General features: G+C 67.6%; 102 protein-coding genes, 2 pseudogenes and 1 riboswitch (2 of these 105 only partly in view). Of the genes and pseudogenes, 23 read left to right on the top strand and 81 right to left on the bottom strand.

The features are described from left to right. On the bottom strand, nt 1-122 hold the 5' portion of the coding sequence (locus E6K79_04240) for a hypothetical protein (GenBank protein TMQ66076.1). The gene continues 733 nt to the left of window position 1, outside the view; 122 of the gene's 855 nt are visible here — the first part of the coding sequence; its start codon is at nt 120-122; its stop codon lies off the left edge, out of view. Nucleotides 123-536: 414 nt separating this feature from the next. On the opposite strand from E6K79_04240, the gene E6K79_04235 reads away from it, so the two are divergent. The 3 genes from E6K79_04235 (at nt 537) to E6K79_04225 (ending at nt 3,325) form a co-directional block, all read left to right on the top strand. Continuing rightward, a complete protein-coding gene (locus E6K79_04235; protein TMQ66075.1) occupies nt 537-926 on the top strand; it encodes a VOC family protein in 390 nt (129 codons plus the stop codon). A 17-nt stretch (nt 927-943) separates the two neighbouring features. Next, a complete protein-coding gene (locus E6K79_04230; GenBank protein ID TMQ66074.1) occupies nt 944-1,147 on the top strand; it encodes a hypothetical protein in 204 nt (67 codons plus the stop codon). A 138-nt stretch (nt 1,148-1,285) separates the two neighbouring features. Then, nucleotides 1,286-3,325, top strand: a complete 2,040-nt coding sequence (locus E6K79_04225; protein TMQ66073.1) for a hypothetical protein — start codon at nt 1,286-1,288, stop codon at nt 3,323-3,325. A 76-nt stretch (nt 3,326-3,401) separates the two neighbouring features. On the opposite strand, the gene E6K79_04220 is transcribed toward E6K79_04225, so the two are convergent. After that, nucleotides 3,402-5,114: a peptidase gene (locus E6K79_04220; GenBank protein ID TMQ66072.1), complete on the bottom strand. Its 1,713-nt coding sequence runs from the start codon at nt 5,112-5,114 to the stop codon at nt 3,402-3,404. 5 nt (nt 5,115-5,119) lie between these two features. Next, on the bottom strand, nt 5,120-5,650 hold the full coding sequence (locus tag E6K79_04215; protein ID TMQ66071.1) for a hypothetical protein: 531 nt from the start codon (nt 5,648-5,650) through the stop codon (nt 5,120-5,122). A gap of 167 nt (nt 5,651-5,817) precedes the next feature. Between E6K79_04215 and E6K79_04210 the strand changes: the two genes are divergently transcribed. Next, nucleotides 5,818-6,222 (top strand): septal ring lytic transglycosylase RlpA family protein, encoded by a 405-nt coding sequence (locus E6K79_04210; GenBank protein ID TMQ66070.1) that lies wholly within the window; start codon nt 5,818-5,820, stop codon nt 6,220-6,222. Nucleotides 6,223-6,305: 83 nt separating this feature from the next. Here the strand turns inward: E6K79_04210 and E6K79_04205 are convergent, their stop codons facing one another. The 5 genes from E6K79_04205 to E6K79_04185 form a co-directional block, all read right to left on the bottom strand. Beyond that, complete coding sequence (locus E6K79_04205; protein TMQ66069.1) at nt 6,306-7,544, bottom strand: hypothetical protein; 1,239 nt, start codon at nt 7,542-7,544, stop codon at nt 6,306-6,308. A 9-nt stretch (nt 7,545-7,553) separates the two neighbouring features. After that, complete coding sequence (locus E6K79_04200) at nt 7,554-10,628, bottom strand: prepilin-type N-terminal cleavage/methylation domain-containing protein (GenBank protein ID TMQ66068.1); 3,075 nt, start codon at nt 10,626-10,628, stop codon at nt 7,554-7,556. Further along, complete coding sequence (locus E6K79_04195) at nt 10,574-10,993, bottom strand: prepilin-type N-terminal cleavage/methylation domain-containing protein (GenBank protein TMQ66067.1); 420 nt, start codon at nt 10,991-10,993, stop codon at nt 10,574-10,576. Before E6K79_04195 ends, E6K79_04200 begins: the two co-directional genes overlap by 55 nt. Next, on the bottom strand, nt 10,990-11,430 hold the full coding sequence (gspH, locus tag E6K79_04190; protein ID TMQ66066.1) for a type II secretion system protein GspH: 441 nt from the start codon (nt 11,428-11,430) through the stop codon (nt 10,990-10,992). The genes E6K79_04195 and gspH overlap by 4 nt, the downstream gene beginning before the upstream one ends. Before the next feature lie 433 nt (nt 11,431-11,863). Then, the gene (locus E6K79_04185) at nt 11,864-12,796 is read right to left on the bottom strand and encodes a J domain-containing protein (protein TMQ66094.1); all 933 of its coding nucleotides are present in this window, start codon (nt 12,794-12,796) and stop codon (nt 11,864-11,866) included. A gap of 154 nt (nt 12,797-12,950) precedes the next feature. Here E6K79_04185 and E6K79_04180 point away from each other — a divergent pair, with 154 nt between their 5' ends. Both E6K79_04180 and E6K79_04175 read left to right on the top strand, forming a co-directional pair. Continuing rightward, nucleotides 12,951-14,213, top strand: a complete 1,263-nt coding sequence (locus tag E6K79_04180; GenBank protein ID TMQ66093.1) for a glycosyltransferase family 39 protein — start codon at nt 12,951-12,953, stop codon at nt 14,211-14,213. After that, nucleotides 13,732-15,027, top strand: a complete 1,296-nt coding sequence (locus tag E6K79_04175) for a tetratricopeptide repeat protein (protein ID TMQ66065.1) — start codon at nt 13,732-13,734, stop codon at nt 15,025-15,027. Before E6K79_04180 ends, E6K79_04175 begins: the two co-directional genes overlap by 482 nt. Before the next feature lie 21 nt (nt 15,028-15,048). Here the strand turns inward: E6K79_04175 and E6K79_04170 are convergent, their stop codons facing one another. Genes E6K79_04170 through E6K79_04130 form a run of 9 tightly spaced genes read right to left on the bottom strand, consistent with a single transcriptional unit; the run spans nt 15,049 to nt 23,898 of the window. Further along, nucleotides 15,049-15,678 (bottom strand): hypothetical protein, encoded by a 630-nt coding sequence (locus E6K79_04170; protein ID TMQ66064.1) that lies wholly within the window; start codon nt 15,676-15,678, stop codon nt 15,049-15,051. Continuing rightward, nucleotides 15,675-16,892, bottom strand: coding sequence for a kynureninase (locus E6K79_04165; protein ID TMQ66063.1), 1,218 nt, complete (start codon nt 16,890-16,892; stop codon nt 15,675-15,677). Before E6K79_04165 ends, E6K79_04170 begins: the two co-directional genes overlap by 4 nt. Before the next feature lie 11 nt (nt 16,893-16,903). After that, entirely contained in the window at nt 16,904-17,692 is a 789-nt protein-coding gene (locus tag E6K79_04160) for a tryptophan 2,3-dioxygenase (protein TMQ66062.1), read from the bottom strand. 5 nt (nt 17,693-17,697) lie between these two features. Beyond that, on the bottom strand, nt 17,698-19,989 hold the full coding sequence (locus E6K79_04155; protein TMQ66061.1) for a bifunctional salicylyl-CoA 5-hydroxylase/oxidoreductase: 2,292 nt from the start codon (nt 19,987-19,989) through the stop codon (nt 17,698-17,700). Continuing rightward, nucleotides 19,986-21,140, bottom strand: coding sequence for an acyl-CoA dehydrogenase (locus tag E6K79_04150; GenBank protein ID TMQ66060.1), 1,155 nt, complete (start codon nt 21,138-21,140; stop codon nt 19,986-19,988). Before E6K79_04150 ends, E6K79_04155 begins: the two co-directional genes overlap by 4 nt. Further along, the gene (locus E6K79_04145; GenBank protein TMQ66059.1) at nt 21,140-21,940 is read right to left on the bottom strand and encodes an enoyl-CoA hydratase family protein; all 801 of its coding nucleotides are present in this window, start codon (nt 21,938-21,940) and stop codon (nt 21,140-21,142) included. Before E6K79_04145 ends, E6K79_04150 begins: the two co-directional genes overlap by 1 nt. Before the next feature lies 1 nt (nt 21,941). Continuing rightward, entirely contained in the window at nt 21,942-22,352 is a 411-nt protein-coding gene (locus E6K79_04140) for a RidA family protein (GenBank protein ID TMQ66058.1), read from the bottom strand. After that, nucleotides 22,349-23,134 carry an SDR family oxidoreductase gene (locus tag E6K79_04135; GenBank protein TMQ66057.1) on the bottom strand — a complete coding sequence of 262 codons (786 nt, stop codon included), beginning with the start codon at nt 23,132-23,134 and terminating at the stop codon, nt 22,349-22,351. The genes E6K79_04140 and E6K79_04135 overlap by 4 nt, the downstream gene beginning before the upstream one ends. Next, nucleotides 23,131-23,898: a creatininase family protein gene (locus E6K79_04130; protein ID TMQ66056.1), complete on the bottom strand. Its 768-nt coding sequence runs from the start codon at nt 23,896-23,898 to the stop codon at nt 23,131-23,133. The genes E6K79_04135 and E6K79_04130 overlap by 4 nt, the downstream gene beginning before the upstream one ends. On the opposite strand from E6K79_04130, the gene E6K79_04125 reads away from it, so the two are divergent. From E6K79_04125 to E6K79_04115, 3 genes are read left to right on the top strand one after another with little or no spacing between them, the layout of a single operon-like run. Then, complete coding sequence (locus E6K79_04125) at nt 23,762-25,498, top strand: benzoate-CoA ligase family protein (GenBank protein TMQ66055.1); 1,737 nt, start codon at nt 23,762-23,764, stop codon at nt 25,496-25,498. The two genes, E6K79_04130 and E6K79_04125, sit on opposite strands and share 137 nt — an antisense overlap. Before the next feature lie 22 nt (nt 25,499-25,520). Continuing rightward, complete coding sequence (locus E6K79_04120) at nt 25,521-26,327, top strand: glycosyltransferase family 2 protein (GenBank protein ID TMQ66054.1); 807 nt, start codon at nt 25,521-25,523, stop codon at nt 26,325-26,327. Between the two features lie 8 nt (nt 26,328-26,335). Further along, a complete protein-coding gene (locus tag E6K79_04115) occupies nt 26,336-28,051 on the top strand; it encodes a tetratricopeptide repeat protein (GenBank protein TMQ66053.1) in 1,716 nt (571 codons plus the stop codon). Nucleotides 28,052-28,118: 67 nt separating this feature from the next. Here the strand turns inward: E6K79_04115 and E6K79_04110 are convergent, their stop codons facing one another. Then, nucleotides 28,119-28,622, bottom strand: coding sequence for a hypothetical protein (locus E6K79_04110; protein ID TMQ66052.1), 504 nt, complete (start codon nt 28,620-28,622; stop codon nt 28,119-28,121). Nucleotides 28,623-28,733: 111 nt separating this feature from the next. Here E6K79_04110 and E6K79_04105 point away from each other — a divergent pair, with 111 nt between their 5' ends. Both E6K79_04105 and ada read left to right on the top strand, forming a co-directional pair. Further along, nucleotides 28,734-29,204, top strand: a complete 471-nt coding sequence (locus E6K79_04105) for a CoA-binding protein (GenBank protein ID TMQ66051.1) — start codon at nt 28,734-28,736, stop codon at nt 29,202-29,204. A 55-nt stretch (nt 29,205-29,259) separates the two neighbouring features. Then, nucleotides 29,260-30,378 carry a bifunctional DNA-binding transcriptional regulator/O6-methylguanine-DNA methyltransferase Ada gene (gene ada, locus E6K79_04100; GenBank protein ID TMQ66050.1) on the top strand — a complete coding sequence of 373 codons (1,119 nt, stop codon included), beginning with the start codon at nt 29,260-29,262 and terminating at the stop codon, nt 30,376-30,378. Here the strand turns inward: ada and E6K79_04095 are convergent. The 10 genes from E6K79_04095 to E6K79_04050 form a co-directional block, all read right to left on the bottom strand. Continuing rightward, nucleotides 30,317-32,428 (bottom strand): thioredoxin domain-containing protein, encoded by a 2,112-nt coding sequence (locus E6K79_04095; protein TMQ66049.1) that lies wholly within the window; start codon nt 32,426-32,428, stop codon nt 30,317-30,319. The genes ada and E6K79_04095 overlap by 62 nt on opposite strands. Continuing rightward, on the bottom strand, nt 32,425-33,531 hold the full coding sequence (gene mnmA, locus E6K79_04090; GenBank protein ID TMQ66048.1) for a tRNA 2-thiouridine(34) synthase MnmA: 1,107 nt from the start codon (nt 33,529-33,531) through the stop codon (nt 32,425-32,427). The genes E6K79_04095 and mnmA overlap by 4 nt, the downstream gene beginning before the upstream one ends. A 16-nt stretch (nt 33,532-33,547) precedes the next feature. Further along, nucleotides 33,548-34,708 (bottom strand): cysteine desulfurase, encoded by a 1,161-nt coding sequence (locus E6K79_04085; protein TMQ66047.1) that lies wholly within the window; start codon nt 34,706-34,708, stop codon nt 33,548-33,550. Nucleotides 34,709-34,815: 107 nt separating this feature from the next. After that, a complete protein-coding gene (locus E6K79_04080) occupies nt 34,816-35,790 on the bottom strand; it encodes a peptidylprolyl isomerase (GenBank protein TMQ66046.1) in 975 nt (324 codons plus the stop codon). A gap of 35 nt (nt 35,791-35,825) precedes the next feature. Next, nucleotides 35,826-36,971: a tetratricopeptide repeat protein gene (locus tag E6K79_04075; protein TMQ66045.1), complete on the bottom strand. Its 1,146-nt coding sequence runs from the start codon at nt 36,969-36,971 to the stop codon at nt 35,826-35,828. Between the two features lie 98 nt (nt 36,972-37,069). After that, nucleotides 37,070-37,987, bottom strand: coding sequence for a tetratricopeptide repeat protein (locus E6K79_04070; GenBank protein TMQ66044.1), 918 nt, complete (start codon nt 37,985-37,987; stop codon nt 37,070-37,072). Between the two features lie 90 nt (nt 37,988-38,077). Beyond that, on the bottom strand, nt 38,078-39,361 hold the full coding sequence (locus E6K79_04065; protein ID TMQ66043.1) for an RNA polymerase sigma factor: 1,284 nt from the start codon (nt 39,359-39,361) through the stop codon (nt 38,078-38,080). Nucleotides 39,362-39,424: 63 nt separating this feature from the next. Further along, a complete protein-coding gene (locus E6K79_04060; GenBank protein TMQ66042.1) occupies nt 39,425-39,850 on the bottom strand; it encodes a YciI family protein in 426 nt (141 codons plus the stop codon). A 40-nt stretch (nt 39,851-39,890) separates the two neighbouring features. Beyond that, nucleotides 39,891-40,310 (bottom strand): YciI family protein, encoded by a 420-nt coding sequence (locus E6K79_04055; protein ID TMQ66041.1) that lies wholly within the window; start codon nt 40,308-40,310, stop codon nt 39,891-39,893. 140 nt (nt 40,311-40,450) lie between these two features. Next, the gene (locus tag E6K79_04050; GenBank protein ID TMQ66040.1) at nt 40,451-40,870 is read right to left on the bottom strand and encodes a DoxX family protein; all 420 of its coding nucleotides are present in this window, start codon (nt 40,868-40,870) and stop codon (nt 40,451-40,453) included. A gap of 310 nt (nt 40,871-41,180) precedes the next feature. Between E6K79_04050 and E6K79_04045 the strand changes: the two genes are divergently transcribed. The 7 genes from E6K79_04045 to E6K79_04015 all read left to right on the top strand — a co-directional run bounded on the left by E6K79_04045 (nt 41,181) and on the right by E6K79_04015 (nt 50,132). Then, nucleotides 41,181-43,517, top strand: a complete 2,337-nt coding sequence (locus tag E6K79_04045) for a T9SS type A sorting domain-containing protein (protein TMQ66039.1) — start codon at nt 41,181-41,183, stop codon at nt 43,515-43,517. Between the two features lie 2 nt (nt 43,518-43,519). Continuing rightward, on the top strand, nt 43,520-44,959 hold the full coding sequence (locus E6K79_04040) for a tetratricopeptide repeat protein (GenBank protein ID TMQ66038.1): 1,440 nt from the start codon (nt 43,520-43,522) through the stop codon (nt 44,957-44,959). Beyond that, on the top strand, nt 44,946-45,839 hold the full coding sequence (locus E6K79_04035) for a hypothetical protein (protein ID TMQ66037.1): 894 nt from the start codon (nt 44,946-44,948) through the stop codon (nt 45,837-45,839). The genes E6K79_04040 and E6K79_04035 overlap by 14 nt, the downstream gene beginning before the upstream one ends. Further along, entirely contained in the window at nt 45,836-46,462 is a 627-nt protein-coding gene (locus E6K79_04030) for a hypothetical protein (protein ID TMQ66036.1), read from the top strand. The genes E6K79_04035 and E6K79_04030 overlap by 4 nt, the downstream gene beginning before the upstream one ends. Then, nucleotides 46,459-48,066 (top strand): DUF3492 domain-containing protein, encoded by a 1,608-nt coding sequence (locus tag E6K79_04025; GenBank protein TMQ66035.1) that lies wholly within the window; start codon nt 46,459-46,461, stop codon nt 48,064-48,066. Before E6K79_04030 ends, E6K79_04025 begins: the two co-directional genes overlap by 4 nt. Next, the gene (locus tag E6K79_04020) at nt 48,033-49,418 is read left to right on the top strand and encodes a hypothetical protein (protein ID TMQ66034.1); all 1,386 of its coding nucleotides are present in this window, start codon (nt 48,033-48,035) and stop codon (nt 49,416-49,418) included. Before E6K79_04025 ends, E6K79_04020 begins: the two co-directional genes overlap by 34 nt. Nucleotides 49,419-49,484: 66 nt before the next feature. Further along, the gene (locus tag E6K79_04015; GenBank protein ID TMQ66033.1) at nt 49,485-50,132 is read left to right on the top strand and encodes a dienelactone hydrolase family protein; all 648 of its coding nucleotides are present in this window, start codon (nt 49,485-49,487) and stop codon (nt 50,130-50,132) included. Here E6K79_04015 and E6K79_04010 read toward each other — a convergent pair. The 4 genes from E6K79_04010 to E6K79_03995 form a co-directional block, all read right to left on the bottom strand. After that, entirely contained in the window at nt 50,129-51,700 is a 1,572-nt protein-coding gene (locus E6K79_04010; GenBank protein TMQ66032.1) for an ATP-binding protein, read from the bottom strand. The genes E6K79_04015 and E6K79_04010 overlap by 4 nt on opposite strands. An 88-nt stretch (nt 51,701-51,788) precedes the next feature. Beyond that, entirely contained in the window at nt 51,789-52,199 is a 411-nt protein-coding gene (locus tag E6K79_04005; GenBank protein TMQ66031.1) for a hypothetical protein, read from the bottom strand. A 19-nt stretch (nt 52,200-52,218) separates the two neighbouring features. After that, nucleotides 52,219-53,775: a hypothetical protein gene (locus tag E6K79_04000; protein TMQ66030.1), complete on the bottom strand. Its 1,557-nt coding sequence runs from the start codon at nt 53,773-53,775 to the stop codon at nt 52,219-52,221. Between the two features lie 21 nt (nt 53,776-53,796). Beyond that, nucleotides 53,797-54,588: an HAD family hydrolase gene (locus E6K79_03995; protein TMQ66029.1), complete on the bottom strand. Its 792-nt coding sequence runs from the start codon at nt 54,586-54,588 to the stop codon at nt 53,797-53,799. A 92-nt stretch (nt 54,589-54,680) separates the two neighbouring features. Between E6K79_03995 and E6K79_03990 the strand changes: the two genes are divergently transcribed. Further along, nucleotides 54,681-55,583 (top strand): ketopantoate reductase family protein, encoded by a 903-nt coding sequence (locus E6K79_03990; protein TMQ66028.1) that lies wholly within the window; start codon nt 54,681-54,683, stop codon nt 55,581-55,583. Between the two features lie 72 nt (nt 55,584-55,655). Here the strand turns inward: E6K79_03990 and E6K79_03985 are convergent, their stop codons facing one another. The 47 genes and pseudogenes from E6K79_03985 to E6K79_03755 form a co-directional block, all read right to left on the bottom strand. After that, nucleotides 55,656-60,092: a T9SS type A sorting domain-containing protein gene (locus E6K79_03985; GenBank protein ID TMQ66027.1), complete on the bottom strand. Its 4,437-nt coding sequence runs from the start codon at nt 60,090-60,092 to the stop codon at nt 55,656-55,658. A gap of 293 nt (nt 60,093-60,385) precedes the next feature. Then, nucleotides 60,386-61,588 (bottom strand): 3-isopropylmalate dehydrogenase, encoded by a 1,203-nt coding sequence (locus tag E6K79_03980; protein TMQ66026.1) that lies wholly within the window; start codon nt 61,586-61,588, stop codon nt 60,386-60,388. Beyond that, nucleotides 61,452-62,717 (bottom strand): 2-isopropylmalate synthase, encoded by a 1,266-nt coding sequence (locus E6K79_03975; protein TMQ66025.1) that lies wholly within the window; start codon nt 62,715-62,717, stop codon nt 61,452-61,454. Before E6K79_03975 ends, E6K79_03980 begins: the two co-directional genes overlap by 137 nt. Then, on the bottom strand, nt 62,714-63,928 hold the full coding sequence (locus tag E6K79_03970; GenBank protein ID TMQ66024.1) for an acetyl-CoA C-acetyltransferase: 1,215 nt from the start codon (nt 63,926-63,928) through the stop codon (nt 62,714-62,716). Before E6K79_03970 ends, E6K79_03975 begins: the two co-directional genes overlap by 4 nt. 17 nt (nt 63,929-63,945) lie before the next feature. Next, nucleotides 63,946-64,806 carry a 3-hydroxybutyryl-CoA dehydrogenase gene (locus tag E6K79_03965; protein TMQ66023.1) on the bottom strand — a complete coding sequence of 287 codons (861 nt, stop codon included), beginning with the start codon at nt 64,804-64,806 and terminating at the stop codon, nt 63,946-63,948. Nucleotides 64,807-64,821: 15 nt separating this feature from the next. Beyond that, entirely contained in the window at nt 64,822-66,003 is a 1,182-nt protein-coding gene (locus tag E6K79_03960; protein TMQ66022.1) for an acetyl-CoA C-acetyltransferase, read from the bottom strand. A 29-nt stretch (nt 66,004-66,032) separates the two neighbouring features. Next, nucleotides 66,033-66,815 (bottom strand): enoyl-CoA hydratase, encoded by a 783-nt coding sequence (locus tag E6K79_03955; protein TMQ66021.1) that lies wholly within the window; start codon nt 66,813-66,815, stop codon nt 66,033-66,035. A gap of 149 nt (nt 66,816-66,964) precedes the next feature. Further along, nucleotides 66,965-68,998: a TonB-dependent receptor gene (locus tag E6K79_03950; GenBank protein TMQ66020.1), complete on the bottom strand. Its 2,034-nt coding sequence runs from the start codon at nt 68,996-68,998 to the stop codon at nt 66,965-66,967. A gap of 22 nt (nt 68,999-69,020) precedes the next feature. Continuing rightward, nucleotides 69,021-69,202: riboswitch (cobalamin riboswitch) on the bottom strand. A gap of 87 nt (nt 69,203-69,289) precedes the next feature. Beyond that, complete coding sequence (locus E6K79_03945; protein TMQ66019.1) at nt 69,290-69,874, bottom strand: LemA family protein; 585 nt, start codon at nt 69,872-69,874, stop codon at nt 69,290-69,292. Nucleotides 69,875-69,914: 40 nt separating this feature from the next. Continuing rightward, nucleotides 69,915-70,628: a hypothetical protein gene (locus E6K79_03940; GenBank protein TMQ66018.1), complete on the bottom strand. Its 714-nt coding sequence runs from the start codon at nt 70,626-70,628 to the stop codon at nt 69,915-69,917. 33 nt (nt 70,629-70,661) lie between these two features. Next, on the bottom strand, nt 70,662-71,510 hold the full coding sequence (locus tag E6K79_03935) for a TPM domain-containing protein (GenBank protein ID TMQ66017.1): 849 nt from the start codon (nt 71,508-71,510) through the stop codon (nt 70,662-70,664). Further along, nucleotides 71,476-71,973, bottom strand: a complete 498-nt coding sequence (locus tag E6K79_03930) for a YajQ family cyclic di-GMP-binding protein (GenBank protein ID TMQ66016.1) — start codon at nt 71,971-71,973, stop codon at nt 71,476-71,478. Before E6K79_03930 ends, E6K79_03935 begins: the two co-directional genes overlap by 35 nt. A 167-nt stretch (nt 71,974-72,140) precedes the next feature. Then, nucleotides 72,141-72,326 carry a hypothetical protein gene (locus E6K79_03925; GenBank protein TMQ66015.1) on the bottom strand — a complete coding sequence of 62 codons (186 nt, stop codon included), beginning with the start codon at nt 72,324-72,326 and terminating at the stop codon, nt 72,141-72,143. 234 nt (nt 72,327-72,560) lie between these two features. Further along, nucleotides 72,561-73,724, bottom strand: coding sequence for a PLP-dependent transferase (locus E6K79_03920; protein TMQ66014.1), 1,164 nt, complete (start codon nt 73,722-73,724; stop codon nt 72,561-72,563). Further along, nucleotides 73,705-75,105, bottom strand: a complete 1,401-nt coding sequence (locus E6K79_03915) for a cystathionine beta-synthase (protein TMQ66092.1) — start codon at nt 75,103-75,105, stop codon at nt 73,705-73,707. Before E6K79_03915 ends, E6K79_03920 begins: the two co-directional genes overlap by 20 nt. Nucleotides 75,106-75,228: 123 nt before the next feature. Beyond that, nucleotides 75,229-75,627, bottom strand: a complete 399-nt coding sequence (locus tag E6K79_03910) for a response regulator (GenBank protein ID TMQ66013.1) — start codon at nt 75,625-75,627, stop codon at nt 75,229-75,231. 13 nt (nt 75,628-75,640) lie between these two features. Next, entirely contained in the window at nt 75,641-76,951 is a 1,311-nt protein-coding gene (locus E6K79_03905) for a hypothetical protein (GenBank protein ID TMQ66012.1), read from the bottom strand. Then, nucleotides 76,948-77,448: a hypothetical protein gene (locus E6K79_03900; protein ID TMQ66011.1), complete on the bottom strand. Its 501-nt coding sequence runs from the start codon at nt 77,446-77,448 to the stop codon at nt 76,948-76,950. The genes E6K79_03905 and E6K79_03900 overlap by 4 nt, the downstream gene beginning before the upstream one ends. A gap of 9 nt (nt 77,449-77,457) precedes the next feature. Continuing rightward, entirely contained in the window at nt 77,458-78,033 is a 576-nt protein-coding gene (locus E6K79_03895; GenBank protein ID TMQ66010.1) for a hypothetical protein, read from the bottom strand. A gap of 9 nt (nt 78,034-78,042) precedes the next feature. Then, nucleotides 78,043-79,821 carry a hypothetical protein gene (locus E6K79_03890; protein ID TMQ66009.1) on the bottom strand — a complete coding sequence of 593 codons (1,779 nt, stop codon included), beginning with the start codon at nt 79,819-79,821 and terminating at the stop codon, nt 78,043-78,045. Between the two features lie 9 nt (nt 79,822-79,830). After that, nucleotides 79,831-81,693: a hypothetical protein gene (locus E6K79_03885; protein TMQ66008.1), complete on the bottom strand. Its 1,863-nt coding sequence runs from the start codon at nt 81,691-81,693 to the stop codon at nt 79,831-79,833. Continuing rightward, nucleotides 81,300-81,836 carry a prepilin-type N-terminal cleavage/methylation domain-containing protein gene (locus E6K79_03880; protein ID TMQ66007.1) on the bottom strand — a complete coding sequence of 179 codons (537 nt, stop codon included), beginning with the start codon at nt 81,834-81,836 and terminating at the stop codon, nt 81,300-81,302. The genes E6K79_03885 and E6K79_03880 overlap by 394 nt, the downstream gene beginning before the upstream one ends. Then, nucleotides 81,818-82,228: a hypothetical protein gene (locus E6K79_03875; protein TMQ66006.1), complete on the bottom strand. Its 411-nt coding sequence runs from the start codon at nt 82,226-82,228 to the stop codon at nt 81,818-81,820. The genes E6K79_03880 and E6K79_03875 overlap by 19 nt, the downstream gene beginning before the upstream one ends. After that, nucleotides 82,225-83,202, bottom strand: coding sequence for a prepilin-type N-terminal cleavage/methylation domain-containing protein (locus E6K79_03870; protein TMQ66091.1), 978 nt, complete (start codon nt 83,200-83,202; stop codon nt 82,225-82,227). Before E6K79_03870 ends, E6K79_03875 begins: the two co-directional genes overlap by 4 nt. Next, nucleotides 82,725-84,737, bottom strand: coding sequence for a DUF2723 domain-containing protein (locus tag E6K79_03865; GenBank protein ID TMQ66005.1), 2,013 nt, complete (start codon nt 84,735-84,737; stop codon nt 82,725-82,727). The genes E6K79_03870 and E6K79_03865 overlap by 478 nt, the downstream gene beginning before the upstream one ends. A gap of 94 nt (nt 84,738-84,831) precedes the next feature. Next, nucleotides 84,832-85,218 carry a prepilin-type N-terminal cleavage/methylation domain-containing protein gene (locus tag E6K79_03860; protein ID TMQ66004.1) on the bottom strand — a complete coding sequence of 129 codons (387 nt, stop codon included), beginning with the start codon at nt 85,216-85,218 and terminating at the stop codon, nt 84,832-84,834. Nucleotides 85,219-85,348: 130 nt separating this feature from the next. Next, a complete protein-coding gene (locus E6K79_03855; protein ID TMQ66003.1) occupies nt 85,349-86,563 on the bottom strand; it encodes a type II secretion system F family protein in 1,215 nt (404 codons plus the stop codon). Between the two features lie 3 nt (nt 86,564-86,566). After that, on the bottom strand, nt 86,567-88,282 hold the full coding sequence (locus tag E6K79_03850; GenBank protein ID TMQ66002.1) for a type II secretion system protein GspE: 1,716 nt from the start codon (nt 88,280-88,282) through the stop codon (nt 86,567-86,569). A 146-nt stretch (nt 88,283-88,428) separates the two neighbouring features. Beyond that, complete coding sequence (locus E6K79_03845) at nt 88,429-89,418, bottom strand: hypothetical protein (GenBank protein TMQ66001.1); 990 nt, start codon at nt 89,416-89,418, stop codon at nt 88,429-88,431. A 1-nt stretch (nt 89,419) separates the two neighbouring features. Beyond that, nucleotides 89,420-90,532 (bottom strand): hypothetical protein, encoded by a 1,113-nt coding sequence (locus E6K79_03840; GenBank protein ID TMQ66000.1) that lies wholly within the window; start codon nt 90,530-90,532, stop codon nt 89,420-89,422. 371 nt (nt 90,533-90,903) lie between these two features. Then, on the bottom strand, nt 90,904-91,194 hold the full coding sequence (locus E6K79_03835; protein ID TMQ65999.1) for an HU family DNA-binding protein: 291 nt from the start codon (nt 91,192-91,194) through the stop codon (nt 90,904-90,906). Nucleotides 91,195-91,287: 93 nt separating this feature from the next. Continuing rightward, nucleotides 91,288-94,794 carry a hypothetical protein gene (locus tag E6K79_03830; GenBank protein ID TMQ65998.1) on the bottom strand — a complete coding sequence of 1,169 codons (3,507 nt, stop codon included), beginning with the start codon at nt 94,792-94,794 and terminating at the stop codon, nt 91,288-91,290. Then, entirely contained in the window at nt 94,784-96,094 is a 1,311-nt protein-coding gene (locus E6K79_03825; GenBank protein TMQ65997.1) for a bifunctional folylpolyglutamate synthase/dihydrofolate synthase, read from the bottom strand. Before E6K79_03825 ends, E6K79_03830 begins: the two co-directional genes overlap by 11 nt. A gap of 338 nt (nt 96,095-96,432) precedes the next feature. Beyond that, nucleotides 96,433-97,266: pseudogene (locus tag E6K79_03820) on the bottom strand (acetyl-CoA carboxylase carboxyltransferase subunit beta). After that, entirely contained in the window at nt 97,263-97,745 is a 483-nt protein-coding gene (gene rimI / locus E6K79_03815) for a ribosomal-protein-alanine N-acetyltransferase (GenBank protein TMQ65996.1), read from the bottom strand. The pseudogene E6K79_03820 and the gene rimI overlap by 4 nt, the downstream one beginning before the upstream one ends. After that, nucleotides 97,742-98,446 (bottom strand): tRNA (adenosine(37)-N6)-threonylcarbamoyltransferase complex dimerization subunit type 1 TsaB, encoded by a 705-nt coding sequence (gene tsaB / locus E6K79_03810; GenBank protein TMQ65995.1) that lies wholly within the window; start codon nt 98,444-98,446, stop codon nt 97,742-97,744. Before tsaB ends, rimI begins: the two co-directional genes overlap by 4 nt. Continuing rightward, on the bottom strand, nt 98,424-98,927 hold the full coding sequence (gene tsaE / locus E6K79_03805; protein TMQ65994.1) for a tRNA (adenosine(37)-N6)-threonylcarbamoyltransferase complex ATPase subunit type 1 TsaE: 504 nt from the start codon (nt 98,925-98,927) through the stop codon (nt 98,424-98,426). The genes tsaB and tsaE overlap by 23 nt, the downstream gene beginning before the upstream one ends. A 4-nt stretch (nt 98,928-98,931) precedes the next feature. Continuing rightward, complete coding sequence (locus tag E6K79_03800; GenBank protein ID TMQ65993.1) at nt 98,932-100,494, bottom strand: bifunctional response regulator/alkaline phosphatase family protein; 1,563 nt, start codon at nt 100,492-100,494, stop codon at nt 98,932-98,934. Nucleotides 100,495-100,507: 13 nt separating this feature from the next. Beyond that, complete coding sequence (locus E6K79_03795; GenBank protein TMQ65992.1) at nt 100,508-101,785, bottom strand: HAMP domain-containing histidine kinase; 1,278 nt, start codon at nt 101,783-101,785, stop codon at nt 100,508-100,510. A 10-nt stretch (nt 101,786-101,795) separates the two neighbouring features. Beyond that, nucleotides 101,796-103,073, bottom strand: a complete 1,278-nt coding sequence (gene serS / locus E6K79_03790) for a serine--tRNA ligase (GenBank protein ID TMQ65991.1) — start codon at nt 103,071-103,073, stop codon at nt 101,796-101,798. 3 nt (nt 103,074-103,076) lie between these two features. Further along, nucleotides 103,077-103,994, bottom strand: coding sequence for a hydroxymethylbilane synthase (gene hemC, locus E6K79_03785; protein ID TMQ65990.1), 918 nt, complete (start codon nt 103,992-103,994; stop codon nt 103,077-103,079). 24 nt (nt 103,995-104,018) lie between these two features. Then, nucleotides 104,019-105,176 carry an ABC transporter permease gene (locus E6K79_03780; protein ID TMQ66090.1) on the bottom strand — a complete coding sequence of 386 codons (1,158 nt, stop codon included), beginning with the start codon at nt 105,174-105,176 and terminating at the stop codon, nt 104,019-104,021. A gap of 10 nt (nt 105,177-105,186) precedes the next feature. Then, complete coding sequence (locus E6K79_03775; protein TMQ65989.1) at nt 105,187-106,335, bottom strand: FtsX-like permease family protein; 1,149 nt, start codon at nt 106,333-106,335, stop codon at nt 105,187-105,189. Beyond that, nucleotides 106,332-107,030 (bottom strand): ABC transporter ATP-binding protein, encoded by a 699-nt coding sequence (locus E6K79_03770; GenBank protein TMQ65988.1) that lies wholly within the window; start codon nt 107,028-107,030, stop codon nt 106,332-106,334. The genes E6K79_03775 and E6K79_03770 overlap by 4 nt, the downstream gene beginning before the upstream one ends. Before the next feature lie 19 nt (nt 107,031-107,049). Then, a complete protein-coding gene (locus tag E6K79_03765; GenBank protein ID TMQ65987.1) occupies nt 107,050-108,867 on the bottom strand; it encodes an efflux RND transporter periplasmic adaptor subunit in 1,818 nt (605 codons plus the stop codon). Next, nucleotides 108,300-109,277 carry a methionine synthase gene (locus tag E6K79_03760; GenBank protein TMQ65986.1) on the bottom strand — a complete coding sequence of 326 codons (978 nt, stop codon included), beginning with the start codon at nt 109,275-109,277 and terminating at the stop codon, nt 108,300-108,302. The genes E6K79_03765 and E6K79_03760 overlap by 568 nt, the downstream gene beginning before the upstream one ends. 2 nt (nt 109,278-109,279) lie before the next feature. Beyond that, complete coding sequence (locus E6K79_03755; protein TMQ65985.1) at nt 109,280-110,278, bottom strand: hypothetical protein; 999 nt, start codon at nt 110,276-110,278, stop codon at nt 109,280-109,282. An 80-nt stretch (nt 110,279-110,358) separates the two neighbouring features. Between E6K79_03755 and E6K79_03750 the strand changes: the two genes are divergently transcribed. The 3 genes from E6K79_03750 to E6K79_03740 all read left to right on the top strand — a co-directional run bounded on the left by E6K79_03750 (nt 110,359) and on the right by E6K79_03740 (nt 111,907). Next, complete coding sequence (locus tag E6K79_03750; protein ID TMQ65984.1) at nt 110,359-111,150, top strand: glycosyltransferase family 2 protein; 792 nt, start codon at nt 110,359-110,361, stop codon at nt 111,148-111,150. Nucleotides 111,151-111,263: 113 nt separating this feature from the next. Continuing rightward, nucleotides 111,264-111,488, top strand: a complete 225-nt coding sequence (locus E6K79_03745; GenBank protein ID TMQ66089.1) for a helix-turn-helix transcriptional regulator — start codon at nt 111,264-111,266, stop codon at nt 111,486-111,488. After that, entirely contained in the window at nt 111,488-111,907 is a 420-nt protein-coding gene (locus E6K79_03740; protein TMQ65983.1) for a hypothetical protein, read from the top strand. The genes E6K79_03745 and E6K79_03740 overlap by 1 nt, the downstream gene beginning before the upstream one ends. A gap of 5 nt (nt 111,908-111,912) precedes the next feature. On the opposite strand, the gene E6K79_03735 is transcribed toward E6K79_03740, so the two are convergent. Together E6K79_03735 and E6K79_03730 are read right to left on the bottom strand one after the other, a co-directional pair. After that, the gene (locus tag E6K79_03735; protein ID TMQ66088.1) at nt 111,913-112,212 is read right to left on the bottom strand and encodes a DUF971 domain-containing protein; all 300 of its coding nucleotides are present in this window, start codon (nt 112,210-112,212) and stop codon (nt 111,913-111,915) included. A gap of 40 nt (nt 112,213-112,252) precedes the next feature. After that, on the bottom strand, nt 112,253-113,338 hold the full coding sequence (locus E6K79_03730) for an Mrp/NBP35 family ATP-binding protein (protein ID TMQ65982.1): 1,086 nt from the start codon (nt 113,336-113,338) through the stop codon (nt 112,253-112,255). A gap of 129 nt (nt 113,339-113,467) precedes the next feature. On the opposite strand from E6K79_03730, the pseudogene E6K79_03725 reads away from it, so the two are divergent. Then, nucleotides 113,468-115,343: pseudogene (locus E6K79_03725) on the top strand (heavy metal translocating P-type ATPase); it runs 481 nt beyond the window's last position.

The raw sequence follows: 115,343 nt of genomic DNA, 5'->3' as shown, positions 1-115,343 counted from the left end.
TCTTCGGACTTTAATTGGGTGTAGCTCTCGACGGATTTCTTGTACTTCGAATAAAACGCCCCCGTGGTGCCTACGAACACCAGGCTGATGAGGGCCAAAGCGATGACAACAGGTTTACGCATGATCTGAGCCCCTCCTTGTGTGCGAATGGCTTTGAGCGGCAAGCCAACGTTGAACGGTTCCTGCGCATCCTACATAGGGTCGGACGCCTCCCCGCAACATCATGTGGTCGCATAACAAGTGCCATCCTGCGTCCGCGGGCCCGAACGCACGGGCCGGGGTGAGTGTCCAAGCGATTCCGGCCCTTGCCCTTGCCAGCCGGCAAGAAGCCGGGTTTGGGACCGAATTCCCCAGGGCGCCCCGCGTCCGCTGCTGTACTCCCAGGGACGCTCAGGCGCGGGACTGGACCGCGTAGGTCAAACCCCGCATTCTCTGTCAGGTTTTCCGCTCCCAGAGCCGCTTCACAATGAAGGCCCAGCGTCGGGGTACAATTGGGGAAGGCGGTTCCATACGTTGACCCCAACAAGGAGAGTCCCATGGCCACGACACTCCAGGCTCGCAGTCTCTTTCCAGCATTGACCGTGAATGACCTCAAGAAGAGCATTCAGTTCTACAAGGACGGGTTAGGATTTTCGATCAAGGAGGAGATGAAGGACGGAGGCGTGCTCCGGGGCGTCATTATCGAGGCTGGAGGGGTAGGCCTGGGGATCTCGCAGGACGATTTTGGGAAGGGCCGCGACCGGGTGAAAGGCGTGGGAATGCGCTTTTACCTCGAGACCGATCAGGATATCGCGGCGCTCGCGAAGCAGGCGAAGACGGCGGGGATCACCCTGAACGATGGGCCCGGACCTCTTCCCTGGGGACCGATCGGATTCACGGTGACGGACCCCGACGGATTCAAGATGACGATCTCGAATCCTGCGTGAGCGGGGTCCGATCCGATTTGAGCAGACTTTTGCTTTGCCTCGTGGTGCTTGGCGCGCTGGCCGTGGCGAGAGGACGGATCGAGACGGAGGGCAACCTTGGCCGCACCGATCTCTTTCTCTCGCTCGGCGGCGGTCATAGCCTTCCGGAGGCGGTAGAGGAGCGCGCGCTTGCGGGACGATCCGAAGCGTGGTATACTCCGTGGTTGAAGGTCCCCGCCTGAGCTTCAATCCCCCACCCCGCTCCATCGACATCAATTGCCTCGGCACCTCGCGCACCGCCGGTTGGTCTCCCCGGTCCCCTTACGATCGACGCTCGTCCGGACCATTTGAGACATGCCGGGAATCCAGAGGTGCGATTCATGTCTCTCATCAACCGAGGTGTCCTTGTCTTCTTCCTCTGCACCGTGCTCGTCCCCGCCGCACGCGCCGCCGATCCCACGCAGCTCTACGAGAAGGAAGGCGACGGCAGTTTTGATTTCTTCTCGCAATCCATCGCCGGTCTCGGAGATCTGAACGGCGACGGGCACGCCGACTTCGCGGTCGGCACCCCGTACGGGAATACCGCGACCGGAGGCTTCGCGGGCTACGTCGTCGTCTATTCGGGCGCCACCGGCGAGGCTCTCTACCGAATCGAAGGGCAGACCGGAACCGAGTACCGCGGGTGGGTGCGCGGTCTGGGTGACGTGAACGGCGACGGCACGCCGGACTTCGGCATCGGCGCGTCTGCCGCGATCGTGGACGTCAACGTGGCGTTCTTCAATCCGACCGAGCAGGGCTCGATCAAGGTCTATTCAGGAAGGACCGGTCTTCCTCTCTACGAGATCCTCGGATCCGATCCGATGAAGGATTTCGGCCGCGCGTTTGCCGGAATCGGCGACGTCAACGGTGACGGGGAAGGCGACATCGTGGTCGGAACGGCATTCGTCACGATCGGCTCCTTGGCGGAGGCCGGCGCGATCCAGATTTTTAGTGGCGCGGATGGGTCGCTCATCCGCCGCATCGACGGCAACGAGGTGGAAGAGCACTTCGGCCTCTCGGTGGCGGGCACTGGCGACCTAGACCGGGATGGAGCGTCCGACATTGTCGTCGGAGCGCCCGGGCCCTTCGGCGGGAGCCACAACGGGACGGTCATCGTCTGCTCCGGGGCGACCGGGGCGGAGATCTACCGGATCCGTGGCGAAGCCCCGTCCGATCGCCTCGGCTGGTCCGTGAACGGAGCGGGCGACATCGACGGGGACGGCATCCCGGATTTCATCGCGGGCGCCGTCGAGGGCACGCTCGGGATCGGGGTTCAACAGGGGATGGTGAAGGTCTTTTCCGGCGCGACCGGTGCGGCGATCTACCGGCTCGGAGGGGTGTCGTCCTATGACCGCTTCGGGGCGTCCGTGGCCGGCGCGGGCGACGTCGATGGAGACGGCCGGGACGATTTCATCGTGGGTGCGCCGCTCGCGAAACCCCCTAGCAACCCGTACTCGTACTACGGCGCCGCCTACGTCTATTCGGGCCGCACCGGCTCGATCCTGTTCGACCTCGCCCCACCCGCCTGGGAGATCTACTCCACCGGTACGTCCGTGGCTTCGGCCGGGGACGTGAACGGAGACGGCCGCGCCGATGTGTTGATCGCGGCGCCGTTCTATCCGAGCTACTTCGCGCCCATCCCGGGCGAGGAGCTCATCTCGAATGGGTACGCGTGGGTCTACGCGCTTCCGGCCCCGGTGATCGCGGTCTATGTCGACGTCCGGCCTGGAGAATGCCTCAACGATCTCAACCTCGCCTCGCGAGGGAAGCTCCCGGTCGCTCTGTTAGGTGGCGACGGATTCGACCCTGCCCGCGTGGATCCGGGCTCGATTCGGCTCAATGGCATCGCGCCGGTCCGCGGGGCTATCACGACAAAGGACGTCGCGGCGGCGAACCCAAGCGGGGCCGAAGAATGTCGCTGCAACACCCTTCCCCCGGACGGTTTCCTCGATCGGGTCTTCTGGTTCGATGTCCCGGCCCTTGCCGCGACGTTGCAGGCACCGGGCACCGGACCTAACGCGGTCCTCACGCTCACCGGCACGACAATCGGCGGCGCGCGCGTCACCGGCGCCGACTGCGTCCGGGTCGGACGCGGCGGGATCCGCGACCTCGCCTCCATCCGCGGGAATGGAAGCGCGGCCGGCGAATTTCTCTTGGACTATCGAGTTCCGGTGGAAGGCGCGAGCGTTCGCATCACGATCTATTCAGTGAGCGGCCGCCGCGTGGCCGAGTTGCGGAACGGCGTCGAGGCGGGCGGCGAGCACACGGTTGGGTGGGACGGCCGCGACCTACGGGGCGCGCGAGCAGCGGCCGGAATCTACTTCGTCAAAACCGAGGTGGCGGCGGAACTGGACGTGTCCAAGGTGACGATACTCCACTAGCGTCGGACTTTTGGACTGACCTTCTGCGCCATTCCCGGGAGGGGCCCGGCGCGCGGGCAATGCCGCCGGGCCCTCTCTACGGCAACACCGCGAGCCTTCGCGAGAGGCTCATCCCGCCGGCCTCGAGGCGGTAGAAGTAGACGCCGCCGGCCAAACCGGCGGTGGGGATTGGCGCGGAGTAAGCGCCCGGGCCCAGCGTCTCATCCACGGCGGTCCTTACGAGACGGCCGCTCACGTCGAAGAGGCGCATCACGACCCTGCCGCGGGAAGGAACCACGAAGCGCACGCTCGTGAGATCGGCGCCGGGATTCGGCATGCTCTGCCCCAACGAGAATTGGAGCGGGCCGCCCGAGCCGTCGACGACTTGAACCCCTGATGTTCCCAGCCATCCGATGTCGGCGAAGAGCTGCACCGTGAGGTCCGGGTCGGACGAGAGCGAGGTGTTGATCGCCGGCTCCATGAGCAGGTTCGGCTCGGCGGAGACATCCCAGTGGGATACCGATGAGCCCGCGGCGTACGGGAGCGGCGCGTACATCTTGACTCGCCCCGACACATGCGTGCCCGCTTTCTTCGTCGGATCCTGGATCAGCGTGGCGTTCATGCCGGTCAGGTTCGCCTTGAGCAACACCCCGTCGGACTGGCTGATCCGCACCGAGGGGATCGTGATCGTCGGATCGCTCCCACCCAGCCCGGCCGGCGGGCAGCCGGCGACGCTGTCCGCGACGATGACGCCGATCGCTCCGGCATTCTGGGCATTCTTGACCTTGACCACGAACGTGCAGCCGCCGCGATCGAGGAGCACGATCTTGCCGGCCACGACGTTGATGAGCGGCTCACAGGCGTTCGTCAGAACGCCCGTGCCGTCGTTCGCCAGCACGACGTCCCCGGTCACCCCGTTCGAGCTCAAGGGCGGCCCGAACGAGGCCGTGCCGACATCGTAGTCGCCCACGGCCGCGGCGGGACTGTTCACGTGCAGGGTTGGTTTCGGCCCCAGGAGCCGCGCGGCTCCGGCCGTCGTGGCGGCGCCATCCCAGACCAGGTTTCCGCAGCTCGTGGCGGACGCGGCCCGCTGCGCCTGGTTCATCTGGTTCCAGTGAAGCCCGGTGGCCGGGTTGAAGAGGAAGAAGTCCCAGACGTGCGGGAAGCTGTTCAGGTAGAGGCCCGTCTGCCCATTGGTCGTGGTGCTGAATCCCAGCCCGTGGCCGATCTCATGGAGCACGACGGGTAGCAGCTCGATTTGCGTCCCTTCGTTCCCGTCGATGCCGTAGTACCAGCCTGGGGTGAGGCAGGTCGACGTCCCGACGCTCGAGTTGAAATTGGCATTGATGTCGGCCTGTGGGTCGAGATCGGAGCCGGTCAGCTTGTTCGCCAAGGCCTGGTGATACCAGGCCCCGGCGATGAGCGCCCCCGGGAAATCGCGATGTACGGTGGTGGGGCCGGCGCTTCCCAGCACGCCGCTCGACGCGTCGCAGGGCGTCAGCGGGCCGAACTGTGCGCTCACCCGGATCTCGACGTTGCTCCGAAGAATGCTCGCCCAGATCCCCGCCGCCGTCTGGAACACATAGAGACGCTGCGCGCCGACGGTGGTGCCGGGATTTCCCCCGACGGGCGTCGCGGGCGTAGTGTCGTTGAAACCCTCGCCGGCGCCGTCGGCATTCACGATCGTGATGGTCGCGGCGGAGGCGGCGGGCGGAGCAAGGGGACCATTCGGCAGGAGGGCGCCAAGCAAGGTCAGGACGGCCAAGACTGAGGGTGGCGCGATCGCGTTCGGGAAGATTCGGCGGGCCATCGCGCTCACCTCTCTTCCAGCGCCGGAGCGGCAGGCGCGGGGGCCGAGCTCTTGACGGCGCGCTTGGCATTCTCCTCGCCGTCGACGCACCGGAATATCAGCTTTCCGTCGGGGCCGACGCGAACCGTCGCGTACTCCTGGAACCGGCCCTGGAGATCGACGCTGACCGAGCCGTCCGCGTGATGAACATCCAACAGTCCCGCGGTTGAATGGTCGACTTCATACTGCGGCGAGTCGGAGAGCGCTTTCAATTGCTCGGGAGTGGGCATCCCCAGCTCTCCCGTTTCCGGATCGATACCGACCACCATCCCGGCTGTGGCAGGGCGTTCCAGGGGCGCGTGGGCATGGGGCGCGTGCCCTCTCGCGGGCGCGGCTCTACCGATCGCTGCGGCCGGCGCCACGGCAAGCCGCGCGGCAGGCGCCGCCTTGGCGTCGGAGCGCTCGTGGGTGTTGCTCGGGACCGCCAGGAGGATCCCCGCGATCAGGAGTGGGGCGGCGGCAGCCCCGGCGCGGGAAAGGGTCGAGAGAGCGATCATCGCGGAGCCTCCTCTGGGGACAAGGAACTCAAAGGAACTCAATGGGTGGGGCTCAGGTCGGGATTATCCGACTGCGCCTCCGACATGGCAAGCGGCACCCGAGGCGGTGGCTACGAAGGCGCGATTTCGGGCCGATGCAATGGCGGGCTGTGGCCGATAATCCCTTCATGGCCCGTCCCAGCATTCGAACAATCGCGATTCTTGTCTGTCTGCTTCCAGTCACGCTGACCGGCTGCGGGGCCTCCGCCCAGCGCGCGCACCGCGCGGATACCGACGCGAAGGTCGGATACGCATCCTTTTACGCGCACCGATTTCATGGGCGCGCGACGGCGTACGGGGAAACCTACGATGAAAACGCCCTGACCGCCGCTCACCGGTTCCTCCCGCTCGGGACCCGGGTCCGGGTGACCAACCTGGCGAACGGGCGGAGCGTGGTCCTCCGCATCAACGATCGTGGCCCATGGGCCAAGAATCGCCTGATCGACGTCTCTTACGCCGCGGCCCAAGAGCTTCGCTTCGTCCGACAGGGCCTGGCCCGCGTGCGCGTCGAGGTCGTAGCGCAGGCGGACTGACCGGCCGCCAAGAATGAAAGACGCCCGCACGATGCTCTGCGCGGGCGTCCGACTCTCAGCCGCGATGCCGGCTCGTCATCAGGCTACGGCAACTCCCGCCACGACAGGTTCGAAATGCTGCCGCCGTACTTGGAGACGTACTGCGAAATGGCGTCGTAGCTATACAGAATGGTGGCGCCACCGTTGAACTTGGTTTCGGTCTGCCCCTTGACGATCAGGGAGCCGAGGACCCACGCGCTACCGTTCAGCTTCACGTCGCCTTCCACGTAGATGAGGCCGCGCCACGTGAATGTATTGTTCATCGTCAAGTCGCCGTCGACGTAGAGGAGACCGGATCCCGTCCCGTTCACGGTGAAGTTGCCCGAAGCGTTCTGGGTGACGCCGTCATTGTCGAGGTAGGTGTTGGCGTTCAGGTTGCCCGGGACGCTGCTCTGCGCCGGTCCGGTCAGCGTGAAGAACTGGGCCTGCGACAAGCCCAGGGCATCCCACGGTCCGGTGTAGAAACCCGGCTGAGCGCTCTGCTCCGGCGGGTTACCGTCACGGTTGGCGCCTCCACCGCTGTTGACGTTGCCTCCCGACCAGATTCCGGTCAGATCGTTCGATCCGACCTCCCAGTGCTGCAGCGCGGGGTTCTCGTTGCAGCCGCCGACACCCGCGCGGCCGTTGTCCCCCGTGTTGGCGGGGGTTTCGACGCGGTGGTTATACCCGCAGGCCCAGGCGTTTCCCGTGAACTTCACCCCGACGTTGCTGGCAAGCGCGCCCTTGATGTTCAGGTTGAACGGCTGCGACACGATGTCGACTTGGAGGGTGCGCTTGGCCTGTCCCGCGATGCCGGTCGAGGTGACCTCGTAGATCGGCATCCCGGTCAACGTATTGATCGGGAAGCTCTTGTTCACGTCGTACTTGTAGATCGACGATCGCGCGCCATCCGTCTTGTACTGGACGGTGAGCGTGTTGGCGGTGCGTGTCTGGGTGCTGTAATTGAGCCAGTTGCCGCCGGGTTGGGCGGTGGCCAGCCCGGTCGAGTCGGTGCCGAGGACCGGCACGCTTCCGCCGTTGACCAGGAAGATCTTCGTGACCATCTTCGGATTGTTGTTGGTGGGAACCTCGCCGGATTTGATCCGCGCCACCGCCTCGGCGACTCCCGCCTCGGCAATGTCGAGCGCCTTCGCCCGCTGCTGGTCGGCCCCCGAGAGGCGCGTGTTCACGATCGATGTCGTCACCAGCGCCGCCGAAACGGTGACCAGCACGAGGAGCACCATCAACGCGATGACCAGGGCGGCACCGCGTTCGTCTGAAGTTTGCCGCATGGAGCCGAACATGCCGTCCTCCTAGCGAATGAAGACTATGAGAGCACCGGTCGTCGCGCCCGTCTTGACGCCTGCCGCGAAATCGGTCAGGTAGGGGGGCGAAGGCGTTACCGGATTCACGCCGTAGTTGAAGTTGTTCTTCGCAAGCGCCGCGACGAAATTCTTGATCGCGCCGGCGGAAGGATCGGAGCCGTTGTTGGTCAGGGTACCGACGTCCAAGGGGTAGATGAGCACGCCGCCCCCGTAGCCGTTTTCGTCCTGACGCCAGCCCATCGCGAGGTCGTTATACGATGTGCCGCCGAAATCGCCCGCGGTGAGGGCGGTGACGATGCCCGGCGCGGCGATCGTCTTCCTGGTGAAGAAGTCGACGCTCGAACCGACGGTATCGTTTCGGAAGTAGATGAGGTCGCCCGAATTGGTGCCGGTCTGCGTGCCGACCACGATGTCGATCTTCCCGTCGCGGTTCACATCGACACAAGCCACCGACGTCGCGGCCTCGTTATTCCCGAGCGGCTCGTCGAAGACGCACGTGAACCGGTTGCCGTTCGTATTGCCTATATTCCGGAAGACCAAGAGCTCGCCGGTCCAGTTCCCGGTCTTGGTCGCTACGACGAGGTCCCTGCGGCCGTCGTTGTCCACGTCCGCGAGCTGCATTGCGGCAACCTCCCCCAGGGTGTTCAAGGGGATCGACCCGGCCGTGGGATAGATTTCCTGGCGGGTGAACGTGGGGGTCGCGGCCTCGCTGTTTTGCCAGACCTCGATCGAGCCGCGGCCCGAGATCGTGGACCGGGTGCCGACGATGATGTCGGGATGGGCTCCTCCTGCGCAATCCATCGTAAGCACGGAGGTCACATCGCCGACGTCCTGGGTCCAGTAGTTTTGGCCCGTGCTGAACGTCGGCGGGAAGAAGCCTTCGTTCCCGCTTGTATTCTGATTGAACCACACGAAGAAGTTCCCGGTGGCTCCGGCCTTGGTTCCGGTGACGAGGTCCGGCCGCGAGCTGGGCGCGTTCGTGTCCAGCGTGTCAATCGCCATCGCGATCACGGATTGCGGGGCGTTCCGCGTGTATCCGGTCGGAGTAATGGGAGAGGCGCTGTAGAGCGGCGTCGAGTTGTACTGGTTGAACCATACGGATATGTTGTCCGTCCCACCGGCGTCAGCTCCGAGCACAAGGTCGGCGTCGCCGTGCGCCGTGGCGGTGTTCGTCCCGGTCCAGTCGTGCTCTTGAAGATCGACGCTCGCGAGGCTCAGCACGCGGCTCGCATCGAGCGAGATGATCTGGTAGGCGGCCATACCGAAATTCTTCCCGCTCAGCGTCTGCCCGGCATTGACGAGCAATGGCCCCAATGAGGTCGCGCTCGACGAGAAGAACCCAGGCGGCGGGATGACCGTGACGTAGTAGGGGTTGGTGCCCGGCGGGTTGTTGGAGGGCACGGTGATGGAGTAGTTGCCGCTCGCGTCGGTATAGGCGTACCCCTGCGTGACCGAGCCGCCTCCCGACACCACGTTCACGTACACGTTCTGGATCCCGGGCTCGCCGGCGTCGGCGGTTCCGTTCCGATTGTCGTCGCGGTACACCTTGCCGTTGACGTACCCGGGCGGCGTATCCGTCAGGGCGAAGTTCACGATGACGGAGTCGCCCGGAAGCATCGTCCCCGAGTACGGGTTCGTCGTGGTGCAGGTCAAGCTGTCCGGGACAGTCAGCGTCGCCGTGAACGCGCCGCTCTTGACGAACTGGCGGGCCACGCCGTTCGCGTCCGTGACCGCCACCGGGCTGCCTCCGCTCACGGTGACCTCGAGCCCGGAAAGACCGACCTCGGCACCATCCTTGACTTGGTTGCTGTTCAGGTCCTTGAACACCTTGCTGACCACATAGCCGCCGGCCAGAGCGGTGTCCGCGAATGAGCGCGTGACAGCCGGCCCGATCGTGACCACGAAGCTGTCGGGAACATTGAAGTTCCCGAAGGCCGAGGCGGGGGTGTGTTTCAGCGAGTACGTACCGGCGGGTGCGCGCAGCAAGAAGTAGCCGGCCGCGTTCGTGACCGTGCTGTAGACCTGACCCAGGCGGACCGCCACGTTGTCGATTCCCACGTCGGTCCCGTTCTTCACGTGATCCTTGTTCTTGTCCCAATAGACATAACCGTCCACGGCGTAGGTGTTCACGAGGAACGACGGCTTGTTACGGCCCACTTGAACTTGGGTACGAAGCGTCGTCCGCGCGTAGCGCTGCTGCTGATTCGGCTCGGGGCTCTCCGTCGTGACCTGCACGAGAACGCGGTCGATCTCTCCGAGCCGCGTCGACGGAACCGGGCCGCCGGCCCAATCCCACGGCGTGGCGCTGCCCTTGAAGTAGACGGTGAAAATGGCGGGCACGCCGGCGCCCGGAGCGCGGACCATCGCGAGCTTCTCAGGAGACCCACCGTTGTTGCCCAGGACACCGCCGGTCGAATCGCCGTACACCTGCCGTACCAGAACGTAGTCGTTCGGATTCTTGGTGCGCCTGGCGTCGGATGAGATCGTCATGGCGAGGTCGGCCGCGTTGATCACGCCGTCGTCATTGACGTCGAGCGTGTACCGCGTGACCTCGGCGCCGGTCCTATATTTGACGGGGGGCTCCCAGCTTGTTCCGTTGAGCGGCCCGGGGCGAGGGTTACCGGAGGGCTGGTAGGCTTGCGGCTCCCCGCGCTTCACTTGGGTCGTGTCCGGATACGGGTCCTTGTTCGAGCAGATGAGCACCTGCGTGCTGTCGATGTACGCGATCCCGGGCTGAGGCGCGGATGGGTAGGCCAGGTCGGCCTCGTAGCCGGCGCTCCGCAGGTCGTCCGCGATCCAATCCATCGCCGCCGTCGCAACCTGGGCGGATTCGATTTCGTTCGTCGTGGTCGTCTTGCTGCGCATTGCCCCCATGATGATCGTGATGAGCGCACCCGTGACGATGGCGAGGATGATGATCGTCACGAGGGTTTCGGTCAGCGTGAAGCCTCGGTCTTTCGGTGCTGGAACTCCCCGAGGGCGCAGGGACGGCGTCGGCGCGGTCATATTCATCTCCTGAAATAGGTAGTTGTCGTCGTGGTGTCGCTTCCCTGCATTTGCCACGTGACGGTCACGGTGACACGTTTCAAATCGCTCAACGCCCCCACCAACGTGGTGACGTTGTAGTAGCGATGCCACTGATTGCTCGAACCCATGTTCTCCGTCGCCGTGCCCCCGGGGTGGCGGCCGTCGCTCAACGCCGCGTCGGTCCAGGGGAGCGCCATCAGCTCCTCTACCTTCTCGCGCGAATAGTAGGTACCGGTCGTAAGCATCTTCGCCTCGATCTGGCTCCCGGTAATCGACGGGAACACCTTCGCGACCGCGACGATGCCGATGGCCAGCACGGTCATCGCCACGAGGGTCTCCAAGAGCGTCACGCCCTGTTCGGGGTTCCTCTTCATCGAGAGAGTCCGCCGTTCCTGTCTCATCGCATGAACACCATGCCCGACTTCTGGACGAAGAGGGTGTCGCGCTGCCCGTCCTCGCGGACGAGCTCGATATCGAGTGGGGCCGACGCGCGGCCGTCTTTGTCCAGGTCCACGCTCACGAGAGCGGACCCCCAGGCGTAGGTAATGCCATTGGGGAGGGTCCAGCCCGACTTGATCGGGCCGGTGTCGTCGTGCACGTGGTAGTCGTAGCCGTTGAAGCTCTTGTAGAGATGAAAGCGTTGCGTCCGGCCGGTCATGATCGCGGTCGCCCGCGCGAGCCGGATCTGGCTCGCGATGTTCGACGCCGCGCCCCTCAGTTCCTGGGACCGCCGGTAGGTGAGATAGGAAGGAACGCCGATCGCGAACATGATCCCCATGATCGTGACCACGACCACCAGCTCGACGAGCGAGAAGCCTCGACTGTTGCGTTCCGACACCGTGCCTCCGTGGAAACTGACTAGCCGGGGCGCCGCGCACGACCGTGCGTTTGCACCGGCAGGTGGCTCAAATCGACCTAACTTCTGTTCCCTATTGCGTCCCTATGAGAAGCAGCAAGGCATGTGCCATCCCGTTAGTGACGATTTTGCAAAGGGACTTACGAGCGCCGGACGCACTCGCCGCACACCCCGAATCACGGTGACTGGCTAAGGTATCGGCAGTGCTACCCGTTCGGCCGCATGGTATTGGGAAGTGTTTTGCCGGTTGGAGCGGGGAGGCGGCGAAGATCTAGTGTGAGGCGGCGATTTTGGCTCGATCGAGCCAGGGGCTACCGAATTTCAACCCAGTCCGATCATTCTGCGCGGATGGTGTTACGCGCGCGCTACCGGGCGGGGCGTGCATCCTGCAATCCGCGCGGCGCCGCGCCCGAGGTCACCCGCGGGCCGGCCGATCGGCGGGCGCAGATGCCTCGCGCTTCAGGGCCTCGTACGCCTCCCGCTCCGCGGCGCTCGGATTCTCCGGGATCACGATCGTCGGGACCGCGTAAAAGTCGCCGCGGGCGCTGCCCTTTCGCGGCAGTCCTCGCCCGCGCAGGCGCAGGCGCCGGCCGCTCTGGGTTCCAGGGGGCACTTTGAGATTCACCGGCCCTTCTGGCGTCTCGATCCTGACCTCCGTGCCGAGCAGCGCCTGCCACGGCCAGAGCGGAAGATCCATCTCGATATCGTCGCCGGCGACCCGGTAGCGCGCGTCCGGCACCGGGCGCACGCGAAGGAAGAGATCCCCCGCCGGGCCGCCCCCTGCGCCCGGCTCGCCCTGGCCCGCCAGGCGGAGCACGGTTCCGTCGCGCACTCCGAGGGGGATGTCCACGTCGAGGCTGCGGTCGCCGTTCAGCGTGATGCGGCGCTTGCCGCCGCGGAGCATCTCATCCAGCGTCAGCGGCAGCTCCGCCTCGACATCGCGCCCCGGCGTCGTAAACCGAACGCCGCCGCGTCCCGCGCCTCCCGCGCGTCCCGCGGAACCGCCGAAAATGGAATTGAAGAAGTCGCTGAACTGGCCGAAATCCTCCCACTCGGCCGGCCCGCCGGATCCAGCTGCGCTCCGCCCGGGGCTCGGCTCCTGCGCGAAATCCATCCCGCTCTTCCAGTTCTCTCCGAGGGCGTCATATTTGGCGCGCTTCTCCGGATCGCTCAGTACCTCGTAGGCCTCGTTGATCTCCTTGAAGCGTTCCGAGGCCTTGGCGCGCTGAGCCGGAGGCTGAAGGTCGGGATGGTGCTTCCGCGCAAGCTTCCGATAGGCGCGCTTGATCTCCTCGGGCTTCGCCGTGCGCGGCACGCCGAGCACCTCGTAGTAGTCCCGGAACTTCACTGGCACGGTCTCGGATCCTCAACGAGGGGTGGGATGGCAATCGCTACACCAAAGTATACGAAAGGAGCCGCCCACCGCCCAAGCCTGTCAACGCCAGTCCGTTCCGACCAAAACGCCTTGACTCCACCGCTCCCGGACTGAAGAATCTGAGGGGATGTCCCACCCGCCCCGAAAGCGCGCCGCCGCCGAGTGGACCGCCAAGCCGGCCCCGAAGGGGAAACCCGGCGGCCCGCGCCACGGTCCTTTCCGATTTCCCTGGTTCGGCCCGGTCGCCCTTGCCGTCCTGACCGCTCTGGTCTACGCGCGATCGTTCGCGGTGCCCATCCATGATTCGGACGACTACGTCTATTTCTTCCGGGACGCCCGCGTGGAGCATCTCTCGTGGGGAAATATCTGGCGCATCCTGACCGAGCCGTTCTTCGCGAACTTCCACCCGCTCACGACCCTGACCTTCGCGATCGATCGCGCGATATGGGGCACGTGGGTGCCCGGCTTTCATCTCACCCAGCTCGCCTTTTACCTGGGCGGAGTCCTGGGCCTCTATTTCCTCTTCTCGCGGATCTTGGAATGGCGCGCCGGCGCCTTCGTGGCGGCGGCGCTCTTCGCGACCCACACGATCCACGTGGAGTCGGTCGCCTGGCTGGCCTCGCGGAAGGACGTTGTCTGCCTGGTCTTCTACGCGTGGGCGCTCTACTCGTACACCCGCTACGCCGCCGCTTCGGAATTTCGTCTGGGGCCGTACGCGGTCACCTTCGTCCTCACGGCTGCCGCGATGCTCTCGAAGGGCTACGCGGTCGTCCTCCCGGCGACGTTCCTGGCCTACGACCTCTGCTTTACCGACGGCCTCACCCGCCGCCGGATCCTGGACAAGCTGCCGTTCCTCGCGCTGACCATCGCGACGATCTTACCGGGACAGCGCGCTCATCCAGACGGCGATGACCGGGGAACGACGAGTCGCCCTGCTGGCGAAGATCCTGGCGCTCTACGTCGGCCGCTCGCTCCTTCCGATCCAGCTCTCGGCGTTCTACACGATCGCGGGGCAGCCCATCGGCCCGATCGCCCTCGCGGGGATCATCGCGGCGCTTCTGCTTGCCGCGGGCTTCTTCTACCTGCGCCGGCGGATACCCGCCGCCGCTTTCGGGATCGCGCTCTTCCTGCTGCCTCTTGGAACCGTGATGAATCTGTTTTTCACGCTGCGGATCTGGATGGCCGACCGCTATCTCCTGTTCCCCACGATTGGATCCTCGTTGGCCCTCGTCGCGGTCGCGGCGCCCCTCTACGGGAGGCTGCGCGGGGCAGGCGCGAGAGCCGCCTCTCGGCCGCTACGGAACGCGATCGCCGTGGCGGCGGCGCTCGCGATCGGGCTCTATTCGTACCTGACCGTCATGCGGACCTCCCTCTGGACGAGCCGCGTTGAATTGTGGAGCGACGTCGTACGGAAGGCGCTCCATCTGGGCGGATCGGGACCGGTGACGTCGGGCGAGCTGGGTCTGGTGACGACCCTCCCCACAGCGGTCACCGGCCCGATCGTAAGCCTCACGCGGGCCTATGAGGCTGAGGGCAAGGAGGCCGAGGCGGGACGCATTTCCGCGATGCTGAGCCGGTCCGGCAGCGGCTCCACCGAGGAGAAGGAGCTGGCCTTGGCGCAGAAGGACATCGAGGCGGGGCGGCTCACGGAGGCGATACGGCGCCTCCAGCCGATCTCGGACGGCCGGTCGTGGATCGCGCCGATGGCGACGCTCTGGATCGGCGCGGCGGAGAGTCGAATGGGAAACGAGGAGGCTTCGCAGGCGACGTTCCAGCGCGCGATCGAGAAATACCGCCAGACCGGCCAGCCCGCGACGGATGCCCACTTTGCCATCGGCACCATCGAGCTCAACAAGGGGCGCTATGCGAAGGCCGCGGAGTGGTTCCGACTTGCCGAGAGCGAGTCGCCGCACGAGGCCAAGTCAGCGTTCTTCCTGGGGAGAGCCCTGGTGCAGGGCGGAAACCCCGCGGAGGCGATGCAGCTCTTCAAGCGGATCGCCGCGGGCGAGCTTCCCATCCTCTCGGGTAGCCAATTCACGATGCCCGACGTATTCGTCCAGCTGGGCGTGGCGGCGCAGAAGCTGGGCCACAACCAGGAGGCGATCGGCTACTGGGAGGAGGCCCTACGCCGCGCGCCGGACCACCCGGAGCGGCAGGCGATCCTCGCCGGGATCGCGTCCCTCCGCGGCGCTCCCGCGCACTGAGGTCTCAGCCGAGACCTGGCTCTATCGCACCGTCAGGCTGAAGCGAAACGTGCGATCGGGGAAGTTCCGCTCCCACGAGCGCCGGTACTCGAGCTTCACGGTTTCCCGTCCCGTCCCGACCGTGCGGAAGCGCCAAGTCTCGTTGCCGCCGCTCAGGATCTTCCCGGACTTGCTCGTGTTGCGAGCGTAGACGGACTTTCCATCCTGCTTCACCACGGCGCCGATATCCTCACCCAGCGACCAGCTGAATCCGGACGAGTGATTGGAATCCAGCTTCACGACGATCACCTCGCCTTGCCTGACGTCGAACGACCTGCCGTTGTCGGACATGGTGAGGACGCCCGGATGCGTGAAGTGGAGGTTTGAGGCTTTCTCATGCGAGGTCTCGGCCTTCGCGCTCGACGACTTCGTGCTTGAGGACTTCGTGCTCGAGGTCTTGGCGCTCGAGGACTTCGTGCTCGAGGACGCCAATTTCGCGCTCTCCTTCTTGGATGTCGCGGTCTTCCCCGCGGGCTTAGCGCTGGCGTTCTTGACCTTCGCGCTCGTGCTCGATCGCCCCTCCTTCGAGGCCGCGGCCTTCTGCCCCTTCTGGCAGCCGGACATTGCCGCGAACAGGATGGCGAGGATGAGGATGCGGGAAGTCCATTTCACCTTGATCCTCCTTTGGTTGATTCCATTCGAGCCGCCTCCCCAAGCGCATCGATAGCCGCCCGGAGCTGCTCGTCGGCAATATAGGGCGCGGGCCCCACCCGGAGCAAGTCGCCTCGGTAGTCGGTCAGGACGCCCCGATCGTGCAATCCCTTGTAAAGCTCACGGGCATACGGACTCCGGAGCGAGAGAAATCCCCCGATCTTCTCGAGCGGAACCGAGCGATCCCGGTCGACGACGCCTGGATCGAGGCCGAGCGAGTCGAAGCGCTCGGCCAAGAGTCCGACCTGGTGGCGGCTCACTCCACGCAGAAGCTCCGGCGTCAGCCCCTGCTCCTCGAAGAAATCGAAGACGCGGGCGGCGCGATAGTGGCTCGTGGGATCGTACGTCGCGCCCGCCCACCGCGCCGGCCCGGCGCCGTAGGGGGTCCGGCCGCCCGGGCGCTCCGAGAGCCGCGCGAACTCGCTGAACCAGCCCGTGAGAACCGGACGGAGATTCTCCCCGTGCGGCGGAACGCGCAGGTAGGCGTTCCCTTCTCCGAGCTGGCAATACTTGTAGCCGCCCCCGACTACGAACGCGTCTTGAAGGCCCTCCCCCTTCAACGAGAACGGAACGATGTTCAGGTGGTGGTAGGCGTCGACCATCAGCTCGGCGCCCGCCTTGCGGCAGGCTTCGAGCACGCTGCTGAGGCCGGGCACGATGTGCGCGTTCCCGAACAGCACGGATGACGCGAGAACCGCGGCCGTCTTCAAGTTCACGGCCGCGCGCAGCCGCTCCGCGATGGAGTCGGCGGGGGCGGAGGCGACCTTCACGACCTCGATGACGCCCTCTTCCGCCAGGCGATCGAGTTGCCGGCGGAGCGCGTGGAACTCCCCGTCGGTGGTCACGAGGCGCGGCCGCTCCCGAAGCGGCAGGGCCGACAGGAAGCGGGTTAAAAGCTCGTGTGTGTTCTGCCCGAGAGCGATCTCGCCCTCGGCGGCCCCGAGGAGCCGCGCGTAGCCGCGCCGCACCCGGCTCGCCTTCTCCCCGGCCCGCGACCACTTGTCGTCGACCTGCTCGGCGGCCTCGACCCAAGCATCGATCTGTCCCTCGAACGCGACGTCGGGCCACGCCTGATGCGAATGCCCCGTGAGGAGGATGCGCTCCGTGACCCGGAATCGCGAGTAGTGCGCGGCGAGAGGGTTGGGGCTCTTTACGAGGTCCGCGAGTGTGGGCATGCGCCGCGCTCCTAGAGATCCGTCCGGATCGCCCAGAGGTCGGGAAAGAACGGCTTGTTGAGCGTGGTCATCAGATACTCCGCCCCCTGGGACCCACCCGTTCCGTGCTTCGTTCCGATCGTGCGCTGGACCATCTTCACGTGGCGGTAGCGCCATTCCTGGAATCCCTCGTCGAGGTCCACGAGCCGCTCGCAGAGCGAGGCCACGGTCGAATCGCGCCGGTAGACGTCGATGAGGACGGGCCGGAGCTCGGGGTCGGAGGGAATGGGCTCGCGCACGTCGCGCTTCAGGAGGGCGGGCGGGACCTTGTATCCCGACGCTCCGAGGAAGCGGAGGAACGCGTCCCACAGGGTGGGCTCTGCGAGACGGCCCTCCAGGCGGCGCCGGGCCGGGCTTTCCTTCGGATAACGCTCGAGCGCGGCGGCGTTCTTCATGCCGAGCACGAACTCGAGCTCCCGAAATTGGAACGATTGGAACCCGCTCCCCGACTCGAGCCGCTCCCGGAACGAGAGGAACTCGAGCGGGGTCATGGTCTCGAGCACGTCGATCTGGGCGACCACCACCTTCAGGATCGTGAGCACGCGCTTCAGGGTATGAAGGGCGCGGGGCGTGTCGCGCTTCTCCAGAAGCACCTTGAGATAGTCGATCTCGTGCAACAGCTCCTTGAACCAGAGCTCGTAGACCTGATGGATGACGATGAAGAGCGTCTCGTCGTGCTCGGGTCCGTCCGAGATCGGCTGTTGGAGCGAGAGGAGCTCGTCGAGCTTCAGGTAGCTGGAGTAGGTGACCGGCATCGGCATGCTCCTCAGGTGAATCGCGGCTTGTAGGTGTTGAGCGACTCGTACGGGTCGGGCCAGCGCAGGGGATATCCCAGCTCGTGGGCCGCGTGGCGCGTCCAATACGGGTCCCACAGGTGGGCGCGCGCCAGGAGACAGAGATCGGCGCGCCCCGCCGCGAGAATCGTGTTCACGTCCGCGTACGACGAGATATTGCCGACAGCCATGGTCGCGATCCCCACCTCGTGGCGAATCCGGTCGGCGAACGGAGTCTGGAAGAGCCGCCCGTATACCGGCCGCTGGTCCGGCACCGTCTGTCCCGCCGAGACGTCGATGATGTCGCAGCCGTGCGCCTTCAGCATCCGAGCGACCCCCACCGCGTCCTCCGGCCCGTGGCCGCCAGGGTACCAGTCGACGGCGGAGATGCGCGCCGACATCGGCCGTTCCTTGGGCCATGCGGCCCGGACCGCGTCGAAGATCTCGAGCGGAAAGCGCATGCGGTTCTCGAGCGGGCCTCCGTACGCGTCGTTTCGCCGGTTCGTGAGCGGCGAGATGAAGCTTGCGAGGAGGTAGCCGTGCGCCATGTGGATCTCGAGCATGTCGAAGCCGGCCTCCATCGCGAGCCGGGTCGCGCGGGCGTAGTCGGCGATCGCGGCGTCCATGTCGCCGCGCGTCATCTCCTTGGGTACCTGGCTGTGCGGATAGTAGGCGATCGCGGAGGGCGCGACGATGGGCCAGTTTCCCCCGGGGAGCGGCTCGTTGTCCCCCTCCCAGGAGCGCCGGGTCGACGCCTTCCGCCCGGCGTGTCCGAGCTGGATCGCGATCTTGGCCGGGGTCGTCCCGTGAACGAACTTCACGATGCGCCCCCACGCCGCCGCGTGCTCCGGCTTGTAGAGCCCGGTGCAGCCGGGCGAGATCCGTCCCTCGGAGCTCACGTTGGTCATCTCCGCGAAGACCAGCCCCGCGCCCCCCATCGCGCGGGAACCCAGATGCACGAGGTGCCAATCATTCGGGGTGCCGTCCTCCGCCGAGTACTGGCACATGGGAGAGACCACGACGCGGTTCGGGAGCACGAGGTCGCGCAGCCGGAACGGGGTGAAGAGCGGTGGTGGCGGGGCGGGCGCGGCGGAGGCGGCGATCGCGTGCCCAGCGAGAGCGGGTGCGGGCAGTGGAGCGCCCGACTGCCGGGCTGCCTGCCCCGCGAACCAGCCGTCCACGCGGGCGACGAACTTGGGGTCGCGCGCCTTCAAATTTTGATGCGTTACCCGGAGGCTTCGGGTCAACAAAGCGAACGAGAACTGGAGCGGATCCAGCTCCATGTAGCGCTCGGTGTCCTCGAACCACTGGAGGCTGGCCTGCGCCGCGCGCTGGAGGCTCTCCACGGCCGGACGCCTCGCCGTCTCATAGGCGTCGAGGGCCGCCGGGAGATCCCGGTGCGCTCCAATCGCTTCTACCAGCGCGATGGAATCCTCCATCGCCAGCTTGGTTCCGGAGCCGACCGAGAAGTGGGCCGTGTGGGCGGCGTCTCCGAGAAGCACGACGTTCTCGTGACGCCACCGCTCGTTTCGAATCGTGGGAAAGCTCCGCCAGATCGAGCGATTGGAGAGCAGCCGATGCCCCTGGAGCTCATCGGCGAAGAGCCGCTCGCAAAGGGCGATGGTCTCCTGCTCGGTCGCGCGCTCCATCCCGGCGGCGCGCCACGTCTCCTCGCGGGCCTCGACGATGAAGGTCGAGTGCGTGCGGTCGTACTGGTAGGCGTGGACCCGCCAGAGGCCGTGGGGGTCGTGCTTGAAATAGAAGGTGAAGGCCGGAAACGGCTTCGTCGTGCCGAACCACGCGAACCGGTTCGGCCGCACGTCCACGGCCGGCCGGAATTGATCGCGGTAGCGCTCCCGCACGACGGAGTTGGCCCCGTCGGCGGCGAGGACGAGGTCTGCGCCGCGCACCTCTTCCGGGTCTACGATCTCGCGCTCGAAGCAGAGACGCACGCCCAGGGCCCGGCACCGGTCTGCCAGGATCTTGAGGAGCGCCTTCCGCGACAGGCCGGAGAAGCCGTGCCCGGTGGACGTGAGCGTGGTGCCGCGGTAGTGGATCTCGATGTCGTCCCAGCGGTGGCTCGCCGCCGCCATGGCGGAGACGGTCTCCCGATCCCCGTGCGCCAGGGCCTCCTCGGTGGCGTCCGAGAAGACGACGCCGAAGCCGAAGGTGTCGTCGAGGCGGTTCCGCTCGTAGACCTCGACCTCGTGGCGCGGGTCGAGCTTCTTGAGGAGGATCGCGAAGAAGAGGCCGGCGGGTCCGCCCCCGACGCTCACGACCCTCACGACTCCCCGTCCTGCGTGATCTGGCCCGCGATGACGAGGTGCTGGATCTCGGTCGTCCCTTCGTAGATCCGAAGCGCGCGGACGGCGCGATAGAGCCGATCGACGGGGTGCGACGCCAGGACGCCGGCGCCGCCCAGGATCTGGACCGCGTCGTCGACGATGCGCTGCGCCGCTTCGGTGGCGAACGCCTTCGCCATCGCGGCTTCCAGCGTGACGCGCTCGGCTCCCCCGTCCGCGGCCCAGGCGGCGCGGTAGACGAGGAGGCGCGCGGCCGAGAGATCCGTCGCCATCCGGGCCAATTTCTCCTGGACGAGCTGGAATTCGGCGAGCGGCTTTCCGAATTGCCGGCGGCCCCGCGCGTGATCCAGCGCCTCGTGCAGCGCCCGTGCCGCCATGCCGCAGGCCGCGGCGCCCACCGTCGCCCGCAGGCGATCGAGCGTCTTCAGGCCGAGCGCGAACCCACGCCCCTCCTCGCCGAGCCGGTTCGAGGCGGGTACACGGCAATCCTCGAACGCGATCTCCCCGAGCGGATGCGGGGCCGACATGACCTGGGGTCCCACGAACCGGAGTCCGGGAGAATCGGCGGGCACGACGAAGCAGGAGATCCCCTTCCCGCCCGCCGCCGGGTCGGTGGACGCGAACGTGACGTAGAAATCCGCGATCCCGGCGTTCGAGATGAAGGCCTTCGCGCCGTTCAGGATGTAGCTCTGGCCGTCCCGCCGCGCCACCGTCGCGATCGCCGCGATGTCCGACCCCGCCTCCCGCTCCGTCATGGCGAAGGCGGCCATCGCGCCGCCGGCCACGGCGTCCGCGACCCACCGCTCCCGCATCGTGGCGTTGTCCGCGAGGAGAATCGGCACGGTCCCGAGACCCTGGAGCGCGAAGACCGCGTCCGCGAGCGGGGAGGCGGCGGCCAGCGCCTCGCGGACGAGGGAGCAGCTCCGCCAGTCCTGACGCCGGATCGGCTCGAGCCATCCGCCGGCGCCGAGCCGGGCCAGGATGGCGCGCGCGTCCCGCCTCGCCGCGGCGTCGTCGACCGGCGGGAGCAGGGGCGCGAGCTCCTTCGACGCGAACGTGCCGATTTCCCTGGCGAAGGCAGCGTGCCGGTCCTCGAGGAAGGCGCGGATCGGCCGCGGGTCGGGGATCTTCATCAGCGGAACTTCGGCTCCCGTTTCGCGCGGAAGGCTTCGTACGCTTCGCGGAAGTTGGCGTGCTCCATCAGCTCGGCCTGCGCGTCGGCCTCGAAGCGAAGCGCTTCCTCCAGACTGAGTGTGGCCTCGAGGTCGAGGGCCCGCTTCGTGACGGCGAGGGCCGGCGAGGGGCCGCGCGCGAGCTTCTCGGCGAGCGCGACCGCTTCGGGGAACACCTGCTCCTGGGCGACGACGCGCTGGTAGAGCCCGATCTCATAGGCGCGCTTCGCGTCGATGAAGTCGCCGGTCATCAAGAGCTCCGTCGCGCGGCCCAGCCCCACGAGGCGCGGGAGGAGCCAGGAGGCGCCCATGTCGGCGCCCGAAAGCCCTACGCGCACGAAGAGGAAGGCGATCTTCGCCGACTCCGCCGCGACGCGCATGTCGCAGGCGGCCGCGATCACCGCCCCGGCGCCGGCCACCGTGCCGTTGAGCGCCGCGACCACCGGGCGGCCCACGCGGCGGATATTTCGGATGAGATCGCAGGTCATCGTCGTGAATTCGCGGAGACCCGCCCGGTCCCGCGCGAAGAGCGCCCCGATAATATCCTCCACGTCCCCGCCCGAGCAGAACGCGCGGCCCGCGCCGGTGAGCACGATCGCGCGCACGCCGGGCTCGGTGTCGAGCGCCGCGAAGGTGTCCCGGAGCTCGGCATAGACCTCGAACGTGAGCGCGTTGAGGCGCTCGGGGCGATTGAGGGTGATCGTCGCGACACCGGTCGGGGCATCCAGCTTGTAGAGGAACGATCGAGGCGAGAGCGGCACCCTACCGGCTTCCCGTGAGGACCGCGGTGGCCTCGATCTCGACGACCGCTCCGCGATCGACGAGCCCTTTGACCTCGAGCATCGCGACGGCGGGATAGTGGTTTCCCATCCGCGCGCGCCACGCCTCGCCGAGCGGCTTCGTGCTCGCGCGGTAGGCCGAGAGATCGGTCACGTAGATCGTGACCCGCGCGACGTCGACCGCCTGGCCTCCCGCGTCCCGCACGACCAGGAGCACCTTGTCGAGCGCCCGCGCGAACTGCTCCACGAAGCCCGGCGCCTCTCCCGGCGCGCCGGTCTCCCATCCGGACTGGCCCGCGACGAAGAGGAGACGCCCCCCGTTCGGGGCGAGGAGCCCGTTGTTCCAGCCCCTCGGCTCGCCCAGTTCTCGAGGATTGAAGATCTCGAATGTCACGGGGTGCGGACGCCCCCACGGAGCAGGATCGCCTGGCCGGTCACGCCGCCCGTGTCCTCCATGCAGAGCGCGAGGACCGATGCCGCCACCTCTTCCGGGGTGATGAGGCGATCCTGGCCCGTCGTCGCGAGGACCGCGGCGAGCGCCATATCGTGCGAGAGGCCGGCGCGGGATTCGACGATCGCGAGCGTGCGGTCGGTCATCTGGGTGTCCACGTAGCCGGGGCAGATAGCGTTCGCGGTGACCCCGGACGACGCGAGCTCGACCGCGATCGAGCGCGTGAATCCCACGACGGCGTGCTTCGCCGCGCTGTAGTGCGCGATGTACTTGGCGCCCTCGAGCCCGGCGACCGACGCGACGTTGACCACGCGGCCCCACCGCCGCTCCACCATGGCGGGCGTGAACTCGCGGGTGACAAGAAACGTGGCCGTGGCGTTCGCGAGGAGCATCCGGTTCCATTCCTCGAGCGTGGTCTTGTGGAGGGGCGCGGAGGCCGAGGCTCCCGCGTTGTTCACGAGAATGTCGACCGCGCCGAGGTGGTACCGGGCCGCCTCCCCCAGGCGCTTGACGCTCTCCTCATCGGTCACGTCGTAGGCGACGGCGTGCGCGCGTCCTCCGCGCTCGCGCAGCGCTGCGGCGACCTTCTCGACGTCACCGGCCGTTCTCGCGGCGACGACCACTTGGGCTCCCGCTTCCGCCAAGGCACGCGCGACGGCGGCGCCGATCCCGCGTCCGCCGCCGGTCACCACCGCGCCGCGCCCGTCGAGCGGGCCCGACGTCACGCGGCCCTCCCAGGGGCGAGGGCGCCCAGGACCGCCTCGGCCAGGACCGCTCCGAGCGTCTCGACGCTCGACCGCCCTTCCTCGACCGTCGCATCGGCCGGCCAGCCGAAATAGGCGCGCGGGCCTCCCGCTTCCTCGAACGTGCGCTTTCCGTCCCGGATCGCGTGGGAGAGAGAGGCCGGATTCGCCGGCAGGGCTCTCCGCACGTCGTCCCGCACCAGCTCGGGGCGGGCGGCGAGGACGATCGAGCCCTCGTACCGCCCGGCGTGGCACGCCCCGCCCTTGAACTCCTCGGTCAGCCTTGATACCCATGGCTTCTGGGTGATGTCGGGGCAGACCACCGGGAGGAGACCCTCCTTGCGGGCGGTGAGGTCCGCGGCCGCGAGCGCGTCCCGGTGCGCCGGATCGAGATGGGCGTTGGCGATGGCCAGCGCGGCGAAGCCTTGGCGGGTCAGCTCCCTCGCCAGATCCAGCAACAGCGCGGTCACCGTCGAGGGCGTCACCGAGAGGGTCCCCGCAAAGCCGGCGCCGAACGGAGCGGCGGTGAACGGAAGCGGCGGCAGGATCACGACCGACTTGCCCTGGGCCGCGATGCGCGCCGCCCCGGACCCGGCCATGGCCTGGGCGATGATGACGTCCGTCCCGAGCGGAAGATGGGGTCCGTGCGCTTCGATCGCCCCCACCGGGAGGATGGCCACCGTCCGGCTACGGTCGAGGTCCCGTGCCTCTTCCCACGTCATCTCGGCCAGCTCGCGGATCGCCATCGTCCAGATCTCCCGTCAGTCCGGTGTTGCTACCCGCCCGGCGGGCGTACATCATGGGGCGGCGCCCCTTCAACTTATCATGACCTACGAGCCGCCGGAACGCTTGAACATCGCCGACTATTTCCTCGACGCCCGCGTCCGGGAGGGCCGTGGCGCGCGCGCCGCCCTCCACACGGATGCCGGGACGCATTCCTATTCCGCCGTCCAGTCGCTGGCCAACCGCTTCGGCCGCGCGCTCCACGCGGCCGGGGTCGAGCCGGAGCACCGGGTGGTGATCGCCCTGCCGGACGGCGTGGAGTACGTCGGGGCGCTCTTCGGGACGCTCAAGGCCGGCGCGGTGGTCGTGATGGTGAATCCGGCGCTCCCCGGACCCGAGATCGAGTACATCCTGGCGTATTCGAGAGCGCGCGTCGTCGTGACCCACCGCGAGACCGCGGCCGCGTTTCGAGCCGCCGCCCGCGATGGGGCCTCGGTGAAGGCGATCCTTGCCGTGGGCGAGGAGGAGCTCGACCGGTGCCTGGCCGGCGCGCCGCCCTCCCTCGAGGCGCATCCGTCCCACCGCGACGACCCCGCGATCTGGCTCTTTTCGGGAGGCACGACGGGACGCCCCAAAGCGGTGGTCCAGACGCACCGCTCGTTCGCCAACACCACCGAGTGCTACGCGAAGGGCGTCATCGGCTACACGGAGACCGACATCACGCTCTCGGTGCCCAAGCTCTACTTCGGCTATGCGACCGGCTCGAACCTCTTCTTCCCGTTCTCGGCGGGCGGGGCGGCCGCCCTCTTCCCCGAGCCGCCGAGCGCGGAGGTTCTCTTCGAGCGGATCCGGAAATTTCGCCCCACCGTTCTGATCAACGTGCCGACCATGATCCACAAGATGGCCTCGCACCCGGACGCCACGAAGCAGGACCTGTCCTCGATCCGGATCTGCACCTCGGCGGGAGAGGCGCTCCCGGTCGAGCTTCATGAGCGTTGGAGAAAGACATTCGGCGTCGAGCTCCTGGACGGGCTCGGCACGGCCGAGATGTGGCACATTTTCATCTCGAATCGGCCGGGCGCGGCACGACCCGGGACCCTGGGCACGGTCGTGCCGGGGTTCGAGGTGAAGGTGTGCGACGACGAGGGGCGGGAGCTCGAGGCAGGCGAGACCGGGTGGCTCTGGGTGCGCGGCGACTCGCGCGCCATAGGCTACTGGCAGCAGATGGAGGCCACGGCGCGTGCCTTCCGGGGCGAGTGGTACGTCTCCGGCGATCTCATCCGGAAGGACGCCGACGGCTATGTGACCTACTGCGGCCGCGGGGACGAAATGCTCAAGGTGTCCGGAAAGTGGCTCGCGCCTCAAGAAGTCGAGGGATGCCTCCTCCAGCACCCGGAGGTGACCGAGGCGGCGGTCGTCGGCGCGACAGACCCGAACGGGCTCGTGAAGCCCCGCGCCTACGTGGTGCCTCGTGCCCGCCGTGCGGGCCTGGACGAGGAGCTCCGGGCGTTCGTGCGCGACCGGCTGGAGCCTTACAAGCATCCCCGCGAAGTGATCTTCGTGGAGACCCTCCCCCGGACCCACCTGGGCAAGGTGGACCGGGGCCGGTTGAGGCGGGAATGACCCCCACCGTATACTCTGCGCCGTGATCCATGGAAAGCGAGTCATCGTCGTCCTGCCCGCGTACAACGCGGCCCGGACCCTTCAAAAGACCTACTCCGAGCTTCCCCGAGAGGTGGTCGACGACGTGATCCTTGTCGACGACGCGAGCCAGGACGACACGTCCCGCCTCGCCCGGGAGCTCGGAATTATCCCGATCGTCCATCCCAAGAACCTGGGCTACGGCGGGAACCAGAAGACCTGCTACCGGAACGCGCTCCAGCGCGGCGCCGACGTCGTCATCATGGTGCACCCCGACTACCAGTACACGCCCGCGCTCGTGACCGCGATGGCGTCGATGGTGGCCATCGGCCTCTACGACGTCGTGCTGGGCTCGCGGATCCTCGGCGGGGGCGCGCTCCGCGGCGGGATGCCGCGGTACAAGTACATCGCGAATCGAGTGCTCACGCTCACCCAGAACGCCGTCACGGGCCGCAAGCTCTCCGAATATCACACCGGGTATCGGGCGTTCAGCCGCACCGTCCTCGAGACGCTCCCCCTCGATGAGAATTCGGACGATTTCGTGTTCGACAACGAGATGTTGGCGCAGGTGATCGCCTTCGACTACTCGATCGGCGAGGTGAGCTGCCCCACCCGGTACTTCGACGAGGCGTCGAGCATCTCGTTCCCGCGCGCCACGCGGTACGGGCTCGGCGTGCTCGGGGTTTGCTTGAAGCTCTGGCTCCACCGCGCCGGAATTCGGCGAATCCCGTTGTTCGAGCGGAACGGCCGCAGGCTCCAGATCGAACCCCTGGCCGCGGCGTCCGTCGAGGGCGCCAACCCGAAGACATAGCCCGCCGAATGCTCACCCGGCAGGAGCGCCGATTTCGGAGGCGGCGCCGGAGCGCCAGGCCGGCGCCGGAAGCACTGCGACCGGCCGAGAGCACGCCGCTTCTGCTCCAGGCGGCCGCCTTCCTTGCCGTGTTCGCGGCGGCCATCCTGGTAAATCTAAAGACGCTTCACTACGGGTTTCTCACGAGCTGGGACGATCCCACCTATGTCGTCGACAACCCGTGGATCCGCGGATTGTCGCGCGAGAATCTCATCTACGTATTCACGAAGCCCTACTTCGCGAACTATCTCCCGCTCCACCTCGTCTCGTACATGGTGGACTACACCCTCTGGGGCCTGAATCCGTTCGGATACCACCTCCAGTCGGTGCTCCTGAACGGCCTGAACGCGATCCTGGCCCTCTTCGTCACGCGGCGGCTCTTCGCCAATTTTCTTCTCGCGTTTCTCGCGGCGCTCCTCTTCGCCGTTCATCCTTCCCACGTGGAGGCGGTCGCCTGGATCTCGATCCGGAAGGATCTCCTCTCCACCGCCTTCCTTCTCTTGACGGTCCTCTTCTACCATCGCGCCACCGGCTCTCGATCGCTGGGACGCGGCGCCTACGCCGCCTCGATCGGCTGTTTCACGCTGGGCCTCCTCTCGAAGGTCAGCATCGTGGCCCTCCCGCTCTTCCTCCTCGTCCTGGATTGGTTCCCTCGGGCCGGCCGGCGGCGGATTCCCTGGAAGGCGGCGATCGCGAACAAGATTCCCTACGCGCTGATCGGCCTGGTGCTGGTGAGGATCAACACGCTCGTCCAGGTGAAGGCCAAGGCCGCCTACGCCCAGGATCCGATCCCCTACCTCATGGTCAAGGGACACGCGGTCTGGAACTACCTGGCGCTCCTGACCGGAATCCCGAGCGGGAGGCCTGTCTACGACACGCCCGAATTCGCGTCCGGCCTCGCCTCCGTGGCGGCGAACCTTGCGGGGATCCTCGTGCTCCCCGCGGTCCTCTGGATCGCCCATCGCCGGAGGTGGGATGCGCTGGGCCTGGGCGCGGGCTGGGTGCTGGCCCTTCTCCTGCCGGCGATCCTCTTCCCGCTCGTGACCTACATGGCGGACCGGTACCTCTACGGCCCGTCGCTTGGCTTCTGCTGGCTGCTCGCGGCGGGAATCGTGGCGGTGGGCCGTCGGATGGAATCCATTCGGTTGCGCGCGGGCGTCACGGCGATCCTGACCGCCCTGCCGCTCACGCTGTTCGCCTACAGGACGATCGAGTACGACCGCGCCTGGGCTGGATCGGAGCCGCTCTGGAAATACGCCATCGCCCGGAGCAAGGACTACCGCGTCCGGAACAACCTGGCCCAGGCCATGATGATCGAGAAGCGTTGGGCGGATGCCGAGCGGCTATACAGGCAGGCGTCGGCGGTCGAGAATATCGTCTCCCATCAAGGTCTCGCCGCGGTCTACTACGACACGCACCGGTACCCAGAGGCGCAGCGGGAGATCGAGAGGGCACTGGAGATCGCGCACAAACACGGGGCCGCCTACACCGACCTCACGGACGCGACGATGGAAGACCTGGCGGAGATCGAATACACGGCGGGGGCAATCTACTGGGTTCAGTCGCAGAATCAGAAGGCGATCGAGGCCTGGGAGGCGGCCCTGCGGGCCAACCCGCGCCACGCGGGCGCGGCCCAGTGGCTCAGGACGGCGCGCGGAGAGCCGGCGCCGGTGACGACGAAATAAAATGGGGCGCCGCGGCACGGCGCCCCGAGATCCTGCTTCCGCCCGCTTCGAAGGTCTCTACCGGAAGCTACGAAGCCTTCTTCCGCTCCAGGTCGAACTTGTGCACCTCGACCTTGTCTCCCATCTTGTGGCGCCACTCCTGGACCAGATGGTCCTTGTCCTTGAACGTGAGCGTCAGTCCCTCCATGTGACCGGCCGAGACGGCAGGCAAGTTCGTGATGTCGAACATCGTGAAGTTCAGCGACTTGGCGTCGCCCTCACCCCGCATCCGCGGCTGATTTCCCTCGGCGCAGTAGTGGGTCATCATCACCTTGTCGCCGTCCGGATGGTAGACCGACACCATGGAATGGTCCGTGCCCGGGTCCATCCGCTCGAGCAGCGCTGAGCCGCCGGCGACCAGCTCGTAGCTGACGACCGTCCCCTTCTCTCCCTTCCCCACCTCCCGCCATTCTCCGACCAAAGCTTTGAGCGCGTCGAACGAGGCCGGCGTCTTCACCGCGGGCATGTGCTCCTCGACGGCGAAGCACGGCGTCGCGGCGAGAACGAGAATCAATGCGAGCAGCTTCCTCATGGAATTTCCTCCCCTTTGGACCTTCGAGAGATTCACCATCCCCACCTCCTCAAGGCCGCGGATTCTACCACCGCCCTTGCCCCGGGCCCAGACGGCGCGTACGATTCCGTCATGCTCTCGCCGCTGATCGTCGAATCCGAGGAAGAGTTGAAATCGATCGTCCGATCCGCGAAGACGGTGGCCGTGGTCGGGATCAAGGACGGGACCGATCCCGACGCGCCCGCGTACCATATTCCGATGATATTGCAGTCGCGGGGGATACGGATCTTCCCCGTGAACCCCAAGTTCCAGACCGTGCTGGGGGAGCGGGTCTATCCCGATCTGGCCTCGGTCCCCGAGCGCGTCGATATTATCGACATATTTCGCCGGCCGGATGCGATCCCGGCCCTCGCGGATGAGATCCTCGCGCTCCCGCCGGAAAAGCGCCCCGCTGTGGTCTGGATGCAATCCGGAATCAAGAACGACGCCGCGGCCCAAACGCTCGCGGAGGCCGGCATCCGCGTCGTCCAGGATCATTGCCTCGGAGTCTATTCCGCTCGCTATCGCCTCCCTGCCCCGGAAACGACCCCCCGAAAATCCTGAATTGGCAGCAAGGATCGGATAGACGCTTCCACGCCTGCGCACTAGCCTTTACGTCATGAGCTCACGCGTGGTTGGTGCCAAGGCGGTTCGGACCGAGATCCCGATCTCCACGGACGAGATCCGCTGGCGGGCGGTCCTGGCGAGGGACGCGAACCTCGATGGGATCTTCGTCACGGGCGTCCTGACCACGGGGATCTATTGCCGCCCGTCCTGCCCGGCGCGGCGACCCAAGCGGGAGAACGTCCGCTTCTTCGGGGCGCCGGAGGAGGCCGAGCACGCGGGCTTCCGCGCCTGCCTGCGTTGCAGGCCGAGGGAGGGAGGCCGGCCCAACCCCCACGCCGACATGGTCCGGCAGGTATGCCGGATCCTGGTGGAGCGTCCCGAGGAGCGGGTCACGCTGACCGCGCTCGCGCGGGAGGTCGGCGTGAGCCCGCATCACCTGCAGCGGACCTTCAAACGGGCGATTGGAATCTCCCCCCGACAATATGCCGACGCGCTTCGGCTCGGACGGCTCAAGCAGCGGCTCCAGGGAAAGGACTCCGTCACCATGGCTCTTTACGAAGCGGGATACGGCTCGAGCAGCAGGCTCTACGAGACCTCGACGCAGCGCCTGGGCATGACCCCGGGCGCCTACCGGGATGGAGGGCGCGGGGCGCGGATCCGGTACGCCGTCGCCGACACGCCGATCGGCCGGGTGCTGGTCGCGGCCACGGAGCGAGGGATCTGCAGCGTGCGAATCGGAGCGTCGGAGAACGCGATGGCGAAGGAGCTCGGACGCGAGTTTCCGACCGCGACCATCGAGCGCGACCGGGAGGGCTTGGCGGAATGGGTCAAGCGGCTCACCCGGCACCTCGAAGGCCGCGCGCCCGAGCTCGACGTGCCGATCGACGTGCGCGCGACCGCGTTTCAGTGGCGTGTCTACGAAGCGCTCCGATCGATTCCGTACGGGGAGACGCGCACGTACCGGGAGGTCGCGCGGTCGATCGGTGCGCCCCAAGCGGCCCGCGCCGTGGGGCGCGCCTGCGCGACGAATCCGGTGGGGATCGTCATCCCCTGCCACCGTGTGGTGCGTGAGGGTGGCGCCCTGGGCGGCTACGCCTGGGGGCTTGGGATCAAGAAGCAGCTGTTGGAATCGGAGCGTCGAGGAGCAGGGCGAGCTCGGCGGCGCTCGTGACCGGCGCGCGGCAGGCGTAGTTCTCGCACAGGTAGGCCGCGGAAGCGCCCGCGACCGGCGTCTGCGATTTCACGAACGGCGCGAGCCGGTGGAGCGTCTTGGCCTCGTCCGGCGCGTTCCATAGGATCACCTTCCGCGGCAGGAACCGCCGCGCCACCTCGCCCGCCATGGAGCGCGCTTCCACGTCGGCCCTCTCCCCCACGATCACGATCTCACGCGTCGGCCCGAGGGCGAAATCGAGCGCCGAGAGAAGCTGGGCGTGCGCGGTCGGCACGCGCGCCGTAGCGCCGGAGAACGCCTGGAAGACCGCCGCGGCGCTCCGCTCGAGCCCCGTATCCCCCGTGACGCGGCTGAGGCGGAGGAGCACGAGCGCGGCGACCGAATTCCCCGAGGGCGCGGCGCCGTCGTAGATCTCCTTCGCGCGGGCCAGAAGCGCCTCGCCGTCTTCACCCGTGAAGAAATAGCCCCCGGCCTGGGGATCGCGGAAGAGCCGCTCCATCTCGCGAACCAGCCGGAGCGCCGCGTCGAGGTGGCGGGCGGCGAACGTGGCCTCGTACAGCTCGAGCAGCCCCCACGCCAGGAAGGCGTAGTCGTCGAGGTAGGCCGGGTGGGCCGCCTCGCCGTCCCGGAAACGAGCGAGGAGCCGGCCGTCCTCGCGCACGAGCTTCGCGGAGAGGAAATCGAGGGCGCGCCCCGCCGCCTCCGCGTAGGACGGATCGTCGAAGGCCTGCGCCCCCTTGGCGAGCGCGACGATCATGAGGCCGTTCCACGAGGTCAGGATCTTATCGTCCTTGTGCGGACGGACCCGTCGCTCTCGAGCCTCGAAGACCTTCTGTCTCGCCGATTCGAGCCTGCGCGCCAGCTCCACGGGCTCGATCTCAAGCTCCTTCGCGATGGCGGCGGGATTCTCATCCAGGTGCGGGATGTTCGTTCCCGGGACGCGGCCGCTCGCCTCGTCCCGCCAGTTCCCCTCTGCCTCGATCTGATACGCGCGGCAGTAGAGCGCGGCTTCGTCGGCGCCCAGGATCGTCTCGATCTCGGACCGCCGCCACACGTAGAACTTCCCCTCTTCGCCCTCGCTGTCGGCGTCCTCCGCCGAATAGAACGCCCCCTCCGGGGAGGTCATGTCGCGCAGAACGTACGTGGCGATCTCCTTCGCGACCGCCCCGTAGACCGGGTTCCGCGTCGCCTGGTACGCCTCGACGTAGGCGATCATCAAGAGCGCCTGGTCGTAGAGCATCTTCTCGAAATGCGGGACGAGCCACTCGCGATCGGTGGAGTATCGGTGGAACCCGAATCCCACGTGATCGAAGACGCCGCCGCGCCGCATCGCCTGAAGTGTCGTCTCCACCATCTCGAGCGCGCGCTGCGCTCCGGCGCGGAGCCAGAAGCGGAGAAGAAACGTGAGGACGTGCGGGGTCGGAAACTTCGGCGCGACGCCGAAGCCGCCGTGCGATTCGTCAAAGCGCGACGCGAGCTGATCGAAGGCGAGGCGGAGGGCCTCGGCGCCCAGCGCCCCGCCGGGGCTCCCCGCGAACTGGGGCTGGATCCCCTGGGTGATCCGCTCCGCCGCCTCCGACACGCGGTCCCGCTGCTGCTCCCACGCACTGACGACCTGGTAGAGAACCTCCTTCAGCCCGGGCCGGCCGAAGCGCGCCTCGGGGGGAAAGTACGTCCCCGCGAAGAAGGGCCGCCGATCGGGGGTGAGAATCAAGGTAAGCGGCCACCCTCCGCTCCCGGTCAGCGCCTGGCAGACGGTCATGTAGATCTGGTCGACGTCCGGCCGCTCCTCGCGGTCGACTTTGACCGGCACGAAATGCTGGTTCAGGATCCGGGCGACGTCTTCCTGCTCGAACGACTCCCGCTCCATGACATGGCACCAGTGGCACGTCGAGTACCCGATGGAGAGAAAGATGGGCCGATCCTCGCGGCGGGCGATCTCGAACGCCGCCTCGCCCCAGGGATGCCAGTCGACGGGGTTCGAGGCGTGCTGGAGAAGGTAGGGGCTCTTCTCGTTGGCGAGGCGGTTTCGGTGCGGGGGGGCGTTCACCCGACCTGCTCGATCAGGCCCCCCGCGACGACCCGGTCGTCTTCGTAGAGGACGAGCGACTGACCGGGAGTCATGGCGCGCTGAGGCGCGTCGAAGCGGACATCGGCGAGACCGTCCTCGAGCGGCGTGAGAACCGCCGGCGCGGGCTCGTGCAGGTAGCGGATCTTCCCCCGGACGGCGAGCGGGCCCGCCGGGTCGGCTCCGGACGTGTAGGAGACGCGCGCGATCCGGGCGTCGCGGCGGAACAGCGCGCCCTCGCGGTCGACCTCGACCGTCCCGGTCGCGGCATCGATCTTCGTCACGTAGAGCCGCTCCTTCGCCGAGACGTTGACCCCGCGGCGCTGGCCGATCGTGAACGCGTGGATCCCGTCATGGCTGCGAAGCGCCCGCCCCTCGGCGTCGCGCACTTCGCCGCGCGGGGAGGCCGCGAGGCGCTCCGGGAAGCGCTCCTTCATGAAGTCCGTGTAGCTCCGCCCCTCCACGAAGCAGATGTCCTGGCTCTCGCGCTTGTCGGCGACCGAGAGCCCGTGCTCGCGCGCGGCGGCGCGGACCTCCTCCTTCGACCGGTGCCCGATCGGGAAGAGGGACTTTCGGAGCACCTCCTGCTTGAGCCCCCAGAGGACGTAGGACTGATCCTTCGCCCCCTCCCGGGCCTGTAGCAGCGTGGCGCGCCCCTCCGCGTCGAACCCGCGGCGCGCGTAGTGCCCCGTCGCGACATAATCGCAGTCGAACCGCTCCGCGGCGCGCATCAGCTCTCCGAACTTGAGCCAGTTGTTGCACTGGACACAGGGATTCGGGGTGCGCCCGCGCAGGTATTCGCCGACCAAGTCCTCGATGACGTGCTCCCGAAACGCGTCTTCCAAGTTGAGGACGTAGTGCGCAAACCCCATGCGGTGCGCCACGGCGCGGCAATCGTCGATCGCCTCGAGCGTGCAGCAGCCGCGACTCGGCGAGGGGCCCTCGGCGTAGCACCAGAGCTTCATCGTCACGCCGATCACCGTGTGCCCTTCGGCCGCGAGGATCGAGGCGGCGACGGAGCTGTCCACGCCGCCGCTCATGGCGACGAGCACGGTCGAGGGGCGATCCGGGAGAAAGTTCTGCATCGCTTCCCTCGGGGCGCTACGAGGCGAGCGTCGGAGAGCCCCGGCGGAGCTTCTCCACGACGCCGGGCAGGATCTCGAGGACGCGGTCGATGTCGGCCTCGGTGGTGGAGCGGCCGAGGCTGAAGCGGACCGCCGACTGGGCCACGTTCGCGGGGACTCCCATCGCGAGAAGTACGTGGGAGGGATGGGATGAGCCCGCCTTGCAGGCGGCGCCGCTCGAGACGGCGATGCCCTTCATGTCGAGTGAGAGGATCAGATGCTCCCCCTCCGCGCCGACGAAGGAGATGTGCGCGGTGTTGCAAACCCGCGGCGCCGCGGCGCCGTGACGGACCACGTGCGGCACGCGCGACTCGATCCCGGCCTCGAGCCGGTCGCGAAGCGCGGCGACGCGCGCCGGGACCGTGGCCAGATCGGACGACGCAAGCTCCGCGGCGCGTCCCAGGCCGACGATCGCGGGAACGTTTTCCGTGCCCGCCCGTCGGCCCTTCTCGTGGTCGCCGCCCACCTGGAGCGGGGCCGGCCGGAATCCGCGCTTGATGAAGAGCGCGCCGGCGCCCTTCGGCCCGTAAAACTTGTGCGCGGTGATCGTGGCCATCGTCGCCTGCCACGCGCCGACGTCGATCGGGATCTTCCCTGCCGCCTGGACCGCGTCCGTGTGGAACGCCACGCCCTTCGCGGCGCAGATCGCGCCGATCTCGGCCATCGGCTGGATGACCCCGCTCTCGTTGTTCGCGGCCATCACGGTGACGAGGATCGTCTCGGGCCGGATCGCGGCATCGATCGCCTGAGGCGGGACGCGTCCGTCCGGGCCCGGGGCGACGCGCGTCACCTCGAACCCGTCCTGCTCCAGGAGATCGCCCGCGTGCCGGACCGCGTCGTGCTCGATCGCCGTGGTCACCACGTGGCGCCCCTTCGAGCGAAGCGCGCGGGCCGCGCCGATGACGGCGAGGTTGTCCGACTCCGTCCCGCCGCTCGTGAACACGATCTCGCCCGGGGTGGCCCTGAGGAGCGCCGCGACGCGCGCGCGCGCGTCCTCGACGGCGCCCCGCGCCTCCTGTCCGTAGGCGTGCGCGCTCGAGGCGTTCCCGTAGTGCTCGAGGAAATAGGGCTGCATCGCCTCGAATACCTCGGGGCGGATCGATGTCGAAGCATTGTTGTCGAGGTAGATGCGCGCCATGGAAGTCTCCGCTCGGGAATCCGTTCCGGTGGGTGCACTAAGCCTATCAAAATCAACGGGCCGGACGCAATGGCGCCCGGCCCGCGGAGTGCTCTATCGTCCCGAGGCTACTGGGTCTTGCCCTGGGCGGAATCGGCGGGAGCGGTCTCCTTCTCCGTGCTCTTCGCCGTCTCGGCCGCCTCACCCGTCTTCTCGCCTTCCTTGGATTCCCCAGCCTTCGCCGGGGCCGCGGCCTTCTCGGCGGGCTTCGTCGACGCGGCCTTCTTGTTCATGCCCGAGATCCCGCTTCCGGCCGCCGGAATCTTGACCTTCGCCGCCGGAGCCGCGGCCGTAGCCTTCGAGAGGGCGGCGGACCGAGCCATGATCTTCACCGACTTGAGGGTGGTCCACTCGAGCGGCTTCGATTGCTCTCCGCCCATCATCGGGTTCGGCCCGACCGGCGTGTTCGCGATGTCGTTCAACACGGTCATCCCGTCGATCAGGTGGCCGAACGCCGTGTATTTGCCGTCGAGGAACGGCGCCGCTCCGTGCATCAGGAAGAACTGCGAGCCGGCCGAGTTCGGCGTCCCGCTGTTCGCCATCGAGATGACGCCGGGGACGTGCTTGTGGGCGTTGAACTCGTCTTTGATCTTGTACCCTGGGTCTCCCGTGCCGAGATCGGGGGCCTTGGGATTCTTCGACTTCGGATCGCCGCCCTGGACCATGAAGTTCTTGATGATCCGGTGGAACCCCGTGCCGTCGAAGTAGCCCTGGCGCGCGAGCTTCTTGAAGTTCGCGACCGTCTGGGGCGCGTCCTTGTCCCAAAACTCGATCACCATCCGTCCCTTGGTCGTCTCCAGAACGGCGACCTCGTCGGCCGTCTTGGGCGCGGCCTCTTTCACGGCGGCCTCCTTCGGCGCGGTTCCCTTCGCGGGAGCGGCCTTCGGTGTGGCTTCCTTGGCGGCGGCCGCCTTTGGCGCGGCCTCCTTCGCCGGGGTCGCCGCTGCCGCCCCGGCCGGATCGTCCGCCCGGGCGGTCGAAACTGTCAGAAGGCACGCGGCGGTGATGGCAAGCCCTAAGGTGCGAACTGGTGCGTGAAGCATTGATCCTCCTTGATTCGGGTTTGTCCGACCCACGCTCATTCTCCGCCCCTCTCCTTCGATTTGAGAAGGCGGACGATGCGCCGCTGGCGCTCCAGCTCGCGCTTCGCCGATTCGGCGTAGGCCGGGTCGTTGAGGACGGTTTCAAAGACCGGGATCGCCTCCTCGTGGCGGCCCAGCTTGTCCAGCGCCTGGGCCCAGCAAAAGCGGAGACAAGCGCTGCTCGAGTCCTTGGCGAGGCCCTCGCGCGCCACCTCGATCGCTCGCTGGTAGCGGTTGGCCTCGTAGTACGCGTACGCCATGTTGCAATAAACACCTTTGTAGTTATCCGGGTCGATCCTCACCACATCCCGGAAGAGCTCCACCGCCCGATCCGCGCGGTTCGACTTCGCGTAGGCCTGTGCTAAGTAATACCGGTCGACTGTGCCCAGGGAGTCGCCGACCGCTTCGTAGTGCTTGATCGCGATCGGATAGCGCTCCATCTTGAAATTGACCCAGGCGAGCTGCTTCTTCGCCTCCACGTCGAGCGGGGCCAATTTCAAGACGCGGGCATACGCCGCGGCCGCCTCGGCGTAGAGCCCGGCCCGCACGGCGCAGGTGGCGAGGCTCTTGGCGGTCTGGGGGTTCCTCGGATCCAGCTCCGCAGACTTGTAGAGCGAGGCGAATCCCTCCGGGGTGTTGCCCTCCCGCGAGTAGACCTCCCCCATCTGCCGGTAAGCTTGCGACAGCGTGGTCGGATTCCCCTTCGCGAGCCGGATCGCGTCCGCGCAGGCGGATCTCGCCTCCCCGTATTCCCCGATCTCGGTGAGGGAATGGACCAGGGCGAGCCGCGCTTCGAGGTCCGTGGGCGCGAGCGCCACCGCCTGGCGATAGGCCGAGGCAGCGCGGGTCGGGTCGCCGGTCGCGGCGTACGCGTCGCCCAGCGAGCGGAGCGCCGAGACCATCTGACTCGGAACCCGGGTCGCGCGCTCCAGGTGCGCCATCCCTTCCGAGTACTGGCCGCGCGCCACCTCCACCTGGCCTAAGCCCGCGACCGCCTCGAGATCGTTGGGGTCGGCCTCGATCGCAAGGCGGAACTCCCGCTCGGCCTCGTCCAAAAGCCCCCGCCGGAGCAGATCGCGCCCGGCGGCGACGTGGGCCTTGACGGATGCCGCCGCCGAGGCCGGCTTGGCCGCGGCCGTCATCCCGCTGGTCGGCCCCTCCTGGCGCGTGGTCTGGGACGCGCATCCGAGTGCGGCACAAAGGGCCGCGAGACACACGGTTCGCAATGCGCCGGGCACGGTCAATGGTTCCCGGGCGCCGGGGCCGGGGGTGCGTTCGGATTCTGCGGCGTGCCCGGCTTCTGCTGATTGAGGAAGTCTTGGAGTACCTGGATGCTGCTCTTGGCGCTCTGGGCGATCACGGCCGTGGAGTCGATCGACACGACCTGTTGCCAGTAGTTGATCGCCTCCCGATAGATCTGGGCGTCGGCGAACGCGACCCCCATGTTGTAGATCGCCTCCTGGTTCCTGGGATCGATCTTCAGCGCCTTCCGATAGAGGGAGGTAGCCTCGGGAATCCGCCCCATTCCGTACTGTGAATTCCCCAGGTTGCAGAGCGCGCGAACGTTGGTCGAATCGATGGCCAGCGCCTTCTTGTAGGACGCGATGGCCTCGTCGGTCTTGCCGATCTCCGCTTGGATCAGGCCGAGGCTCACCCACGCATCGGGCATCGGTGGCTTCAGCTCGGTCGCGCGCTTGTATGCCGCCGTCGCGTCGTCCCGGCGGCCGGCCTGGATGTAGTAGTTCCCGAGGTTGTAGTGCGCGGCGCCGTCGCTCGGGTCGAGCTTGATCGCCAGCTTGAATTCCTTGAGCGCCTCCGCGTTCCGCTTCAGGTCCATGTACGCCGCGCCGAGGCTCACGTGCGTCGCGGAAGCGTTGGGCGCGAGGGCCGCCATTTTCTGAAACGCCTCGAGCGCCTCCCTGGACCTCCCGGCCCGTCGATAGGCGGAGCCGAGGACCATGTAGCTGGAGGGATCCTTGGGCGATTTCCGAACGCCCGCCTGGGCTTCCTCGATCGAGAGGAGCTGCGGCGGCGCGGTCGCGGCGGGCTTCGTGGGTTTGGACGCGTCCGCCTGGGCAAGCGCGGTCCCCACCAGCGCGAGAAGCGCGGCGGAGGCGATCAGAGCTAAGGGGAAGAGGCCGGGGCGCTTGGCGTTCATGCGATGGTTGCCCTCGCGAGAAGGAGAGCGACGGCAACGCTATCGACTCCGTACCCCGAAGTCAACCCGGTTCTCCCTCTGCCCTTGCGCTCACCTCGGGTCCGGCAGCCCCGACCCGCCCGCGCAGGCCGCGGCGCGGTCGAGGAGCATCACGCGCTCGCGACCGTTCCGCGTCAAGGCCGCCGCGCGCTCGAACTCCAAGCGCGCCTCGTCGAGGCGGCGGAGCTTGGCAAGAAGGTCGCCGCGGACGCTCGGCAGGAGGTGGTAGGCCCTGAGGGTCGGCTCCGAGGTCAGCGCATCGACGATCTCGAGGCCCGCCGCAGGGCCGAACGCCATCGAGACCGCGACGGCGCGGTTCAGCTCCACGACCGGGGACGGGGCGAGGCGGGCCAGCACCTCGTAGAGGGCCGCGATGCGCTTCCAGTCCGTCTCCGCCCCCGTGCGCGACCGCGCGTGGCAGGCGGCGATCGCCGCCTGGAGCCCGTACGGGCCAAGCACGCCGCTCAGCTTCTCCGCGCGCTCGAGCGCCGCGAGGCCGCGGCCGATGAGCAGCTGGTCCCAGCGTCCGCGGTCTTGATCGAGGAGCAGCACTGGCGCTCCCGACGCGTCCACCCGGGCGGCGGAGCGCGACGACTGGATCTCCATCAGCGCGACCAGACCGTGGACCTCCGGCTCGCTCGGGGCGAGCTCGGCCAGGATGCGGCCGAGGCGGAGCGCGTCCTCGCAGAGCGCGGGACGCATCCAATCGTCCCCGGCGGTTGCCGAATACCCCTCGTTGTAGATGAGGTAAATGACCTCGAGGACCGACGTGAGTCGGACGGCCAGCTCGGCCCCGCGGGGAACCTCGAAGGGGACGCGCGCCTCGGCCAGGGTTCGCTTGGCCCGCACGATGCGTTGGGCGACGGTGGCCTCGGGGACGAGGAACGCTCTCGCGATCTCCTCGGTCGTCAGGCCCCCAAGCAGGCGGAGCGTCAGCGCCACGCGCGCCTCGGAAGCGAGGATGGGATGGCAGGCGGTGAAAACGAGGCGAAGGAGATCGTCGCCGACATCGTCGTCGATCGCGGCGTCGAGATCCGGACCGGCGTTTTGGCGGGCCTCGAGGTCGCGCCCGAGCTCCTCGTGCTTTCGCTCGAGCAGCTTGTTCCGGCGCAGGCGGTCGATCCCGCGGTGCTTCGCGGTCGCCATGAGCCAGGCGCCCGGGTTGTCCGGAACGCCCGACTTGGGCCAAGTCTCGAGCGCGGCGACGAGGGCGTCCTGCGCCAAGTCCTCGGCGAGACCGACGTCGCGAACCATCCGCGCGAGGCCGGCGATGAGCTTGGCCGACTCGATCCGAAAGATCGCGTCGACCGCGCGATGGGTGTCGGTAGCCGTCACGGCTACCGATCACACCATCTTCACTCCCGCGGCGCAAGGCCGACGCTGCGGAAGGGGCCCCGACTATCCCCGGCGCTGTCCGGACTGCGCCTGCATCTCGGCAAACCCGGCCGCCGCCTTCTGGACGTCGGCGGGAAAATCCGACATCTCCTGCACCTGGCGAACCTCGATCGTCTCGTTCTCGGAACCGGGGCAGCGCTTTGCCCATTCAATCGCTTCTTCCTTCGACTTGACCTGGATCATCCAGTAACCGCCGAGCACTTCCTTCGCCTCGGTGAACGGCCCATCGGTCACCTTCGCCTTCCCTCCCGGGAAGGAGACGCGCACGCCCATCGAGGGCGGGTGGAGGCCGTCAAGCGCCAGCAGCACGCCCGCTCTCTGCAGGGACTCGTTGTATTTCATCATCGCAGCGACGCTCTCGGCCGCCGGCGCGGTGCCGGGCGCCGCCTTCTCGTACCCTTTCGGGATCATCAGCATCATGAATCGCATCGTTATCGCTCCGTCTGATTTCGGGTGGTGAGCATCCGGGCTACCGCTTCTTCGCGGCCATCTGCTCGCGCAGGTTCATCTCGGACTTCCTGGCTTCGGGAGTCAGGGCAGGGCCGAAGTCCTCCAGCTCGAAAATCTGGCGGATCTCCACTTCGGTCTGATCGAACGGAGCGCGCTTCAGCCACTCGATCGCCTCTTCCTTCGACTTCACCTGCCAGATCCAGAAGCCCGCGATCAGCTCCTTGGTCTCCGTGAACGGCCCGTCGGTCACGGTCCGCTTCTTGCCGTCGAACCTGACGCGCGCGCCCTTCGAGCTCGCCTGGAGTCCCTCGGCCGCGAGCATCACGCCGGCCTTAGCGAGCTCCTCGTTGAACTTCCCCATCTCGGTCAGGATCTTCTCGTCCGGGAGCTTCCCTGCTTCCGAGTCCCGGTCGGCTTTCACCACCACCATGAATCGCATCGTCGTCTCTCCTTGTGGTTATGGGTTCGAAGTCGCGTTTCCGATCGATCTCGACCGGCCGAGCCTTCGCTCTACATACACGACGAGCGAGGGGGCGCGAGATCGACAGATAGCTGAGGAATTTTTGGGCCGCCCATAACTTATTGCTGCTTCCCTCGTTTCGCGTCGAGGCTCCACGGCCCGGCGCCCGCGGCCGAGAAGTAGAGCCAGACGAAGCAGTAGAGCGCGGCATCCACCCCACCGTTGACTACGGGCCAGAAGCCATTCGGGAAGTGGAACTGGAAGTAGGCCACCGCCATTTCGCCCGAGAGGATGAAGGCGACGGGGCGAGTGAAGAGGCCGAGGAGAATCAGGCCACCGCCGAACACCTCGAGGACACCGCCGATCCAGATCTGGGTCATGAACTTCGCTGTGCTGCCGTCCGGAGGCATCCCGATCGGGAACGCGAAGAGCTTTGTGGAGCCCGCCAAGATGAACATGAACGCGGCCACGATTCGGAGCACGCTCAGGAGCTGCGGGGCATGGTTCGGCCACCTCGAGACGATGTTCGGTGCGGCCACGATTTCCTCCTCTGTCTGGAACTTTCGATACGGCGCGCCGCCGAGTACTTGTAGGACGCGCGCCCTCACAAAGTGAGGCTCGGTGGCCACTCCCTCGTAAGGTTGTCGGAGAGCCTCTTTCGTAATCTACCCGACCCCAAATCAGTGATCCACCGAATATCAACGATGATCCGTCACTCGTACAATTCTCATCGTGCACGGGGACATCTCCCAAGGTCCACGAGGAGGAGATGCCCGAGATGCCCGATCAACACACACGGGGGGATGCAGAAGATGTTTGGGGGCCTGCAGGAAATGGAGGAGTTGAAACATGAGGACCATGAGGAGATGCACTACCAAAGCGAAGAAATCCCGGGGATCGAGATGGACGGCTAGGGCGCCGGCGTTCCTGCTTGCCGCCGCCGCGATGATATTCGCGTGCGGTCATGCGGCGTTCGCTCAGCTCCCTCCGCTCCCTCCGCTACCTCCGCCACCGCCGTTACCCTTGCCATTACCATTGCCCCCTCCGCCGGGTCTGCCCCTGGGACCTCCGGAGCTGCCCACGATTCCCTCGCTGCCGCAAGTCTGGCCCTCGAACGGACCCGGGACGTCCGGCTCGACCGAGCTGCCGGTCACGACGGCGACACTGGACGCGAAGCTCTTGGTCGTCTCCGCCGACGGAACCGAGCCCGTGCTCGGAGCCATCCGCCAGGCGGCGGAGTACGCGGGCATTCCGTACACGCTGTACGTCGCGACCAAGACTCCGGGCGGGTTCACGCCGGCCATGCTGTCCGACGGCGACGCTCACGCGTATTTCCAGGGCATCGTGCTCACCACCGGAAGCCTGGCGTACTTGAACGGAACGACCTGGACAAGCGCGTTCAGCGCTTCGGAATGGCAGACGCTGTGGGACTACCAGGCGAAATACCGGGTCCGCACGGCGATCGCCTACGCGCTCCCGACCGCGGACCTGGGCTACGGCCCGGCAACGGGGATGGATGCCACGACGAGCCCGATCTCCGCGCGGCTGACCCCATCGGGCCAGTCCGTGTTCTCGTACGTGAACGCGGCAAATCCGATCGTCATCACCAAGGCCTGGACGTATCTGGCCCAGGCGGCGGGTACCGGAACGAACGTGCTCCTGAACGACGCGCAAGGTGATGCGCTCGCGCTGGTCCGGACCTATCCCGACGGCCGCGAGGTGCTCTCCATGACGTTCGACGGGAACTTCTTCCTCGTCCATAGCCTGACGCTCTCGCACGGCCTCATGAACTGGGTGACGGGAGGGCTGTTCCTGGGCGAGCGCCACGTCTACATGACGCCGCAGGTCGACGACATCTTCATCGACGACGATGTATATGGAGGAGGAATCTACCGCATCAATGCGATCGACTGGGCGGCCACCGCTGCCTGGCAGACGCAGAAACAGCTCCAATCGCAGACGTCGGACCTGCTTCTCCACATGGCGTTCAACGGGGAGGGCACGACCGGCACCTACAGCCCCGACCTGCTCACGCCTGCGGTGGACCTGACGGATTCCCAATTCCCGTGGATCAATCACACGTTCACCCACCAAAACCTGGACCCCGACTCCGCCAGCTATGACCGCGTCTATTGGGAGATCACGCGCAACAACCAAACGGCCGCGTCGATGGGATTCGCGAACTACGATCTCCGGGCGCTGGTCACGCCCGACGTCTCCGGGCTCGCGAACCCGGACGCCATGAGCGCGGCCTACGACGCCGGCGTCCGCTTCCTCGTCACCGACACGTCCAAGCCCGGGATGGACAATCCGACGCCTCAGGCCGGTATCTATAACGCCCTGGAGCCCGGCATCCTCATGATCCCGAGGCGGCCGGTCAATCTCTTCTACAACGTCACGACGCCGTCCGAATGGGCGAGCGAGTACAACTACCTCTACCGGAGCTACTGGGGACGCGATCTCAGCTACAGCGAGGTCCTGGACAAGGAGTCCGACGTCCTCCTCCAGTACATGCTCCGGGGCGAGATCGATCCCTGGATGTTCCATCAGAGCAACCTGCGCGCCTATGACGGCGTGCACACGCTGCTCGGCGACCTGCTCGATCGGACGCTGGACAAGTACGGCAGGATCTTTGTTCTGCCGGTCCGCACCAAGACGATGGCCGCCCTCGGCGAGTGGACGAGCGCTCGCATGCGGTACAACGCGGCCGGAGTCCAGGCTTCGTTCGTACCGAGCCAAGGGACGATGACGATCACCGCGTCCGAGTCGGCGGTCGTGCCGGTCACGGGACTCTGCTCCGCGTCGTCCGAGAGCTACGGTGGTCAGTGCATCAGCCACGTCTCGGTCGGTCCCGGACAGACCGTCACCTACAACATCAACGGAGGCGCATCCTCCAGCGGCCCGACTCCGGTCGGCGCCGTCAACCCGTTGATGGCCACCGTTTCTCCGAACCCGTTGAATCCGGAAGCGAAGCTCATCTTCCGCACGACACGGCCTGGATTCGCGAGAGTCCGGGTGTATGACCCGGTGGGACGCCTGGTCCGAACTTTGATCGATCAACCCAATCTCCCATCCGGATCCCACGACGTGCGCGTCGGCGACAAGAGGTTCTCATCGGGGGTCTACTTCTATCGCATCGAGGCGGCTGAGGGAGTGTCGGCCGGGAGATTCGTGGTGTTGAAATAGCCATGCCGCTCACGGGACCGGTGCGGCATTTCGGTCGCGGCTGGCTAGCCATTGCGGCACTTGCTCTCGCGTTGATCGCGGCGGGCGGACGGGCCTCTGCGGAGGCGCCGTCCGCCTCGGCCGCCACGCTGGAGCGGGCAGAGGCCATGATCCAGGCGCGGGCGTTCGAACCGGCCGCGGCCATGCTCCGTCGCGTCTTGGCGGTCGATCCGTCGAATCGCAGGGCGAACGAGATGCTCGCGTTCGCCCTCGAATCGATGGGCGACCTCAAGGGCGAGCGTCGGGTCCGGTCCGCACTCGCCGCGAAGTTTCCCGACGACTCGCGCATCCAGGCCGACTATGGACGGGTTCTCGAGCGCTCAGGAGAGGAAGGCGAGGCGCTTCGGGCGTACCGCCGCGCGCGGGAGCTGAGCGCGGGCAGTCCACCTCCGGGGCTCGACGCGGCGATCGAGCGGATGAACGGCCGGACCGCCCTGGAGGTCGGGGCGCCGCTCTCGGTGATGTCCGATCCGGACGCGGAGGCTTCATGCGTCCAGGCCGGCGCCGCGGTTCCCTTCGGCTCGCGCCGCCACCTGGCTCTCCTGGGCACTCACTACGCCGCGGACGGAAGGACCAACCCCGCGAAAGCGGCGTCCGACGTGCTCGCGCTGACGTTCGTGCAGCGGAACGCGGCCGGCGCGTCGTTGGCGCTCGGTCCGCGCCTCCACGTGGTCACACCTCGGGGCGCCGCGCGAAAGGACCTCGGCGTCGGGGGAGCGGTCGCGGGGCGGGCGCCTCTCGGACGGACATTCGAAGCCGAGGCGAGAGGCGAGCTCGAAACCCCCTGGGACGAGGCTGCGATCACGGTGCTTCGCGGAGGGCGGACCACGGCCGCGGAGGGTCACCTGTATTCGCACCTGTTCTCCCGCCGCCTGCTCCTCCAGGCCGGCGGACGAGGGCGAGAGCTTTCGGTCCTGGACGCGGATCCCCGCTCGACGCGCCGCCCCAAGGCCTGGCAGTCGCTGTGGATCGCCGGCGCCGACTTCGTCCTGTGGAGGCAACCGGGCGCCGCCGTGCGGGGCGAGATGCTGGACGAGGCGCTGATCGCGCCCACGACGCTCTCGTCGGCCATGACGGTTGCCTACCGGCACTACGACATGTCCACGCGCACGACGCCCGAGTTCGCTTCGGTCATCGGGCTCGTCCCGCGCGGCTCGGTCGACGAGGCTTCGGCCGCCCTGACCGTCGCGTCGCCGGGAGGCAACTTGGGGCTGGAGCTGCGCACGGGTCTTGCCCACGACTCCGCGCGCGAGGCCCGTGCGTGGAGGACCGGAGGGAGCCTCGTCTGGGCGCCGACGCCCTGGACCCGGTTCGCGCTGGGGTACGAGGGGGCCACCGAGGTGGCCAGCGGGCTCGTCGGACAACGCCGGGAAGGATGGTTGAGCTTCCATGTTGATCGCTAAGGAGCGGATCGTGAGACAACCCCTTCGTCAGATTCGGCCCACGCTGAGGAGGCGCGCCATAGACGCGCTCTGGCTCGCGGCCGCTCTCGCCTTCCTCCCCGAGCTTTTGGCAGCGCGTGCCGGCACCGTCCTCGAGCCGCACCCGGGCTGGATCGTCGTGCTCGTCCTGGCCTCGCGATACGGCAGCGGCGGGCTCTATCCGGGCCTGATCGCGGCCGCATGCGCCGGCGGAGTCGGAACGGCTGTCGCGGGCACCGGGCTCGTGACCGCGTGGAGCCGCCTCGACTCGGGACCCAATCTGATCGCGTTCGCCGCGTGCCTCGCGGTTTCCTGGGTGGCCTCGTGGCATTTGCGAACCCAGACGGAGCTTCGTGAGCGGCTTTCCACGGCTTCCAGCCGAGCCTCCGAGGCCGAAACGAAGAACGAGACCCTTCGCGATGTTGTCGCGACGCTTCGCGCGCGGGTCGATCGCACGTCGACCTCCATTTCCTTTCTGCGCGAAGTCGCCGCAGGCCTGGATGGAACGGATCCGATCGCCGCCGCCGAAGGGGCAGCCGACCTTGCGCTCGCGCGGACCGAAGCCTCCGCCGCGGCGGTCAAGGTGGGCAGGAACGGATACCAGCGGCTCCTGGCCGTTCGGGACGCGAGGGGGCCCGAAGCGCTCACGCCGCTGGCGCTTCGCGACGCCGATCTGACCGTGCCGATTCTCAGCGGGAACGACCGGATCGGGGTCATCGCCCTTTGGGGGATCCCTCGATCCGGGCCGGACGAGGCGACGGCACACGATCTCGAGGTCATCGCCTCGTGGTGTGCGCCGGCCATCGCCATCGGTCGATCGCGCCCGAGCGGGGCGAACGGCCACGCGCGGAGGCACGAATGATCGCCCCGGTGCGGACGATTCGAGCGATCGCGGCTCTACCGGCGATCGGAGCGACCGCGTCCCAGGAGCGCGAGGAACCCCAGCGCGGCGCCGCGCTGCTTGCCTCGTGCGTCGCGATCGATGCCGTCGCGGCCGGAATCCTGCTCTTCGGCGCACCGCTCTCGCCCTTGTTGGAGGGCTCCGCGGCGGCGGTCTTGCACGCGACGGCGGTCCTGCTCCTGTCCGGCATGCCCTACGCACGGCCCAGCCGACGGTGGCTCTGCGCTGCGGCATTGCTGACCGTCCCTTGCGTCGGAGCCGCGGTGGCCGCCGCGGCGATCTTTACGAGCGGACGCGGCACCACCACGGCTGGCCGTCGCAGGAAGGCGCGCCGGCGACCCGAGCTCACCGTGGCCGCGATGGAACGCCTCCGCGACTCGCTTTCGCCCTACGACGCGTTGGACTCCGGCGACGACGAACAGCGCCGCGCCGCGCTATCCACGCTTTCGCGACGCGGCGACCGGGGGGCGATCGCCCTGCTGCGCCGGGCAGCGTCGGGTCGTGATCCCGATCTGGCCCTGTCCGCCGCGCTGGTGCTGGACGAGATCGGCGAGCGCGCCGAACGTCAGGCGGGCCAACCTTGATCCCGACGAGATCCGAGCCGGCCCCGGTTGACGGCCAGAATGCCACCGCGCCGGCGGACGTCTGCCTCGTGCTGGAAGGGACGTACCCGTACGTGAAGGGCGGCGTGTCGGCGTGGGTCCACGATCTGATCGCAAGCCTCCCGGACCTCCGATTCGCTCTGGTGCACGTTGCCCCCGACCGAGGGACCTACACCCGGTCCGTCTATTCGCTGCCGGCCAACGTGGTCAGCTTGACGGACCTCTATTGTCGCGAGCCGCTGGCGCGCGGCAACGATGCCGCCGCCCTGGTGCGGGCGGCTCGTGCCGAGCGTCGCCGCCACGCCGATGTACTGCGGTCCTCCCGCGTCCTTCACGGCATCCGCCGGCTGCATCTCGAGGATCACGCCGACTCGTCACTGCTGGACGACCTCGCCGCCGACGATCTGTCGGTCGGCGCCTTTCTCCACGGCCGGGCATCGTTTGAGCTGATGACGGAGCTCTGCGAGCGGCTGGCTCCGGACGCTTCGTTCCTGGATTTCTTCTGGCACTTCCGCTCCATGAACATGCCGCTCGTGCGCCTGCTCGGCGCCGAGCCGCCGGCCGCGGCCACGTATCACGCGCTCTGCACCGGCTACGCCGGGATCCTGGCGGCCGTGTGGAGCCACCGGACCGGCCGGCCATTCCTTCTGACCGAGCACGGAATCTACACGCGCGAGCGGAAGCTCGAGCTGGACCAGGCCGCCTGGTTCCGCGGAACCCGTGACAGCCGGCGCTGGAACGGAACCGACGGAGCGATCGACAGCGCGACGGCCTCGGCTTTGCGCAAGATGTGGGTCCAGTTCTTTCGCGCCCTGGCACGATGCGCGTACACGCGGGCCTCGAGCGTCGTCTCGCTGTCCGATGGCAGCCGGAAGAGGCAGATCGCCGACGGCGCCCCGGCCGGCAGGACGCTCGTCGTCCCCAACGGGATCGACCTCGAAGAGTTCCAATCGCGCGTCGGCGGGCGGCCGTCCCAAGCCGCGGAGCGGAGCCCGGTGAGGGTCGGCTTTGTTGGCCGACTGGTGCCGATCAAGGACGTGGTCACCCTCATCCGTGCGTGCTTCCTGGCGCTCCGCGCCGTCGAGCTGGATGTGCGCATCATCGGTCCGATCGAGGAGGACCCGAGGTACGTCCGGCGGTGCCGCCGCCTCGTGGCGAAGCTCGGCCTCGCGGATGTGATCCGCTTCGAAGAGGCGCGGCCGATCGAGCGCATCTACCCCGCGATCGACATCGTGGTCCTCACCAGCTTCAGCGAAGGACAGCCGCTTGTCATTCTGGAGGCCAACGCCGCGGGGATTCCGGTCGTTGCTTCCGACGTCGGCGCCTGTCGCGATCTCCTCGAGGGGCGGACCGGCGCCGATCGACGCATCGGCCCGAGCGGTATCGTGACGCGGCTCGCCGCGCCCGAGGAGACCGCGGCGGCGATCGCTCGACTTGCCCTGGATCCCGAGCTGCGGCGTCTCATGGGGGCGGCCGGTCAGCGGCGCGTGGCCGTGTACTACCGGAAGAACGCGACCGTCTCGACGTACCGGGCACTCTACAGGGCCGGACCATGGCCGGCATCGGCTGGCGCCTCGAGCGCCTGATCCATCGAGGAATTTCCGGAGCGGCCGCCGCCTACGCGACGGGCGCGGCCGTCATGGCCTTGCCGTGGGTGCTGACCACGGCGGTGCTCATCTCGCTGCCGGCGGTCATCGGCCGCGACCGGGCCGATCTGGCCACCGGCGGAATCGTGGTGAACGTCGCCTACGCCGTCGCGCTGCTCGTGGCCGGACCGGTCCAGATCGTGGTCTCCCGCTACGCCGCGGATCGCCTGTACGAGAGGCACCTTTGGGCAATCGCTGCTCCTTTCTGTCGCGGACTCGCCGCGACGTTTGTCATCTGCGTCGTCGCCGCCGGCCTCACGCTCCTCGCCTTGGACCTGCCTCTTCGCATCATCCTGTGGGGCGCGGCTCTTTCGGCGGCCGTCGGCGCCCAGTGGACCGCGTTGTCGGTGGGCAACGGGCTCTGTTCTCCCGGCCTCGTGCTCGGCGCCGTGGGAGCCGGATGGGCGTTGAGCTTCTTCCTGGCGGCCCTTCTCGTTGCCGTGGCCGGCCTCGGCCTTCCGGAATACCTCTTCGGGCTGATCTCGGGGCAGACCCTCACGCTCGTGATCCTGCTCGTCGGCATCTTCCGGGCACTGCCGGATGAGGCCGACGAGAGAGCCAGGCTCCTGCCCGCGTTTCGCGACTACGCGGCGCTCGCGGGGGCAGGACTCGCTTTCAACGCTTCGCTGTGGGTCGACAAGCTCATCGCCTGGACCCTGGTCGGCGGCGAGGCGGCCGCGTTTCACGCCGGGGCGTCGACCATCGCGTGGTTCTCGACAATCCCTTGCCTGGCGTGGATTTTCGTGGAGGTCGAGACGACGTTTCACCGGCGCTTTCAGGGGTTCTACCTTTCCCTGGAGGAGGGGGCATCTCTCATGGAGCTTCGTCGCGGCGGCCGAGCGCTCGTGGACGAGGCGGCACGGCTGCTCCGCGGCGCCGCATCGGTCCAGGGAGGGGTGACTGGGTTCCTCCTGCTCGCGGCCGAGCCTTTGGCTCGTTGGCTGGGGCTGCCGCCCGGCGCGATCCTGCCCTACCGGCTCCTTCTCGTCGCGGCCGGCGCGCAAGCCCTCGGCCTGCTCGGACTCATTCTCCTCTACTACTTCGACCTCCGGCGCGAGGCTTGCCTTGCCGCAACGGGCGTCTTCCTGGGGGTCGCGGCGTTCACCGTGGCGGCATCGCGGTCAGGGCTACCGCCGAGTGTCGGAACGCTGCTGGGCTGCTACCTCGGCGCGGTCCTGACCTGGCACCGCGTATTTCGCGGGCTACGCGCGGTGCTGAAGCACACGCTGCTCGGTCAGCCGTTTGGCGCGGAACGGAGGGGAAGAGCGGAACGACGGCAGCCCATTCGCTAGCGCCCTGGAGTAGGGCTTGGGACCCGTGAGAGCGCACGGCTCGACACGCAAATCGAGGAGATGCGAATGAAACCTACCCAACCTAACGGCTACCTCGCCGTTCCGCCCGGCGGCGAAGGCAGCGGTGTCCTGGTTCTCCACGCCTGGTGGGGGCTGAACAACACGATGAAGGCTTTCTGCAAGCGGCTGGCCGAATCCGGTTTCGTCAGCTTCGCCCCGGACCTCTATCACGGCAAGATCGCGGACAGGATTCCCGACGCGGTAGCCCTCAGCAATGCGCTCGACGCCAACCTGGCCAAGGCGGACATCGCGGACGCGACACGGTTTCTCTGCGAACGCGCCGGCCGGGCCAACCATGGGCTCGCGGTGATCGGCTTCTCGCTGGGGGCCTACTTCGCGCTGGATCTCTCGGCTACCGATCCCGAGCACATCCGTTCCGTGACCGTCTTCTACGGGACCGGGCCCGCCGACTACAGCCGCTCGAGGGCTGACTACCTCGGTCACTTTGCGGAGACCGATGAGTTTGAGCCGCAATCCGAGGTCGACAAGCTGGAGGCAGCCCTGCGTCGTGCCGGCCGGCCGGCCACGTTCCACCGTTACGCGGGCACGGGACACTGGTTCTTTGAGCCTGACCGCCCGAATGCATTCAACCGGGCGGCGGCGAGCCTGGCGTGGGATCGAACCCTGGCGTTCCTGAGGCGCCCCTTTACCTAGCCGCCGCCTTGCAGGACCCCGGCAGGCATCCGGTATTGCAGAGCCTCCGCCACGTGCTCGGGGCGCACGGCCTGCGAGCCCGCCAGATCGGCGATCGTCCGGGCCACGCGACGCACCCGAATGACGCCACGAGCCGTGACCCGAAGCGTCTCGGCGGCGTGCCTGAGGAGAAGCCGGGTGCCCGCGTCGAGGGGCGCGACCCTGCCCAACTCGCTTGCCGTAAGCGACGCGTTTCTCCCCTCGAATGGAGTCCGCAGAACCGCCGCGGCGCGCGCGCGAACAACCCGCCCGCGAACCGCCTCCGATCGCTCGGCCAGTTCCAGGGCGAAGAGATCGTCCATGGGAACGGCCGGCACCTCGAGGATCAGATCGATTCGATCGAGCATCGGGCCCGACACCTTGGACCAATAGCGCGCGACCGCGTCGGGCGCGCAGCGGCAGGCGCGCCGCGGATCGCCGCGGAAGCCGCACGGGCAGGGATTCATCGCCGCGACGAGAGAAAAAGCGGAGGGGAAGGTCACCGATCCGCCCACGCGGGTCACGGTCACGACCCCTTCCTCGATCGGCTGGCGGAGCGCTTCCAGGGAGTTTCGGGCGAACTCGGGCAGCTCATCGAGGAAGAGCACGCCGCGGTGCGCCAGGCTCGCCTCCCCCGGATACGGCCCGCGACCGCCGCCGATCAGCCCGGCGGGCGAGATCGTGTGGTGCGGCGCGCGAAACGGAGGGAGCCGGATCAGCCCCGCGCCGGGCGGGAGGCGTCCGGCCACGGAATGGATGGTGGTGACCTCGACCGCGTGATCCGCCGCCAGCGGAGGAAGGATCCCGGGGAGGCGGCGCGCGAGCATCGTCTTCCCCGCGCCGGGCGGTCCGACGAGGAGCAGGTTGTGCCCTCCGGCCGCGGCGATCTCGAGCGCGCGCCGGGCGAGGCCTTGGCCGCGCACCTCGCCTAGATCGGGCGGCGGCGCGTCGGAGGACACCGCCGCCACCTCGGCCGAGTGTGCCGACGCCGGTCGATCCCCCGCGTGGCGCGCCGCTCGGCGCGGGCGCAATCCCCCGCCCATCGTCTCATCGCCCCGGAGCGCCGCGAGCGATTCGATCGGCTCGATCGGGACATCCGGGAGCGCGCGCGCTTCGGCAGCGTTGTCGATCGGAACCCAGACCGGGCCCCGACCCTCGCGACGCGCGGCCGCCATGACGGCGAGAATCCCTCGAACGCCGCGGAGCGTGCCGTCGAGCGCCAGCTCCCCGACGAAGATCCCTTCCTCGACCGGCCTCCCGCGTGGGATCTGACCCGACGCCAGAAGGAGCGCCACGGCGATCGGAAGGTCGAACCGCGCCCCTTCCTTCCGCACGTGCGCCGGGGCCAGATTGATCGTGATCTTCCGCGTCGGGAATTCGAAGCCGCAGTTGCGCACCGCCGCGAGCACGCGCTCGCGGCTCTCGCGGACGGCGGCGTCCGGCAGGCCCACGATCGTGAAGGTGGGGAGACCCACGCCGAGGTCCGCCTCGACCTCGACGAAATGCCCCTCGATACCGACGGTCGCGCAGCTCCAGACGCGCGCGAGCATGGAACTCCGAGCGGGGAATGTGGGAGGGAGGATAGGCGAGGAGAGCTGAAGTCTAGGCGCGGTTTAATTCACGTGTCAATGCGACCTCTCACGGGACGGTCCGCCGCGGCTTGAGCCCCGCGCGCTTTGCCGCGGCGATCACATCGGTGCCCTCGGAATCTTCCGGAGCGACCTGAAGCAGACGCTCCGCATACCAGGCTGCCTGCGCCAGTCCCCCTTCTCTCTGAAATCTGCCCATGACCCACCGGATTGCCTCCGGGTCATCGCTCGAGAGGCCGAAGGCCTCGAATGCGGCCCCGTCCAGCCTTTCGCTGGCGCTGGTCTCGGTCAGCATGGGCTTCAAGGCCCAAAGCGCATCTTCCTTCGAGAGTGCAGGGACTGTGGCCAGGATCGTCGTGGCCTCTTCCCTGTGGCCCGCAGCCAGGAGGATCATCGCGGAGGTCCGCTGCACGTAATCGCGGTTCGCGCCGGTCTCGGCTTGGGCAAGACCCTGCACCATGTGAACGGCGCGGTCATAGTCACCGCCGGCCGCGACCGCGCGCCGCGTAATTCACGACCGGCCGGCCGATCTCGGTCAGGTCGGGCGCCGTTCTAGTCGTGGATCGGATGCGACGAGTGTCCGGATCGATTGAAATCACGTCGAGGTCGGTTGTGACGCGAACCAGAAACTCCGCCGGCGCACCCGGTTGCCTCTGCAATGTCGCCACGGTCCGGAGCGTCGGATCCCGATACCACACGCTCAGAGCCTGACCTTCGATCAACGTGCTGTAAACGCCGCGGACGCCAGTCGAGGAGACCGACACCACGACCTGACTGGCCCTCGGAAAGCGCGGGAAAATGGTCCGGAAATTCGCCCGCACCGTGCGCACGGCGCTTGCCGCGTCCGCAAACACCCGCTCGGTCCAGACAGGCTCGTTCTCCGCGCGAAGTCCGCGGTAGCGGATTCCGAGCAGCAGAAACACTCCGAGCACCGCGACAACCACGGCCGTCCGCTGCCTCGCAAGAAGGGGTCCGACGAAGATCGCCGCCCCAACGGCCGGGATGAAGGCGAAGTACGGTGCCCAGTGGCGGATCAGAACGGTCGGCATCAAGAGGGTCGGGACTCCAAACAACGCGGAGATCAGCGCGACTCGGCCGATCGGGAGCGGCTTCGATGCCTGATCGCGTGGCTGGCGAGAGTCCAGGTACAGGAACCCAGCGACGAGCAGCGCCAGGGCGGCGAGACCATACTTGGCTCTCTCGCCCCACCAGGAAACGGTGAACCCCGGGGGCGGCAGGTTCGCGAGGGTCATGATGTACCGGATGAGGTACGACCCCCAACGATCCGGATGCTCCATCCCAACGTATCCGGCCGAGCCGCTCTGAAATCCGTGAGCGGCCAGGAGTCGGATGCCGGGATGGATGACCGCCCACAGAAGGGCAACCGCCGCGTAAGCCACGACCTGAAACCGGGGCCGCGAAGCCGGCCGCCCGATTAGGTGATCCCAGAGGACGAGCACCGGAAGGGCTGCGATGGCGGGTTCCTTGCAAAGCACAGCGGCCGTCGCACAGGCGAGCGCTTCGATGTCCTTCCCTCGGTGGCGGAGCAGGAGAGCGGCCAGCACCAGTGCGACCGCGAGCAGGTCTTGGCTACAGCTGATCCAGGCGACCAGGCCAGGTACGAGCCCGAGGCTCGCGAGAGTGAGCCCCGAGAGGAGTCCGGCCCTGGGACCGCACAACCGCGACACCAGCAGGACCAAAAGGAGAATTGAGGTGCCCAGAATGGCCAGGTTCAGAGCGTGGCCGAGGATCCCGTTGGTCGGATCTGCCAGCCGGAGGAACAGGAAGTAGAGTCCTTGCGAAATCGGCCGGTAGAAGGCGGCGTGCCGGTCCGGTAGAAGATAGGTTCGGTAATCCCCACTCCCCCGGAACGTCAGGAAGTAGTAGTCGTCCCAGATATACCCGAGAGGGAGGCACGGGAGGCAGAGCACGACGGCCACGAGGGACGGGAGGAAGATTCCCCAGCGGACAGGAGCACGCGACGAGGAAGGGCGCCGATCGCTCGGTCGCTGCCCACGATCACGCTTCTTCCCCATGCGTTCCAGTATACGTTTCCGTCAGGCCGAGAGACGGATCAGGAGCTGCGAGAGCTCCGCGTGCGACGCAGCGGTCCAATCCGGCCGGACCGCCGCCCGGTGGGCGGGTTCGCTCGGATTTTCGATCGCCGTGAAGTGGATCGTCTGGAGGCCCAGCTGTCCCGCGCCGGCGACGTCGTGGTAGAGGGAATCTCCCACCATGGCGACCTCCTCGGGGGCCAGCTCCCAACGATCGAGCATCGGCCGGAACGCCTCGGGGAGCGGCTTTCGAGCGCCGATGTCGGCCGAGACCACGAACGGGTCGAAGTATCCCTCCCATCCAAGTCGACGGACGACCGTCCTCACATAGTCTCCATCGGTGCAGTTGGAAAGGAGCGCGAGCTTGACGCCGCGCCGCCTCAACATGTCGAGCGTCTCCGTGGCGCCGGGAAGCGCTTCGACGGCCTCGATCTCGGGGACGAACGACTCGGAGACCGCCTTGCGCAGCCTCGCCTCCGAGGAGGGCGCGACCGCCGCCGGCGATTCGAGCGCCGAGATCAAGGATTCGCGCGCGGTGATTTCCCTTCCGGTCTCCTCGGCCAGAGCCCGGTTTCGCTCCCGGATCTCGAGGTAGCGTTTCACGAAGTCGGCGGCCGCGCTCTCATCCCCCAGTATCCCCGTCGACACAAGGAACCGCGCGAGGCGCTCGGCGCCGGGCCGGGCCACGACGTCGGCATAATCGGTCCGCGTCGATCTGCGCTTGGGGCCGAGCCAGATCAGCGTGTTGCCATAATCGAAGATAACGCCGCGGAGCGGTGTCTTGGGATTCATCATTCAGTTGTATGATCGGGGGAGACGATCGATGTCCGAGAGGAGTGAAGCGTACCTCCTGACGATTCCCCTGTCAACGCACCGATGGAGACGACATGGCGGAAACCATCGGCGTGTTGGGCGCCGGCGCGCTCGGCACGCTGCTCGCGACGCGGCTCCATCGCGCGGGACATACGGTCCACGTGTACGCGCGGAGTCCCGCGCGGCGTGAGGCGCTGAGCCAGGAGGGATCGCAGCCGCTCATCGAGGATCGCGCGGAGGGACTCAAGCCCGCGACCCTCGTCTTCCTCTGCGTCAAATCGTACGACACCGGGACCGCCGCGCGATCGATCGTCGAAGCAGGGATTGCCTCCGCGATCTGCTCGCTTCAAAACGGTTGGGGCAACATGGAGATTCTGGAGGCCGCGCTCCCGCGCTCGCCCCTGATCGCGGGGGCCACGTCCCTGGGCGCCTACCTGGACGAGACCGGCGCCCTTCACGCCTCCGCGCGCGGGCCGACGCGGTTCGCGTCCTGGCGGAACACCGAGTTTCGCTGGGCCGAATACGCGGCCACGCTGTTCGAGGGCGCGGGCCTCACGGCCGACGCGAGCCGGGACGCGAATGGGATCTTGTGGCGGAAGCTGGCCCTCAACGCGGCGGTCAACCCGATCTCCGCGCTCTCGGGCAGGCCGAACGGCGCGATCCTCGAGTCGGGGCCTCTTCTCCGGATCGCGGAGGCCGCGGCCCAGGAGGCGGCGCGGGTCGGGGTCAGGGCCGGTTACGTCGAAGGCGGGTTCGATCCGATTCCCCTCCTCAAGGCGGTCCTCGAAGACACGTACGCGAATCGCTCCTCCATGGCGGAGGATCTGTCGCGCGGCCGGCGGACGGAAGCGGAGGCCATCATCGGAGCCGTGGTCCGGGCCGCCCGTCAGGTCGGGGAGCCCGTCCCGGTCCTGGAAGGGATCCGCGCGCTCGTCCTGGCTGCGGAATCGATGGCCGCGGAGGCGCCACGCCCCTGAAGCGCCGCCAAGGCGACGCCGCAAACGAAAACGGGGCGGCCGTGAGGGCCGCCCCGCTCGTCTTCCTTCGGACTACTTGAGAACCGTGACGCGCAGTCTCTGCTCTCCATCGAGTGAGATCATCTTCACGAAATAGACCCCTGTGGCAACGTGGGTGCCATTGTCAGCCGACCCGTCCCACCGGACCGAGTTGAATCCGGCCGGCATCGTCCCGTCCTGCAGGGTCTTTACGAGCCTTCCCGAAGTGTCGAAGACGCGGACCGTGACGGGACCCCTCTGGGTCGTCGTGAAGCTGAGGATCGTCTCCGGATTGAGTGGATTCGGCTGAGCTGCCAGGCCGCACCTGCCGGTGCTGCTGGTGCTCAACACGAAGACGAAATGCTTCACCGTGTCGCCGAACCTCGCGCCCGATTCGAGATTCCCCTCGATCGCGACCTCGACTCGGCTCAGGCCACGCGGGAGATCGCTGAACAGGGACCGAAGGTCCTCCTTCGAAAAGCAGGCTTTGATCTCGCGGACCCCGTTGTGGTTCTTGTCTCCGTTGAGGTCGGTCCTGTCTGCGAGCGCTGAAATTTGCTTGCCCGCATAGATCATCACGATGCTGGAGAGATCGACATCGTCGTTCGAGTACGAGTTCTGCACCGGCTCGATCTCAACGCAAGTAGCCCGATTCGCGTCCAGGACCGTAATTATGTTGGGTCCGGCGAAGAACGCGTTGGCCGCCAGTGTCTCCCCGCCGCCGCCACCGACCGTGATCGTGATCGCCTCGAAGTCGTCGAGTGCCGGGGTGCCGTTGTCCGTCACCCGGACCGTCGCGGCGAAGCTTCCCGTAGCCGAAGGTGTCCAGCTAAAGGCGCCCGTGGAGCCGTTGATCGCCGCCCCTGCCGGTGCGCCGGCATCCAGCGAGAAGGCGAGCGTCTGGCCCGCGTCGGCGTCCGTCGCGGTCGCCGTGAAGGCGACTTCGACCCCCACCGTGCCGGACTTGTTCCCGATTGCGTCAAGCACCGGCGCGTGATTCACCACCGCCTCGGTCACGTCGATCGAGATCGCCTCGAAGTCGTCGAGTGCTGGGGTGCCGTTGTCCGTCACCCGGACCGTCGCCGCGAAGCTTCCCGTAGCCGAGGGAGTCCAGCTGAAGGCGCCCGTCGAGCCGTTGATCGCCGCTCCGGCCGGAGCGCCGGCATCCAGCGAGAATGTGAGGGCATTGGCTGGAACGTCGGCGTCCGTCGCGCTCGCCGTGAAGGCTACTTCGACCCCTACGGTCCCCGCCTTGTTCCCGATGGCCGCCAGAACCGGCGCCACGTTCACCTCGTTCACGTCGATCGTGACCACCTCGAAATCATCCATCGCAGGGCTGCCGTCGTCCGTCACGCGAATGGTGACCGGGTAGCTGCCGGGGCCCTGCGCCTCGGTCGGCGTCCACGAGAACACGCCGCCCGCGGTGATCGCCGCGCCTGAGGGGCCACCGGTATCCAGCGAGAACGTGAGGGTCTGGCCCGCGTCGGCGTCCGTCGCGGTGGCCGTGAAGCTGAGAAGCAGCCCCTCGTCCACCGCCTTGTTCCCGATCGCATCGAGCACCGGCGCGTGATTCACCGCCGCTTCGGTCACGTCGATCGTGATCGCCTCGAAGTCGTCGAGCGCCGGTGTGCCGTTGTCCGTCACCCGTACCGTCGCCGCGAAGCTTCCCGTGGCCGAGGGCGTCCAGCTGAAGGCGCCTGTCGAGCCGTTGATCGTGGCTCCGGCGGGACCGCCTGCATCCAGCGAGAACGTGAGGGTGTTCGCAGGAACGTCGGCGTCCGTCGCGGTCGCCGTGAAGGCGACTTCGACCCCCACCGTCCCGGCCTTGTTCCCGATGGCCGCCAAAACCGGCGCCACGTTCACTTCATTGACGGTGATCGAGATCGCCTCGAAAGCGTCCATCGCGGGGCTGCCGTTGTCCGTCACGCGGACCGTGACCGGGTGGCTACCCGGACCGTCGGCTTCTCCAGGCGTCCACGAGAACACGCCGCCCGCCGCCGTGATCGCCGCGCCGGAAGGGGCGCCGGAATCCAGAGAGAACGCGAGCGTCTGCCCCGCGTCGGCATCGGTCGCGGTGGCCGTGAACGTCAAGGGCGTCCCCTCGTCCACCGTCTTGTTCCCGATCGCCGCGAGCACCGGAGCGTGGTTCACGACCCCCGCGCCTACGTTGATCGAAATCGCCTCGAAGTCATCGAGGGCAGGCGTGCCGTTATCGGTCACCCGAATCGTGACCGCGAAGCTGCCGGTAGCCGATGGCGTCCAGCTGAAAGCGCCCGTCGAGCCGTTGATCGTGGCTCCGGCGGGTGCGCCGGCATCCAGCGAGAAGGTGAGAGTGTTGGCTGGAACATCGGCATCCGTCGCGGTAGCGGTGAAGGCGACCTCGACCCCGACGGTCCCCGCCTTGTCCCCGATCGCGGCCAGGACCGGCGCCACGTTGACCTCGTTCACCGTGACCGAGATCGTTTCGGAATCGCCGAGATTCGGGGTCCCATCGTCGGTCACCCGCACGGTGATGGAATGGCTACCCGGTCCGTCCGCCTCCGCCGGCGTCCAGCTGAACGCGCCCGTCGAGGCGTTGATTGAAGCTCCGGCCGGCGCGCCCGCGTCCAACGAGAACGTCAGCGTTTGGCCGGCGTCGGCATCGGTCGCCGTCGCGGTGAAGCTCAGCGTCGCTTCTTCATCCACGGTCTTGTTCCCGATCGGAGCGAGCACCGGGTTGACGTTCGCGGCCGCGCTCACGACAATCGAGATCGCCTCGAAGTCGCTGAGCGGGGGCGTTCCATTGTCGGTCACCCGGACCGTCACCGGGAAGGTGCCGCTCGCCGAAGGCGTAAAGCTGAAGACGCCCGTCGTCGCGCCGATCGCCGCTCCGGCCGGAGCGCCGGCGTCCAGCGAGAACGCGAGCGTGTTCGCCGGAACGTCCGCGTCGGTAGCCGTCGCCGTGAACGCCACGGCCCCGCCGACCGTCGTCGCCTTGTCCCCGATCGCGGCCAAGACCGGAGCGACGTTGACCTCGCTGACCGCGATCGAGATCGCCTCGAAGTCCTCCATCGCGGGACTGCCGCTGTCCGTCACGCGAATCGTAACGGGGTAGCTTCCCGGGCCCTGCGCCTCGGTCGGGGTCCACGAGAACGCGCCGGCCCCGGTGATCGCCGCCCCCGCGGGGGAGCCGGCGTCCAGGGAGAATGTGAGCGTCTGGCCCGCGTCCGGATCGTTCGCCGTCGCGGTGAAGGCCAGGGACGCCAGCTCAGCGATGGACTTGTTCCCGATCGCCGCGAGCACCGGCGGCTGGTTGGCCCCCGCACTCACCGTGATCGTGATCCCCTCGGAGTCGCCGAGCGGAGGCACTCCGTCGTCGGTCACCGTGACCGTCAGCGGGAACGTGCCCGTCGCCGCCGGGGTCCAGTTGAAAATGCCGGTCGAGGCGCTAATCGTCGCGCCGGCGGGGGCGCCGGTCAGGCCGAATGATTTCCCGTTCCCGGGCAGATCGGCGTCGGTCGCGGTCGCAGTGAAAGTCAGCGGGCTGTTCACCGTTACCGTCTTGTCGCCGATCGCGGCCAAGACCGGAGCCTGGTTCACCTCGTTCACCGTGATCGAGAACCCGGCCGAGCTGCTCGCGGAGGGGCTCCCGCTATCCGTGGCCGTAACGGTCACCGGATAGTTCCCAGGTCCCTCCGCCTCCGTCGGGGTCCAGCTAAACACTCCCGATGCCGAGCCGATCGTCGCCCCGTTCGTAACCGTGGCGGCATCCAACGAGAACGACACCGTCTGGCCCGCGTCCGGGTCGGTAGCGGTCACCGTGAACGTCAAAGGCGCCAGCTCGTTTACCGTCTTGTTCCCGGGATTCGTAACTACCGGCGGGTTATTCCCGCCCGGCGCCGCATCGAGCCCTTCGGCGATTAACCAGTCGCCGGGCCCACCATAGAACGCCTGCGTGTTCGGACCGTCCAACCGGTACGTGTTGTCGCCCGCGATACCGGGGCACGGCGTCCCAAACGAAGTGAAGTCCTGTGAGGCCGGAAGGATATCGACAAAGCCGATCTTGGGCGACCCGCCCGTCCCCGTAATCGTCAGCGTCCCAAGCCGAAACAATCCCGCAGGCGTGTACGTAAACGCGTAGAACCCCGTCTTGAACGTCCCGTCCCCAGTGTTCAACGTCTGCGCCTGGTTCGGGAACGCGGTCGCCTGGCGGTTGATGTAGTTCCCGTACGTCGCTGTCCCGCCCGTCGCCACGATGTTGAAGGCGTACGAGTTGATGTCCATCGCGGTCCCGGGGACCGTGTTGCAGCCCGCCACGCTCCCGTCCTTATTCATGTTCGTGACCAGGTAGATGTCCACAATCGTCGAGTCGTTGTTCGCGTTCAGGCGATCGCCCGTGTCATGGATTCCGTTCCCATTCGAATCCATGTACATGTACTGGGCGGACGCCGGAACGGCGAAGGGAAGCGTGAGTACCGCGGCAAATAAAGCGAGACGAAACACGAACTTCATTGGAAGCCTCCTTGAAGTGGCACGCAAGATGCCTAGCTCAGACCAATGAACGCACGATGTCGTGACGCGGATGCTTCCCCCGCCGCGCGGAGCCGCGCGACCCCAACGATTACACGGCCCATATGAGGGCCGAAGGATTACATCTCGACGTAATTCGGAGGTTGGCTCGAAGGAAGGCTCGGCTATGTGCAGCCGAGGGAGAGGGGGATCTCGCAAGTCCTTCGCGCCAAACCTCTTGGCGAGATTTTATCCTCTAAACACCGCAAGATAGTAGCACAACCAAACTTGAGAAGTCAAGAGGGGACCGCCCGGCGGATGCCTTCCCGGAGCATGTTGCCCTGCTCCTTGGTGCCGATCCCGCTGTCCGTGCCGGTCGAGCGCAGTTTTCCGGACGCGAAAAGCTCCTCCACGGCGGCTCCGATGAGGGCGCCCGCCTCAGACTCGCCGAGATGCTCGAGCAGCATCTGCCCCGCCAGGATTGCCCCCACCGGCGACGCGACATTCTTTCCGGCGTGCTTCGGGGCAGAGCCGTGGATCGGCTCGAACATCGAGACACGGCCGGGGTGGATGTTTCCCGAAGCCGCGATTCCCATTCCTCCTTGGATCGCCGCGCCGAGGTCGGTCAGGATGTCCCCGAACATGTTCGAGACCACGACGGTGTCGAACGCCTCGGGGTTCTTGACCATCCACATGCAGGCGGCGTCGATGTAGGCGTGATCCCGCTGGATGTCGGGATAATCCTTCCCGACTTCCTCGAACGTGCGCGTCCAGAGATCCATCGCTCCGACCGCGTTTGCCTTGTCCACCATCGTGAGCTTCTTCGTCTTCGCGCGCCGCCGGCAGAGGTCGAAGGCGTAGCGGATCACCCGCTCCGTTCCCTTGCGCGTGAAGATCATCTCCTGCATCGCCACCTCGTCGGGGGTCCCTTTCTTCAAGAACCCGCCGATGCCGGCGTAGACGTCCTCGGTGTTCTCCCGCACCACCACCATGTCGACATCCTCGGGGCGCTTCCCTTTCAGGGGGCAGAGATGCTCGGCGTAGAGCTTCACGGGGCGGAGGTTGACGTAGAGGTCGAGCCCGAACCGGATTCCCGAGATGACGGCGCGCTCGAGGAGCCCCACGGGAAGGCGGGGGTCGCCGATCGCGCCCAACAAGATTGCGTCGTGGCCGCGCATCTCCTCGAGGGCGGATGCGGGAAACATCTCCTTCGACTTCATGTAGTGATCGGCCCCGAAGGGATACTGCGTGAGATCGAGCGCGAAGCCGCGCACGTCGGCGGCCAAGCGGATCGTTTCGATCGCCTCCCGCGTCACCTCGGGGCCGATCCCGTCGCCGGGCAGGACCGCGATCCGGTAGCGCTTAGCCACGCGCCGCCGCCCCGCTCCGGCTCCGCTTGAACTCGACGACGATGAGCTCCAGCTCGGCGTCCTCGAACACCGCCTCGCGCTGCTTGGCGAGCCGGAAGACGTGCTCGACCAGGGGACGGCCGGGCTCATGGCCGTGCTCGGTGAGCCAGTAGATCACGTTCGATTCGCCGCACATCGGGCCCACGTTGATCTCCTGCTTCAATCCCAGCATGCCGGCGGGGACGCTCGAGTAGACGCGGTCCGCGAGCCAGGAGTCGCCCTTCTTCTTGGCCTTGATCACCGCGGCGGCGTGGACGCCGGTGCCGGTGCGAAACGCGTCCCGGCCGAGCGCCGGGTAGTTGTACGGGATCGGAACGCGGCACGACTTCGAAACGAGGGCGCAGTACTCCGGAAGCGCGGTCAGGTCCGGGTCAAGCCAGCCGAGGAGCTTCAGATTGATGAGGATCAGATCGAGCGGGGCGTTCCCCACCCGCTCTCCCACCCCGAGGATCGTCCCGTGCACCCGATCGGCTCCGGCCAGGAGCGCGGCCAGCGCGTTGGCGACGCCGAGGTCGCGGTCGCGGTGGCCGTGCCAGTCGACGCCGACCTTCTCGCCGGTCGCGTCGACGACGCCGCGGATGAAGGCGATCAGCCGGGCCGCGCCCTCCGGCGTCGCGTGCCCCACGGTGTCGGAGACGCAGACCCGCCGGGCGCCGCACTCGACAGCTTTCGTGTAGAGGCGGCGGAGGATCTCCGGGCGCGCGCGGGTCGTATCCTCGGTCACGTACATCACCGGCACGCCGTTCCGCGTCGAGTAGGTGACCGCCTCCTCGGTGTGACGGAGAAGACGGTCGAGGTCCCAGTCCTCGGCGTACTGGCGAATCGGGCTCGAGCCGATGAAGGTGGCGGCCTCGATCCTGAGCCCGGACTTCTGGGAAATATCGATGATCGGGTCGATGTCGTCCTTGTGCGTCCGCGCGGCGCAGTAGGGCTCGATCGGGAGCTTGGCGCGCGCGATCTCCTTGGCCAATGCCAGCGCGGCTTCCTTCGCGCGGGGGCCCGCGCCCGGGAGGCCGATGTCGTTGCCGTGGACTCCGAGGCGCGCCTGGAAGTGGAGCGCGCGGATCTTCTCCTCGATGGGAGGATCGGTGACCGAGGGCGATTGGAGGCCGTCTCGAAGGGTCTCGTCCACGACCTGGACGGGGCGCGGAGGCCGAACGGGCCCGCCCTCGCCGACGTTCCAATCGAAGATCAAGTCCCGCTCGGACGGCTGGGTCACGCGAGCGCCTCGACCACCATCGCGATCCCCTGTCCCCCGCCGATGCAGGCCGCGGCGACGCCCCAGCGCTTCTTTCGCCGACGAAGCTCATAGAGCAGCGTGAGGACGAGCCGGGTGCCGGTTGCCGCGAGCGGATGGCCGAGCGCGATCGCCCCGCCGTTCACGTTGGATTTCTCCCGCGGATTCCCGAGCTCCTTCTCGACCGCGAGGTACTGCCCCGCGAACGCCTCGTTAATCTCGAAGAGGTCGACGTCGTCGACCGTCATGCCGGCCTGCTTCAGCGCGGCGCGCGTCGCCGGAACGGGGCCGATCCCCATCGCGTCCGGATCGACTCCGGTCACCGCCCAGGAAACGATGCGGCCGATCGGCTTGAGATCGCGCTTCTCCGCGTGGCGCGCGGTCGTGACGACAACGGCCGCGGCGCCGTCGACGATCCCGCTCGCGTTCCCCGCGGTGACGAAGCTGTCCTTGCCGAACGCGGGCTGGAGCTTCGCGAGGCCCTCGAGCGTCGCGCCCTCAAAGCAGTGGTCGTCCTTCTCCACCACTTTGGCTTCCCGCCCGGGAAGGGTGACCTTCACGATCTCCTCGCTCAGGAGGCAGGAGTCGATCGCGCGCCTTCCCTCCGTGATGCTGCGGAACGCGTAGGCATCCTGCTCCTCGCGCGAGATCTTGTACCGCCGCGCCAGGTTGTCCGATGTCTCGGCCATGAAGAGGCCGCAGTAGGAATCCTTGAGCGCGGTCAGGAGCGAATCCTCGAGCACGCCCTGGCCCAGGCGCAGCCCGCTCCGGGCGCCCCGCACGACGAACGGAGCCTGGCTCAAGTTCTCGATCCCGCCGGCGAGCACGAAATTGGCTTCCCCCAGCTGGAGGAGGTGCGCGGCCTCCATGATCGATTGAATGCCCGAGCCGCAGAGGCGGTTCACGGTGAGGGCGGGGACCGGAACCGGGACCCCCGCCTTGAGCGCCACGTGGCGCGCGCCGTAGATCGCGTCACCGCTCGTCTGGAGCGCGTTTCCAAACACCACGTGGTCGAGCAGGTCGGGCGGAACCTTCGACCGCTCGAGCGCGGCCTTGGCCGCGATGACCCCCAGGTCGATCGCCGAGACGTCTTTCAAGGCGCCGCCGGGCTTCCCGTTGCCGGCCCGGCCGCCCACCCACTCCGCCATCGGGGTTCTGGCGCCGTTCAGGATGACGACTTCTTCGCGTGCCATCGGTGTCCCTTGCCTTCCTATGTCTTCGAGTAGTCGTAGAATCCGCGGCCGGACTTGCGGCCCATGTAGCCCGCGAGGACCATCCGCTTGAGCAGCGGCGGCGCGGCGTACTGCGGCTGCTTGAACTCCTCGAACATGATGTTGGCGATGTAGTACGTGGTGTCAAGGCCAACGAAATCGAGGAGCGTCAGCGGCCCCATCGGGTAGCCGCAGCCGAGCTTCATCCCGTTGTCGATATCTTCCTTAGATGCGACGCCCGACTCGAAGACGCGGACGGCGTCGAGCAAATACGGCACCAGGAGCCGATTGACCACGAAGCCGGGCGTGTCCTTGGCCACGACGGCGGTCTTCCCGATCTTCTCGACGAACCCCTTCGCGACATCGAACGCGGCCTCGTTCGTGGGCAGGGCGCGGATGATCTCGACCAGTTTCATGAGCGGGACGGGATTGAAGAAGTGGAGTCCCAGAACCCGCTCCGGCCGGCCCGCGGTCGCCGCGATCTCGGTGATCGAGAGCGAGGAGGTATTGCTGGCCAGGACCGCCGTGGGCGGAACCAGCTTGTCGAGAGCCTGAAAGACCTCCCGCTTGGCCTCGATGCTCTCCACCACCGCTTCGATCACCAGCTCGCACGGGGCCAGGTCGCGAAGCTCCGTCGTCCCCTTGATGTTCGCGAGCACCTTGTCGCGGTCCTCCGCGGTCACCTTCCCCTTCGCAACGCCGTCGTCCAGGAACTTCCGAATCCGTCCGAGACCTCGATCGAGGGTGGGCTTGTCGACTTCGCGCACCCACGTGACGAGCCCCGCCTGGGCGCTCACCTGAGCGATCCCGGACCCCATGAGACCGCATCCGACCACGCCCACCGTCTTCAACGCCGCCATCGCCTTCCGTCCTCCCTAGTTTCGGATGAGTTCCAACGCGATACCAAGACCGCCGCTCACGCAGAGCGTGGCCAGGCCCAGCGATGCTCCCCGGCGCTCCATCTCGTGGACCAACGTCGTCACGATGCGGGCGCCGGTTGCCCCGATCGGATGCCCCAGCGCGATCGCGCCGCCGTTCACGTTGAGCCGGGCGCGATCGAGCTTGAGGTCGCGTTCGCACGCGAGGACCTGAGCGGCGAAAGCCTCGTTCAGCTCGATCAGCTCGTATGCGTCGAGCGTCCGCCCCGTCTTCCCGAGAAGCTCGCGCGTCGCGGGCACCGGCCCGATTCCCATGATCGAGGGATCGACGCCGACGACCGTGCTCTCCCCCACCCAAGCCTGCGCCTTCATGCCTCGCTCCCGGGCGACCGACTCCGCGACCAAGAGGATCGAGGAAGCGCCGTCGGTGATCCCTGAGGAATTCCCCGCGTGGACCGTGCCTCCCTCGCGGAAGACCGGCGGGAGCTTCTTGATCTCCTCGAGCGTCGTGTCGGGCCTCGGATGCTCGTCGCCGGTCACCGCCCGCGATTCGCCCTTCCGCCCCGGGACCGTCACGGGAACGATCTCGTCCTTGAATCGCCCCTCGCGAATCGCGGCGCCGGCGCGGCGCTGGCTCTCCAGCGCGTAGGCGTCCTGCTCCTCGCGCGAGATCTTGTGTAGATCGGCCAGCTTCTCGGCGGTCTCCCCCATCAGGAGCCCGCAGATCGGATCGAGGAACCCGTCCCGGTACATGCCGTCGGCGAGCGGCGCGTTCCCCAGGCGGTAACCCGTGCGGGCGCGGTCGAGAAGATACGGAACGCGCGTCATGCTCTCCGCTCCGCCCGCGACGACCACGCGAGCGCGGTTCGAACGGATCCGCTCCGCCGCGAGGAGGATCGCCTGGAGTCCGGAGCCGCAGGCTTGATTCACGGTGAAGGCGGGGCGCTCCTGGGGGATTCCAGCTCGGATCAGGACCTGCCGCGCCATGTTGGGTCCGCCTCCCGCCTGGCGCGCGCATCCGTAGATCAACTCGTCCACGTCGCCGGGAGCCGCGCCCGCTCGCTCGAGGAGACCGCGCGTCGCGGCCACGCCCAGATCGGCCGCGCTCAGCTCCGCAAACGAGCCGAGGAATTTCCCGATCGGCGTGCGGACCGAAGCGACGATTGCCACCCGTTCCATGCGGTTCCCGCTCCCGGCTAGGCGGATGCCTAGACGCCGGTGAAGGTAGCCTTCCGCTTCTCGAGGAAGGCTTTGAGCCCCTCCCGCATGTCGGCGGTCGCGGAGACCAGCCCGAAGTAGGCCGACTCCATCTCGAGTCCGTGCGCCAGATCCATCTCCAGGCCGCGGATCGCGGCGTCCATCGCGAAGCGCACCGCGATCGGCCCGCGCGCGAGGACTTCGCCGGCGACCTTCTCGCAATGGGGCAGGAGCTCGGCGGCCGGCATGACGCCGTTCACGAGTCCGATCCGGAACGCCTCCTGCGCGTCGATCATCCGCGCGGTCGCGATGAGCTCGAGCGCGCGGCCGAGCCCGACCAGGCGCGGCAGCCGCTGCGTTCCGCCGTACCCCGGGATGATCCCGAGCCCGACCTCGGGCAGGCCCATCTTAGCTCCCTCGGCCGCGAACCGCATGTGGCACGCCAGCGCCAGCTCGCACCCTCCGCCGAGCGCGAAGCCGTTGATGGCCGCGATCACCGGCTTCCCGAGGGACTCGATCTCCGAGAGCGCGGCCTGACCGAGGCGCGAGGAGGCCTCGCCCTGGAGCGGCGTCATCACCGCGAGCTCGTTGATGTCGGCTCCCGCGATGAAGGCCTTCTCCCCCGAGCCGGTGAGGATCACGGCGCCGACGGCCGGGTCGTGGCGGAGGGCCGAGAACGCGGCGTGGATCTCGCGCACGGTCTTCTCGTTGAGCGCGTTCAGGAGCTTGGGCCGGTTCACGGTCACGCGCGCGATCCGGTCCTTTACCTCGACGATCAGATTCTCATAAGTCATTGGGGCCACGATGGTTGAGTGGGGGTATAAATGCCCCCGGGCCAGGCCCGGGCGTGGGTCGCCAGGCCTGGAGCAAATCACCCGTAGGCACATTCTGTCAAAGGTTTTGGAGACCGTCCGGCGATTTCAACCGGCGCCTCCTACCGGCGCTAGCGCGTGAACGTCACGCCGATCGTCGCCACCCGGCCCCGCGCGGGGAATCCCTTCACCTCGGAATAGTCCCGGTCGAGCACGTTCGAGACGCGCGCGTTCAATTCCGCCCAGCGCCGCAGCGTCACGAGCGCGCCGAGATCGAGCGCGGCGTAGCCCGGTGTGTCTCCGTCGAGCACGCGGCCGCGCGCGTCGATGAAGTTGAACGGATCGATGACCGAATCGACCCACCGCCACGAGCCGGTCAGTGCGAGATCCCGGTGGACGCTCGCCCGCCCCGAGATCCCAAACCGCCAGGCGGGACGCTTCGCGAGCGGCGCGCCCGTGTCGGTGTTGTTCGCGACCAGGTGCGCGGCGAATCCGGACAGCTCAACGCGGCGGTGAGGGACGAAACGAAGCGCGTACTCCTCTCCCTCGATCATCGCCTTCCCGACGTTCTCGGGCAGGAACGCGAAGCTGGGCTGAAGAACCCCCTGGATGAGATCGACGAAGTTCGTGTGGTGATAGGAAACTCGTCCCTCCACCCTGCCGTCGAGCCAAAGGCCCACGATGCCCGCTTCCAACGTGGTCGAGCGCTCCGGGGCGAGCGACGAGTCGCTGTACCCGGGATAGTAGAGATCGGTCAGGGTCGGCGCGGTGAACGCGCGGCCGTATCCTGCCCGAATCTTCAGCCCGGCCTCAGGCACCAAAAGCCCGATCGCGAGGCGCGGGAGACCGTAGGATCCGTAGCGCGAATGGTCGTCGAGACGGATTCCCGTGTCCGCGAGGAAGCGGTCCGCGATCTCCCAATGCGCCTGGGCGAAGAGCGAGCGGTCGTGGATCCCCTTGTCCACTCGCGTGGTGTCCGTGAAGCCGCCGAAATCGAACGCATCGTTCCGTTTCACCTGATCCCCGCGATAGTCGGCGCCGGCGACGGCACGGAACGAGGATCCGGCGTTGACCCGAGCGCGCAGAGATCCGATGCCGCGCGTGTTCTTGAGATCGGTGTTCTGGAAATCCGTGGCTCCGCCCCCGTTCGGCTCATTCTGGTTCTGAATCCGCCCGGTCAGGCCGGACACCTCCGCCTCCACGTCCAGCGAGCGGTCCAGCGTGTGCCGCCACGTCGCGATCCCCGCGAAGAGACGGTCCTTCTCGTCATTGTTGGGGTCGCGGATCTCCTTGTTCGATCCGAAGGGCGAGAGCGTGGGATCGGTGTAATCAAAGAAGAAATCGTAGGGGAGCTCCTTCTTCCCGCTCGTGGCGAGTCCGCTCACGTGGAGGTGGTCCCGGCCACCGACCGGGAGCTCCGCGTGGAAGGTCCCGTTCAGCCCCGTGTATCCGTCGCGCGGACCGACGCCGTCCGAGCTGAGCCGCGTCGCGGCGAGCCCCAGCGGCGCGCGGCCGACCGTCCCGTTCCATTGAATCCCCTGGCGCAGCGTGACGTTCTCGCCGTATTCGGCGAAGGCGCGGAGCCTGCCGCGGCCCTCGGGGCGTCCCGCGTCGATCCCATTGGCTTCCACGGCGCCTTGGCTCAGCATTTGGATCACGCCCCCGACGGCGCCGGAGCCGTAGAGCGACGAGGCCGGTCCGCCCAGCACCTCGACCCGCGCCACGCCCGGGTCCACGAGATCCGCGAAATCGAATGTCCCGAGCCAAGGCCCGTTGAGCGGGATTCCGTCGAAGAGAACGAGCGTGTGGCGCGGGTCGGCGCCCCGGAGACGGGCGTCGGTCAGCTTCCCGAGGCTGCCCGATCTCTGGACGTCGAGGGCTGGCACCTCGCGGAGCGCGTCGGCGAGGAGGAATTGGCGGTGGGTGTCCAGGCGGTCACGGCCGACCACCGTCACGTCCAGCGGCACGCGCCCGAGGGGGACCGGCAGCCGTTCGCCGGTCACGATCACCGGGTCGAGGTGGTAGCGCGGCTCGACCATCGAGTCGGCGGGCGAAGCGCCCGCCTCGGCCCCGGCGGCAAGAACGCGCGAATGGAATGCGGCGGCGAACGATGCGGTGGCGAGTACGACGAACGAAACCCGGAGAAGCGGACGCAGAGGTCCCATGGTCCTCCCTCACGAAGGATGGGTGTCTAGGCGGAGGGTGGGTCGGTCTCCTGACTCGCGGGTCATCCTCAAGCGGCGCCTTCCCGGGTTTCCCCAGTGGCTTCAGGCCGCTCTTGTCACCGCTCACAGTGGCGGGGCCGTGTCGGATTCGCACCGACTTCCCGGGCCTCCAATGGGAGGCCCTCCCACACTCGCCGCGGGTTCTATCCGCGGCGCCCCCGATCATAGCCGAGTGCGCGCCGATTGCAAGCGGCGCGCGGTCAGGGCGCGCCCCATGAGGCACTACCGGCGCTAGAACTTGACCTTCGGCGCCTCCTTGGCCGCTTCGGGCGCCTGGAAGAGCGGGGCCTGCTCGAAATTGAAGCTCGCGGCGACCAGGTTCGCGGGGAATTGCCGCACGCGCACGTTGTAGGTCATGACCGCGTCGTTGTAGCGCTTCCGCTCCGTCGAGATCCTATTCTCGGTGCCGGAGAGCTCATCCTGAAGCCGCATGAAGTTCTCGCTCGACTTGAGCTCGGGGTAGTTCTCGACGACCACCAGGAGGCGGGCGAGCGCGCTCGAGAGCTGGTTGTTCGCCGCGATCTTGTCGGGCACCGTCTGCGCGCTTCCGATCCGGGCGCGCGCGTCGGCAATCGCCGTGAAGATGGTGGTCTCCTGCTTCGCGTATCCCTTCACCGTCTCCACGTAGTTCGGGATCAGGTCGTTCCGCCGCTGGAGCTGGTTCTCGACCTGCGACCACGCCGTCTTGTTCTGCTCCTGGAGCGAGACCATGTCGTTGTAGGTCGTGCGGACGTAGCCGGCCACGAAGAGCGCCGCCACGACGAGGGCGCCCAAGATGAGCAGGGCGACGGTGAGTGCGTTGACGCGTGAGGCCATCGAATCCCCCCCTTTCGAATCTAGTCGGAGAACAATCGGATCAATCGGCCGCTTCGGTAAGCCGGACGAGTATGGTCTGTGCCGAGGCCAATAGCCTCGTCGCTTCGATGCGGGAGCGCACGTCCGGTCCACGGTCGAGAAGCCCGCCAAGCGCTTCCGCGTCGATGCCGAAGAGCGCGGCGCAGCGCTTCGTCAGATCGCCGCGCGTCGCGGGAATCGGCTCCCCCGCGAGGTGAAGAAGCCCCGACGCGGAGGCTGCGATCGCCGTGCCGGCCCGGCCCGCCCAGTGTCGCGCGCCCGCCGGCGTGCCCGCGAGCGCCACGTACGTCCAGGCGAGGCCCAGCTCCTGCGCCCGCAGGACTCGCTCGATCTCCCGGCTCAACGCCTTTCGATCGATCTCGAGGTTCGCGAAGCAGTCTTCCCCGTGAAGCGTCTCGTGACGCTCCCGGATGAGCAGGTATTCCAAGGGGAAGACGTCGATCGACCGGTTGAGCCCCTCTCGAGAGAGGAGAAGCGGGCGAATGACGCGGCTCCGTTGCCAGACCCGGTGCGCGGGTCGGAGCGCCTCCAGCTCCTCGGGCCCGAGCGCCGAGAACACGAACGCCACGTTCACGTCCGAGTGCGCGGGGAGAAATTCTCCTCCCGCGGCGCTCCCGTAAAGCGTCGCGCCGACAAGCCGATCTCCCACGGCCCGCAGCGCGGCCGACACCGCGCGCCCCGCGGCCGCTCTCCCGTTAAACGGTCGCCTCCACATCAGCTCGGATCTCCTTCCATGCCGTCTCCGCCGCTAGAAGCCGCCGCTCGCCCCACCGCCGCCGCTCCCGCCGCCGCCGAACCCTCCGAATCCTCCGCCGCCGCGTCCACCGCCTCCGCCCCCTCCACCCCCGAAGCCGCCGAGCCCGCCCAGGCCGCCTCCGAAGCCGCCCCACGGGTCATACCAGTTGCGCCGGCGCCCGCTCCTCCAGTCTCCCCAGCGCCCGCTTGACCCGCGTGCGCGCGCGACCCAGCTCGTGAACAGAACGGGGAGGAGGATGGCGAACACCAGAAATAGAATCACCTGCGGCGGCGAAGATCCATCGTCCGAGCCCGCGGGGCCCCGGCCCCCACGCTCCAGCGTGACGCCGCGATCCTTGGCGATGATGTCGGCCACCGCCTCGGCGCCGCGTTCTAGCCCAGGTCCGAAGCGGTCGGCGTGGAGGTCGGGCCCCATCAGGAGGCGGATGATCGACCCGCATCGCCCGTCGGGCAGGATTCCCTCGAGCCCGTATCCGACCTCGATCTTGACACGCCGCTCGGCGAGAGCGAGCAGGATGAGGACGCCCTCGTCCTTCCCCTTCGCGCCGATCCCCCACTGCTTGAAGAGATCGACCGCGGCAGGCTCGATCGACTCCCCGCCCAGATCCTTGACCGTGACGACCGCGAGCTCGGCGCCGGTCTTCTCCCTGAGCTCGAGGGCCAGCGCCTCGATCGAATCGGCCGAGGCGGGATCGACGATCCCCGCGAAGTCGCTCAGGTACCCGCGCGGCTCGGGCCATGTCAGCGCCGCGGCGGGGCCCGCCGCCCCCGCGATGGCCGCCGCGAGGAGGAGCGCCGCGAGGCGGCTAGTTCGAACGATAGTTCGTGAACTGAAGATCAAGTCCGAAGTCCTGACCCTTCACCCGCTGGATGATCGCCTGGAGGTCGTCCCGGTTCTTTCCCGACACGCGCACCTGCGCTTCCTGGATCGCGGCCTGAACCCTGATTCCCGTCGACTTGATGAACTTCACGATCTCCTTGGCCTTCTCCGAGGGAATCCCCTTGCGGATGGTCACCACCTGGCGGATGGTCCCCTTCGCCGCCGGCTCGAGTTTCCCGTACTCCAGCGCCTTCAGGGAAACGCCGCGCTTCACGAGCTTGCCCGTCAGGATGTCGATGACCGCCTTGAGGCGCGACTCGTCGTCGGAGTGGAGCGTCAGCGTCTCCTTCTCGAGCGCGATGTCGCTCACGCTCCCCTTGAAGTCGAAGCGCTGCCGGATTTCTTTCATGGCCTGTTGTACCGCGTTCGACACTTCCATGAAATCGACGTCCGAGACGATGTCGAACGAGTTCTCACTCGCCATCCGGCTCATCCCTCCGCTTGCCGCCCGCGAAGAAGAAGGGGAAGCCAAGCGCTTGGCGCGCTCGCTTCCCCTCCGTACCTGCACGCTACTCTATGCGGACAGCCTCACACCCGACGGACTCGAAGTAGCGATGGCCCCGTAAGTCCGGGGGCCGAGGCGGTCGAATCCTAGTGGCCGCCCATGTGCGTCGAATCCATCGGCATCGCGGACGTATCGGGAGTGGTCGACTGCTGCATTCCCGTCTCCGTCCCCGCGCCTTCCGTCGCCGGCTGCTCCTTCTTGGCGCAACCGATGGCAAGCACGAGCGCTAGCGCGAACACGAACACAAGCGTGATGGTCAGAAGCTTCTTCACTTTGCTATCACCTCCCTTCGGATGAAACGACTATTCGGGATCGTCTTTATGGTTCCCCGGTCCCCACAGCCCCAAAAAGCGAAACACCACTGATGGCAGCGGTGCCGGGGCGAAGTGCATCCGATTTGTGGTGTAGAAAGCTCGTTCATGTCCGTCCGCCGCCGGGACCCCCCGCGGCAAGGAACGTGCGGCAGACTAAGGACTTCGCTGGGGCATGTCAAGAAGGAATTCCCCCTACAAAACGCAGAGGGCGTGCTCGAGGTCGGCCTGCAGGTCTTCGAGGTCCTCGATTCCAACGGAAATTCTTACAAGTCCATCGGTTAGGCCTACCTTTTCGCGCTCGATCTTGGGCACCGATGCGTGGGTCATCGAGGCGGGGTGGCTGATCAGGCTCTCGACCCCTCCGAGGCTCTCGGCGAGGGCGAAGATCTTGGTCCGCTGGAGCACCGCCGCCCCCCGTTCGATCGACCCCGTTTCGAAGGCGATCATCCCGCCGAACCCGGTCGCCTGCGATTTGTGGAGGGCGTGGCCGGGGTGGTCGGGCAGGCCGGGATAGAGGACCCGCGTGAGCTTGGGGTGCTTCGAGAGCCAGGCGGCGATCGCGCGGGCGTTCGATTCATGGCGATCCATGCGGACGCCCAGGGTCTTCACCCCGCGCAGCACCAGCCAGCAGTCGAACGGTCCGGGAACCGCGCCCACCGCGTTCTGGAGGAACTGAAGCCGCTCGCTCGCGGCGTCATCGTTCGAGATGACGATCCCGCCCACCATGTCGCTGTGCCCATTCAGGTACTTCGTCGTGCTGTGCACGACCAGGTGGGCGCCCAGCTCGAGCGGCCGCTGGAAGTAGGGGGTCATGAACGTGTTGTCGACCGCGAGGAGCGCGCCGCGCGCGCGGGCCAGCTTGGCCAGACCGCGCAGGTCGGAGACGATCATCGACGGGTTGGTGGGCGTCTCGACGAAGAGGAGGCGCGTGCTCGGGCGAAAGAGCGCCGCGGTCGCCTCGAGATTCGACGTGTCGACGTAGGAGAAATCGACGCCGAAGCCGCGCGTCACCTGCTCGAAGAGCCGGTACGTCCCTCCGTACATGTTGTTCGACGCCACGACGTGGTCGCCGCTCTTCAACAGATGGGTGATGGCCGAGGTCGCGGCCATCCCCGAGCCGAACGCGAACCCTCGGGTCCCGCGCTCCAGGACCGCCACGTTCTTCTCGAGCGCGATGCGGGTCGGGTTCTGGGTGCGCGCGTACTCGAAGCCCTTGTGCTTCCCGAGCCCCTCCTGGACGTAGGTCGAGGTCTGGTAGATCGGGGTGGTGATCGCCCCGGTCGTGGGGTCAGGCTCCTGGCCCGCGTGGATGGCCTCGGTCGAGAACCCCGCGCGCTTACGCGTTGATGTATTCAATGAGGTCGAACCGCGTGAGGATTCCGGAAGGCCGGCCGTTGTCGTCGACCGCGACCGCCGCGTTCCGCTCCGACAGGAGCTTCATGACGCGCGGAAGGCGCTCGTGGAGCGAGACGGTCGGAAGCGACTTCTCGATCAGGTATTCAAGCCGGGTCTCGGGGCTGGCCGTTCCGTCGATGACTTTCTGCAAGAGCGCCCCCTCCGTCACGGCGCCGACGACGACCGAATCCTTGAGCACCGGCAGCTGGGAGATGTTGAACTCGCGGATCAGGGCGAGCGCCCGCGAGGCGGGCTCGTCGTAGCCGACCGAGACCATGGCGGGAACATGGTTCCCCTTCGCGCGGAGGATCTCCCCCACCGTGATGGCGCTCGAGTCAAGGAGGTGATTGTCCCGCATCCACTCGTCGGAGTGGACCTTGCTCAGGTAGCGCTCGCCCGTATCGGGGATGAGCACCACGACGATCTGGTCTGGATTCGCGTTTCGCGCCGTCTGGAGCGCCGCGTAGAGCGCCGTGCCGGCCGAGCCGCCCGCCAGAATTCCCTCCTCGCGCGCGAGGCGGCGCGCCAGGTTCAGCGACTGGTTGTCGTTTACCGAGATGACCTCGTCGATCATCGAGAAATCGAGCGTCCCCGGGAAGAAATCCTCCCCGATCCCTTCGACTTTATACGGCTTCGGAGCGATGACCTTCTTCGTGTAGAAGTACTCCTTGAGGATCGATCCGATCGGATCGGCTCCGACGATCTTGATCTTTGGATTTTGCTGCTTCAGGAATCGAGCCGTGCCGCTGATCGTCCCGCCGGTGCCGAGCCCCGCCACGAAGTAGTCGATCTTCCCGCCTGTCTGGCGCCAGATCTCGGGCCCCGTCGAGCGGTAGTGGGCCTCGGGGTTGGTCGGGTTGAAATATTGGTTCGCGAGATACGCGCCGGGCGTCTCGCGGACGATCCGCTTCGCGACCTCGTAGTAGGAGTCGGGGGAGTCGGGCGGCACCGAGGTCGGCGCGATGACCACCTCGGCGCCGAACGCCTTCAGGAGGTTGATCTTCTCGCGGCTCACCTTGTCGGGCATCACGAGGACCGATCGATACCCCTTCACCGCGGCGACCATGGCCAGGCCGGTTCCCGTATTGCCGGACGTCGCCTCCACGATCGTGCCGCCGGGCTTGAGCAGGCCCTTCGCCTCCGCCTCGTCCACGATCGCCACCGCGATCCGGTCCTTGACCGAGCCGCCCGGGTTGAAGCCCTCGAGCTTGGCGAGCACGGTCGCGCGGGCGTCCTTCGCCACGCTCCGGAGCTTGACGAGCGGCGTGGACCCGATGGTGTGCAGGATCGAGTCGTAGATTTGCGGCTTCGCGGGCGCGGAAGCGCCCGTTCCCTGGGACATGCTTTCGGTCTGGCCTTTCACGGGTCGTCTCGGAAGTGGCGGAAGGAAACGGACGGGACCGCTGGTTAACGCTACGGTCGCCGCGCGGCCGAGGTCAAGCCTGGAATTCGGACGATCCCGGGCCTACGAGCGGAGCGACGCGGCTTTTAGAAGCTCCTCGACGTGCGTCAGGATCTCCGAGAAGTTGTACGGCTTGGTGACGAACCGGTTCGCGCCCATCTCGAGCGCCAACGCCTGGTCCCCTTCCTGCGTCCGGGCCGAGAGAATGATGATCGGGATCTGCTTGAAGCGCTCATCGAACTTGAGGAGGCGGCAGATCTTGTACCCGTCCAGCTTGGGAAGCATCAGGTCGAGGAGAATGATATCGGGCTTCACCTCGCGCGCCTTCTTCAATCCCTCCTGGCCGTCCGACGCGGATTCCACGACGTATCCGGCCGACTGGAGTCCGAACTGGAGAATTCGCACGAGATCCGGCTCATCATCGACAACCAGCACCCGACCGCGCGACTGACCCTGGCTCATTCGATTCACCCCCTTATAGAGCGCTAATGTGCGGCGTGATGAAAATCATCAGATCGACCTTGTCCTTCGTCACGCTCTTGTGCCGGAAAAGGTATCCGAGAAGCGGGATGTCGCCCAGGACCGGCACTTTTCGGACGATCTTCCGGTCCAGCGAGGAGATCAGGCCGCCGATCATGATCGTCTCGCCGCTCTTCATCACGATCTGGGTCGTGGCGGAGCGCGTCGACGTGACCGGCCGTTCGTTGAACTGGCCCCGGTACTCTAGGATTTCGCTCACCTCGGGGCTCACCGTGATCACCATGGTGCTGTCGCTCGCGAAGTGCGGCGTCACGACCAGGCGCACGCCGATCTTCTTCTCCTCGTATCCGCTGAGCAGGAGCGTCCCCGAAAGCTGGGAGTGCTCGTAGGTCGCGATCGGGACCACCTGTCCGACGATGATCTCCGCCTGCTGGTTGTCGAGCGTCGTGACCTGCGGCGCGGATACCAGGTTCGTGTTCGACTGTTCCTTCAAGATCTCCATCGCCACCGTGAATTCCTGAAACGAGAGCTTTCCGAATTTGAAATCGGACGGGGTGGAGTACGGGAAGGTCTGCCCGGGCGGAAACGCGGGCCCGCTTCCCCCGACCGGGGTATTCGGATTCGGCGTGCCGGTGAAGACACCGGACCCCTGATCTTTCGGGAACGGGAACGTGGTCGGGAGAGACGCGCCGGCCGCGCTCGCGCGGAGCTGCCAGTCGAAACCCAGCTTCTCATCGACGCCCAGAACCGACTCGACGAGCTTCGCCTCGATCGACACCTGCCTCGGCCGCACGTCCATCGCCTCGATCACCTTGGCCACGCGCTCCAGACGAGCGGGCGTGTCGGTCACGATCAGCGTGTTCGACATCGCGCCCTCCGTCGTGACCTCCTTCTCGGCCACGCCGGTGAACGGCTCGACGGTCCCGCGATCGCTCAGCATCTTGGAGACCGCCTGGGCCGCGGCCGTCGCGCTCAGATACCGAAGTGCGATGACGCGCGAGGCCAAGGCGGAGGGATTCACGAGCACGATCCGATCGCGAAGCACGTACTCGCAGCCGGTCGCCTGGGACACGTACTCGAGCGCCTGCTCCAGGGTCACCTGGTTCAAGTTCGCGGTCAGCGCCCCGCCCACGCCGTCTCCCATGACGACGCTGTAGCCGAACTGGCTCGCGATCAGGCGCAGGGCGTCCGACCCGCGGGCCCCTTTGAAATTGAACGTGGCGGTCGCGGCCGGCTCGCCCCTGGCTCCCCAGGGCGCTGCCACGAGACACGCGAGGATTCCGATCAGCACGACGAGCCGCTTCATGATCCGTCTCCTTGGATCGTCAGCGTCGTCACGCTACCGTTCTTCATCAGCATGACCGAGCGCTTCCCGATGCTCAGCACTTCGTAGGACCCCACGCGATCTCCCTCGCGGTAGATCTCGCCGTTGATCAGGGCGGTACGCCCCATCGCGCCCACCATGATTCCCTGCAGATAGATCGGCGCGCCGGCCGGCCCGGGCCTCGAGCCGAAACGCTTTCGCCCGGCCGGGATCTCGTCCCCCGCATCGAGGAACGCCCTCGAGAACGGATCGCGCCCCCAGCCCGCCGCGGCTTCCGCCGGGAGAGCGTCCCGGCTCCGCGTGGCCGGCGTGGCCACCGCCGGCGTGGGGCTCGTGGCCGCCGCCTTGGCGCGGGCCCGCGCGGCCTTCTGCTTCTCATCCATGGAGTGGATGCCGAGGAGGGTCAGCACGAGAATCGCGACCAAGCCATAGGTCCTCGCGCTGACCCGACCGTTCCGTCCGCTTCGAATCCAGTCCATCTCGGTTCCTCAGGGTGTTCCATAGAGCCAGATCGCTACGTCCGACACGAGGTCGGGATAGTTCGCTGCCTCGTACTGCACTCCGACCGACCGGACGACCACGAGCTGATCCATCGACTCGATCTCCTTCAGGTATTCGCCCAGGTCGCGGTACGAAGCCCACAGACGAAACCGGAGCTCGGCTTTCCGGTACGTCACCGGAATCCCCGACGCGTCCGCGACCACCTCGTCGAGCGGCGTTCCCGCCGGTTGGATCAGCTCCGTCCGGACGTTGTGCCTTTTCGCGATCTCCGCGAGCGACCGCAGGAAGCTCGAGACCATCTCGCCCGCCGGCAGCGCGTGGCGCGACCGGAAGGTGAGAAAATCCTCGCCCGGGTGCTCCCGCGCCCAGGTTTCCATCTCCTGGATGCCGCGCTGGAGATCGGTAAGCTGCGTGGCGATCCGGATCCGATCCGATTCGAGAGCCTTCAGCTCCCGAAGTCTAGGCTCCACGTAAACGGCCCGCGCCACTCCGATCGAGCCCAACAAGGCGACCACGATCAGGCCGTGCCCGATCAGGGGCTGCCGCTTGAGACGGATCGCCATCCCGCTCCTCTACTCCGCCAGCACGGCCGTGAGCGTGAAGCTGCTCAGGGACGGCGAGATGGCCTGACACCCCTCCAGCTGGACCTGCTCCACGACCCGCGACTGCGCCAGCACCTGCATCAGCTCTCCCAGCCCCTTCTCGGGGCGCTCCGCCCCGGTCTGGAGGAGGCCGGTCAGCCTGAGCCGCCTGCGAGGCGGCTCGGTCCCCTGCGGCGCGTTGTTCGCCGCGGGCACCGGGTCCACCACCTCGATCGCGGTGAGGCGGGCGTTCGGTCCAATCCGGTGACTCAGATCCCGGAGAACGTAGGACCAGAGAACCTGTCCCCCCGAGAGCCGCGCCAGCAGATCTTGAAGCCGCGTCGCTTCCTCGCGCGCCGCGCGAAACCGCCTCAGCGCGTCGGTCCGCGGCTCCAGCGAGATCAGGACCGACTGGAGCCGGCCCACCTCCTGGCGCTCCCGCATGACCGAGACCTGGGCCGGGAGCGACACCGAGAGAAGGAGCATCGCCGCCACCCCGATCGCGATTCGCTGCGGGATCGCCTCGGCGATCCGGTACGACACCCCCGTCGACGCGGGCTCCAGGAAATTGAGCGATCCGCGTCCCAGCATGCAGAGGCCGACCGCCAGCTCCGAGACCCGGCCGCCCACGTTCGACCCGGAGGCCGGGCGCGGGGACAGAGCAAGCGCTTCCTGGGACAGATCGGCCCATTCGACCGGTAACTCGAGGATTCCGCTCAAATAGGCCGGGAGGTTCCGGACCTGGGAAGCCTCCCCGTGGACCACCACCCGTGTCACCGCCTCGCCCAGGAACTGCTCATTGCAGTAATCAAACGAGTTCAGAAGCTCCCGGACGAGCCGCTCGAGGACCGGTCGGAGCATGACCGAGACGGCCGAGAGCGGAATCGGTCCGGCCGCGCCGGACTCTTCCTCCCCGTAGGGAATCCCCGAGGTCCGCTTGAGCTGCTCCGCCTCCTGGGCGGTGAGCTCGATCGTCCCCTGCCCCGGCACGACGATGGAGCGGAGCGCTTCGGTCAGGGTGGCGCCGCCGATCTCGAAATCCCGGGTGAAGCGGATCTCGTCCCCGCGGAGGACGATGATCTGGCTCTGCCGCTCGCCCAGCTCGAGGTAGGCCGTAACCTCGTCGGATTCCGTCCGCTTGATCGAGCGGAGGAGTGCCCGGAGGCCAACCGGCCGGACCGTGAGCGCCACGGGGTCGAGCCCCGCTTCCGTCATCGCGTCGCGCGTTTCCTCGATGGCGCTCCGGTGCGCCACCGCCACGAGAAGCTGGAGCCCTCCGCCGGCCGCGGCTCCTGTCCGTCCGATGACCTCGTAGCGGATCTCCGCGTCCTCGATCGGGAAGGAGACGTGCTTCCGGCATTCGAGCGCGAGCGCGGGAAGGATCTCCGACTTCTTCAGCAGCGGCAGGGAGACCCGGCGGACGTGGATCTCGCTTCCTTGGAGCGTCGCGGCCGCTTGCTTCCCCCTGAGACCGAGCTTCTGCACCACGTCCCGAAGCCCCGCCTGGTGCCCGAAGCGCTGCCCCGCCGACTTGGCGTCCGAGGCGCGGATCGGCCGATCGGCGGCATCGAAGCGCACGACGCGCTTCCCCGATCGGACGAGATGCGCCACGTGGACGGAGGTCGGGCCGAGCTCCACGCCGACCAGATCGGGCCAGGGCCCCGCCAAGAGCTGGTCCGAGCGCGCGCTGACCGCCGACCAGCCCGGGACGGCCGGCAGCTTTATGCGCGCGATGCTTCGCAGCAGCTCCTCGATTCGGGTTTTTCCCACGGCGCCCCCTTAGCTCCTCGTTTCGACCCAGGCCACGACGGCGATGAGCCCCGTGACCTTTCGCACTCGGTTATTGCTCCGGTCCCCGATGTAGTACGCGCCGGTCGCCGAGACGGTGACCCCACGCGGTGAGTTGAGCCTCGCGGCGGTCGCGGGGCCGCCGTCGCCGGTGCCTCCCGCGGTGCCGGTCCCGGCGATCGTCGTGATCACGCCTGAGGCGGCCGTGACGCGCCGGATGCGGTTGTTGCCGGTGTCGGCGATGAAGAGATCTCCCGCCGAGTTGAGGCTGACCGCCTCAGGGGCGTTGAGTCGGGCCGATGTGGCGGCGCCCCCGTCTCCCAGGAAGCCGGCGGTGCCGGTCCCGGCATAGGTCGAGATGTTCAGGGTCGCGGCCGAGACCTTCCGGATGGCGTTATTCCCCGTGTCCGCGATGTAGAGATCTCCGTTGGCCGCGAGCGTGACGCCTTCCGGGGCGGTCAGGCGCGCTGCGGTCGCGGCCGCGCCGTCGCCCTGGTACCCGGCCGTTCCGTTCCCGGCGAAGGTCGTGATGATGCCGGTCGCGGCGGTGACCTTTCGGATCTTGTCGTTTGAGGTATCGCTGAGATAGACGTCTCCGTTCGCCGCGACGACGACCCCTGCCGGAGAGTGGAGCTTCGCGGAGGTCGCGGGGCCGCCGTCGCCACTCGAGCCGGACGGGCCGCTCCCAGCCACGGTCGTGATGACGCCGGTCGCGGCCGAGACCTTCCGCACCGCGTGGTTCCCGGTGTCCGCGATGTAGAGGTCCCCATTCGCCGCCACGAAAACGTCCTCCGGGCTCTTGAGCTTGGCCGCGGTCGCCTGCCCGCCGTCGCCCGAGTATCCGGAGGCTCCCGTTCCGGCGACGGTCGTGATGACGCCAGTGAGGACGTTCACCTTCCGGATGACGTGGTTCCCGGTGTCCGCGATGTAGAGATCCCCGTTCGCCGCTACCTCAAGCCCCTGCGGATCGCGCAAGAGCCCCGCTGTGGCCGCTGCGTTGTCCCCCGCGTACCCCTGCGTCCCCGTGCCGGCGTACGCGGTGATCATCCCGGGGGAAACGTGCACCTGGATCTGTCGCGCGGCCCCGCCCACGACCCCGTTCGAGATGATCCGTTTCTGCCCGGACGCGAGGGGCGCGCCGTTCTCGTCCAACGTGTCGGGAGGCGCGATCCAGAAGGAGCCGGCGCCCACCGTCTTTCCCGGCGACGCGAGCCCGGTCCAGGCCCCGTTCGCCGAGATCTTGACGACCGCGTATTCGATCCCGGCGTGCGCGGCATAGAGCGCCTGGTTCGACTGCACCTGGTTCGTGCCCAGGTCGGAGTCCTCGACCACGAGCGTCACCAGGGCCATCCCCAGCACCATCAGGACCAGGATCGTCGAGACGGCGAGGACGATGGAAAATCCGGCGTCGGCCCTTGGCGTGGCCTCCGCGTCCCGAACAAGGTCGACGGCCCGCGCGCTCACAGGCTCCTCACGTAGGCGGCCCCCACCGTTTCGACGGTGTGGCCGGCCTTCGCCAGGCGGAGATAGGTCGTGATACGCCAGATGTCGGTCGTGGAAGGCGAGACGACGGGCGTCGCGGTGGTCCCGTTCGTCTTCCAGTAGGCGAACGCGAGCGAGTCGACCCCCGCGGCGAGGACGCGGGCCGTGCCGTTCTTGGTGTAGACCAGGTCGGCGCCCTTGACCCCGCTCCAGGAGATGCTGATCGTGGCCGCGTCCCGGTCCACGAACGTGAAGGTGGTGGCCGTCGCCGCGTTGATGCTCACGTTGTCGCGCACGCGCCGGAACTCCCTCGTCATCCGCTCCTGAGCGTAGCGCGCTTCTTGCAGCTTCTCCTTCTCGACGTCCACCCATTCGTACGAGCGGACCGCCTCGATGAACATCTTCGAGAAGACGAGCGCCGCGACGGAGACGAGGACGATCACGATGACCAGCTCGATCATCGTGAACCCGCGTGATCGCCGCGCCGCGGCGGGCGTCAATAGGTCGTGAACCATGTGCTCACCGTGACCGGCGCGATGTTGGGACAGCTCACCGTCACGCTCACCGTCCGGAACGTGACGCCGTCGTAGGTGGAGTCCGGTGCGATCGAGACGGAGCGGTTGTAGTTCGAGAACGCGGGCACCGGGCTCTCGGCCGGGTAGTTCGCCGCGACGAGGTACGCGAAACCTCGCATCGGCGAGTTCTTGTCCGCCGCGATCTCCTCCATCTTCGCTTGGGCCAGCTGCGCCGCGACGGTCGCGTTCCTGGCGTCGCCGGAGCGGATCGACGCGTTGGCGAAGAGCATGCTGAGCGGCAGCACCGCCACGCCGGCGATGACGATGATCAGCACCACCTCGATGAGCGTGAAGCCGGGAGCGGGAGGCCGAGAAGCTCCGCGCCGCCTCATCGGATGATCACCTTCCCGGTGCCGGGCGTGACGTCGATCGTGTCCGCGCCGCCTTGGTAGTCGAGGATCACCCGCCCCGTCACCGCGAGCTCGACCCCGGCGGTGTCGCGGGGCACGCCGAAGTAGTCGAAGCTCACGCCGCGCGACGTCCCGAACGCGGCGGACGTGATCGTGACGCCCTTGAATTCGCCGGTGGCGAGGAAGTCGACCCGCAGCGGGCGCGCGCGATTGGCCGGATCCGTCACGGGGGTCCCGGTGGTCGGGGAGTAGACCGTGTAGCGCGCCGCCCCAGGCTCGAAGAGGACGCCGTGCACGGCGCGCTTTCCGATCGACTGGTTCTGCGCGTAGCGAAGGTCGGCCGCGACGCGGCGCGCCGCCGCGTCGAGCTTGATGTCGTTGAAGGGGGTCAAGAACTTGGGATAGGCTACCCACGCGGTGATACCGATGATGGTCATCACCACGATCAGCTCGAAGAGGGTGAACCCCTCGGGCGCCCTCATCCGGCCCGCCCTCTCCAGCTCTTCGCCCGCGCCTCGTCCCCGGCGAGCGCCCAGGCGCGTGCCGCGTCCGACGCGCGCGACGGGACCGGCATCATGCGATAGGCCCGCTCGAAGCAGAGGGCCGCGTCCCGGTGGCGGCCGGCAACGGAGAGGAAGACCGCGAGCCTGCCTACCGGCTCGGGATCGGTCGGGGCCACCTTCCTCGCCGCGAGCAGCTCCGAGAGCGCGGTCTCGGGCTTTCCGATCGCGGCGGCGGCGGTCGCCAGATTCAGCCTCGCGCCGACGTTGTCGAACCCCACGGCGGCCGCGTCCACGAACCACGGGTACGCCTCCTCCAGTCGCCCTCGATTCCAGAGTGAGCGCGCCGCGACGTCCGAATAGCTGACCGCGAGCTTCCGGGTGACGTAGTCGTACCTCCGAGCACCGCCGGGAAGGAGCGAGGAGCTCTTGGGCCAATCCGCGGGCGGCGTCCATGGGGCGAGCGCGCGGGCGTCGTCGCTGGCGAGCGTGGGCGGTCCCGGCCGAACGCGGCGCGGAGGGACCGCGCGATGGACCAGCCCCGCGGGAATGAACCTCACGCCCGCGGCCTCGAGATCGAGGGGCGGCGTCGCGTAGTAGACGGGGCGACCCGAGTCCCGGAGCCGCTCGAGATCGACGCGATGGGCGATTTCGACCCACCTGCCGCGCGGCACGCCGCGGAGGTGGTACGGGTCCCCGAAGATGTACCCGCGGCGATGGACCAGCTCCACGTCCGTCCGGAAGTGGGCATGCCGCGTCGTGTAGGCCGCCAGGAACGTCTCGTTGTCCCCGTCGAGGACGAGCGTCGATCCCTTGGGAAGGTCTCGAAGGAGGTCCCGCCCGTAGCGCTCCGCCAGGCGGAATCCGCGCCGGTCGCAGTCGCGATAATGGAGCGCCGCGGTGACGAGCGCGCAAGCGGCGATGGCCGCGATCGCCGCCGGCCGCCACGCAGGGCGGCCGACCCGAAGCAGCGAATCCGCGCCGAGCCCGGCGATCAGGCAGAGCGCGGCCGCGACCGGCGCGAGGAACGGCTCCACCTGCGCGAAGTGCTCCGCGTCCGGCGCGAACGCGACGACGATCGCGAGCGCGGCGGGCACCGTGAGCGCCGAGACGAGCACGAGCTTCAGCCCGCCCTCGGCGCGGCGGAGGGAGTTGAGGCCGGCCGCGGCGAGGAGCGCGCCCGGCAAGCCCACCGCGGCAGCCACCCGTGCCGCCATCCCCGCGAGGTCGGACACGAGGAGGTCGGCGCGAAGCGGGTTTTGCTGGAGCGGACCGTAGTTTCGCCGGAGCAGGTGATCGAGCGCCGTCGATAGACCCGCCTCGTGGCCCCACGAGAACGGCGGCGCCGAGCCGGCGCGGACGGGAATCACGAGCAGGACGCTGAATCCGAGCGCGGCCCAGGCGGCGTGACGCGCCAGGCGGTCAAGCCGCGGCTCGCGGGCCCAGACCCAAGCGCCCATCGCGGCGGCCGGGAAGAGCAGGGTCTGGTGCACGATCAGGGCGAGGCCGGCGGCGAAGAAGTAGAGGGCTTCGATTCGCGGAGCGGCCGCGTCTCCGGACCGGGCACGCAGCGCGAGGAGAGCCAGGAGGACGAAGAAGAGCGTCGCGAGCGGGTAGACTTCCGCCTCGACCGCCGAATGCCAGACGATCGTGCAGGCGGCGAAGAGGGTCGTCGCGAGCGCGGCCGGGAGCCTGGGAAGCTTGACGCGCGTCGCGAGGAGGTAGAACAGGCCCACGGCCGCCGCCGAGAGGAGCGCGGAGAGGGCATTCACCCTCCACGCCACGTCCCCGATCGGGACGGAAGCCATGAGCCGTGCCAGAAGCACCCAGAGGGGGTACCCCGGAGGGTGAGCGATGCCGAGCGAGTCGGCTGCGAGGACAAGCTCCCCGCTGTCGCCCGCGCCGACCGTCGGCGCGAGCGTCCCCCCATAAATTATTGCCGCGATCGCCGCGGCGGCGAGGCTTTCTGTCCCCGCGCGGGTCCAGCGCATGAGTGCGGCCCGGTGATCCGGGCGCGTCCCCCAATGGTTAGGTGAGGCGGCGCCGCGGAGCGCCGCCGAATTGCCTTGTTTCGCCGGGACCCGCTCAGTACGACGAGTAGGCGTTCAGATTCGCCTTCACGATGCCCGTCGCCTGCGTGTACAGCCAGCCGCCCGCGTTGTTCACGCCCGCCGTCGTCTTGACGGCGTTGGACGGTGTCACCGGCTCCTTCGGAACGTTGCCGTCGGCGAAGATCGTCCCGTCCAGCGTCGGAAACGCGGCAGCACCGAGGAGCGCGTTCCGTGCGTACTGGATTGCGATTGCGGAGCGCATCGAGCCCAGCTGTCCACGGATCGTGGCCACGCGGGCCTGCTCGCGCATGTCCTCGTACTTGGGAATGGCAACCGCGGCGAGAATTCCCAGGATCACGATGACGATCACAAGCTCGATCAGCGTGAACCCGGATTCGGACTTCCTTCCATGCAGATCCATAACGTCGAACCTCCAAGAAAATTTTTATAGCCGGCCCCGCCCCCGGGGGCCGCTCTACCGACCGGGGCTTCTTGACTCCAAGCAAATCGGCTTCGGGAGGGCCTTTCTTGAATGCAAAATCCGGCGCCGCCTAGTGGCGGAACGCGTTCATCAGGTTCCAGAGGGGGAGGAAGACGGCGAGCGCGGTGAAGAGGACCGCCACGCCGAGCACGAGGAGAAGGACCGGCTCGATCGCGGTGGAGAGATTCTTGATCGTGTAATCGACGTCCTGATCGTAATATCGGGCCACCCGGAGGAGCATCTTGTCGATCGATCCGGTCTCCTCCCCCACCGCGAGCATGCGGGTGACCAGAGGGGGGAAGATCTTGCTTCCCCGGAGCGGCTCCGCCAGCCCCTCGCCGGCCATCAACCCCTCCTTCATCCGGTCGATCTCCTCTTCCATGGCGCGGTTGTCGAGGGAGCCCCGCGCGATCTCGAGGCCCTGGACGATCGGGATCCCGCCCGCGACGAGCGCGGCGAGCACCCGTGCGAAACGCGAGACGATCGACTTGAGGAAGATCGGGCCGAAGATCGGCATCGTCAGAATGAAGCGGTCGATGCGGCGCCGCGCGTCCTCGGTCCGGTACCAGAAGACCCAGGCCACGACCAGGCCCCCGATCATGGCGAGGCAGAGGTACCAGTACCGGTCGACGAAGTCGCTCGTGCCGATCAGGACGCGCGTCGGGAGCGGGAGCTCGGTGTTCAGGTTGCGGAAGAGCGACGCGAATCGCGGCAGCACGAATTTGACCAGGACCCCGAACGCGAGCACCAGCTCGCACACGATGAGCACGGGATAGAACGTGGCCGAGCGGATCCGCTGCTCCGTCTCCTCCGCGTACTCGAGGAGCGACGCGATGCGGTCCAGCATCGACGTGATCAACCCTCCCTCTTCGCCGGCGTGCACGAGGTTGGCGTAGAGGTTCGGAAAGCACCAGGGATGGCGCCGCATGGAGTCCGTCAGCGTTCCGCCCTGCTCGACGTCAGCGCGCACCCGGTCGATCGCGAGCCGAAGCTCGGGGTGGGCGGTCTGCTCGTGGAGCGTCTCGAGCGCGGAGAGGAGGGGCAGGCCCGCTTCAAGCATCGTCTCGAGCTGGCGCGTGAAGAGAATCAGGTCGCGTGTCGCCACCCGCTTGCGAAAGAGGGGGAACGGCCTGGATTCGCCGGCGCCCGTCTGCGAATCCATCCGGACGGGCGTCAGACCCATGGTGCGGACCAGCTCGACGGCCCGGTCCAGGTCCGGCGCCTCGACGAGGCCGTGCTGCGCGAGACCCGCGGGGCTCACTGCGCGGTAGCGGAACGAAGGCATCGTCTACGAGGGGTACGTGACGGAGGATGAGCCTGGATCCAGCGACACGGCATCCGGGTTGGTCACGCGGAGCGCCTCCTCCAGCGTGGTCGCGCCCTGGGCCGCCTTCTGGATCGCGTCATCCCGCAGCGATCCCATGCCGGAGGCTCGGACCGCGCGGGCGAGATCCTCGGCCGACGCGCGGGAGGAGATCAGGTCCCGAACCTTGTCGTTCACCTCGAGCACCTCGAAGATTCCGACGCGTCCGCGGTACCCGGTCCCGGAGCAGGCCGAGCACCCCGCTCCGTGCATGAACTTCCCTTCGCCGCGCGCGATGCCCAGCTCGGCGAGGAGCTCGGCGGGGGGCTTGATCGGCTTCTTGCACTTGTCGCAGACGCGGCGGACGAGCCGCTGCGCCAGCACGCCGACCATCGCCGAAGAGAGAAGGAACGGCTCGATCTTCATGTCGATCAGGCGAGGGATCGCGCCCGAGGCGTCGTTGGTGTGGAGGGTCGAGAGCACGAGGTGCCCCGTCAGGGCCGAGCGCACCGCGATCTCGGCGGTGTCGCCGTCGCGGATCTCGCCTACCAGGATCACGTCCGGGTCCTGACGCAGGAGCGCCCGAAGGCCGCGCGCGAAGGTGAGCCCCACGTCGGGGTCGACCTGCGTCTGGCGGATCGAGCCCAGGTGGTATTCGACCGGATCCTCGAGCGTCACGATGTTCCGCTCCACGGTGTTGATCCGCTGAATGCAGGAGTAGAGGGTCGTGGTCTTCCCGCTCCCCGTCGGGCCCGTCACGAGGACGATCCCGTTCGGGCGCTCGATCATGCGGGCCACGACCGCGAGCGGCTGGGGCGAGAGGCCCAGCTCCTCCAAGCCGACCAGCGCGATCGAGCGGTCGAGAATCCTCATCACGACGTTCTCCCCGTGGATCGTCGGGAACGTGGAGACGCGGACATCGAGGTCGCGCCCGAGCAGGTTCATCCGGATCCGGCCGTCCTGGGGGAGCCGCCGCTCGGAGATGTCGAGGGTCGCCATGACCTTCACCCGCGAGACGACCGAGGCGTAGATCGTCTTGGTCTGGACCGACACCTCGCGAAGGACCCCGTCCACGCGGTAGCGGATTCGGAAGCTCGCCTCGTCGGGCTCGATGTGCAGATCGGAGGCGCCCTCCCGGAGCGCCTGCTGGACGATCGTGTTCACGAACCGGATGATCGGCCCGTCCTCTTCGGGGCGGGCGCTCGCGATATCCGCCACGGCCTGCTTCAGCCCGTGCTCTCTCGCGAGCTGGTCCAGCCCGCCCGTGGCCGGATGGTGGCGCTCCACCGCCTCGCGGATCTGGGCGCCCGAGGAGACCACGACGTCCACCTGGAGCCCGGTGCTCTGCTTCACCTCGTCCAGGGCGACGAAGTCGAGCGGGTCCGCCATGGCCACGGTGATCGTGTTCCCGATCTTGAAGAGGGGGACCACGTGGTACTGCCGCGCGACGCGTTCGGGCACGAGGCGCACGACGTCGGGCTCGAGGGCGTAGGTCGTCAAGTCCATGACCGGAATCCCGAGCTGGTCCTCGTAGTAGTCGAGGATCGCGCGCTCCGAGACCAGCTCCAGCTTGAGGAGGATGTCCCGCAGGGCGGCGCCGGTGCGACGCTGCTCTTCCAAGGCGCGCGCGAGCCCCTCCGCGGAGAGATGGCCCTGCTCCACGAGACACTGCCCGAGCGGCTTTCGTCCCCCTGGGGCCATGCGGTCCCCCCTACCCTGTGACGGGATCGACGCGAGCGGACTGATCCGAATTACCCCTTCCGGTATCGGCAGGCGCGGCTGCGATCTGGAGGGACGGTTCTGAGGGGACGGACGCGGGCGCTGCGGCTTAGGCGGGGGCGGAGCCTCTAGCGGATCGGTCCCGGGGACCCGGCCCCCGGAGGAGCGGATTCCTCGGGCGACTGTGTCACTTCGGGCACGGCGTCGGCCCCTAGGTCGATGAGCTCCAACTCGGTCTTCGTGATGACCGGTGCCGTGTCGGCGCCCGAGCTGTCCGGGCGTGACCGCCCCATCCAAGCCGGGGGCGGCTGGCGTCGGAACACGGCGCCGCCCGGCTCCCCACCGGACGCGGCCGTGCTGTCCCGCGTGGGCGCGGGCGCCCGCTCCATCGTGACCTGGAACAGCGAGCGGGCGAAGCCGGTGATCGGGACCGCCGAGTTCCGCCAATACTTCTGGGTCAGAATGGGGTGCATGATGTACGCGCTGTCGCTGGGATCCGGCCAGCTGTCCGAGCCGACACGCCGCGTCCTCTCGACAACGGTCGGAACGACGCGGCGCCCGATCCGAAGCGTATCCGGGCCCAGGCTCTCGGTCATGGGCGGCACGGAGGAGTCGTACTCGAAGAGCTCCAACGTGCCGACATCGCTTCCCGCCCTGGCCTCGGCGCCGCCGCCCACCGGGTATTCGTAGAGCTTTCCGCCCGACGTGAGCACCTGGTAGCGGACGAGGCGGACCCTCGGCGGCATCGGGGGCGGAAACGAATCCGGCGGGAGATCGGCCATTTCTCCCGGCCGGTTCTTGTAATCGTCGGCCGTATTGATGATCGTGAAGAAGCCCCTCTCGATCCGCTTGCCGGAAGACAACCCTTCGGTCTTGAGCTCCACCCAGAAGCCGTCCTTGCCGCGGTATTTCTCCCGACCAACGATCGCGACGCGCTGCGTGTAGTCGCGGGGGGTCAGGGCGCGGGACTGGGTTCGGACGCGATAGGTGACCCAGGGGCCGACGACCGAGGTCGTCGGGAACTGGAGGCTCTGGATCTGGAGCGCTTGGGAGCGTCCCGTGGAAGGAACCGCGACGAGCAGGGCGACCGCGAGGAATGCGAGACGGCCGGGGCGCACCCTACTTCCAGTGAACGATCTTGGCCACCATCTCTTCATATTGGAAATTCGGGCTCTGCGAGGCGGTGTGGCAGGTGATGCATACATCGGGGCCGACGATCGCTCCGTGCTCCGGGTGGCGGCTCCCCATGCCGTGACAGTTCTCGCACTGCACGTTGACGAGCTCCGGGGTTCCCTGCCTCGAGACGAAGCCGCCCAGCTGCCCCATGCCCACGACGTGGCACGGGAGACATTCCGGCGTCGAGTCGCGCTGATTGTCGATCAGGGTCTGGAACGCGTGCGCGTGCTTCTGGCTCGTGTACATCTGGTATTCCACCTCGTGGCACCGGCGGCAGGTGGCCTCGCCCAGATAGCGGTCGCCCGACACCTGCGCCAGGGTCCTCTGCTGCGCCTGGTCCGCCGTGGCCTTGTTCGCGGCGTTGAAGCGCTCGTTCAGCTTGTCGCTGAATTCGTCGACCGCGTGGTTCATCGCGTCATCCGCCGGTACCTTGTCGTCGAGGACGACCACGTCGCCGTCGAACGAGGAAACCTTGCCGTCCTGCACGACCATGTGGAGCTGCGGGATGTACTGGCCGCGCTCCCCGCCCCTCAAGGTCACGACCTCCTGCGTCTTCACGATCTGCCGGAAGAGCCCTGCCTGATGGCCGAAGACCATGACGTCGATGCCCGGCACGTCGAGCGCCAGCTTTTGCGCGTCGGTGAGCCCCAGGTGCGAGAGGACCACGACGATGTCCGCCTTGCCGCGGAGCTCCGGGATCAGCTTCTTCGCCGTCTCGAACGGATCGAGGATCTCGACGCCCCGCTCGCTCGGGAGCTGGCGGATGCGCATGTCCTTCCCGATCAGACCGGTGAAGGCGATGCGGGTCGAGCAGACCCTGCGGATGACGTACGGCTTCACGAACGGCTTCTTGGTGTCGGCGTAGACGATGTTCGCGGAGACGACGTCGATCTTCGTCTTCTTGAAGCAGTCGAGGAGGAATGCCTGGCCGAAGTTGAACTCGCGCTCGCCCAGGGTCACCACGTCATAGCCGAGGACGTCCATGGCGTGGACCATATAGCCGCTCTTCAGGGAGTCCTGCTCCCCGCCGACGCCGAAATAGTCCCCGGCGTCCACGGCGAATCCCGTGGGGAACTTCAGCCTGCCTACTTTGAGTTGGCTCGCCCTCCGGGCGAGCCCGCCAAGCGGGTGCGCGTGTCAGCCACAGGGAGCCAGCTCTGCGTTCGCATCCGTCGTGCTCTGGATGAGGATGTCGCAAGGCGGCGTTTTGCCCTGGAGCACGGGCGCAGCCATAAGTCCAAGTAGAACAAGGAGAAGGAGCAGGTAGCGAAGCCGTTGCAGTTCCAATCACCTCCTCGCCGATTCGGTTCTAAACAAAGCAGTCGAGGCAATATACCCCGCACCTCGACGCCGGTTCAACGATCCCGGTAAAAGGGAAGGGGCGGGAGTCAAAGCCCGCCCCTTCTCGAAGACCGTATGGGGGGTTCCTACTTGCGGACGCGATCCTTGAGCGCCTTGCCGGCGTGGAACGCCGGGAAACGGGACGCCGCGATCTTGATCCGTTCGCCTGTCTGCGGATTGCGACCTTCGCGCGCCTTCCGTTTGCGTGTCTCGAACGTGCCGAATCCCGTGATCTGAACTTTCTTTCCCGAGATCAGCGCGGACGCGATGAGGCCTTCCTTCCCCGGCGAGAAGAGTGTGTCGATGATGTTGCGCGCTTCACGTGCGGAGAGGGAAGTTTTCTTGGCGATGGTGGCGATGAGTTCCGTCTTATTCATTTCGATTCACCTCCTTTCCCTGGAATGAGGCGTCACGTTACGCCGCGACCAAGGGGGGTGTCAAATGGATTTCGCATGAGGACGCGGGGTTTTCTAGTAGAGGTCCGAGACGCCACCGAAGCCGCGCAGCCCCTTCGAACCTCTTTCGTAGTAGACCTCCGGGAGACTCTTGACGTTGATCTTGAAGTAGTAATCGTCGCTGACGGTACCCGAGATGCTCCGCGTGAACTGCATCTCCCAGCAGTGGAGCTCGCGCTTGACGCTGAAAAACTGCGAGACCATTTGTCCCTGCTTCACGTCGAACTGCCACTGGTAGTCGAAGCGCCAGTTCTTGGAAAGATTGATCCCGGCCGTGCCGTTCAGGCTCGCGCTCGATCCCCACGTTAAGTACCCGCCTCCCGCCCTGCGCGCGCGGGAGCCGCTATAGGAGATCGAGGCCGCGACGACCCACGGGAGCGACGTGGACGAGAGGCCCTGCGGCGAGAGCGGCGTCGGCGCCCGTATCGCATCCGCGCCCGGCTCGTCGGAAAATTCATCCGCTGCCTCGGCATACTTGCTCTGCCCCTGGAACGAGATTCCGGTCGAGGCGCTGAACTGGAGCAGCCGGCGGTCGTAGGGGTTGTGGACGAAGTTGAAATCGAAATCGCTGCGCCGGATCGGGTGCAGGCGCAGGCTTGTGGAGAGGTCGGAGAGCGGCTTGGCTCCGACATTCTTCGCGAGGAGGTTGTAGCTCCCCCTCGTGTTGAGCTGTATGAGGTTGTTCAGAACCGTGGGATGGGTCGGATCCCCCCACTTGGCGTGGAAATCGTTCGAGAGCCCGAAATCGACCCGCTTCGCCTCCCCGCCGAAGAGATTGATCCCGCTCACGCCGTCGAAGCGCTGCCGCAGCACCCCGGCCGAATCGCGGAAGAGGAGGCTATTGTTCTTCGGTTGGTAGCCGAGGGAGACGGAGGGCGTGATGACGTGCCGGACCGCGCGGAGCGGTCCGATCGACGTGCGAAACGTCCCGTAGATGGCGGTGTTGACGCCCACCCCCGCGCTCCAGACCCCGCCAAGCTGATTTCGCGCCCCGGACTGATCGCGGCTGTAGTAGACGCCGCTGTACGAGAATCGAGGCCCCACGTGGAGGAATCCGAGCAGCGTGCGCACGTCGGCGAGCCCGAAGTCGTACCGTGTCGCGCCGCGGGCGTCGAGCGAGTCCACCTTGGAGCTGTCCACGGTGGTCCCGAGCGTGTCGTACCGGGTGAAGGTCTCGTACTGCTTCCGCTCGTAGAGTCCCGTGGTGCTGAAGCTGTAGGTCGTGCTCGCGAGCAGGGGGAGGTGCGCCGGCTCCTGTCCCCGAGCAAGATGCCCGATGGGACGGGAATTGATCCGGTACGTCAACGAGGGGAGCTGCTGCTGGATCTTGAGTCCGCCGGGCCCGGCGTCGAGATCCTGGGTCTGGAGTAGCCCCGCATTGATGGAGCCGCCGCTCCAGCCTTTCTGGAGCGAGAGATTCGAGCGGAGGTTCCGCTGGATGCGGGTCAGGACGTTGTTGCCCAGATTGGGATCCCGTTGAAATGTGCTGGAGTTCGTCAGGTTGGCCTGGGCGGTCAGGGCGAAGTTCGTGCCGAGCGTCTGGTAGTGGGTGCCGATGAGGTCCCAGCGATTCGTCCCCTTCTCGGTGAATTGGTTCTCGTACGACGAGTTGATCTGCCCCTGGTACCCGTAGCGCTTGTGGTAGCGGTACTGGCCGTGCGTCACCCAGCTCGACCCCTGGTAGTAGTCGAACCAGCCCGTGGCGTCCATGTAGTCGTTGATCGCCCAGTAGTAGCCCATGTTCCGGACGAATTTCCCCCCCCTGCTTGACGACCCGAACTCCACCTGTGGAAGCTGGAACCCCGAATGGCGTCCCGGCTTGATCGGAAAGACGTAGAACGGGAGCGCGAGCACCGGGATCCGCTTGATGTAGAAGACGACCGGGCGCGCGATCACCTTGTCTTGGAGATAGACCTTCATCTTGTGGGCCTGGAAGTGGTAGTGCGTTTCCTCCAGATCGCACGTCGAGTAGGTGCCGTTCACGACGTCGAGCACGTTCTCGGAGACCTTGCGCACGCGCTCCCCGTAGATGAATCCGCGGTCGTACGTGGTCCGCCCCTCGTAGACGGTCCCCTGGCGCGAGTTCAGGTCGTAGGTCATCGTGTCGCCGGTGATCCGGTCCTTCCCGTCGACCAGAACCGGGTCCCCTTCCGCTCTCATCTTGTTGGTTTTCGAGTCGAACGCGATCTTGTTCGCGGTCAAGTGCATCTCCTTGTAGACCACGTCCGCCGAGCTCAGGACGTCGACGCTTCCCTTCTTCACGTCGTAATCGATCTCGGTCCCGCTGTATCGAACGACCTCGCGCGACGCGGCCTGGCTCGTATCGCCCTCGGCCGCGAGGTAGTAGAGCCCATGGCTCCGGCCAAGGACGACCGCGCGAGCAGGGCGGCCCTTCTCGAAGAAGACGTGGATCGTGTCCCCCTCCGATACGTTCCGGCCGCCTTCGACGCTGTCGGCGGCGCTGGGCCAGTACTGGCTCTTCGCGCTGCCGACGATGACCGCCTCCTTCGCCTCCTCGCCGTCGAAGAAAACGGTGATCGTGTCGCCGTTGGCGATGTTCCTCTCCCCGCGGCCTGAGTCCGGCTTCGCCTCGTATTCGACGATCGCGTTGGATCGCAGGTGGAGGGACTCCAGGCGGTGCTCGGAAAAGCCGATCTCGATCGTGTCGGCGCGCGCCGCGCCCTCGGCATCCCAGGCCTTGGGATTCCCGACCAGGATGGCGCGGCGATCGGTCTGGTCGAACTCCGCCCGCTCGGAGGTCGCCCGTAGATCCTGCCGGTGGATGCGCACGTCGCCGATCGCATAGACGCGCCGCTTCGCGGTGTCGAACTCGAGGGTCGTGCCGCGGACCTCGGTCTTCTTCCCGTCCCGCTCCTCGAGCTCCAAGACCGGCTCGTTCTCGGCCCAGGCGTAGTCCTTTCGCCGGTCGTATCGGACCCGTTCGGCGCGGACGCGCGTGCTCTCGGCCCGATCGTACGCGTCCACGTTCCCGATCGCGGTGACGATGTCATTGTTCCGGTCGTATTCGATGCGGTCGGCCGTCACGACCCGGGTGGAGTCCTCGAGCCTCGCGTCGCCGGTGATCACCGAGCGATTCTCGGCCCGGTAGAAGCGCGCCTCGCGCCCCGTGATCTTCGCCCCCGACTCCTCGATCCGGACGTCTCCCCGCAGGGTCGCGAGGCGCGTCTTCCGCTCATACGACGCCTCGTTTCCCCACATTCGCGTCCCGCCGTCCACGATCCTCACGTTCCCGCGAAACAGAACCATCTCGCGGATCCGATAGATCAGCGCGGAGTCGCCTGTGACGGTGGTGGTGCCGTGGACGACCTTCGCGCGCCTCGCCGTATAGACGTTCTCCCCCGCGGCGGCGGATCCCTCGAGCCGGTCGGCGCTCAGGTGGTAGGGCTCGCGGTCGCTCCGCTCGACCGACGTGGTGTCGGGCGGCGCGGCTGCGCCTCGGGGTGGAAAGGCAAAGGTGGCGGCGGCGCAGAGCGCGGCCGCGAGGAGGAAGCTAGATCGCACGCGGGACTTCGCGATCGAGGATCGGGAGCGCCTCGCCGACGAGGAAGAAGGAGCCGGTGACGAGGACCGCGCCGTTTCGCGATCGGGCCCACGACTTCGCGCGCGAGATCGCTTCGCGAACGTCCGGCACGGCCTCGCAATCGAGGTGGCGCGCGGGCGCCGCGTGAAGGAGATCGACCGCGGGCGTGGCGCGCTCGCCCGCGAACTGGGTGAGGAAGAATCGCCCCGCGACCCGCCCCAGCGCCTTCAAGATCTTGTCGTGCGCCTTGTCGCGCGAAAAGGCCGCCACGACGGCGATCGGCCGGCCGGGAAGCAGAGCGGCGACGGTCACTCCAAGCGCGATCGCGCCCTCGACGTTGTGGGCCACGTCCACGAGTATCGGCGGATCCCCCTCGATCCATTCGACCCGAGCCGGCCACCGCGTGTCGACGATCCCCGCCTCGATCGCGCGCGCGATTTCACCGCCGGGCCGCCCCGACAGGACCGTCTCGGCCGCGAGGGCCGCCAGGGCGGCGTTCCGCGCCTGGTGCGCGCCGTGGAGCGGGATCGTCACGGCCCCCGAGAACGAGGATGTCTTGAGGTGAAACTCGGTTCCGTCCTCCCCGACGCGGAGCACGCGAAACCGGGCCTCGCGCCCGAGGAGCTCGACCGTCGCGCCGCGGGCGGTCGCGATCTCGAGGATGGCGTTTCTCGCCTCGCCCGGCCTGACCCCGAGCACGAGCCGCCCTCCCTCCTTCACGATGCCCGCCTTCTCGATCGCGATCCGGCGCAGCGTGTGACCCAGGATCTCGGCGTGATCGCTCGAGATCGTCGTGATGACGGAGACCATGGGCTCGAGCACGTTGGTCGCGTCGAGGCGTCCGCCCAGCCCGACCTCGACGACCGCGGCGTCGAGGCTCGACGCGGCGAAGTGGTCGAATCCGATCGCGGTGGCGGCCTCGAAGAAGGAGGGATGCTCCTCCTCGAAGCGGGGCCACCAGCGCGTCAGGAGATCATCCAGCTCCGCGTCCGAGATCTCACGGCCGTCGACCCGGATCCGCTCGTTGAACCGGACCAGGTGCGGGGAGGTGTAGAGTCCGGTCCGAAGGCCCGCGGCGCGGAGGATCGATGCGAGGGTCGCGGCGGTCGATCCCTTCCCGTTTGTGCCCGCGATCAGGACCGATGGGAACGCGCGATCCGGACGCCCCGCCTTTTCGAGCAGGCGCTCGATCCCGGTCAGGCCCGGGCGCATGCCGCTCCGCTCGAAGCGGTACAGGTCCTCGAGGCGCCCGCGAAGCGAGACGCCTTCCGTAAAGCTCATTCCTCGACGCGGACTTCTCGGCCGGGGGAGCGGGCGGGGGGCTTCGCGGGGGTCTTTGCCGCGGGTGTGGGCGCGGCGGCGGGCGCGGGCGTCTTTGCCGCGGGCGCGGGCGTCTTTGCCGCGGGCGCGGGCGCTGGCGCGGCGGCGGCGGGGGTCCCTCCGTTCGGGCTCGCCTCGGGCAGATCGATCGTCCGCGTCCCCGCAACGACTCCCTCCGCGCCGGGAGCCGGCGGCTCCGGCGGGAGCGCCGTGCCGATCGGAAGCGACGCGGCGCGGAATCGCTCGAGCGACTCCCCGGCGCGGCGGCGCGGCTTCTGGGGAAGCGCCGCCCCGGCGGCGAAGAATCGAAGGAGCCAGGCGACCGACTTCTTGAGCTCCGTCCGGTGGACGATCCGATCGATCATTCCCTTCTGGAGCAGGAACTCGGAACGCTGGAACCCCTCGGGGAGCTCCTGGTTGATCGTCTGCTTGATGACGCGGGGCCCGGCAAAGCCGATCAGCGCCTTCGGCTCCGCGAGGATGACGTCGCCCACGGACGCGAAGCTCGCCGTGACGCCGCCCGTCGTCGGATGGGTCATGATCGAGATGTACGGGACTCCGGCGTCCGAGAGCCGCGCCAAGAGCGCGTTCGCCTTCGCCATCTGCATGAGCGAGAGAATACCCTCGAACATGCGGGCGCCCCCGGATGAGGAGAGGATGAGGAGCGGGTGGCGGGTCTCGATCGCGAGAAGAATGCAGCGCGCGATCCGTTCGCCGGCCGCGGAAGCGAGGCTCCCCCCCAGGAACGCGAAATCCATGATCGCGAGCACGCACGGATGCCCCTCGATTCGCCCCTCTCCGCAGAGAACGGCCTCGGAGAGTCCGGTCTCCTCGCGCGCCTTCTTCAGGCGATCGCTATAGCGCTTCGCGTCGCGGAATTTGAGGGGGTCCGTCGAGACGACCTCGGAGAAGCGCTCGACGAACGTATCCTCGTCCACCAGGATCTTGATGTAGGACCGCGCGGAGATGCGGAAGTGGTAGGAGCACTTGCTGCAGGTCCAGAGGTTCCGCTCGAGCTCCTTGTGGTACAGGATCTCGCCGCAGTCCTCGCATTTCGTCCAAAGTCCGTCGGGGAGCTCCCGTCGCCGCTGCTGGGCTTTGAGCCCCTCTTTTGCCTTCCTGAGCCAGGTCATGCCCTCGAACCCTCCTGAAGGCTCCGAAGCATGACGATAGCATCCTCCACCGGGTTCCGGTAGTAGTTCTTTCGCATGGCGACATCAATGAACTTGTTTTGGTAGTAGAACTTACGGGCAGTTTGGTTCGACTCCCGGACCTCCAGGGTGATCCTCCCGACACCCTTCTCCCGGGCGGTTTCGAGCAGATCATCCAACAGCTGCTGGCCAACACCGGAGCGCCGCTCGGAGGGGTGGACGGCCAGATTTCCCAGGTGGGCCTCATCGACGATCATCACCGCCAGCAGGTAGCCGACGAGCGCGTTCCCCCGCACGGCGACCCTGGCGTAGGTCCCGCCGCCCACCTCCAACTCCGAGCGAAACATCTCCCGCGACCAGGGATCGCTGAACGAGACCTTCTCAATCGCGAGCACGTCGTCGATCCGGGCGATCGTCATGGGTACTACGCGGATCGCGTTTTCCGGGTTTCGGGCCCTCATGAGGCCGGCTTCCGGGCGTTCGGGGCCCGCCCGTACGCCGGGGAGGCGGCCGCCCAGTCGGCGACCCGCCCCGAGAGGAAGAGCCGGTCCGCGATCTCGGCGACGGCCGGGCCGAGCGGGGCGGGTGCGACGATGGACACGCCCGTCGAATCGAGCTGGTCCTCGAGCGCCGCGGCGATCCGGGCGTTGGACGGCGCGAGCGCGAGGGTCGGAGGGGACTGCGGCGACCCACCCGCGCGCGCCTGCTCGATCACCAGCGCGACGGCGTCGTCCTCATCCACCGGCTCGGGTCCCCAGACGAGCATCGCGCTCGAGCCCCGCTCCCAGAGGGCCGCCTCCACGAAGCCGCGCTCTCCCGGTATCAGGGTGGCGATCCGGCCGCGGCCCAACCGATGGGCGTGGGCCATCGCCTCGTGGGCCGAGACGAGGACGAGAGGCAGGGAGCGGCCGAGGGCCACCCCTTTCGCCCAAGCGAGGCCGATCCGAAGCCCCGTGAACGAGCCCGGTCCTTGCGAGACGCCGACCGCGGCGAGATCTCCGAGCGAGATTCCGCGCCTCTTCGTGAGCCGCTCCACGGCCTCCGAGAGAATTCCGGAGTGTCCTCCCGGCGGGAGCGGCTCCGATGAGAGCGATTCGCCGTCGCCGGCGAGCGCCACGGACCCGTCGACGCCGGCCGTGTCAATTCCCAGGATATAGCGCATCGTGCCACCGATCCCGGTCGAACGCGCCCTCGCGCGCGAGCGATTCCCAACGGTCCCCGCGCGGCCGAATTCTGATTTCCCGCCCGTCGCCGTCGAGATAGCGGAGCTCGAGATCGAGGCGGTCGAGGGGAAGGTCCCCCGCCGCGCGGTCGGCCCATTCGACGAGAACCACCGCGTCCCCTAGGGCCAGGTCCTCGAGGCCGAGCCCGGCGAATTCCCGGCTCGAGGCGAGGCGAAAGAGATCCGCGTGCACGACGGTCGGCTTGGCCCCGTAGACCTCGACCAGCACGTACGTGGGGCTTCGCACCCGGGCGCCGGGGTGGAGCGAGGCCAGCACACCGGAGACGAAGGTCGTTTTCCCCGAGCCCAGCTCCCCGGTCAGGGCGATCCAGTCCCCCGGCTTCAGGAGCGATCCCACGTGGCGGCCCAGCGACAGCGTCTCGCCCTCGGTCCGAAGCATCGAACGCAGCTCGACGTTCACGGGATCAGCCGCGCGGGCGCAGCGTGGCCACGGGCAGGATCATCTCCTCGAGGGAGATCCCGCCGTGCTGGAAGCTGCCGCGGTATTTGCTCTCGTACTCGTGAAACTTCGTGGGGTAGATGAAGTAGAAGTCCTCCTTCGCCACGATGTACTGCTTGTTAAGCGCGTCCGCAGGGAGCCGGAATCGGGCCGGGTCCCTGAGATGGATCGCCTGCTTCGGATCGCAGCCCAGGTTCGATCCGAACTTGAAGCGGAGATTGGTCGAGGTCTCGCGGTTCCCGTAGACCAACGCCGAGCGCCGGCTCAACACGGCCCCATGGTCCGTCGTGACCACGACCACGCAGTTCTGCTTCGCGATCCACTTGAGCGCGTCGAAGAGCGCCGAGTGGAGAAACCACGACCGCATCACGGACCGGAAGGCCGACTCGTCCGGCGCCAACTCTTTGAGAAGATCCGACTCGGACCGGCCGTGCGTGAGCATGTCGAGGAAATTGAACACGAGGGCGACGAGCGGGATGTTCTGGAACGTGACGATGTTCCGGCGGACGTGGGACGCCTCCTCGGCGTTGTAGATCTTTATGTACTTGAGCCCCGACGGAAGCTTGACGTCGAGCCGGGCCAGCTGGAGATCGAGGAGCTGGCGCTCGAACCGGTTCTTGCTCCGCTCGTCGGTCGAGGCTTCCTGCCAGTAGTTGGCATGCTGGCGCTGGATCTCGTCCGGCAGAAGCCCCGAGAAGATGGCGTTCCGCGAGTAAGGCGTGGCACTCGGCAGGATCGAGATCTGGTGCGTCAGCTCGATGTCGAAGTACGGGCGGAGGAGAGGCTCGACGGTGAGCCATTGATCGAGCCGCATGCAATCGATCACGAGCAGGAAGACGCGTCCCCCTTCGCGAAGGTGGGGCGCCACCCACCGCTCCACGACCTGGTGGGACATCGGCGGGCCCTCTCCGCCGCCGACCCACGACTCGTAGTGCGACTCCACGTAGGAGGAGAACTCGACGTTCAGCTCCCGGCGCTGATCGCCCTGCGCCTGCTTCAGGCCCTCGTCGTCCACCTGGTCCAGCTCGACGTCCCACTGGGCGCTCCGCGCGTAGAGATCGATCCAGCCCCGCCAGTCGAGCCCACCCGCCGACTCGGACCGGAGGCGGGCCAGCTCGGCCACGTAGTCGCGGGCGCGCCGCGACTCCTGGAGCCGGTCCGACTCGAGCAGCCGCTTGAGCGCGAGAAAGATCTGGGTCGGCCGCACCGGCTTCAGGAGGTAGTCGTCGATCCTCCGGCCGATGGCCTCGTCCATGAGGGACTCCGCCTCGTTCTTCGTCACCAGCACGATCGGGAGGCCGGGATCCTTCTCCTTGATCGCCTCGAGCGTCGCGAGGCCGCCCATCCCCGGCATCGACTCGTCGAGCAGGACGACGTCGAATTTCTCGCGCGCGGCGCACGCGACCGCGTCGTTCCCGTTCGAGACGGGCGTGACCCGGAAGCCCTTCTCCTCCAGGAGGAGGATGTGCGGCTTCAGGAGGTCGATCTCGTCATCGGCCCAGAGAATCTTTCGAATGACCGGGTTCATGCGGGATCCGGGTTCAGGAAGGCTGCGGGGGCGGGACGGGCAGCGTCACGGCCACCGCGGTGCCGCGCCCGGGAACGGTATCCACGATCTGGATGCGCCCTCCATGGTACTCGCGCACCACCCGCCTCGCAAGCGCGAGGCCCAGGCCCCAGCCCCGCCGCTTCGTCGTGTAGCCCGGCTCCAGGGCTCGGCGGCGCTCCTCGGGCGACATGCCCCGTCCGTTGTCCCGGACGCAGAGCTCCACGAGGCGCTCTTCGCGCTTCCACACGAGACTCACCTCGATCGTCCCTTTCGGCTTGTCGATCGCGTCGATCGCGTTCCGCAGCAGATTCTCAACCACCCACTCGATGAGCTCGCGGTGGAACGCGACGCGCGGGATCGCCTCGTATCGCTCGATGATCTCCACCTCGTGCCCGATGTGCGGGAGCCGGTTCCGGAAGTAGTCGACCGCGCCCGAGACGACGTCGGTGAGATCGCCCTCCTTGAGGGTCGGCATCGAGCCGACCTGGCCGAACCGGGAGCTGACCTTGTGGAGGCGGGTCAGGTCGCGGTCCATCTCGGAGACCACTTCGTCGACCCGCTCCTTCCTGAGGTCGCCGCTCGCCGCGGTCTCACGAAGCACGGCCGTCCACCCCATCAGGGACGAGAGGGGCGTGCCGAGCTGGTGCGCCGTTTCCTTCGCGAGGGCGGCCCAGAGGAGCCGCTGCTCGCCGATCAGGAGGCTCCGGAGTCCGGCGTAGCCGAAGAGAAGCAGGATCAGGATCAGGATGAGCTCGATGTACGGCAGCCAGCGCAGCTCGTGGACCAGCTTGGGCTCCCCGTAGTGAACGAAGCCGAGGACGCCGGGCTGGCCGACGCGCAGGATGTTCACCGGCTTGTTGATCCGGTCCAGGCGCCGCACGATCTCCTGGATCCGCGCCACCTCGTGCGTCGGACGGCCGGTCCGCGCGACCCGGTCGAGCACCGAATCGGGAATCGCGTCGGAGTGGATCCCGATCTCCTTCCACGCGCGCGGGACCCCGTTCAAGTCCGTCAGCACGATCGGGAAATTGATGCTCTGGACCGCGTCGCGAAAAATCGGCCGGATGTAGGGATCGTCCGCCGCCTGCATCGTCACGACGGCGAAGAAGGTGGCGAGGACGTCGCAGCGGGCGCGCGTCTCCGCGTTCAGGCGGGTGATGATGGTGTTGGAGTGGACCACGAGCGCCACCATCAGGACGACGACGGCGAGAAAGAGATAGACCTTGTAGGAGAGCGCTCGGAGGAGGGGAAAGGATCGGCGCGCGGCCATGGACGGGCCCCTAGGCGGGGGCGAGCTCGCGCACCCCGTCCATGTACGGGACGAGCGCGTCCGGGATGCGCACCGTCCCGCGTTCCGTCTGATGATTCTCGAGCAACGCGGCGAACGTGCGGGGGAGCGCGAGGCCCGACGCGTTCAGGGTGTGCACGAACTCCGGCTTGGTACCCCGCTCGGCCCGGAATCGGATGCCGGCCCGACGCGCCTGGAAGTCCTCGAAGTTGCTGCACGAGGAGACCTCGAGCCATCGCCCTTCCCCGGGCGCCCACGCTTCGAGGTCGTAGCACTTCGCGTTGGCGAAGCTCAGATCGCCCGCCGCCAGGAGGAGGACCCGGTAAGGAAGCTCCAGCGCGGCGAGAACGGCCTCGGCGTTTTGCCGCATCCGCTCGAGCTCATCGTACGAGGTCTCCGGCCGGACGAACTTGACGAGCTCGACCTTGTCGAATTGGTGGACGCGGATCATGCCGCGGGTCTCCCGGCCCGCCGCGCCCGCCTCGCGGCGGTAGCTCGCGCAATAGGCCGTGTGGTAGATCGGCAGCCGCTCTCCCTCTAAGATCTCGTCCCGGTACATGTTGGTGACCGGGACTTCGGCCGTGGGGTTCAGGAAGAGCTCCTCGTCAGCGAGGCGGTACATCTCCTCCTCCAGCTTCGGAAGCTGGCCGGTCCCGAAGAGACACTCGCGGAGCACGACGTGCGGGGGCGACACCTCCCGATACCCATGCTTTCGGGTGTGGAGGTCGAGCATGAATTGGATGAGGGCCCGCTCGAGCCGCGCACCCATCCCCGTGAAGAGAAGAAACCCGCTCCCTGCGATCTTCACCCCGCGCTCGAAATCGAGGAGCTTGAGCGACTGCGCGAGATCCCAGTGGGGCTTCGGCTCGAAGGAGAACCGGCGGGGCTCGCCGACGCTCGCGACCACGACGTTCCCCGAAGCGTCCGCCGCCCGAGGGACCGATTCGTGGGGCACATTCGGAATCCAGACGAGAATGCGCTCGATCTCGGCCTCGAGCGTCGCGATCCGCCCGTCGAGGGACTTGATCTCGTCGCCGACCCGCTTCATCGCGGCGATCGCGTCCGAGGAGTCCTCTCCCTTCTTCTTCTTCCGGCCGATCTCCTCGGAGGCCTCGTTCCGCTCGTGTTTCAGGGCTTCGACCTTGGAGAGGAGCCCGCGGCGCTCTTCGTCGAGGGCGAGAAGGCGGTCGAGATCGGCGGTGCTCTTCTTGAGCGAGATCGCCTCGCGGACGCGAGCGGTGTCGGTCCGGACGCGCTTGAGGTCGAGCATCGGCTATCGGGCCGCGGTCCCGACGCCCGAGAGGATCCTTCGCGCCCCTTCCACGAGGAGGCGCTGCGCGAGCCGGGAGCCGATCCCGACCTCGTCGCCGGCCTCTCCCTCCTCGATGTCACGGACCGCCCTCCGCCCGTCGCGGTCGGTCACGAGCCCGTCCAGGCGGACGTTCTGGCCGTCGATCGCGGCCAGCGCCCCGATCGCCATCGAGGCGTCGGCCTTCAGCTCGCGGACGAACGCGCGCTCGGATTCGATCTCCATCCGCGCGGTCGGGGTCTCGAGGTGCTTGACCAACTTGAGCAGATCCTTCGAGCCCTGCCGGATCTGGACCACGCAGGCCCCCTGCCCAGCCGCGGGAAGGAGCACCTCGGTCGTGAAGATCTCGGTCACGCGGTCCTGGAACCCCAGGTGCTCGACCGCGGCCGCGGAGACGATGAGCCCGTCGACCTCTCCGGAGTCGAGCATCCGAATGCGCTCGTCCAGGCTCCCGGTGAAGTCGACGAGCTTGAGATCGTCCCGATAGCGGAGGAGCTGCGCGCGGCGGAGCGGCGTGTGCGCGCTGATCACGGCGCCCTCGGGAAGCTCGTCCATGATCGTCTCGTCGCGCGCGATCAGGACGTCGAAGGGCGTGAGGCGCTCGGTCACCGCCGCCAGGAGGACCCCCGATTCCGGGTCCGGGGCCAGGTCCTTCGCGTTCTGGACCGCGAGATCGATCGTTCCCTTCGCGAGGGCGCGCTCGAGCGGCGATCCGGGCCAGCCGATGCTGAGATCGAGGCCGCTCTCGCCGGAGGAGTCCACCGGGTGAAGCTGCGCGGTCGTCGTGCCGAGGTACGGCTTGAGCTGGTCGGCGACGCGCTCGCCGAGAATCTGGCCGAGGCGGTTGGCGCGGTATCCGATGCGGAGCGTGGCGTGGCTCATGAGGGGACCGACGCTAGCACAGGATCACGCCTCGCGCAGCGACTCGATGATCGGCATGGCCGCGGCCTTCCGCGCGGGAAAGAACCCGCCGACCAGGCCCATCAGCGCCGAGAACGCGAGGCCGGTCAGGAGCATGCCCGGCGTGACCTGGAACCGGAACGCCAGCTCGCTGAAGGTGGCGAAGCTCATGGTCCCGGTCGTGAACGACCGGACCGGCAGCGCCAGGACGCACCCGATCAGCCCCCCGATCAGGCTCAGGAAGACCGACTCGACGAGGAACGAAGCCAGGACCGAGCCGCGGGAGAAGCCGATCGCCAGAAGCGCGCCGATTTCCTTGGTCCGCGCCCCGACGGCGGCGTACATCGTATTGAGCGCGCCGAAGACCGCCCCGAGCGCCATGATCGAGGTGACAAAGAGGCCGAGCATGCGGAGCATCCCCGCGAGCGTGCCCGACTGCGCGGCGTAGAACGCGTCCTCCCGCTGGACCTCGACGCTCATCCTCGGGTCCGACTCGAGGCGCTTCTTGAGCGCCGGGAAATACGACGGATCGCGGAGCCGGAGCGTGATGCTCTGGAACACCGGGCGGTCGAAGACGGGCATGAAGAGCTCGACGTCCCCCCAGATCTCCGAATCGAAGGTCGTGCCCTGGGCGTCGATCACGCCCACCACCGTCCACGAGCGCCCGGCGAGCTTGAGCTGGTCCCCCACCCGGCAGTTCCGGAATCGCTCGGCCACCATCTTCCCCACGACGATCTCGTCCAGCCCCGGGCGGAACATGCGGCCCTCGGCCAATCGCACCTTGGGGCGGAGCGCCAGTGACTTCGGGCCGACGCCGCGGACGACGACGTTCGTGGTGGTCCCCGACTTCCGGGGAAGGTTCCAGACCACCATCAGCTCGGCGGCCGCGAGCGGCGTGTCGTCGGGGGCGCGCGCGATCTCCTCCTGGCTCATCACCGCGGCAGCCGACTCGCGATCGAGGATGCTCATGAGCTCCGATGTCGACCCCTTCCGGATCACCATCGCGTTGTTCGGCGAGCCCGTCGTCTGGAGCGCGGCCTGGAATCCGCCCGCCAGCGCGAGCGTGAAGATGAAGACCCAGGCGACCAAGGCAATCCCGAGCGCCGTGAGCGCGGTGCTCACCCGCCGGGCGGCCAGGTTCCTCAGATTGTAGGCGATCGGGATGAGGGCCACGCTACGCAACCTTCCGGAGCGCGCCGGCGATCTGGAGCCGTGCCGCCGTTACCGCGGGCGCGAGACCGCTTAGGAGCCCCATGACGACCGCGAGCAGGAGGCCCATCCCGAGCGTCCCGGGAAGCATGCGGAAGTTGGGAATCATGCCCCCGGCCGTGAAGTCGAGCCTGCGAAACAGAAGAAACGCGATGCCGCAACCGAGGATCCCGCCGGCGAGGGAGAGGACCATCGATTCCGCCGCGACCAGACGCAGGATCAAGCCGTCGTCGAACCCCAGCGTCTTGAGAACGGCGATCTCGGTCGTCCGCTCCCGGGCGGCCATCATCATCGTGTTGATGGTCACGAGCATGATCGCGAAGACGATCGCGGAGCCCAGGATCGTGAGCAGGAGACTCACGTTCCCCATCATCTGGATGAAGCCGGCCTGGAACGCCTTCTCGGTCTCGGTCTTCGTGGGCTGCGGGCTGTTCTCGTAAATGGCGTCGATGCGGCCGCTCACGGCGGGCGCGTCCGTGGCCGAGCCGACGCGGACCCAGTAGATCCCGACCCAGTTCTTGCGGGGCTGCGGCATCACCTCGTTCAGGTAGTCCCAGTGAAAGAAGATCGTGTTCTCGTCCGCGTCCGGCGTGCTCGCCGTGTAGATCCCGCGCAAGGTCAGGCGCCAATCGCCGGGATAGATCGTCCCGGTAATGGGGATCACGTCGCCGATCTTCCATCCGTACTTAGCCACCAGCGCCTTTCCCGCGATGCAGGAGGTCCGCTCGCCCAGGAAGGTCTCGCGCTCCGGCCCCGGCAGGAGAAGCTCGGGGAAGAGGTCGAAGAGGGAGACCGCGTCCACCGCGAACTGCGTGAACTGATTCTTGGGATCCTGGTAATAGCCCCCGAACCAGTTTCCCCAGCTCACCCGCTCCACGCCGGGCACCCGCTCGAGGCGCTCCTTGTACGCCAAGGGAAGCGGGAAGACGAGGGAGGCCGCGTGCCGGACCACGAGGCGCGTGGCGTCCGAGGCCCGGATCCCCGCGTCGAGGGAGGTCATGACCGTGCGCAGCGTGCAGAAGAGGAAGAGCGCGATCGCGATGGAGGAGACGGTCAGGAACGTCCGCCGCTTCGACCGAAGGAGATGGGCGAGGATGAGGCGGAAGAACTTCACGGCTTCAGGATTCCCTTGTCCAAGTGGAGCGTCTTCTGGGCGCGCTCGGCGGCGTGGGGATCGTGCGTGACCATCAAGATCGTCTTCCCCATCTCCCGATTCAGCCGTTGCAGGAGGACGAGGATCTCCTCCGCGTTCTTCGCGTCGAGATCGCCCGTCGGCTCGTCGGCCACGAGGAGCGTCGGGTCGGCGACGATCGCCCTCGCGATCGCGACGCGCTGCTCCTCGCCTCCCGAGAGTTGCCGCGGAAGGTGGCCGGCCCGTCCGTCGAGCCCGACCAGCTGGAGCGCCAGGTGGACGCGCTTCTTCCGGTCGGACCCGGAGAGCCGCGTCAGGAGGAGCGGCAGCTCCACGTTCTGGAACGCCGTCAGGACGGGAATCAAATTGTAGAGCTGGAAGATGAACCCGACGTGCCGCGCCCGCCAGGCGGCGAGCTTCGAGTGTTTCAGGGTGCCGAGCGACTCGCCCGCGACCCGCACGTCGCCGCGCGTGGCCTGGTCGATGCCCCCGATCAGGTTCAAGAGCGTCGACTTTCCGGAGCCGCTGGGTCCCATGAGCGCCAGGAATTCTCCCCGCTTCACCTCGAGGTTGATCCCGGCCAGCACCGGGATTTCGATCTTGTCCCGGCGGTAGACCTTGTGGACGTCGTGGAGCGAGATCAGGCTGCCGTTCGCTGCGGCGATGCCGTCGGCCATTCGATGTTCCTCCGATTCCCTATCTGATTCGAATCCTGGATTTATCCTTCAGCTCGGGCGGCGCCTCCACGACCACCGCTTCGCCCGCCGCGAGCCCGCCGCTCACCGAGACGCGATCGGGTCCCAGCGGCCGCGGGGAGATAGCGCGCTCCCGCGCTCGATCGCCCTCCACCACGTAGATCACAGCCCGCCCCTCCTGGTCGCGCACCGCGGCGCGCGGGATCCAGACCACGGCCGGCGCCGCCGCGCCGCCGCCCGCGGAGGTCGACGGAGCCGGATCGGCCAGGAAGGTGACCTTCGCGCCCATCTCGGGGAGCACCCGGGCGTCGAGCGAATCGAACGACACCTTGATCTGGACCGTGGCCTTCTGCCGATCCGCGGTCGGGACGATCTGCCGGGCGTGTCCCGGGTAGCGCTCGCTGGGATAGGCGTCGAGCGTGATCTCGGCGCGCATCCCCTGCCGCGCGCGGGCGACGTAGCCCTCGTTCACGTCCACCTCGACCTCGAGCGTGGCGAGGTTGGCCATCGTCGCGATGGCGCCCCGCGTCAGCCCTCCGCTCGAGGGAATCGGGCTCACGATCTCCCCCACCTCCGCCTCCTTGCGGAGCACGGCTCCCGCGAACGGGGCGCGGATGAAGGTCTTCTCGTACGCGATCTTCGCCTGGTCGAGGCCGGCCCGGGCGGACTGCGCCGCCGCGGCGGCGCTCTCGACGCGCGCCCGCGAGACGGCGTCGCGCGCCTCCACCTGGTCGAATTCCGCCTGGCTCACGAGCCCGCGCGCGAGAAGCTCGCGCACGCGGCCCAATTCGAGCGCGCTCTCCCGCGCCGTGGCCTTCGCCTCGGTGCTCGCGGCCTCGGCCGAGGCCAGGGCCGCCTTCGCGCTCTCCACGGCCGCCCGCTGATCCTCGTTCCGGAGAACGCCGAGAACCTGCCCCTTCGTGACGCGGCTCCCCTCGCTGACGTAGAGGGCCTCGAGCCGGCCGGCCACCTCGGTCGAGACCGAGGCGCGCTGCCGGGCCACGACGTATCCGCTCGCGGTCAGCACCTCCGAAGCGCCGGCGCCGGGAGTGCCGCCGAGCGCTTCGGCCCGCGCGACGGTGACGGAGATGGCTTTGGGAGCGAAGACGGGCTTTAGGAGGACTGCCGCGACGACGAGCGCGACGAGGAGCCCCAGAAGAAGAGCCCACGGCCGGGGTCCGCGGCCGGATGACGGAGGAGGCGATTCGCGATCGATCGTGAGGCCGGAAAGATCGGCCGAACCCGTCCGCGTCACGCCGTGATGCCCTTTTCCTCCCGGACCTCCCGAACCGCGTCCACCATGACCCGGAGCTTCGCGAAGGCCTCGTCCACCGTCCGCGTCTTCAACCCACAGTCCGGATCGACGTACATCTGCTCGGGCTTCAGCACCTCGAGGCCGCGGAGGATCCCCGCCTTCACCTCGTCCTTGGTCTCGACGCGGTGGGAATGGACGTCCAGCACGCCGTACCCGATCTCCTTCGTGAACGGGTTCGCGCGGAAGCGGTCGAGGAGGTCGTAGCGGCTGTTCGCCATCTCCAGATCGATCATGTCGACCGGGAGATCCAGAAGCGCGGGGTAGATCACGTCGAAATCGCCGTAGCAGATGTGCGTGATCGTTTTCGCCTTCAACCCCTCGGTCGCGCGGCCCAGCGCGCGCACAGCGAGCGAAAGCTCCTCGGGACGCACGGAGACGGCCGGCTCGTCGATCTGGATGAACTTCGCGCCGGCTTCCTGAAGCGCCAAGGCCTCTTCGTTGATCGCCTCGGCCAGATCCATCGCCATCGCTTCGCGCGACGGATAATGCTCGTTGAACGACCAATCCATCATCGTGTAGGGACCGGTCAACATCCCCTTGATCGGCTTCGAGGTCTGCTCCTGGGCGAACTTCCACCAGCTCACGGTGAGCGGCTCCTTGCGTCGGATCGGCCCCACCGCGATCGGCTTCCGGTAGTAGCGGTTCCCGTAGGAGCGGACCGGGTTCGAGATCGCAAACCCCGGCATCAGCTCGGCGAAGTAGGTCGTCATGTCGCCGCGGTAGAGCTCACCGTCGACGAGAATGTCGAGCCCGATCTCCTCCTGGCGGCGGATCAGCTTCACCGTCTCCTCGCGCTCGAGCTTCTCCAGCGCGTCGGCGGAGATCTCGCCGCGCGCGCGCTGGTTGCGCGCCTTCTCCAGATTGGGGGGCTTGGGGAAGCTCCCCACCGTGGTCGTCCACAATCCGCGGGGCATGATCATCCTCCGTTCCGCGACGCGATGCGCGCCGCCTCGACCAACCGGGAAACCTTGAGCTCGGCCTTGTCGGCGGGCAGGTATTCCAGGCTGGCGCTCGTGCTGAGCTGGAAGTCGAGGTCCGGGCGCGCGGAGCGGGCGCGCGCGACGGCGCGGGCGACCTCCGCCGGATCCTCGAGGCGGGTGTTCCGCGCGTCGATCAGGCCGAGCGCGACGATCCGCTCCTTGGGAACGCGCGGCAGGATGTCCCACGCCGCGGACGACTCGACCAGATCGAGGCCGATCGCGCTCCACTTGAGGTCGCGGATCGCGTCGAAGACCGCCCCGGGGGTCGCGAACGGGACATGGATGACCGTGCGCGCGGTCCGCTCGGCCAGGAGCGGCTCGAGCGCGGCGCGCACGAGCGACGCCTCCTCCGCGCGCACGCGTCCGATCCACGGCTCCTCGAAGTGGATCCAGCGGGCTCCGGCCTTCTCGAGCGCCTGCGCCTCGCGGGCGAGCGCCGCTCCGATGGCGCGGAGCGCGTCGGCCGGCGACTTGTAATGGCGGTCCTTGGAGAACCGGTAGAGCGAGAACGGCCCCGGTAGGAGCGCCTTCACCGGGCGCTCGGACATCGATTGCGCGGCCCGGAAGTCCTCGACCGTGATCGGCCGCTCCCAGGACACCGCCCCGACGATCTCGGGCTGGCGGTAATACGTGTTCGTATCGAGGTAGCGGATCAGCCCGGCGATCTGGAAGCCGCCGAGCGATCGCGCCACGTACGTTTGAGCGTCATCCCAGGCCGCGGCCCCGTCGACGGGGATGTCGACGCCGGCCCGCTCCTGCATCGCCAGAATCCGGCGCGTCGTCGCTAGGATCGCTTCCGCGACGTCTTGGTCGGTGGCCTTCCCCTGGTCGCGCCGATTCCGCACGACTCTCAGGTTGGCGTCACCGGGTTGGGTCGGAAGCTTGGGATAACTTCCGGCCAACGTGGTCTCGATCTGCACGTTTCCTCCTCGGATACCTGTTCTTCGAAACCGGGCGCGCCACGGAGATTACCACAGCGTTTGCAAGCTCTCAATCCGGCCCTATACTGCGCGCCGTGACGCGCCTCTCGGTCGTGATCCCGACCCAGAACAACGAGGATACCCTTCCCGCCGCGCTCGCGAGCGTCGCCTTCGCCGACGAAATCATCGTGCTCGACTCGGGAAGCGTCGACCGGACTCGCGACATCGCGCTCGGCGCCGGGGCGCGCGTCGTCGAGCGCCCCTACCGGAGCGACGGCGACCAGCGAAACGCGGGGTGGGCGGAGGCGGCCGGCGCGTGGGTGCTCGCGCTCGACAGCGACGAGGCGCTGGATTCGACTCTCGCCGAAGCCGTGCGCGGCGTCGCGTCGAAGGATCCGAACGCCGGAGACCCGGTGGCCTACGCGCTTCGGTTCCGGTGCCACTTCCTTGGCTTTCCGCTCGACCACGGGGGGCTCGACCGCGACGTGCACGTCCGCCTGGGAAGGCGGGAGCGCACGCGCTGGGAGTCCGCGCTCCACTCGAGCTTGATCGTCGACGGCCCGGTCGGACGGCTGCCGGGCGTCGTCGATCACTTCACGGCCACGGAGCTGCCCGGCCGTCTCAGAAAGCTCGCGGCCTACGCCGCCGACCGCGCCGAGCGGATGCGCGCCTCGGGCGTGCGCCCCTCGGTGCCGCGCGCGCTCTGGGAGCCGTCGCGATTCTTCCTGGGCCGCGTCGTGATCCGCGGCGGTTGGCGGGACGGCCTGCCCGGCGTCGTGTGGTGGTGGCTTCAATCGACCGAGATCCTGCTCGCGTACCTTCTCCTCTACCGGCGATCGCGCCCGGGCTCCGAGGGGCCGCGGTCGACCGGTAGCAGGCCTGCTTAACTTTAATTACTGCTAGAACATATAAGGTAACCGAAGCGCCCCGCGTCTGCCCTCCCTCGAATTTGTGGTCATGTGTACTTGACAAAATGTCTGGTATAACATACATTAATGGCATGGGAACGGCGGCGGTGCGAAACCAGATCAGGCGGCTGCGCTTCGAGTCCGGGGAGATGACCCAGCAGGCGTTGGCGGAACAGGTGGGCGTGACGCGACAGACGATCGTCGCGATCGAGGGCGCGAAGTACGCGCCCTCCCTCGAGCTGGCCTTCCGCATCGCGGCCGCGTTTCGAAAACCGCTCGAGGAGGTCTTCCAATTCCACCAGCAAGAGGAGAAATGATGAACGCGTCGTTTGAGGAGAAGAGCGTCTGGATTCAACTGATCAGCATGGTCGGAGTACTGGGCTCGTACTTCGTCGTCGCGGCGCACATGCTCTCGAGGGGCGTCACGGTCGTAGCCGCATTCGTGCCGCTCTTCTTCGTGGCGGTGGTCCTGCTGGTCGTCGTGCTGGTGGCCGGCCACACGGTCGTGGCGATCGCGAGCAAGCCGGAAGGGCGGGACGAGCGCGACCGGCTGATCGGGTGGCGGGCCGAGCGGAATTCATCCTGGATCCTGAGCGTCGGCGTGCTCACCGCGATTACGGGCATGGTCCTGGCGATCCCCAATGTTTGGATCGCGCACCTGCTGATGCTCTCGATGCTCCTGTCGGAGGTCGCGAGGTACGTCTTCCAGCTCGTCTACTACCGGCGGGGCATGTAGGGGCGCTAGGCGGCCGGCCCCGTGCACTCCGGGCACGGACAGATCCGCCGAATGAAGTCGAAGCTGTAGATCCCGGTCGAGTGGCCGTCGCTCCACTCGATATGGAGCGCGTAGTTGCCGACGATTCGCGCCGCGAGGATCTGGATGTCGGGGTTCACGTGCTCTTCGAACACCAACCGCTGCCCCGTCGTCTCGCTCACACATTGAGCGCACGGGCATCGGCCGCGCAGATAGCGCGCGGGAAGGATGCTCTCGTGTCCGTCGGCCCAGCCGATCGTGACGCGCTCGCCGCCCTTCTTCTTGATCGAGAGCGGGGTGGTGGCGTCGGATGAGAGCGCGGGCACGCTACTCCTCCACGACCGTGAGGGCGATTCGCTTGAACGTCTGGATGCTCACCTGCTGGGCGAGCTTCCCCGCGATCTCCTGAAACGCCTTTCCGGACGGCGACTCGGGCTCCGAGAGCACGACCGGGGTCCCCTCGTCCGAGTAGCGGCGGATCGCCGCGTCGAGCGGGATCTCGCCGAGGAACGGGACGCCCAGCGATTCCGCCGCGCGCTTCGCCCCGCCGTGGCCGAACAGGTCGTCGCGCTCGCCGCAGTGCGGGCAGACGTACGTGCTCATGTTCTCCACGATGCCGAGGAGATGCACCTTCGTCTGCTGGAACATCCGGAGCGTCTTCATGGAAATCTGTAGCCCGACATCCTGAGGCGTCGAGACGATCACGGCGCCGGTGACCGACGCCGTCTGCACCAGCGTCAAGTGCACGTCGCCCGTTCCCGGCGGCAGATCGACGACGAGGTAGTCGAGCTCCCCCCAGTTCACGCCGAGGAGGCACTGCTGGAGCGCCTTGTGCGCCATCGGGCCGCGCCAGATGAGCGGCTGATCGCCCGGGCTCATGTAGCCCATCGACATGAGCTTCACCCCGTGGGCCAGGCCCGGCTCGATGACGTTGTCCTCGCGCGGCTCGGCCGGATGGCCGGCGCGCATCAAGATCGGGATGCTGGGGCCGTAGATGTCGGCGTCCAGGAGCCCCACGCGCGCGCCACTTCCCGCGAGGGAAACCGCGAGGTTCGCCGCGACGGTCGACTTCCCAACGCCGCCCTTCCCGCTCCCCACGGCGATGATGTTTCGCACGTTCTTGAGCACGCTCGTGTCGGGACCGGGCGCGCGGCGCACCTCCGACGTCATGTTCACGAGCACATCCTTCACGCCCGGGACCTTGGAGAGCACCGCCTGCTTCGACTGGTCGCGGAGGCGGTCCTTGACGGGGCAGGCGGGGGTCGTGAGATTCACGTCGAAGGAGACGGTCGTCCCCTCGATCTTAAGATTGCGGATGAAATTGAGGCTCACAATGTCACGGTTGAGATCCGGATCCATGACCGCCCGGAGCGCATCCAACACCATGTCTTCGCGGATCGCGACGTCGGTCATTCGTTCTCCTCAACGGGAAGGCGCCAGGGTGGGCAGGGCCGGAGATGATACCAATCCGTGGGAACGCTCCCAACCACTATTCGGACCACGGCCTAGCTCTATCCTAGGATGCGGAGTACCATCCAAACGATGCGCGCCCAAGTTCCGATCTCGCCGAGACCCACGCCGATTCCGGTGAGCCCAGCCTCGGCGGGGCGCGACGTCGTCTGCGGCATGTCCGTCCGACCCGAGAGCCCGCATCGGCACTCGGTCGGCGGGCGCGAGTACCTCTTCTGCAGCGAGCGCTGCCGCCAGCGGTTCGCCGATGATCCCGATGCGTTTCTCTCCGGGAAGGCGGCTCCGGCCACCACTTCGAGGCACCCGACCGGCCCTTCTCCCATTTCCGCCTCGAAGCCGACGATCTACACCTGCCCGATGCATCCCGAGATCCGGCGGGACCGCCCGGGATTTTGCCCGATCTGCGGCATGGCCCTCGAGCCGGCGGGCGCCGGTCCCGGAGACGAAACGGAGCTCCGCGACATGTCGCGCCGCTTCTGGATCGCGGCGGGACTCACCGCGCTTACGATGCTCCTCTCGGTGGGAGAGATCGCGGGGGCGCCGGCGTGGCGGCTCCTCTCGATGCGGCACCGGGCGATGCTCGAGCTCCTGCTCGCGACGCCGATCTGCACGTGCGCCGCGTGGCCGTTCTACGCTCGGGCCGTCGCGTCCGTTCGAAACCGCAGCCTCAACATGTTCACGCTCATCGGGCTCGGGGTCTTCACGGCCTATTCCTACAGCGCCGTCGCCGCGCTCTTCCCTGGAATCTTCCCGGCCTCCTTGCGGGACGAGTCCGGCCAGGCCGGGGTCTACTTCGAGGCCGCGGCCGCGATCGTCACGCTGGTCCTCCTGGGCCAGGTCCTCGAGCTCAGGGCGCGCGGCCGGACGGGCGCGGCCATTCGAAAGCTGCTCGACCTGGGCGCCAAGACGGCGCGGCGGCTTCGCCCGGACGGAAGCGAGGAGGACGCGCCGCTCGACCAGGTTCGGGTGGGCGATCTCCTCCGGGTGCGGCCGGGCGAGAAGGTCCCGGTCGACGGCGTGGTGCTCGAGGGCACGAGCTCCGTGGACGAGTCGATGATCTCGGGCGAGCCGATCCCAGTGTGGAAGGACCCGGGGAGCCGCGTCGTCGGGGGCACCGTGAACGGGACAGGCGCCCTCGTCATGCGCGCAGAGAAGGTCGGCTCCGAGACGCTGATCGCGCGGATCGTCGCGATGGTGGCCGAGGCGCAGCGCACGCGCGCGCCGATCCAGAACCTGGCCGACGTCGTCTCCTCCTATTTCGTCCCCGCCGTCGTGGCGGTCGCGGTCGCGACGTTCCTGATCTGGAACCTGGTCGGCCCCGAGCCCCGGATGGCGTACGCGCTCCTGAACGCGGTGGCGGTGCTCATCATCGCCTGCCCCTGCGCCCTTGGGCTCGCGACGCCGATGTCGATCATGGTGGCGGCCGGGCGCGGCGCCTCGATGGGGATCCTCTTTCGGAACGCGGAGGCCATCGAGGTCCTCGAGAAGGTCGACACGCTCGTCGTGGACAAGACCGGCACCTTGACCGAGGGGAAGCCGAGACTTGTGGCGGCGATCGCTCTCGACGGGAACGAGCCAATGCTCTTGACGTACGCGGCCGGCCTCGAGCGCGAGAGCGAGCATCCTCTCGCCGCCGCGATTCTGGAGGGCGCGGAATCGCGTGGCTTGGCGCTCCCCCGCTCCGCGGAGTTCAGGAGCGTGACCGGGAAAGGGGTGCGCGGCACGGTCGACGGCAGCGAGGTCGCGGTCGGGAGCGCGGCGCTCCTCGCCGAGATGGGCGTCGACCCGGGAGCGCTTCGAGACAGGGCCGACGCGCTCCGCTCCGAGGGGCAAACCGTCGTCTTCGTGGCGATCGAGGGGAAGCCGGCCGGTCTTCTCGGCATCGCGGATCCGCTCCGGGAGGGCGCCGGCGAGGCGATCGAGGCGCTCCGCCGCGGGCGCGTTCGCA

It is taken from the genome of Candidatus Eisenbacteria bacterium, from assembly GCA_005893305.1.
Lineage (GTDB): Bacteria > Eisenbacteria > RBG-16-71-46 > SZUA-252 > SZUA-252 > WS-9.
The sequence above is the reverse complement of the archived record's forward strand: the minus strand, read 5'-3'. Positions and strand labels throughout refer to the sequence as shown.

Coding starts and splice junctions, on each gene's coding strand:
- E6K79_03875 (TMQ66006.1), bottom strand. CDS start 82,228: ATGAGGCGGCGCGGAGCTTCTCGGCCTCCCGCTCCCGGCTTCACGCTC.
- E6K79_03955 (TMQ66021.1), bottom strand. CDS start 66,815: ATGACTTATGAGAATCTGATCGTCGAGGTAAAGGACCGGATCGCGCGC.
- E6K79_04085 (TMQ66047.1), bottom strand. CDS start 34,708: ATGGCGCGCATCTACCTCGACAACAATGCTTCGACATCGATCCGCCCC.
- E6K79_04020 (TMQ66034.1), top strand. CDS start 48,033: ATGGCCGGCATCGGCTGGCGCCTCGAGCGCCTGATCCATCGAGGAATT.
- E6K79_04035 (TMQ66037.1), top strand. CDS start 44,946: ATGTTGATCGCTAAGGAGCGGATCGTGAGACAACCCCTTCGTCAGATT.
- E6K79_03880 (TMQ66007.1), bottom strand. CDS start 81,836: ATGGTTCACGACCTATTGACGCCCGCCGCGGCGCGGCGATCACGCGGG.
- E6K79_03730 (TMQ65982.1), bottom strand. CDS start 113,338: ATGACCGACGTCGCGATCCGCGAAGACATGGTGTTGGATGCGCTCCGG.
- mnmA (TMQ66048.1), bottom strand. CDS start 33,531: ATGCAGAACTTTCTCCCGGATCGCCCCTCGACCGTGCTCGTCGCCATG.
- E6K79_04165 (TMQ66063.1), bottom strand. CDS start 16,892: ATGCCCACACTCGCGGACCTCGTAAAGAGCCCCAACCCTCTCGCCGCG.
- E6K79_03995 (TMQ66029.1), bottom strand. CDS start 54,588: ATGATGAATCCCAAGACACCGCTCCGCGGCGTTATCTTCGATTATGGC.
- E6K79_03860 (TMQ66004.1), bottom strand. CDS start 85,218: ATGGATCTGCATGGAAGGAAGTCCGAATCCGGGTTCACGCTGATCGAG.
- E6K79_03915 (TMQ66092.1), bottom strand. CDS start 75,105: ATGTCCCAGGGAACGGGCGCTTCCGCGCCCGCGAAGCCGCAAATCTAC.
- E6K79_04060 (TMQ66042.1), bottom strand. CDS start 39,850: ATGCGATTCATGATGCTGATGATCCCGAAAGGGTACGAGAAGGCGGCG.
- E6K79_03885 (TMQ66008.1), bottom strand. CDS start 81,693: ATGGGTGGACGTCGAGAAGGAGAAGCTGCAAGAAGCGCGCTACGCTCA.
- E6K79_03855 (TMQ66003.1), bottom strand. CDS start 86,563: ATGCCTTCGTTCCGCTACCGCGCAGTGAGCCCCGCGGGTCTCGCGCAG.
- E6K79_03910 (TMQ66013.1), bottom strand. CDS start 75,627: ATGAGCCAGGGTCAGTCGCGCGGTCGGGTGCTGGTTGTCGATGATGAG.
- E6K79_04005 (TMQ66031.1), bottom strand. CDS start 52,199: ATGGTGCAGGGTCTTGCCCAAGCCGAGACCGGCGCGAACCGCGATTAC.
- E6K79_04030 (TMQ66036.1), top strand. CDS start 45,836: ATGATCGCCCCGGTGCGGACGATTCGAGCGATCGCGGCTCTACCGGCG.
- E6K79_03990 (TMQ66028.1), top strand. CDS start 54,681: ATGGCGGAAACCATCGGCGTGTTGGGCGCCGGCGCGCTCGGCACGCTG.
- E6K79_04055 (TMQ66041.1), bottom strand. CDS start 40,310: ATGCGATTCATGGTGGTGGTGAAAGCCGACCGGGACTCGGAAGCAGGG.
- E6K79_04160 (TMQ66062.1), bottom strand. CDS start 17,692: ATGCCGATGCCGGTCACCTACTCCAGCTACCTGAAGCTCGACGAGCTC.
- E6K79_04045 (TMQ66039.1), top strand. CDS start 41,181: ATGAGGACCATGAGGAGATGCACTACCAAAGCGAAGAAATCCCGGGGA.
- E6K79_03980 (TMQ66026.1), bottom strand. CDS start 61,588: ATGAGCCCGGCCGTCCCCTGGTCGAGCACGTCTTCCGGCTCGCCAAGC.
- E6K79_04015 (TMQ66033.1), top strand. CDS start 49,485: ATGAAACCTACCCAACCTAACGGCTACCTCGCCGTTCCGCCCGGCGGC.
- serS (TMQ65991.1), bottom strand. CDS start 103,073: ATGCTCGACCTCAAGCGCGTCCGGACCGACACCGCTCGCGTCCGCGAG.
- E6K79_03930 (TMQ66016.1), bottom strand. CDS start 71,973: ATGGCGAGTGAGAACTCGTTCGACATCGTCTCGGACGTCGATTTCATG.
- E6K79_03900 (TMQ66011.1), bottom strand. CDS start 77,448: ATGGACTGGATTCGAAGCGGACGGAACGGTCGGGTCAGCGCGAGGACC.
- E6K79_04010 (TMQ66032.1), bottom strand. CDS start 51,700: ATGCTCGCGCGCGTCTGGAGCTGCGCGACCGTCGGTATCGAGGGGCAT.
- E6K79_04115 (TMQ66053.1), top strand. CDS start 26,336: ATGCTCACCCGGCAGGAGCGCCGATTTCGGAGGCGGCGCCGGAGCGCC.
- E6K79_04040 (TMQ66038.1), top strand. CDS start 43,520: ATGCCGCTCACGGGACCGGTGCGGCATTTCGGTCGCGGCTGGCTAGCC.
- E6K79_03945 (TMQ66019.1), bottom strand. CDS start 69,874: ATGGCCTCACGCGTCAACGCACTCACCGTCGCCCTGCTCATCTTGGGC.
- E6K79_04215 (TMQ66071.1), bottom strand. CDS start 5,650: ATGATCGCTCTCTCGACCCTTTCCCGCGCCGGGGCTGCCGCCGCCCCA.
- E6K79_04125 (TMQ66055.1), top strand. CDS start 23,762: ATGATGACGTCCGTCCCGAGCGGAAGATGGGGTCCGTGCGCTTCGATC.
- E6K79_03965 (TMQ66023.1), bottom strand. CDS start 64,806: ATGGCGGCGTTGAAGACGGTGGGCGTGGTCGGATGCGGTCTCATGGGG.
- tsaB (TMQ65995.1), bottom strand. CDS start 98,446: ATGCGCTATATCCTGGGAATTGACACGGCCGGCGTCGACGGGTCCGTG.
- E6K79_04080 (TMQ66046.1), bottom strand. CDS start 35,790: ATGCTTCACGCACCAGTTCGCACCTTAGGGCTTGCCATCACCGCCGCG.
- E6K79_03865 (TMQ66005.1), bottom strand. CDS start 84,737: ATGCGCTGGACCCGCGCGGGGACAGAAAGCCTCGCCGCCGCGGCGATC.
- E6K79_03985 (TMQ66027.1), bottom strand. CDS start 60,092: ATGAAGTTCGTGTTTCGTCTCGCTTTATTTGCCGCGGTACTCACGCTT.
- E6K79_03745 (TMQ66089.1), top strand. CDS start 111,264: ATGGGAACGGCGGCGGTGCGAAACCAGATCAGGCGGCTGCGCTTCGAG.
- E6K79_03905 (TMQ66012.1), bottom strand. CDS start 76,951: ATGAAGCGGCTCGTCGTGCTGATCGGAATCCTCGCGTGTCTCGTGGCA.
- E6K79_03970 (TMQ66024.1), bottom strand. CDS start 63,928: ATGGCACGCGAAGAAGTCGTCATCCTGAACGGCGCCAGAACCCCGATG.
- E6K79_03800 (TMQ65993.1), bottom strand. CDS start 100,494: ATGAACCCGGTCATTCGAAAGATTCTCTGGGCCGATGACGAGATCGAC.
- E6K79_04225 (TMQ66073.1), top strand. CDS start 1,286: ATGTCTCTCATCAACCGAGGTGTCCTTGTCTTCTTCCTCTGCACCGTG.
- E6K79_03960 (TMQ66022.1), bottom strand. CDS start 66,003: ATGGAACGGGTGGCAATCGTCGCTTCGGTCCGCACGCCGATCGGGAAA.
- hemC (TMQ65990.1), bottom strand. CDS start 103,994: ATGAGCCACGCCACGCTCCGCATCGGATACCGCGCCAACCGCCTCGGC.
- E6K79_03895 (TMQ66010.1), bottom strand. CDS start 78,033: ATGGCGATCCGTCTCAAGCGGCAGCCCCTGATCGGGCACGGCCTGATC.
- E6K79_04105 (TMQ66051.1), top strand. CDS start 28,734: ATGCTCTCGCCGCTGATCGTCGAATCCGAGGAAGAGTTGAAATCGATC.
- E6K79_04180 (TMQ66093.1), top strand. CDS start 12,951: ATGTCCCACCCGCCCCGAAAGCGCGCCGCCGCCGAGTGGACCGCCAAG.
- E6K79_04150 (TMQ66060.1), bottom strand. CDS start 21,140: ATGAAGATCCCCGACCCGCGGCCGATCCGCGCCTTCCTCGAGGACCGG.
- E6K79_04075 (TMQ66045.1), bottom strand. CDS start 36,971: ATGACGGCCGCGGCCAAGCCGGCCTCGGCGGCGGCATCCGTCAAGGCC.
- E6K79_04110 (TMQ66052.1), bottom strand. CDS start 28,622: ATGAGGAAGCTGCTCGCATTGATTCTCGTTCTCGCCGCGACGCCGTGC.
- ada (TMQ66050.1), top strand. CDS start 29,260: ATGAGCTCACGCGTGGTTGGTGCCAAGGCGGTTCGGACCGAGATCCCG.
- E6K79_03795 (TMQ65992.1), bottom strand. CDS start 101,785: ATGGCCGCGCGCCGATCCTTTCCCCTCCTCCGAGCGCTCTCCTACAAG.
- E6K79_04130 (TMQ66056.1), bottom strand. CDS start 23,898: ATGGCGATCCGCGAGCTGGCCGAGATGACGTGGGAAGAGGCACGGGAC.
- E6K79_03850 (TMQ66002.1), bottom strand. CDS start 88,282: ATGGCCCCAGGGGGACGAAAGCCGCTCGGGCAGTGTCTCGTGGAGCAG.
- rimI (TMQ65996.1), bottom strand. CDS start 97,745: ATGAGGGCCCGAAACCCGGAAAACGCGATCCGCGTAGTACCCATGACG.
- E6K79_03770 (TMQ65988.1), bottom strand. CDS start 107,030: ATGGCCGACGGCATCGCCGCAGCGAACGGCAGCCTGATCTCGCTCCAC.
- E6K79_03825 (TMQ65997.1), bottom strand. CDS start 96,094: ATGAGCTTTACGGAAGGCGTCTCGCTTCGCGGGCGCCTCGAGGACCTG.
- E6K79_03940 (TMQ66018.1), bottom strand. CDS start 70,628: ATGTGGAGGCGACCGTTTAACGGGAGAGCGGCCGCGGGGCGCGCGGTG.
- E6K79_04210 (TMQ66070.1), top strand. CDS start 5,818: ATGGCCCGTCCCAGCATTCGAACAATCGCGATTCTTGTCTGTCTGCTT.
- E6K79_03760 (TMQ65986.1), bottom strand. CDS start 109,277: ATGCCCCGCGGATTGTGGACGACCACGGTGGGGAGCTTCCCCAAGCCC.
- E6K79_03950 (TMQ66020.1), bottom strand. CDS start 68,998: ATGGGACCTCTGCGTCCGCTTCTCCGGGTTTCGTTCGTCGTACTCGCC.
- E6K79_04175 (TMQ66065.1), top strand. CDS start 13,732: ATGACCGGGGAACGACGAGTCGCCCTGCTGGCGAAGATCCTGGCGCTC.
- E6K79_04220 (TMQ66072.1), bottom strand. CDS start 5,114: ATGGCCCGCCGAATCTTCCCGAACGCGATCGCGCCACCCTCAGTCTTG.
- E6K79_04070 (TMQ66044.1), bottom strand. CDS start 37,987: ATGAACGCCAAGCGCCCCGGCCTCTTCCCCTTAGCTCTGATCGCCTCC.
- E6K79_04195 (TMQ66067.1), bottom strand. CDS start 10,993: ATGAGACAGGAACGGCGGACTCTCTCGATGAAGAGGAACCCCGAACAG.
- E6K79_03835 (TMQ65999.1), bottom strand. CDS start 91,194: ATGAATAAGACGGAACTCATCGCCACCATCGCCAAGAAAACTTCCCTC.
- E6K79_04235 (TMQ66075.1), top strand. CDS start 537: ATGGCCACGACACTCCAGGCTCGCAGTCTCTTTCCAGCATTGACCGTG.
- E6K79_04205 (TMQ66069.1), bottom strand. CDS start 7,544: ATGTTCGGCTCCATGCGGCAAACTTCAGACGAACGCGGTGCCGCCCTG.
- E6K79_03740 (TMQ65983.1), top strand. CDS start 111,488: ATGAACGCGTCGTTTGAGGAGAAGAGCGTCTGGATTCAACTGATCAGC.
- E6K79_04000 (TMQ66030.1), bottom strand. CDS start 53,775: ATGGGGAAGAAGCGTGATCGTGGGCAGCGACCGAGCGATCGGCGCCCT.
- E6K79_03870 (TMQ66091.1), bottom strand. CDS start 83,202: ATGGACGCCGCCCGCGGATTGGCCCAAGAGCTCCTCGCTCCTTCCCGG.